Below are 113,885 nucleotides of genomic sequence, written 5' to 3'. Positions count from 1 at the left end.
GCAACGGTCCTGGCGGTGCGGCCCGACGGGTTCGTCTATGCCGCCGGCGACGACGCCCACCCCCTGCCCGCTCCCCCGGCCGGGCTCACCGTACGAGCCACCCGAGTAAAGGACCACGCATGACCACTGTGCAATCCGAGTATCACGTCCGCGCCAACGGGGCCGACATTTTCGTGACGGACACCGGCGGTGACGGCCCACCGGTCGTCCTCCTGCACGGCGGCGGTCCCGGCGCCTCGGGGTTGTCGAACTACTCCCGCAACATCGACGCGCTGGCCCGCCGCTACCGTGTCGTAATCCCCGACATGCCCGGCTACGGGCGGTCGAGCAAGCACGTCGATCATCGTGACCCGTTCGGCTACCTGGCTGACACGATGCGTGGAATGCTCGACGAACTGGGTTTGGCCACAGCGCATCTGGTGGGAAACTCCTACGGCGGCGCGGCCGCACTGCGCCTGGCTCTCGATACCCCGCACCGCGTCGACAAGCTCGTCCTGATGGGCCCGGGCGGAATCGGCACCACCCGCGGCCTGCCGACTGAGGGGTTGAAGAGCCTGCTGGCGTACTACACCGGCGACGGGCCCAGCCGTGACAAGCTCGCCGCATTCATCCGCAACTATCTGGTCTACGACGGCGGGGCGGTACCCGACGAACTCATCGATCTGCGGTACCGGGCCTCGATCGATCCGGAGGTGGTCGCCACCCCGCCGCTGCGCCGGCCGTCGGGCATACGCACCCTGTGGCGGATGGATCTGACCCGGGACAAACGGCTACGCCGCCTCGGCACCCCAACGCTGGTGTTGTGGGGCCGTGATGACAAGGTCAACCGGCCCGCGGGCGGCCCGATGCTGCTCAATCTGATGCCGAACGCCGAACTCGTCATGACCTCGCACACCGGGCACTGGATGCAATGGGAGCGTGCCGACCTGTTCAACGACCTGGTCGCCGAGTTCCTTTCCCCCGCATCGAAACTGGCCCTCTCATGAGCGCCGACGTATTCGGCAGGGTGCACCTTGGCTACCTCGTCGTCGAATCCGAGAAGTTCTCGGATTGGGCCAGATTCGGCCGGGACGCCATCGGCATGCACCTCGACAACGCGCTGCCCGACGTGCTGCGGTTCCGCCTCGACGACAATACTTGCCGTTTCCTGCTGCAGCGCGGACCCGCTGAAGACACCACCGCCTTGGGTTGGGAGGTCGACGACCATCGCTGCTTCGAGACCATCGAAGCGCGCGTGCGCAGCCACGGAGTGCCGGTGACCCAAGGTTCGGCGGAGGAATCCGCATTGCGCGGTGTCGAGCGTTTCATCCGCTTTCCGGGTCCCAACGGGCTGACCCAGGAGGTGTACGTTCACTCCAGCTCCGCGCACACGCCGCTGCAGCTCGGCACCAGCGGATTCGTCACCGGTACAGGCGGACTGGGCCACGTCGCGATCGCGACCAGCAAGCCACACCAGATGCGCGGCTACTACAGCACGGTGTTCGACGCGCGATTGTCCGATTACATCGACGAGACGATCAGCGGGCTGAAGTTCAAGATCCGGTTCCTGCGGGTCAACGAACGCCATCACAGTGTCGCCATCGCGTCGGTGAACCGACTGCCGGTCAACCCGATTCGTACCCGGATCCAACACTGCAATGTCCAGGTCGCCGAACTCGACGACATGACACTGGCTTACCAGAGGGTGAAGGAACTCGGCTTCGACGTGGCCCTGTCCATCGGGCAGCACACCAACGACAAAGAACTCTCATTCTATGCCGTGAGCCCGTCGGGTTTCGAATGGGAAGTGGGCTGGAACCCCCTTGTCGTCGACGAGGACACTTGGGAGCCAACCACTCACGCGGGCATCAGCATCTGGGGACACACTCCGGAGGGCAGCACGGTCGTCCAGCTGATGGAACGATTCAAGACCGGCGCCCAATCGGTGCTGCATCCAGAAGCCACCATGCCTGCTCTGGCCGGAGCCGGTATCGCCGATGACTGACAGGAAGCTCGCCATGAGCGATGAGCTCGGCTCGTCCATCACCGGCCCGTCGCGGCGCCGATTTCTCGCCCTCGCCGCTGGCGGCGCAGCAGCCGTACCACTTCTGACCTCGTGCGGATCGGGTACCACGACGACCCCCGCCGCGTCGAGCCCGGCGTTGACCAAACCAGCTGCCCCGCAACGTGGTTCGCACCCCAACATCGTGTTCGTGTTCACTGACCAGGAACGCTATTTCCCCTCCTGGCCGACCGGTTTGTCGCTGCCGGCCCGTGAGCGGCTAGCCAAGGAGGGCGTGACGTTCCACAACCACTACAGCTCGGCGGTGATGTGCACCAGCTCGCGCGCGGTCCTGCTGACCGGCCTGCAGACTCCTGACAACGGGATGTTCGAGAACGCCGACCTGCCCTATGTGAAGGCGATGAGCACCGCAGTGCCCACCATCGGTCACCTGCTGCGCAAGGCCGGCTACTACACCGCTTACCAGGGAAAGTGGCATCTCGACGCCGCCTTCGACCGCGAGCCGGTCGAGCAGGTGCTCACCGACCGCATGGACGCGTACGGATTCTCGGACTTCGGACTCCCGATCGACTCGCTGGCTCATGACCTCGGCGGCTACACCACCGACTCGGTAATCGCCGCCGGCGCCCAGTCCTGGTTGCGCAACACGGGCCGGCCGATGGCCGACGACGGCAAGCCGTGGGCGTTGTTCGTGAGTCTGATCAATCCGCACGACATCATGTACTTCAACACCGACAAATGGGGCGAGCACGTGCAGGACACCGGCACGCTGCTGATGCACGCCGCGCGAGCGCCCGAACACGCTCTCTATCAGCAACGTTGGGACAGCACGCTGCCCGCGAACCTCGAGCAGTCGATGCAGGAGCCGGGGCGCCCGGCAGCCCCCGGCGAATTCCTCAAAGCCTGGGCGTACACCCTGGGTGCCATTCCACCCGAGCCGGACCGCTGGCAGCGCTTCACCGACTTCTACCTCAACAGCATCCGCTCGGTCGACCAGCAGCTGTCCCTGCTGCTCGACGAACTCGACAATCTCGCGTTGCGCGACAACACCATCGTGGTCTTCACTTCTGACCACGGCGAGATGGCCGGCGCGCACGGGCTGCGCGGCAAGGGGCCGTTCGCCTACCAGGAGGCGATCCACCTACCCATGCATGTCCTGCATCCGGACGTCAAGGGCGGACAGGACCTGCACGCGCTCACCAGCCACATCGATATGGTGCCGAGTCTGCTGGCGATGGCCGGTGTGGCCCCGGCCGACGTCGATGAGCTCGCCGGCCGGGCACTGCCCGGCAAGGACTTCACTGCGGCGCTCTCCAACCCGAGCAGTGCTGACGCGCATGCGGTTCGCGACAGTGTGCTGTTCACCTACAGCGGGCTGGCGACCAATGACAGCGACGCGGTGAAGCTGTTCGCAGAGGCGAAGGCGGCGGGCCAGGATCCTCGACAACTGATGCAGACCAGTGGATTCCGGCCCGATCTCACCAAACGCGGCAGCCTGCGCACGATGTTCGACGGGCGCTACAAGTTCAGCCGGTACTTTGCACCCGCCCAACGCAACGTGCCGACGAATCTCGACGACCTGTACCGGTTCAACGATGTCGAGCTGTACGACCTGCAGTCCGACCCCGCAGAGATGACAAACCTGGCGGCGACCAAGGGTCAGCACGCCGACGTGGTGATGGCGGCCAGCACCAAGCTCGAGGCGGTGATCAAGTCCGAGATCGGTGTGGACGATGGACGCGAGATGCCTCAGTTCGGCGACATCGACTGGCAGATCGACCGGATGGATCTCTGAGCGGCGGCCACTGAGTGGGTAGTCATCGCGCATGGATCGAAAGGACTGACGTGACACGAATCGACACTCATGCCCACGCAGTTCCAGAGGAATACCGTGCGGCGCTGAAGAGAGCCGGCGTCAGCGAGGCCGGGGGCCGAGACCTGCCGAGTTGGAGCCCGGAGGCAGCAATGGCTGCGATGGCTGAGTTGCAGGTGTCCACCGCGATCCTATCGGTGTCTGCACCCGGTACTACCTTCCTCCCCGGGGCAACCGATGCCGCTGCACTGGCTCGCGGCATCAACGACTACACCGCATCGGTGGTTGCGGAAAACCCAGACCGATTCGGATTTTTCGCCACGTTGCCCATGCCGCACCTAGCGCAATCGGTGGACGAAGCCGAGCGCGCGCTCGACGAGCTGCACGCCGACGGCGTTGTGCTGCTGGCGAACAGTGCCGGCGCATACCTGGGCTTGCAGGGGCAGAACGAGCTGTTCGCCGTCCTCGACCGGCGCGCAGCTGTGGTGTTCATCCATCCCGCTGCACTGCCAGGACCGTCGGTGCCAGGAGTGCTGCCGTGGGCGACCGACTTCCTGCTCGACACGACCAGGGCGGCATACCTTCTGGTACGCAACGGTATCCGTCAGCGTTATCCGAACATCAGGTTCATCTTGAGCCATGCCGGCGGTTTCGTGCCCTTCGCCGCGCACCGGATGGCGATGGCGATAATGAGCGATACCGGCCGTAGTGTCGCTGACAACCTCGACGACTTCGCCGGCTTCTACTTCGACACCGCGTTGTCCTCGAGCGCGTCCGCGTTACCCGCCCTGCTGGCGTTCGCAAAACCCGGTCACATCACCTTCGGGTCCGATTTCCCGTTCGCCCCGGTGGTCGCTGGCAAGGTGTTCGCCGCAGGGCTCGAGACCTATCCCGGGCTCGACAGTCGGTGGCGAGCAGCGATCGACCGTGACAATGCGCTACGGCTGTTCCCCAGACTGGGCACGGCGGCTCCGGTGCCACCGCCATCGATACCGGACCGAATAAAGCGTGCGGCCAGCCGCCAGGTGCTACGCGCGGTGACCCGGTTGATCAATACCAGCTGAGCTCAGCTGGTGGCGCGCACCAGGAACGGCAACAGCAGATCGGCGAACCGCTTCGGGCATTCGAGCTGCGGCATGTGGCCGACCCGGTTCAACAGGTGGACCTCGGCATGGGGATACACCTTCATGGCCGTACGGATGTGGTGTGCGGGCAGGATGCGATCCCGGGTGCCCCAGACGATCAGTGTGGGCCGCGGCGTCCGGGCCACGCCTGCGGCAAGATCACGGCGCCACTCCGGGCGCACCCCGCGTGGCGTGCCGAGCGCGAGCGCGGTCTCGCGCATCACCTCGCCTGCACCGGGCACCGACCCCACGGCGAACGCATGGTCGATCCGCTCTTTGGTGGCGATTGCCTTGTCGCCGTGGATCAGTCGTTCCATCAGCGCGGCACTCGCGCGGGTCGGTCGTCGGACGCTCATCGGGCCCACTACCGGCATGGTGAGCATGCGCAGCAGCATGGTGACCTCGCTGCCGAAGCCGGCGCTGTTGACCAGAGCCAGGCTCGCGATCCGCTCCGGCTGATCGACGAGCAGTTGCTGGGCGATGGCGCCGCCGAGCGAGTTACCCACCGCATGGACGGGCCTGTTCTCCCCCACTGCGTCGAGGGCAGCGACGACCCCCTCCGCCAGCACCGGCAAGGTGATGGTTTCCTGCGGACGCTCGGAGAAGCCGAAGCCGGGCACGTCGAGCGCGATCGTCCGGTAGGACTGGGCGAGCCGTTCGTGCTGCGGCGCCCAATCTTCCAGGCTGCGGCCGATGCCGTGGATGAGCAGGACCGGCGGATTGCCGGGGTCTCCGTCGACCCGTACCCGGGTGCGACGTCCATCCACCTCGACGAAGGCGGTACGGCTCACGCTGTAATCGCTCCGGTAGCCAGGCCCGAAACTGCCTCTGCGCCAACCGCTGTGCTGAACCGCAAGGCCGGATCCTCGACGGAGCCTTTACGCAGCCGGTCATGATCGGCCCAGTAGTCCATCTCGACCGTCCAGGGACCGGACGATCCCTGCTGGGGGAACAGATCCACCGAGCGCTGCACGTAACCTGCCGAGAAGTCGAGCATCGGGCGCTTGTCCATGTGCGGGTCATCGACGATGGGGACCACAGTCGTGTAACCGTGCCGATCCATGTACGCCAGCAGGCGGCACAGGTGCTCGCACACCAGTCCGACCTTCAGCGTCCACGACGAGTTCGTGTAGCCGAACGCGAATGCCAGATTGGGGATGTCGGAAATCATGAAGCTCTTGTAGAGCAGCGAGTCGTTCGGGTTCTTGACCTCACCGTCGACGGACACCTGGATTCCGCCGAGCGGAAGCAGCTTCAAACCCGTTGCGGTGACGATGATGTCGGCGTCGAGCGTCTTACCTGACTCCAGCTGGATCCCGGTCTTGGTGAACCGCGCGATGCGGTCGGTGACAACCGACGCCTTACCCTTGGCGATCGCGCGGAACAGGTCCGCGTCGGGTACCGCGCACAGGCGCTGGTCCCAGGGGTTGTACTTGGGGTTGAAATGGGTGTCCACTTCGAAACCCTCCGGCAGCGCCTTCATATTGATCGACCGGATGATCCGGCGGGCGAGCTTGGGGTGGCGCTGGCACAAGTTGTAGATGAAACGGCCCTTGCCGATGTTGAACCGGCGGGTCGCGGCGTAAGCGGCCTTGGCCGGCAGCACTTTTCGCAACGAGTTGGCGATGGGATCCTTGCGCGGCAACGGCATCACGTACGACGGCGAGCGCTGCAGCATGGTGATGTGTTCGACCTCACCGGCCATCGCGGGGATCAACGTCACCGCAGTGGCGCCGCTGCCGATCACCACGACCTTCTTGCCGGTGTAGTCGAGGTCTTCCGGCCAGGACTGCGGATGCACGATCCGGCCCTCGAAATCCTCTTCACCCTCGAAATGCGGTCGATGTCCGCCGGCGTAATCGTAGTAGCCGGTGGCCCCGAACAGCCAGTCGCAGGTCACCTCGAACTGCTCGCCGTCGCGCTCCAGCGCGACCGTCCACTGTGCGGTGGCCGAGTCGAAGTCAGCCCTCAACACCTTGTGATGCAGATAGATTCGACGGCCCAGGTCGTCCTCGTCGACGACCTCGTGCAGGTAGTCGAGGATCTCGTGGGCGTCGGCGATCGCGTTGTCAGACGTCCACGGTTTGAACTCGTAGCCGAAGGTGTGCAGGTCGGAATCCGACCGGATGCCCGGATAGCGGAACAGGTCCCAGGTGCCCCCGATCGCATCACGGCTGTCGACGATCGCGAAAGTCTTGCCGGGCTGCATGGTGTGCAGATAGTGGCCCATCCCGAGGCCGGAGATACCGGCACCGACGATCAGTACATCGACGTGGCCACGCAATGCCTGCGTCGGGCGGACTTGGTTGAGCGAGTTCACGGTCATTCAGGCACTCTCCGGCATAGAAACTGTAACGCGAATAGTGTTATAGTTTCGCCGACCAGTGTCAAGAGTTCTCAGGAGTTGCGATGACCACGGTGTCGGTTCCGCGGCGGGCACCGGTTCAGGCCCGCAGCCGCCAGACCGTCGCCCGAATTCTCGACGCGGCCGCCGCAATCGCCGATGAACAGGGCATTGACGCCGCAACCACCCGCACGATCGCCGACCGCGCCGGGGTGTCGTATCCCTCGCTGTACCGATTCTTCGCAGACCGCGATGCGATTTTCGATGAGCTGATGGAGCGGCACTGCAGCGAGATCGACGCCCGCTGCGTCGCGGCCGAGCAGACCTGGACGATCACCTCGATCGCCGATCTGCTCAACAACGAGATCGACCTGCACGTCGACTACTACCGCAGGCATCCGAGCGCGGCCGGGATGTGGATGGGTGGGCGGACCTCCCCCACCGTGACCAAACACGTGCACGCACGAATGCACACCCTCGCCAACCGACTGCACAACATCCTCGTCGGTATCGGCCTGATCCCCGCCGACACCGACCCGCGAGCAATGCTGGTGGCCGTGGAGATGGCCGATCGCATGCTGGAGCTCTCCTACCGGGACAACAGCGAGTTCGACGAGGCGATTCTCGACATCGGCCGGGCCGCGTTGCTCGCCTTCGGTGAATCGCTGGCGGCAAGCCTGCGCGCCTGAGCTCAGCGGCGTTCGAAATGCTGGTAGTCGATCGGGTTGCGCCAATTGCCGCCCCAGACCCAGCCGCGATCGGTGAAAGCGCGTACCGCCGGGTCGTCGGCGTGCAACATGCCCGGGTCGGTGCGGTGACGATCGAGATACCCTCCCGCGGTTGCCGGTTCGAGATCACCGTTTCGACCGAGGTACGGATTGAACTGCGGGTTGACGTCGATCGCGCGGCCGTAGGCGTGCAGCGACCAGGTGGTGCTGCCGGGCAGCGCACGGCAGTTGAAGGCGGAGGTGTTGTTGTCCTCCATCGACAGTTCGTCGGCGGCTCCCGGATAGTGCTGAGGCGTTTGCATCTTCGCGATCGGATATCGCTGTCCGCGAAGGTCGGCGAAGATCGCGATCACCTCATCCACCACGTCGCGGTGCACGACCAGCACGCCGCGATGGTCGTGCCCGTCCAGGCCGATGTAGTCCAGGTCGATACGGCGCAACTCGCCGGGAGCCACCGGACAACCGGGACGCCAGGTGGCTCCGAGGTCCGCAGCGGTCACCGGCTGCACCACCGGCGCCGCGGTGGTGCTTGTCGTGGTCACTGACGACGGCGCGGCACGGATCGGGTCGGGTGCGGGACTGCACTGCACCAGGACGGCGGCGGCGAGCGCCACCGACAACGCTGCCCGCGGGTCTACGGAGCGATCTCGGGTGCCGGCGCGCGACGTCGAGTAGCACCCCAGAGACCGACGCCGATGCCGACCACCGCGCCGCCGAGTCCGATGATCTGCTGTCCGCGGGTCAGCTCGCTGTGCACGCTGCTCCCCCCGAGAAGGTCGGCAGCGTCCGCTCCGCCCGAGGCCAGAAACCATCCCCGAGTATTGCTCCCGCGCAACCCCGCCGACAGCAGGAGTCCGCCGATCAGCGCGTCGCGGTAGCCCATCGACCGCAGCAGCAACCGGGCCGACGGGCCCGGGTCGTTCGGTTCACCCCAGAGCTTGTTGGCGCCCATCGGGTCGACGAGGAAGTGCACCCCCGAAGCCAGCCGGATACTGCCCGCGACGACCGCGGCCTTGTCTATCGACATGTGGTTCCTACAGGGTCGCGGTGAGTGGGCCGAGAAGCTGGCAGTCCGGCGCGACGTTCTGCCCCATCCATACAGGACATCCCCGGCCGGTCGCGATATAGGTGAAGCCCGGCTTGTACGGCACCGAGATCACCGCGGGATCCGAACCGTGGGCCTGTGTGCAGTGCGTGACACCGTCGGTGCCCAGCAGGCAGGCGACCGCCAAATACGGCCCCCCGCCCGGCCCGCATCCGGCGAGATCCGCGGTGGCGGTGACCCCGCCGGGACCGACGACGGGCGGCGAGAGGGTGTACGTGCACGGCGGTAGCGGTCCGGCAGTCGCGACGGGCGCCGTCACGGCGGCACCGCCAAGGGCCACTGCGAACGCTGTCAAGACCACGTACGTCGGCCGAATCATGGCCGAATCCTAGTTCACCTAGGTGATTCGTCGACGTGGATTACCCAGATCGTGAGCGGTTCCCGACCTGCGGCGATCAACTTTGGGACACACTATGCCCATGCACACCGCTGCACCCCGCCTGCTGATCGCGGGCAGCCTGGCCGCATTGGGCGCCGTCGGCGTCCTGGCCACCGCCCAACCCGCCCACGCCGACAACATCGGCTATCTGATCAACGTGACTGTCCGGCCCGGCTACAACTTCCCCAATGCCGACGCCGCACTGGCCTACGGCAACGGTGTCTGCGATCAGATCAACTCCGGCGTCAGCTACGGCCAGCTGGTCAACACCATCAAGACCGACTTCTCCACCACCGACGAGTACCAAGCGTCCTATCTGATCAGCCAATCCGCACAGGAACTCTGCCCGGCCGCCATCTGGCAGCTGCGCCAGTCCGCTGCCGGCTATGTGCCGTCCACCTAGTGAGGAACGACCCGTGCTCCACCGAGTGATCCGTACCGCCACGGCAGTCGGCGCAGCCACACTGCTGGCCGTGGCCGTCGCACCGGCCGCACACGCCGACAACACCCGGCTCAACAACGGGGTGGTCGCCAATGTCTACACCGTCCAACACCAAGCTGGTTGTTCCACCGACATCAAGAAGAACCCCGCCCTGACTCAAGCCGCCGAGTGGCACGCCAACGACGTCCTCAACAACCGCGCACTCGACGCAGACCTGGGATCGGACGGCTCCACACCTCAAAGCCGGGCTGCGGCAGCCGGTTTCACCGGAACGGTCACCCAGACGGTGGCGATCAACCCCGCACTGGCGATCAACAACCTCGACGTCATCAACCAGTGGTACAACGATCCGGCCGCTTTCGCGATCATGTCGAACTGCGCCAACACCGCGATCGGCGTCTGGTCGGTCAACAGCCTGGACCGGTCCGTTCTGGTGGCGGTGTACGGCCAGTCGGCCTGACTCACGGCAGAATCCGCAGCCCCCACTGCGCCAGCAAGGGCTGCACGAGGGTGAAGTAGGTCGTGTAGTCGTCGCCGTCGGGCGAGGACATCAAGATGCCGACTGCGCTGACGGTGCCGTCCGGATTCTTGACGAAGCCCGGGCTGCCGCTGTCCCCTTCGAGGCTGTAGACACTGGCTTCGACGACGTCGCCCTCGACGCCCTTGACCTCACCGCAGGTCTCCCCGGTGACCGCGCCGACCTTGCAGAACGGCATACCGGCGCGAATCTGGCTGGCGCCCAGCACGTCCCGCACCGAGTACCGACCGCCGACGTCTCCGTTCGGTGCGCCGACGCCGGGATCGAGACGAATGATGGCTGCATCCCTCTTGTCGCCGTTCACCTCGCTCGCACTGATGGTCCCCAGCGGAGCGTCGTCCTCGCCGTACGTCCACGCCGAGCCGTCGTGCGCATCGCAATGCCCGCTGGTCAGCAGGTAATAGTTGCCGTCGTTGTCCTGCGCGGCGAAACCCGCTGTGCAGCGACCGCTTTCGTCGTCGACCTCGATCCCAGGCGTGGGCGGCGGGGCCGCAATCGCGGGGCTCGCCAGCCCGACCGCAGCGCTCAGAGTCACACTCGCCAGGCGCGCGATCCGCCACCCAACACCCATTTCAGCCTCCCCTGGAGTGAATCGAGGCGATCGTACGACAGACCGTGGAAGACTTCGCTGGATGACGGCGAACGTCGCGGTGATCGGTGCCGGTCCGGCCGGGCTGGTGGTATCGAGGTGGCTGTTGTCGCAAGGTCTCGAACCGTCGATCTTCGAGCAGGGTTCCACCCTCGGCGGACAGTGGACCGCGCAGCCCGGCCGCAGCGGCGTGTGGCCGGGAATGCACACCAACACCAGCCGCATCCTGACCGCGTTCAGTGATCTCCCGCTCGACGGCGATCTCGTATTCCCCTCGGGAGCAGACATTCTCGACTACTTGCATCGCTATGCCCGCCTGTTCGAGTTGGACTCCCGGATTCGATTCGGGGCGCGGATCGATGCCGTCGCCCGCGCCGGACGGCGCTGGGTCGTCAGCCATGACGGGATCGACGAGCACTTCCACAACGTCGTCGTCGCCACCGGGCGGTTCCACACCGCATTCGTCCCGCCGGTGCCCGGCCTGGACACCTTCACCGGATCAGCCGGTGCGGTCACGTCGTATGAGTATCGCGGGCCGTCGGCCTACCGCGACAAGCGCGTGCTGGTCGCGGGGTGCGCCGTGAGCGCCCTGGAGATCGCCGCCGACCTCGCCGGCGCCGGCGCGGATCCCGTGGTCGTCACCCAGCGGCGCCAGCGGTACGTCCTGCCGAAGTTCGTCGCAGGCGTGCCGTCGGATCACCGGATGTTCACCCGCTACGGGGCGCTGGCCGACGAGGCTCTGCCGACCGACGAGATCGACCGCCAACTCAAGGAGATCGTCGTCGAGTCCGCAGGCAGTCCTGAGCAGTACGGCGCCCCGCGTCCCGCCGAGTCACTCTTCGCTGCCGGCGTGACGCTCAACCAGAACTACCTGCCCGCCGTCGCCGAAGGGTCGATCACGATCCGACCCTGGCTGCAGTCGGTCGACGGCCACGCAGTGAAGTTCGGTGACGGGCACATCGAGGAGTTCGACGGCATCGTGTTCGGAACGGGTTTCACGCTGAGCCTGCCCATCCTGGCCGACGATGTTCGGGCGATCCTCAACGTCGATGCCGGGAACTTGGACACCGACCGGTACACCTTCCACCCCGATCTCCCGGGGCTGGCCGTCATGGGCATGTGGGATCAATCGGGGGGATACTTCGTCCCCCTGGAACTGCAGGCCCGGTGGATCGCGTACACGTGGGGCGGCGTGATCGCGCCCCCGGACGATGCCCAGCAGCGCAAGGCCGTGGCCGCAAGCCGCTCGCTGGGTCCGCGGAAGACTCGAATGAACTTGGCCGCCATCACTTTTGCCCGTGCCGCGGGTGTCGAACCGCGGCTGGAGAACTGGCTGGACCTTCGCCGCGCGCTGCTGTTCGGCCCGCTCGCGCCGAGCTGCTTTCGACTGGACGGTCCCGACGCACTGCCGGACGCCGCGGCACGGTTCGCCCGGGAGGCGGCCGCCTTCGGCGCGATCACCGACAATGCCCTGACCCAGCGAGAACACAACTACTGGTCGGACGTCGAACAGGCCCGCGCACTGGGGCACTCCGCGGTTTCGGGGAAGTAACGGTCGAGCAGCGTTATCGCAAACAAAGCCGTCCCACTCACTCGCGCCGAACCGCAGGCCAGCGAAGAAAATAATGGCGCTCTGGCAAATTTTCTTAGCGACGTATTACCGCTAGGAGCTTGCCACCTTAATTTTGGGCCATACGTTGAACCTCATGTTGATCGACGTTCGCTGGCTTCAGTTCCTGCTGAAGCGCCCCGCGCACAAGTAAGTCCGCCACCGGCTGCGACTGCTGACCTGCCCGAAGGGTATGGTCGGCCGTTCCGGCCATCATCGGCGGACCACGACCTTGCCCACCATGCGGCCAGATTCGACCGCTTTGTGAGCCTCGCGCAGACCCTCGGCGCTGAAATCCTCGATCGTGTTCGTGACGGTGCTGCGAATGATCCCGTCATCCACCAGCTGGGCCGTCGCGGCGAGCAGTTCCTGCTGGCCCGGCAGCCCGAACAGCGGCTTGGTGAACATGAACTCCCAATGCCAGGCGATGCTCTTCGTCTTGAGCGGCATCAGGTCCAGGTCTTTCGGGTCGTCGATCGCGGCGACGTGGCCGAACGGTTTCAGGATCTCGGCGTAGTCCTCGACATTGCCCGCCGAGTGCGGCGAGAACACCCAGTCGATGCCGTCGGGTGCGGCGGCCAGGGCCTCGCTGCGCAGGTTGTGGTGGTTGATCACCGCGTCCGCGCCCAGGTCCGCGGCCCACTGCCGGGACTCCGCGCGGCTCGCGGTGCCGATCACCCGCACGCCGGTCAGGGCCTTGGCCAACTGGATCATCACCGAACCGACGCCGCCGGCGGCGCCCATGATCAGCAGGTCACCGCGTGACTCCCGGCTGAGTTCGAATCGGTCGAACAGCGATTCCCACGCGGTGATCGTCGTCAACGGCAATGCCGCCGCGTCGGCGAAGGACAGCGACCGCGGCTTGCGCGAGACGATCCGCTCGTCGACGGCGTGCAACTGGGCGTTGGTCCCGGGCCGGGAGATGTCACCGGCGTACCAGACCTCGTCACCGACCGACAGCGTGCTGACGTCCGGTCCGACGGCTGTGACGACACCGGCCGCGTCGAAGCCGAGGATCACCGGCGTGCTGCTGGGCTCGAGCGCCTGACGCCGTTTGATGTCGACCGGGTTGACCGAGACCGCAGCCACCTCGACCAGCACGTCGCGGGGACGCAGTTCGGGAATGTCGATCTGGACGTCTTGCAGTGCCTGCGGATCGTCGATCGGCAGGCCCGCGTACGAACCGACCGCCGTCATCGTCGCCATCGCTTCTCTCCTCGTGTCGGCGTTCATCCCTTGTACGATTCACACACTTACCCGCAGACGAGAACAAGTGTCAGAACCAACGATTCAATTCCGCCGCCTCGCCGAGCAGGTCGCCGATCAACTGCGACGGCGAATTCTGTTGGGCGAACTCGCCGACGGCAGCATCCTGCCCAAAGAGGACGAACTGCTGCGCGAGTTCCCGGTGAGCAAGCCGTCGCTGCGCGAAGCGATGCGGATCCTGGAAGCCGAGGGACTGCTGCGGGTGCGGCGCGGCAAGCTCGGCGGCGCGGTGGTGCGCCGACCCAACGCCGCGAACGTCGCCTACACGATCGGTCTGGTGCTCGGTTCGCAAGACGTGAGCTTGTCGGATGTGGGTGCGGCGCTACGGCAGATGGAGCCGGCGTGCGCCGCCTTGTGCGCCGACCGTGCGGACCGCGAACACACCGTCGTTCCGGCTCTGCGTGAACTGCACGCCGAAGCAGTGGACGCCGCCGACGACTTCCAGAGTGCGATTTCGGCAAGCCGCAGGTTTCACGAAGCACTGGTCGCGCTGTGCGGGAACCAGACCATGATCATGCTGGCGGGGGCGCTCGAGACGCTGTGGTCGGCGCACGAGCAGGGCTGGTCGACCCGGGTGAGCGACGACGGCATCGTTCCGCTGGACGAGCGACTAGCGGTCCTCGAGGAGCACCGGCAGGTTATCGATGCGATCGAGGCCGGCGATGCCCGTCGGGCTCATGACCTCGCCGCCGCGCATCTGATCACGGCTCAGCACTACCCCGGTTCGGCGGGGATGGTCGACCCCGCGATGGTGCGGCACTGGGATCATTGACGTCACTCCTTATTTTCATATGATTTGGTGATGGCTGACCCCGCCCTCGTGACCAGCGCCGAAGCGGCGCGTTACCGGGCCGCCGGCTGGTGGACGGACACCACGCTGTCCGACTGCGTACGCCGCAACGCGGCAGGCTCCCCCGACAAAGCCGCCTACGTCGACTTCACCCTCAACCCCCCGGACCGGACGCTCACCTGGTCGGAGTTCGACAACGCCGCCACCAACCTGGCCCTGCGGCTCCACGCTCTGGGCGTGAACCCGGGCGAGCGGGTGGCGGTCTGGCACGGCGACAGCATCGCCATCCACGTCCTGCTGGTGGCAATCGAGCGCTGCGGCGCGGTGAGCGTCGGCCTCGGAGCGCGCGCCGGGGTCCGCGAGGCCATCCAGATCATGCGGACGGCGCAGCCGTCGCTTCTCGTCAGCGACGAGGGGCGGGCCGCTTCAGCCGCGCAGGCCGCCGCCGACGCCTCGGTGCGGGCCGTGGTGATCGGGGTCGGCGACCTCACCATCGACACCGCTGCGGCCGACATGTCCGAACTCTCACCGGTCGGTCCCGACGACGCGTTCCTGATCAACTCCACGTCGGGAACCACCGGGCTACCGAAATGTGTTGTACACAACCAGAATCGGTGGCACTACTTTCATCAGAAAGCGGTTGCCAACGGCGAGCTGACTGCCGACGACGTCTTTCTACCGGTCATCCCTACTCCGTTCGGCTTCGGGATCTGGACTTCCCACACGACGCCCATCTACCTGGGGGCGACGACCGTGCGCATCGAGCGGTTCGACGCCGCGGCGACATGCGCCGCGATCGAACGCCACCGGGCGACCGTGTTGTGCTGTGTGAGTACGCAATTGATGATGCTCCTGGCCAACGACGCCTCGCGCGAGCATGACCTGTCCAGTCTGAGGGTGGTGTTCACCGGCGGTGAGCCGCTGCCGTATACCCAGGCGGCACGGTTCGAAGAACTGACCGGCGTCACGATCCTTCAGTTCTACGGCTCCAACGAGACCGGCATGCTCAGCGCCACCACCGTCGCCGACTCGCTGCACCATCGACTGCGGACCGCCGGACGGATCGTCCCGGAGATGCAGGTCCGGCTGTTCGACGGCGACGACGATGTCACGAAATCCGGTCGGGGGCAGCCTGCTTGCCGCGGGCCGGCGCTCAGCCTCGGCTATCTGGACGGCACCGATCACGACAAGCTCTACACCAGGGACGGCTGGATGCGGATGGGCGACATCTGCGACCTCGACGACGACGGCTACCTGGTGCTGGCGGGACGGACCTCGGATTTCATCCTGCGCGGCGGCAAGAACATCAGCGCGGTCGCAGTCGAGGAGGCGGTGGCCGGCCACCCCGCCATCGCGGTGGCCGCGGCCGTGGCCATGCCCGATCCTCTGTTCGGGGAGCGGGTGTGCGTGTTCGCCGAACTCAAGAGCCCCGGTGACACGCTCGTGCTTACCGACCTCGTCGAGCACCTGCTCACGCAGGGAGTTTCCAAAGAGCTACTGCCGGAACGGCTCGAGGTGCTCGATGAATTGCCGCGCTCGTCCGGCGGCAAGATCGCCAAAGGCCAACTCCGCGAGGATATTCGATCGATACTGGAGCAATCATGAGCACACCGGAAGTGCGCCGGGGCGGCCTTGGAGTATGGGCGCCCTCGACGATGCCGCCCATCGGCGTCGACCTCACCGACGAGCAGAAGATGGCGATCGCGTTCCGCCACCTCGCCGACATCGGGTTCGCGGAGAACATGGCCGGCCACATCACCTGGCAACCAGACGGACAGACCGAGATGTTCGTCAACCCGTGGGGACTGTGGTGGCAGGAGCTCACCGCATCCGACATCTGCGTCGTCGACGAGGACGCGCACGTGGTCCGCGGCCGCTGGGATGTCACCCCGGCCATCCACCTGCACACCGAGATCCACCGGCAGCGACCCGACGCCCGGGTGGTGATCCACAACCACCCGTACTACGTCAGCCTCATCGCCGCGCTGGGAATGCTGCCCGAGCTCGTCCACCAGACCGGGGCACTGTTCCTCGACGACATGTATCTGGTCGAGAAGTACGACGGCGAGATCGACGCTCCCTGGCGCGCAGCCGAACTCGCAGGCCAGATCGGGTCGGCCAACCTGATCATCCTGGCCAATCACGGCGTGATCGCCACCGGGCATGATCTGGCCGCGGCGGTGTACCGGGCGGTGTCGATCGAGCGGGTGTGCCGACTGGCTTACGACGTGCTGGTCAGCGGGCGCGAGCCGTCGAGGATGAATCACGGCGACCTGGTCGGCATGCGCGCCTCGCTGATCGAACGTGCCGCAGACGTGTACTGGGCCGGGGCGGCTCGGATGACCATCAAGGCCGACCGCGGCGTGCTGGACTGAAAGGAACTCCTGCCATGGCTTCCATCGAGGATTTGCAGTCGAATCTGAGCTTCACCACCGCCAAGACCGGCGCCGATCGGACGGTGACGTTTCTACCCGAACCCGAACGTGCAGAACGGTTTTACACCGTCATCTCAGTCGACGATCACATCGTCGAACCGCCGGACACCTTCGAGGGCCGGGTGCCGAGCAAGTTCGCCGACCGGGCACCGCGGGTGATCGACACCGAGGACGGCGGCCAGACCTGGATGTACGACGGCAAGTCGCTGCCCAACGTCGGGTTCAACGCGGTGGTCGGCAGACCGGTGTCGGAGTACGGCTTCGAGCCGGCCCGGTTCGACGAAATGCGCCGCGGCGCTTGGGATATCCACGCGCGGGTCAAGGACATGGACATCAACGGCGTCTATGCGTCGCTGAACTTCCCGTCCTTCCTGCCCGGCTTCGCCGGCCAGCGGTTGCAGCAGGTGACCACCGATCGGGACCTGGCGATGGCGTCGGTGCGGGCCTGGAACGACTGGCACATCGAAGCCTGGGCGGGGGCTTACCCGGACCGGATCATCCCCTGCCAGCTGCCGTGGCTGCTCGACCCCGACGTCGGCGCGCAGATGATCTACGAGAACGCCGAACGTGGATTTCACGCCGTGACGTTCAGCGAGAACCCGGCGCTGCTCGGGTTGCCGACCATCCACTCGGGCTATTGGGAGCCGATGATGGCGGCCTGCGCGGACACGGGGACGGTGGTGAACCTGCACATCGGCTCGTCGGGAACCTCGCCGTCGACCACTGATGACGCCCCGCCGGACGTGCCGGGTGTGCTGTTCTTCGCCTACGCGATCAGCGCGGCGGTCGACTGGCTGTACTCCGGTGTGTGCACCCGGTACCCGGACCTTCGAATTTGCTTGTCGGAGGGCGGAATCGGCTGGGTGGCGGGACTGCTGGACCGCCTCGACCACATGCTGAGCTACCACGAGATGTACGGGACGTGGAAGGCGCTGGGTGAAACGCTGACCCCGGCGGAGGTGTTCACCCGCAATTTCCGGTTCTGCGCGGTCGAGGACCAGTCCTCGTTCATCCAGTACGACCGCATCGGCGCGGACAACATCCTGCTCGAGGCCGACTACCCGCACTGCGACTCGACGTGGCCGCACACTCAGCGCACCATCCGTGAGCAGATCAGCGGGCTGCCCGACGACATCATCCGCAAGGTGACGTGGGAGAACGCGTCACGGCTCTACCAGCATCCGGTGCCGGTAGCCGTGCAGGAGGACCCGAACGCCTACTGATCAGCGGCGGTCGAGCCACTCCGCGATAGCGGCGACCGCGTCGCGGAAGAAGATGCGGTACGGGCGGTCGGCGACGTAACCGATGTGCGGGGTGGCGATCACGTTGCCGAGGGTGCGCAGCGGATGCCCGTGCGGCAGCGGCTCGGTGTCGAAGACGTCGAGCGCGGCCTTCAGGGTGGTGGACCGCAGCGCGTCCACCAACGCCGCCTCGTCGATGATCGGACCACGAGAGGTGTTGACCAGCAACGCTGTTGGCTTCATCCGCGCCAGCTCGGCCGCGCCGACAAGGCCGGTGGAACGCTCGCTGAGCTTCATGTGGATGGTCAGGACATCGGACCTGCTGAACAGCTCGTCCTTGTCGACGTAGGTCGCCCCGGCCTCGGCGGCCGCCTCCGGGGTGAGGTTCTGACTCCAGGCGATGACGTCCATGCCGAACGCCTCGCCGATGCGGGCGACGCGGGCACCGATGCGGCCCAACCCGAGGATGCCGAGGACCCGGCCGGACAGTTCGCGGCCGACCCCGGTCTGCCATCCGCCGTCGCGCACCGACCGCGCCTCGGTGACCAGATCCCGCGCGCCGGCCAGGATCAGGGCCCACGTCAGTTCGACTGTCGATGCCACGGTGCCGCCCGTGGTCCCGACATGGATGCCATGGTCAGCGGCGGCCGCCATGTCGATGGACGCGTTGAACGGGCCCGTCGAGGCGATCATCTTCAGATTCGGCAGGCGTTCGATGATGCTGCGCGGCAACGGGGTTCGCTCCCTCATGACGAAGATGACGTCGAATGGGACCAGACGCGCGACGAGTTCGTCGGGATCGGACACGTGGTCGTTGAACACCGTGACGTCGGCGCGGCCGGACACCGCGGACCAATCGGTCATGGTCAACGCCACGTTCTGGTAGTCGTCGAGTACTGCCACTTGCACGCGCGCGGTATCAACGGTCATTCCCGCAGGCTAATGCGATGGGGGCTAGAGTCAACGACCAGTGACCCTGTTCAGCTACTCGGCCTCCACTGCGCTGCTTGCCGACGGCAAGCCATTTTTGCTTATCGGCGAACTTATGTTCACGCTGCTGATCCCTGCGGTCGGAGTGCTGCTGCTGGTCCTCGGTCTGCGTGATCGGTCCAAGGCCCGCCGCATGCAGCCGCCCTACCCTGGCGGCTATCCCCCACCGCCGGGTTACGGACCACCGGGCTACCCACCGCCTGGCTACCCACCGCCTGGCTACCCACCGATGCCGCCGCAGCGGTCGACCGCGGGCCGCGGCCTGATCACCGCGGGCGCCATCCTCATCGCCGTCGGTCTCGCGGGCGCAGTCGGCAGGGTGGCCGACTCGGCCGGTGAGCACACAGCAGCTGAAAAGTTCGCTCCCCCAGTCAAGATCGGTCAATGCATCACCGGCGAGGCGCTCGGCTCGGGGGCTATCGGCACCAAGGACATCATTAGCTGCGACGACCCCCGGGGCGTCTTCGAAGTCGTCAGCGCCGGCGTGCAGGATGCGAAATGCCCGGACGGCAAGCGGGCCGACACCGACTTCGCGCGCTGGACCAACGACGCGTACGCCGTGTGCTTCCTGCCCAACCTCCAGACCGGCCAGTGCTACGCGGCGATCCAAGGCACCCCGACCGCCGACCACCCCAACCGCGGCAACACTCTCGAACCCGCCGCCTGCAGCGACAGCTCCGCCGACTTCAGAGTGGTCAAGCGCGCAGACGCCGCCGATTTCGATCTGTGCCCACCTGGCACGAAACAACGCATCTGGACCATGCCGCCGAGGACCTATTGCACCGGCCCGCCGTCGTGATCCGGCGCGGTTTCCGGCGCACAGCACCGGTTACCGCGCCCAAGATGAGGGAATAGTCGAAACACGAGAGGAGTTGAGCGGTCCATGACTGAGAACGCGGAGTTGAGCCCCACTGATTGGGTGCGGGAGCAGACCGAACAGATTCTGAAGCAAGGCACCACCGACGGAGTCCACATCATGGACCGCCCGGTCGTCCTGTTCACCACCACCGGAGCCAAGTCCGGCAAGAAGCGCTACGTACCGCTGATGCGCGTCGAGGAGAACGGCAAGTACGCGATGGTCGCCTCCAAGGGCGGTGACCCGGCGCACCCGTCCTGGTACTTCAACGTCAAGGCCAATCCCACGGTGACCGCCCAGGATGGCGAAACGACCGTGACGCTGACCGCTCGCGAGGTTTCCGGCGAAGAGCGCGAACACTGGTGGAAGCTGGCCGTCGAGGCGTACCCGCCGTACGCCGAATACCAGACCAAGACCGATCGCCTGATCCCGGTTTTCGTACTGGAGTAGCACTAGCATTGCCCCTGTGTCGGGGCAGATGTCCCGCCAGGAGTTCGTCCGGCGGGCAGTGGGCGGGCTCGCGGGCGCAGCCCTACTGGGCGCGTGCCGCACCGGCACACCCCGCGCGGTGTCGAGTCCCGGCCCGCCGGACTGGGCAGGCCTGCGCGGCCGGCTCGATGGCCCACTGTTCCTGCCTTCCGACCCGCAGTACGCGGCGGCGAAGGACACCTTCAATTCACGCTTCGACGGGTCTGTCCCGGCGGCGGTCCTGGCGGCTGTCTCCGTCGCGGACGTGCAGAAGGCAGCGGAGTTCGCGTCGAGCAACCACATCGGGGTGAGTGTGCGTAGCGGCGGGCACTCCTACATCGGTGCGTCGTCGCTGCCTGCCACCTTGGTGATCGATCTGCGCCGACTGCCCGGTGGCGTCGACGCCGGCGGCGACATGATGACGGTGTCCCCCGCGACCGACCTGGATTCCGTTCAGACCGCACTCGCACCTCGCAGCCGTTTGATCCCCTCCGGCAGCTGTCCGACGGTCGCCGTCGCGGGATTGACGCTCGGTGGCGGTCTGGGCTCGGACGCCCGCCTGCACGGGCTGACGTGCGACGCGCTCGTATCCGCGGAGTTGGTACTGCCGAGCGGCGAGATCCTGTCCGCGTCCGCCGACGATCATCCGGACGTGTTCTGGGCGCTGCGCGGTGGCGGGGGCGGCAATCTGGGTGTGGTGACCTCGATGACGTTCCGCACCTTCCCCAGCACCGATCGCGACGTGGTCACCGTCGCCTTCCCGATGGACGCCGCCGCCGCGGTGATAGCCGGTTGGCAGCAGTGGCAGCAGGCGGCCGATCGCGACATCTGGGGGATGGTCAACATCACCGTCGGGGACGGCCCTGGCCGATGCACGGTGATCCTGGCTACTCCGCCGGGACACGGGCCCGCAGTCGCCGGCGACATGCTTGCCGCGGCCGGGTTGTCGGCGTCGTCGACCCGAACCCGCACGCTCGACCGGATGGACTTCGTGCACTACTTCGAAGGCGGTGACTCCGCCCGAGTGCCACGCGCATTTGTCGCCGGCTCCGACATCATCGGCGAAATGACCTCGACGGCAGCAGAGTCCATTGTCACCGCGATGGCATCGTGGCCGGGCGGCGCGGGTTCGGCGACGGCGGTCGTGGAGTCGCTGTCCGGCGCCGTCGGCGATGTGGATCCGGCGGCAAGCGCCTTCCCGTGGCGTCGACAGGCGGCATCCGTCCAGTGGTACACCGAGGCCCTCTCCGATGCGGCAACAGACTGGCTCACCGCCGCGCACCGGGCGTTGGGGTCGGCGTCGGTGGGCGGCTACATCAACTACCCCGAGAGCGGCGATCCGCTCGCGCGATACCTCGGGCCGAACCTGCAGCGGTTCAACGCCATCCGACACACGTACGATCCGGCCGGGGTGATGCTGTCCGGTATCGCTGGATGACGCACGTGCTGCTCACGGGGCGGGGCTCACCACGACGTTGACCGTGGTCGCACCGGAATCGGATGCGACCACGAGTTGGGCGGCGTTGGCCGCCGAAACGACCTGGCCGCCGGTGACGGTGACCTGGTATCCGTTCGGGAACTCCACCGCTGGCACCGAGATCGTGGTCAGGGAACCGTCGGCGAACTGTCCGGACCCGTCGACCTTGGCGGTGGAATAGCCAAACGTGAAGGTGCCGTTGGTGAACGACCACGACTTCGGTGTGCCCGACACCAGCTGCGGGTAGGGCGATGCCAAGGTCAATAGATTGCCGGTGTTCACATTGTCGCCGACCGGCGGCTTGGTCGGGTCGTACACCAGACCCTCGACATCCGGCGACCCGGTGATGTCGCCGGCTCCGGTGTAGGCCCATTCAGCCCAGCTCATGAAGTAGCGATCGCCGGAGCGCATCTCCTTGGTGAGCGTGGCGATGTCGCTGGTGGCGCCGAATTCGTTCATCATCGCCGGGACCTTGTGCCGCTTGGAGTAGTTCTCGGCCTGTACCGCAAGAGTATTGGCGATCTTGGTACACAGCGCACCGCCGATTGGGCCGCAGTAGTTGTGGAACGCCAGGACGTAGTTCGGGTCAGCGACGCGGCCGAGCAGTGCAATGGGGATGCCGAGCAGGGTCGGGACTTCGGTCACCGCGGGGTTGGGCGGCTCCAGGTAGAGCGGTGTCGTGCCGTCAACCGAGCGGATCGCGGCAGCGACCTGGTTGTACATCGGAGTCAGTTGTTGCGTGACGAAGAACGAGCCACCGAGCAGCGCGACCGGATAGTTCGAGCCAGGGAACGGCTCGTTCATGATGTCGTAGCCGATGACCGCGGAGTTTCCCGCGAAATAGCTGGCGACGTGCTGCCAGCTCAGCGCGTAATTGTCCAGCAGCCCAATATTGTTCGGCGCATCAGCGTTGCCCCAGAACGCATCCCAGGCATGGCCGAGGGCGCCATTGACGTAATAGTTTCCCGGGAATCCGGAGTTCTTGTTGGGCCGTCCCCCGCCGTCGGAGGCCCATTCCGGAGCACCCTCGCCGTAGAAGCTGCCGCTGTAGAGGTCTTGGTGCATGTCGATGACGGTGTAGATACCGTGGTCGGCCAGCATCTGCACCGTGGCTTTGATCGAGTCCAGGTAGGCGGTGTTGATCACTCCCGGCTGCGGCTCCACACCGGCCCAGATAACGCCCAGCCGCACCACATTGAACCCGTTGTCGGCCAGGAACTGTGCGTCCTGCTCATCGAACCCGCTGGCGGACGGTTCGTACGGTGCAAGCTTGTAGACCTCGTTGACACCATGCAGGAGGACGGCCTGCCCGGCACCGTTGGTGAGCCAGGTACCGATCTGCGACAGCGGCGGTACCGATCCGGTGGCGGGCGCAGCCGCGGCTTGTACACCCGAGTTGCCTACGGCGCCATGGTTTCCGAGCCAGCCGGCCGAGCCGCCGGCACCGCCGAGCGCCGGCAAACCTACGGAAGCTCCACCCACATCGCTCTTACCCGCGTTGCCTCCGTCGCCACCGCTGCCCAGGAACGTCGCGCCGTTGCCGCCGTTACCGCCTCGTCCGCCGTCGGTACCGTCACCGCCGACGCCGCCGTGTCCGCCGACACCGAAGATCAGGCCGGTTGCGTCGCCGCCGGCACCCCCGCGCCCTCCGGCAGCGCCGACGACAGCGGCGCCGGCGTTACCGCCTGCGCCGCCGATCCCCATCAGCAGGCCGCCGGCACCGCCCGCACCGCCGTCAGCCCCCGCCCCGCCGGTTCCACCGGCTCCGCCGTTGCCCAGTACGCCGGCTCGACCACCTGCACCGCCCGACACACCTGCCTCGGTGCTGTTCCATCCGGCGCCGCCGTCGCCGAGAAGCCACCCGCCCGCGCCGCCGTTGTGGTTGGCCTCGGTCCCGTCTACGCCGTTGCCGATTACGTAGGACCCAGCAGCGGAGTTGACGAAGTGATCGACCTGCCTGCCGATCTCACTGGCGATCCAGGCCTGCACGACCACGTGCAGCGGGGTGTAGACCAGCTGCTGAAATACCTCGGTCAAGTTCGGTGGCGCCGAAATGTGCGCCACGGCGGAGGAGTTCGTCATCGTGGAGGCGGCTGCGGTCGGTTCCGCGGCCACCGCCCGGGCAGACCTGCTTTGGGTAGCTGAGGTTTCCAACGCGCCGACCACGGTGGCCAGGGCAAGTTCCGCGGAGTTGATCGACTTCTTGGAATCAGCGGCGGGCCGGACGGTCGATTTCGCCGCCGTGGATTCCACCTTCTGCGTGGGAGTGGGCCGTTTGGGCACCGATTTGGGCGCTGTTTTGGTTGCTCGCGGCGCATTCGGACCGGCCGCATGGCCACGCGCCGAAGAGGCCGCCGGGTGCGTGCTGCCGGAGTCGTCGGCGTCCGCCCATGCGACCGCCGTCGACGAGGCCAGTGCCGCACCGATACCCAGCGCGATCGCCAGACCACCGACTCGACCGATATGAGCAGACGCTTTCATGCATCTGTGTATACGGGACCTGGCGCAGCAGCGGAGTCGATTTGCCGCCACTGCCTCATTCCGCAGCGTTCAGCAACCGCTCCGCGAAGTCGGCGGGCTGGACGAACGGAGACATGTGGGCCCACCCGTCGACGATCTGAAGACGGGCCTCGGGCAGGTCAGCCGCCAGTGCCGACATCACCTCGGGGGTGCACCCAAGATCCAGTCGGCCGCAGAGCAGCACTGCCGGCGACTGAATCTGCGCAAGCTCTGCCCGGCGATCGTAGGTTGCCAGCGCTTCCAAGGTCGTCGCGTAAGCCGACGGTGACACCGTTGTCAGGCGGCGGCGAACGTCTCGGACCACCGGGCCCCTGTCGGCGATCTCGGATGCGGTGAACCAGCGTGCGATGGTGGCCGCGATGTCGAGTTCCTTTCCCGCGCGCAATGCCTCTGCCGCACTGCGAAATTCGGGCACCGGAATATCGCGAGTGCAGACCAGGATCAATCGGCGAACTCGTTGCGGCGCCAGCAGAGCCATTTCCAGGGCCACCTGGCCACCGAGGGAGTGCCCGACCACGATCAGCGGCCCGTCGGGCTCGTCGTCCAACACCGCGGTGGCGAGGCGCTGTTGAAGGAGACCACCGGGCTGCGGTCGGTTGAGGTCGGGCGCAACCGAATCTTCAGGCAAGTAGGCGCGGACCGCATCCCAGACGCGGGGATCAAGCGGCGTGCCGTGGAGAAGCATCCACCGCGCTGCGGGTTTCGACATACGTCCTCACGGGATCGGCCGCCATTGACATCGCAGCAGGCTACCGCGCAGTGGAATCGTACTCATGCTCCTCGGTGTCGCCGGACGGGCACACTTCGGCCGCTGACCCCGGCATGCGGATCGCCTATTCGCCCAAACCGGTTCCAGCCGAACAGAATTGAGTGGGTGGCCCCGGCGCGAAGCCGGAGCCACCCACCCCCCGCAGACGGAACTTAGCCGTCCTGGCCGTTCGCGCCGTTGCTGGTCGTGCCGGTGCCGCCCTTGCCTCCGTGGCCCGGACGACTGCCGGCCAGGCCACCGCCGGTGCCACCGTTACCGCCCTTACCTCCGGTGCCGACGCCGGTGACCGCAACACCCGGACCGCCGTTGCCGCCGTCGCCGCCCGAGCCGGTGTACGCCCCGCCGCCCCCGCCGTTGCCGCCGGTGCCGCCGGTGCCGTTTCCGGTCCCAGTGGATATACCGCTGCCCGCCGTGCCGCCCTTGCCACCGTTACCGGCGAATGTGCCACCGCGACCGGCATTTCCGCCGTCGCCACCGACGCCGGTGCCCGTCACCGACGTCCCGGTGCCGCCCGTACCACCGTTGCCACCGGAACCGGCGAGGCCGGAATGACCGCCGCGACCGCCAGTGCCGCCGGTCGCAGTCCCGGTGGTCGAGAGCACGTTTCCACCGGTACCGCCATTGCCGCCATCGCCGAACGCGCCGGACGCGCCGCCGCGACCGCCGTTGCCGCCGACACCGTCGCCGGTGAGGGCCAGGTTGGAACTGCCGTTGCCACCACTACCGCCGTTGCCGCCGAACTGGCCACCGTTACCGCCGTTACCACCGTCATTGGGCGTGCCCGTCACCGCGTCGGTGGTGCCGTCGCCGCCGTTGCCGCCGTTGCCGATACCGCCGGAGTCACCGCCGTTGCCGCCCTTGCCGCCGAGGAGCGCGCTGCCGTCGCCACCATTGCCGCCGTTGCCGTAGAAGCCGCCGTTGCCGCCGCGGCCACCATCACCCGCAGTCAGCACGTTCCCGGCGCCACCCTCGCCGCCATTGCCGTAGATGAGGCCACCATTACCGCCGTTGCCGCCAAGGACACTGCTTCCGCCGTTGCCGAACAATCCCGCATTGCCGCCATTGCCCGTGCCCGCCGTACCACCGTTGCCCGCGAACGCGCCGCCGTTGCCGCCGTTGCCGCCCGTGGCACTGTTGCCGCCGTTGCCGATGAATCCGGCGTTGCCACCGTTGGCGAATGCGCTGTTACCGCCGGAGCCGTAGAACAGTCCACCGTTGCCACCGTTCTGGCCGGGCAGCACACCGGCGGCACCATTGCCGATGAGGAAGCCACCGTTCTGGCCGGGCAGTGTCCCGTCGCCGATCATCCCGCCGGTGAAGACGAGCGTCAGCGGATTGGCCAGGATCGGCTCGGCGAACGCGTTGATGATTGTGATGGGATCCAACCCGGGGACCCCCGGCGCGGCATTCGCTTGGAGGAGAGCCTGCGTGACGGCACCGGCCCCAGAGTCCCCGACCAGTGAGCTGGCCGGCAGCGCGGCGCACAGCGGTGCCACATTGCAGGCCGGAGCGGTTGGCGCGGCCGACGCGGTGGCCGCGCCGAATGCACCGGTGACCCCGGCCGTCAGAGCGGCCCCGATCATCGCGCCCCCAGCGGCCTTCCTGGCCACCGAGGCTCGATTGACTTCCGCTTTACGGTGTTTGCCCATCGCCATTGATTCGGACATAGTTTTTCCCTTCGGAGCCCGGATCCCCGATCCGGATACTGATGTTGCTGATCCCTGTGAATTAGCTGAGAACGCAGACGTCCCCAGTCCGGCGTGATTTGGACCCCCGCCACAGTGCCTGCGGCTTAACCACTGCGATCAGTACAAAAACTCCGAAAAGCCCTGGGCCCATCCCCAACCCGTTGCGTCGGCCTGAACGACCGCTCAGGCCGACATTTGCAACCGTAACAGTTAGCTGGACAGATGTGTGCACAAATTCTCGTCAGTTTATGACGAATTTGGTCCATTTATTTTCGTACACGTAGATTGTTTGCTTGCACGATCAATTTAATACGCAACCGGTTGCGACGTCCGACTCGCCGCAACCGGGTCGAGGCGTGTCCATCGACTCGGTAAGGACTCACCGCAAGCGGGTTCAGGTCGCCGTACGGGGTCACCGTGACTGGCCGGGCTCACGGTGAAGAGCAATGAGGCCAGGTCAAACCAGATATTGACGACGAATGAACCTGGTGGAAACCTTGGCTGATGGTCAGGTCGGTGGACGAGCGGGCGCGGATGAGCGAAATAGTCGAGCGTCTCTGCGCCGCCTATCCGACGATGACGCCGGCGGCCGTCGCTGAAGTGGTCAACGATCTGCACGCTAGATTTCGTGGTGCGCCAGTGCGCGAGTATGTCCCGCTGTTCGTCGAGCGTGACGCCCGACTTGCGCTCGACGAGCTTTCGGTCTCCTACGCGTAGCAGTCATGCGGCGTCATCCGCAGATCGTTCGCGATGTCGCGGTGAGCGATGTCACCGATCTGGCTTTGTGCCCACCGCGTGTGGCGTTAGCCGTCACCGTCGACGGTCAAATCTCCGTATACCCGGTGCGCGCGACACTTCAGACACCAAACGATCTGGGGACGCCCCGGATCGTAACGGTGCCGAAGGAGGCACCAGACCTTTGCGGTCGCCAAGTCGTCGTGATCGCGGACGACGGCCCGCAATGGTTCCGGTTGCGGTCATTGATGTTTCGGGGTGTCGCCCGCTCTGTGGGCGATCAGTCCTATGAGATAACACCGACGCGGATGGTCGCCTGGGATTACGGCGCACTGCGTGAGTCGCCGAAACCGCTCGCTGACCCAGCTCCCCCACCGGAGTTCACCCCGCTTGACGCCGTGCCGGACCTCAATGTACCGAACTACCCGACGAATCTTGCTGCAGCAGTGCGTAAGTCGCGAGTGATGATCATGAGCAGCCGGTCAGCGGCGGGTACGCCGTTCGCAGTACCGCTGTGGTTTGTTACGCACTGCGGTCGGATCTACGCCACGACCTCGGCGGCGTCATGGACCGTCCGAAATGTATTGGCACGCCCACAGGTAGCGCTGCTGTTCGGCGGCGAGCGCAGCAGCCACAGCACGCGACGGCTCATCGTCCGCGGACACGCGACTGCAGTGCAAGGAATGCCGCCGCCGGCGGTGGCAGCCCAAATCGCATGGCGCTACTACCTGCAGCCGTCCTACGCCGCCGTGGAACTACGCCACATCTCGAACTGGAAGCGTCGCTTTCACTACTACGGGCAATCGCAGCCCGCTCATCTGGTGATCACCCCACAATCCGTCACCGCGTGCGAGGCGCCCTAGCCATTCTGGTGGCGACTCCCCTGCAAATCCTGTCGAGAAGCACCCACATTGACACCGCGCTCGCTACGGCATCGATCAGGTGAGAAGCGCTGATCGAGCGCCGCGAGCATGTCGACGAGGTCGCGCCGCTCGAGCGTGACGCAACGCAACTCGCGCTGTATGCGGCGCACCGCGGTGGTCTCGTTGCGCATCTGGCAGCGCGCCAGCTCCGACCGAAGACCACGTAATTCGCCATTGAGGAGCTCGACCTGCCGGCGTAATTCGACCCGAAATACGTCGGCCTGCGCCAGATCAGCTTTGCGCTCCGCAGCCGTATCGGAACTCGGGGCGGGGCGCGCAAACACAAAGAAAAATCTAACGCTTGCCGGCTCCGCGGGCGCGTCGAACCCTGAAAAAGGGGGGTAGCCGTCAGTAAGTGGAGATGTCGTCCTCGGGTGGCAACGCGCCCGTGGCGATGAACACGACTCGACGGCCGATCTCGACGGCGTGGTCGGCGAACCGCTCGTAGAAACGACCGAGCAGCGCGGTATCGACTGCGGCGGCTATGCCGTGGTCCCAGGAGGGGCTCATCAGCAAGCTGAACAATCGGCGATAAAGATCATCCATCGAGGTGTCCTGCTCGCGCAGGTGGGCTGCCTCGGCCGGATCTCCGGTCAGCAACACCTGCTGGGCACTTTCACCCAGACCGACTGCGAGCCTTCCCATTTCGGCAAAGCAGTCGCTCACTTCCCCGTAGACTGTGTGTTCGGGATAGCGCAGCCGGGCGATCTTGGCCACGTGCACGGCCAGGGCGTCCATGCGTTCGGTGTCGGCAATGATCTGGATGGCGCTGAAGACCGCCCGCAGGTCACCCGCAACCGGTTGTTGCAGAGCCAGTAGGGCAAACGCGGCCTGCTCGGCGTCGCTGCGCATACCCACCATTTGGTCGTGGGCGGTGATCACCTGCTCTGCCGCGGACAAATCCGCCGCGAGCAGCGCGTGCGTCGCGGACTTCATCGCTACGCCGGCCCGGCCACACATTTTGGCGAGTTGTCCGTTCAGCTCATCAAGGTTTTCATGAAAGACGGTCCGCATCGAGTTCATCTCCTTGCGATATGGCTGCTGTGGCACGCCAGCGTCATCATCGCCGCGGGGTCGCCGATACATGTCGGTGTTTGGCCGATATTCGTCAGCCGTTCGACTGCCGGGCGTTTGGCCTCTGGAGAAGATGACGACCCGTGGTTGCCCGGCGTTCATATCGACATTCCTCGCGTTACGCATCATCGATAAGCTGCGGCCCCAGCGCAGACAGGCGTCAAGGGGTGGCCTGTCTGACGACATTCATCAGTGCCCAGGAAAGTTGTTGCCCATGTCCCCCGCCGATGCCGGCCTTCGCCTACAGATATCACCCAACCTCGCCGAAACCGACCACGTGGACGGCGCATGGTGGCCCCAGTCGAATCGGCTCGCCGAAGAGTAATCCGAAACCGATAGCTGAGAGATCTTTGATGCCAATGCAATTGAGATCGGCCAGCTAAGGCTTACCTTGAATAGCCTAGGCTTGCCTCGGATTACGTGTTCGGGACTAGTTCGCAGCAGTCGTTCGATCCGCGCTGTTAGATGATCGCATGGCGGACCATGGCACGAATATCGCTCTCCCAGAGACGTTGCGCGGTTTGGACGACCTGGCGCTCGACATGCGGCTGATGGCGTCGCATCGCGCAGACAGGGTTTGGCATCGCGTCAACCCACAGTTGTGGGCTGCCTCGACCAATCCCTGGGCGGTGCTCAAATCCATCGGGCAGCCGGAACTCGAGAAACTTGGCAGTGACCCGCGGTTCTGTTCCGAGGTCCAGGCACTCGTCGAAGATCGCCGAAGCCGCAACAGTCACCCGTTCTGGTTTCCCCGATCCCCTGCGGCCAAGACATTGAGTCTCACCGCGTACTTCAGCATGGAGTTCGGCCTCTCTGAGGCGCTGCCGATCTACGCGGGCGGCCTCGGCGTGCTGGCCGGCGATTATCTGAAGTCCTCGACGGATCTCGGGGTACCGGTTGTCGGCGTCGGTCTGCTGTATCAGCAGGGTTATTTTCGTCAAGCCCTCGACTCGCAGGGCAATCAGCGCGAGCTCTATCCGTTCAGCGATCCCAGCGAGATTCCGGTGCAACGTTTGCGCGGCCCGGACGACGCGTGGATCCGCATTCCTCTCGAGTTCCCCGGACGCACGGTCTATTTGCGGGCTTGGGCGGTCAACGTGGGGCGACTCTGGTTGTATCTGCTCGACAGCGATGATCCGGCCAACGATCCCTCGGACCGCGGGATCACGGCGCAGCTCTACGACGCCGACCCCGAGGTTCGGTGGCAGCAGGAGTTGGCGCTCGGCTTCGGCGGCTGGCGGCTGCTGCGCGAACTGGGAATGGACCCCCACGTGTGCCATCTCAACGAAGGCCACGCGGCCCTGGCGATATTGGAGCGAGCACGGTGGATTGCGCTCGATCACGCAGTACCGTTCGACGTCGCGCTGACCGTCGCCCGTACCGGCACCGTGTTCACCACCCACACCCCGGTCGCCGCCGCGTTCGACCGGTTCGATCCCAGTTACGTTGTCGCCTATTTGTCGCCGCTCGCCGCCGAGATGCAAGTCAGCGTCGACGAAATCCTTGCTCTTGGCCGCACACGCTCGCACGACAAAGCTGAGCCCTTCAACATGGCGTTCCTGGCCATCCGCGGGGCAGCGCACGTCAACGGGGTGAGCGAGTTGCACGGAGAAGTCAGCCGTGAGCTGTTCGCAGACCTGTTTCCGCGCTGTCCGATCGAGGAGGTTCCCGTCGGATACGTCACGAACGGCATACACGTTCCGTCGTGGGATTCACCGGCCGCCGACGAACTGTGGACCGACGCCGAGCTACGCGAGCAGTGGCGCGGTGTTCCAACCCCGATCGTCGAGCGGCTGCAGAAACGTCCGGCGGCCGAGTTGTGGGCGATGCGGAACCACAACAGGGAGCGTTTCGTTTCCTGGGCACGCCAACGGCTGGCACGTCAATACACGATCGCCGGCGCCGGCGCCGACCGCATCGACGAAGCACAGCGCATCTTCGATCCGAACATCCTCACGCTCGGTTTCGCCCGCCGCTTCACCGAGTACAAGCGCACCGGACTGCTGCTGCACGATCCCGACCGCTTCGCGCGGATTCTCACCAATCCGGACTTCCCGGTTCAGATTGCCGTCGCCGGAAAGGCTCATCCGGCAGACACTTCCGGCAAGGCCATGATTCAGCGCTGGTATGCGTTCTCTCAGCGCGAGGACGTTCGCTCCCACGTCGCTTTCCTCGCCGACTACGACTTGCTGCTCGCCGAACAGCTCGTCAACGGGGTCGACGTCTGGATCAACACGCCACGGCGGCCATGGGAAGCCAGCGGGACCAGCGGGATGAAAGTTCTGGTCAATGGCGGCCTCAACCTCTCGGAACTGGACGGCTGGTGGGCCGAGGCCTACACCCCGGGGGTGGGGTGGGCTATCGGCGACCGTCGCGAACATCACGGTGACCCGGGCTGGGACGCTGAGGAAGCCGATCGCATCTACGCGCTGCTCGAAAGCGAAATCGTGCCCATGTTCTATACGCGCGACCACAACGATGTTCCTCAAGACTGGATAGCGCGAGTGCGCGCGAGCATGGCGACGCTGACTCCGCGATTCTCCGCGGAGCGCATGGTCCGAGACTATGTCGAGAGGTTCTACACTCCGGCCGCAACGGCCTACCGGACACGCATACTCGAAAACTGCCGAGTCGGCCGTGACGTGCAGCGCTGGCGGCAGTTGATCGCCGACCACTGGAGTGAGGTGTCGTTCGGCGCCTTACACGTTGAACCGACCACAACTGGCCACCACTTCCGAGTCCTCGTCTCACTTGGTGCGATCGGCACCGACGCGGTGCGTGTGCAGTTGTATGCCGACGCGTCCGACGGTGCTGCTGCGGAGCGGATAGCGATGTCACGCGGCGAAGAGGTCATCCGCGGGACGTTCAGCTATCACGCGCACGTCGACAGCAGCCGTTCGTCCGACGACTACACCCCCCGAGTTGTGCCGTATCACCCCGACGCGTCGGTTCCCCTTGAGGCAGAGCAGATCTGCTGGCACTCCTGACCTCCGAACCGCCACCGAGCATCCCGCGTTGCCGGCGCGATCGGATGGCCCTTTGCACGGTGTGACGCCGCGGCCGCCGGTCGTCGAGGGTCGCGCCAGAACGCGTTGGCAATCAATCGAGTAGCGCTTTGTCCATCCGATCGATGACTTTTGTCCCTGGTCGGTCGCCGAGTTCGAGCGCAGGCTCAAGCCTTGGCGGCACCGGCTAGTGAGGTGGCGCCGAGACGCGATTGGAGACGTTCGTGATCGACCACGACCATCGTCGAAGCACCCGCTGTGACGCCAACGAAGTCCGCACGACTGCCCAAAACTGGAGCCGGCCATGACTGCTGAAGCGCCTCCGCTGAAGAAGCTCGACGCCGGCCGTCCGTTTCCGGCCCGTACGGGTCCCAAGGGCAACCTGATCTACAAGCTGGTCACGACGACCGATCACAAGCTGATCGGCATCATGTACTGCGTCGCCTGCTTCAGCTTCTTCTTCATCGGCGGGCTGATGGCGCTGTTCATCCGCGCCGAGCTGGCCGTGCCGGGGCTTCAGTTCTTGTCGAATGAGCAGTACAACCAGCTGTTCACCATGCACGGCACGGCGATGCTGCTGTTCTATGCGACCCCGGTTGTCTTCGGCTTCGCGAACCTGGTGCTGCCGCTGCAGATCGGCGCCCCCGACGTCGCGTTCCCCCGCCTCAACGCATTGTCGTTCTGGCTCTTTGTGTTCGGTGCCCTGATCGCCCTTGGCGGATTCATCACCCCGGGCGGAGCGGCCGACTTCGGTTGGACCGCCTACGTCCCGCTGTCGGACGCGGCACACAGCCCGGGCGCGGGCGCCGACCTGTGGATCCTGGGCGTCGCGGTCGGTGGTCTGGGTACGATCCTCGGCGCGGTGAACATGATCACCACGGTGGTCTGCATGCGCGCCCCGGGCATGACCATGTTCCGGATGCCGATCTTCACCTGGAACATCTTCGTCACGTCGATCCTGGTGCTGATCATCTTCCCGCTGCTCACCGCCGCGCTGTTCGGTCTGGCTGCCGACCGTCGACTCGGTGCACACATCTACGATCCCGCCAACGGCGGGATGATCCTGTTCCAGCATCTGTTCTGGTTCTTCGGGCACCCCGAGGTATACGTGCTGGCGTTGCCGTTCTTCGGCATCATCTCGGAAATCTTGCCGGTGTTCTCGCGCAAGCCGATCTTCGGCTACACCACGCTCGTTTACGCGACGATCAGCATCGCGGCGCTGTCAGTGGCGGTGTGGGCGCACCACCTGTATGTCACCGGAGCCGTTCTGCTGCCGTTCTTCTCGTTCATGACGTTCCTGATCGCGGTCCCCACCGGCATCAAGTTCTTCAACTGGATCGGCACGATGTGGAAGGGCCGGCTGACATTCGAGACGCCGATGCTGTTCTCGATCGGCTTCCTGATCACGTTCCTGCTCGGTGGTCTGTCCGGCGTGCTGCTGGCCAGCCCGCCGCTGGACTTCCACGTCAGCGACACCTATTTCGTGGTTGCGCACTTCCACTACGTGCTGTTCGGCGTGATCGTGTTCGCGACGTTTGCCGGGATCTACTTCTGGTTCCCGAAGATGACCGGGCGTCTCCTCGACGAGCAACTGGGCAAGCTGCATTTCTGGCTGACGTTCATCGGCTTCCACACCACATTCCTGGTACAGCACTGGCTGGGCAACGCGGGCATGCCGCGCCGCTACGCCGATTATCTGCCGTCCGACGGTTTCACCACACTGAACATCATCTCCACGATCGGTGCCTTCATCCTCGGCATCTCGATGCTGCCCTTCGTGTGGAACGTGTTTCGGAGTTGGCGCTATGGCGAGGTCGTCACCGTGGACGATCCGTGGGGTTACGGCAACTCGCTGGAGTGGGCCACCTCATGCCCGCCGCCGCGGCACAACTTCACCGAGTTGCCCCGAATCCGTTCGGAGCGTCCGGCTTTCGAGCTGCATTACCCGCACATGATCGAGCGGATGCGTGCAGAGTCCCACGTCGGACGCGCGCACGTTCCGGCGGATGCGGACATTCATTAGCGCTGACCGGTTGACAACCGCGCCGAAGCCCCAGCGGCGCTATTCCGCTGAGCGGAAATACGGTTCGACGGTGCCGCTGAGCTTGACGACCATCGGGTTTCCGCGGCGATCCTTGGCAGTCGGGACTTCAACGCGCACCCAACCCTCTTCGACGTTGTACTCGTGCACGTTGGTCTTCTCGACGCCATTGAAGCGAATACCGACGTCGCGAAGGAGCACCTCTTCGTTATAGAAGGGGCTGCGCGGATCGATCGAGAGTTGATTCGGGGGAACGTCGGTGTTCTGGTCCTCGGACATGATGGCTTCCGTTGTAGGGCTGCGTCAGGTTCTTGACTTCGATTCTCTAGAACCTACGCGACCCGGTGTTAGCGGGTTCCGCGTGGTCGTTGGCGGGCCGTCCACACAGCTAAGGAACAAGGACATCGGTTGGTCGGGTGGGAAAGTCTGCGCTGCGAGAGAGGGTTTCGTTCGCCCGGATGTCCGCCACGGCGCCTTCCAAGGTGTCGATCACGGCGTCGTATCCGCCGTTGCCCAGGACCAGCCGGCGGGGAGGCGGGTCCAGGGCCATCGCCGCGATCACCGCCCGTGCACCGCGGCGCGGATCGCCGGGTTGCACCCCATCCATCTCGATGAATGTGGCGCGAACCTGCTGCAACATATCGTGGTACTCCGGAATCGGCTCCGCGACAGGCTCATCGGCGAAGCCGGCGTAGGCGTTCGTGCGAAACCCTCCTGGTTCGACTGCCAGCACCGAGATGCCCTGCGCGGCGACCTCGTCGCGCAGTGTCTCGGTAACGGCTTCAACGGCGAACTTTGTCGCGCTGTAATAACCGAATCCTGGCGCCGCCACGAGCCCGGCCACCGAGGACACGTTCACGATCCATCCGTCTCCGCGGGCGCGCATCCCCGGAAGCACCGCACGCGTCACAGACAGCACCGCGAAGAAGTTCAGCTCGAACATCGCCCGCACCGAGGACTCGTCCATCCCCTCTATCGATCCGAACCATCCTCGGCCGGCGTTGTTGACCAGCACATCGATGCCGCCGAAGTGCTCCTCGGCCGCCCTCACCGCTCGCGACACCTGCTCGGGTTCGGTGACGTCGAGCGCTACGACGAGAACTCGGTCGCCGTACCGGTCAGCCCACGACGCCAACTCCTCCGGACGTCGGGACGTGAGCACCAATCTGTCCCCCGTCTCGAGCGCCGCTTCGGCGAACGCCATCCCGAAGTTGCCGGGCGTGCCTCCGGTGATGAACCACCGCCGCGTCATGGCTCGATCACCAGCCGGCTGATCACCGCACCGTCCAGGGTGAATCGATAGTGCAGGTCGGCGACCCCGCCGGGGAAGTTGCCTTCCAGATGCTGGGTCAGGTCGACGCCTGCGTCGGTCGTGGTCGCGCCGGTGAACTCGGCGGTGTAGGTGTATTCGCTGCTCGCGGTGGCCAACCAGGCCCCGATCTCGTCGGTGCCGGTGTAGTCGCGGCCTTCATCGGTCACCACGGCGTCGGCGGTGAGGGTGGCAAGCGCCCGATCGACTTCCTGGGAGTCGAGCGCAGTCATGAACGTTTTCACGGGGTCTGGGAGTGTTTCCCATTGTGTGGTGGTCATGGCCTCACGATGGAGGTTCCTGTAAGGGGAAGGTCAACCCGTGATTGCGCCCATGCCGCGACGTTGACCTTGCCCTAGGGGGAGGCTTCAGGATGGCCGTGCTCGATGTGGGCGACGGAACGCAGAGGAGGACGCGATGGGTGCGAAGGTGTCGATCGGCGACTTCGCCGTGATGACGAGCCTGAGCAGGAAGGCGCTACGGCACTACCACGACATCGGCATCCTCGAACCAACCCACATCGACCCCCACACCGGCTACCGCTTCTACGACACCAGCCAGGTCGATCATGCGCACATCATCCGGCGGTTCCGATCACTCGGCATGTCCATTCCCGACATCAAGGCACTGCTGAGTACGGACGACGCCGCGGCCCGCGCCGACATCATCACCACGCATCTCGAACAGATGGAGGTCCAGTTGCAGCAGACTCGTGACACCGTGGGCGCGCTACGCAAACTGCTCTCCCCCGTCCGGACATCGACCGACGTCACCCTGCGCCACGAACCGGCGCTGGCCGTGTGGTCCGTCAGCGACACAATCGACGTCTCGACGATCGACGAGTGGTTTGGGGAGTCGCTCACCACGCTGCACCACGCCGCCGTCATGGCCTCCGGCGTGGAAACCGCGATCGTGCCGGGCGGGCTCTACGACCGGGAGCTGTTTCTCGAACAGCGCGGCAGCGCAACAATGTTCGTCGCAGCGCCACCGTCTGCGAATCCGCCGGAGGGCGTCCGCGCCGAGGTCCTGCCTGCCGCCGAGTACGCGGTGCTCACCCACCCCGGCGCACACGACGACGGCATCGACCGCAGTTACGGGGCCCTGGGAACGTACGTGAACGAGCGTCTGATCAGCCACCAGGGACCGATCCGCGAGCATTACCTCGGCGGCACGGCCTCAACCTCAGCAGCTTTCACCGCCACAGAAATTTGTTGGCCGATTCTGAGGACCGCGGCACCGTCCGAGTGAAAGAAAACCCGCCTAGACCGATGGTCCAGGCGGGTTCCCGTCTGTGGAGCTAAGGGGATTCGAACCCCTGACCCCCACACTGCCAGGAGCGGGCAGAGTCCGTGACCAGGCACGATAGGTCGCAAGTTGTCGTGTAGGGGACGTCGTTGAGGCAGCAACTGTCGTCAGCGTTGTCGTCAAAACTGTCGTCACTCGCCTCGTAAAAGCGGTGCCACTAACGGGCCGCTCCCCATGCGGCCGTCCTGTCGCTGCGATCGGTTGTGTCAAGGGTGGCGAAGCCACGACGAAGTCGCGCCGAAGGCGCTCTTTACTCGGCCGATCAGCGGGCCAGACACTTCGGAAATGGAGGGTGGCAGCCGACCAGCTGCGCGTCGCGACCGCCGCCGGGGTCTCGTGACAACAGGCGTCTCGGCGTCGGTGGGCAAAGGTCGGCTTACGGGGCGATTGCCGCTTCAGACCGCTGCTTATGGGCCCAGAAAAACGCTGGGTGAGCTCTTAGGCTCGATTGATGGCTTCCTCACCGCTTCCTTCCGGTGCTCGTAGCGGCCGTCCAGCCCGGTGGCGACGTTGGATGCTCGAGGGGCTGTACAGTTTCGACCGCCGCGCAATCGCAGACTGGACAAGCCTGATGTCCAGCAACCTCCAGCGCCCTCAAGGCGCGGCGCCGACCGCGACCACCCGCTACATCGTGGACCTCATTCATTACACGACCGATCTCCGATATGCAGCACGGGTGCTGGCGGCACACGGTCATCCAGCCGGCCGCGCCTCGCTGGCCGATGCCGCGCTTGACTTCAATTCAGCATTAGATGGGCTTTGCGCCGCCCGCGACAAACTGCTGAAAGTTGTTTCCGCTGAACAGGTTACCGACACCGACGGCTAGGCGAGGTCGCATCTAAGCGGCCCGTGTTACGTAGGACCACGCGACCCCCGGGAAGCGGCGGTGGCACGTTTTCGCAGTTCAGCAGCAGTTGTAATGGTTTCAGGGCAGCTCGTGACATTGACGGACGCGCACGCCGTTCGGCATCGCGCAAGCCGTTTGGCCCCAAAGTGGTCCCAGCAGAGAACGGTGCCGCGAACAACCACGCTCGTGGTCAGGCGGGGCCCCTCTCAGGGGCCCAGGAGTGCCTTTATCTGAGACAGATTAGAAACTCTGTTGCATAGTTGATCGCGTAGTGCTGAGTCGTGTGCATACTGATCACGTGGCGACAAAGTCATTGCGCTGGGGCGCGTCCGCTGCGGCGGATGGGAGATCAGGGCGCGACCGATTGCTCGACGCCGCTGAGCGCTGCCTTGAGGTGCAGGGTCTCGCAGGCACCACTATGGAGGACATCGCCAGAAATGCCGGTGTGTCACGGGCGACGGTTTACCGGTACTTCGCGAGTCGCGAGGCCGTGATCTCTGGGGTCATCATTCGCGCCACCGAAGAATACCTACGCCGGATGGAACCGCGGTTGTCCGGCCATAGTGACTTAGGTTCTGCGATCGTTGATTTCATCGATCACACTGTGATTGCGGCCCGCCGAAGGCCCATCATCGGCGTCCTATTCGGCAGCGATCGTGAACTCGCGGGTGTGGGCCTTGCCGAGGGAACATCGACCATGCTTTTCGAACTCGTCACCGAGTTTCTTCGGCCTCTCTTCGCGACGCACTGGAACCAGTTGGCGCCCGGGGTCTCCGTTGATGACGCCGCGGAATGGATACTTCGCACCGTGCTGAGTCTGCTCACCGTTCGTGGCCCAAGGGATCGAAGCAGAGACGGACTGCGCACCTATCTGCAACGTCTTCTTCTACCCGCAATCGTCTCTGGCCAAGACGCAACGTGATGTAACAAGTCAGGCGTAGTGTCTCAAACACCAGCCCCCACACCGAGGAGAGGTGAACATGTCCGCGAACTTCGCCGCATTCGACGCGCAGGTCGCCAACCAGTTAAAAGGGGCGGCGTTGACGGCCGGCGGCCTGGCTGGCTACTTAGGATTTCGTCATACCGATTTCTTAGCGGGACGCCTCGTCGTCGAGATGGACGCCCGGGACGACTTAAAGACGCCCTTCGGCTCGTTGCACGGTGGCTGTCTGTCGGCGCTCGTTGACCACTGTCTCGGCGTCGTGTTCTATCCCGTCATTCCTGCCGGATCCTGGGTTGCGACCACCGAATTCAAGCTGAACCTACTCCGACCGGTGTCCAGCGGCACGTGCGTCGCGGTAGCCGAGATCATCTCGCTCGGGAAGAGCAGCGGTGTCGCGAGAATCGATATTACCAACGACGGGCGGGCTGTGTGCGCTGCCCAGGGCACTGTGACTGTTGTGGGCCAGAAGGCGGCCTCGTGATGTCCCCCGGGCTCGGCAGGCGGCGCAGGGTAAGACCTGTCCTCCAGCGAGTGCCCACCACCGACGGAGTCTCCTTGGCGGTCGACCTGTATCCGTGCGCGAAGCCGCGGGCAGCCGTATTGCTGCTACACGGAGGAGGCCAAAGCCGTCATGCGTGGGATGCGACAGCGCAGCGCTTACACGCACGCGGCTACCTCGCGGCGGCCTACGATGCGCGCGGACACGGGGATAGTGACTGGGACCCGGATGGCCGCTATGACCTTGATCGACTCGGCGGCGACCTGCTCGCGGTGCGTTCGCACGCGGCAGGTGGGCACCCTGTTGTGGCCATTGGAGCTTCCCTCGGCGGTCTGACGATCCTGGGCACTCACCTACTCGCATCACCTGACCTGTGGGACGCCGTGGTGCTGGTGGACATCACTCCACGCATGGAGATGCAGGGCGCACGGCGCGTCGTCGCATTCATGGCGGCGCACCCCGACGGTTTCGCCGATCTTGAGTCTGCCGCCGAGGTTATCGCCGCGTACAACCCACACAGATCGAAGCCAAGCAGCCTCGACGGACTACGGAAGGTCTTGCAGCAGCGCGCCGACGACCGTTGGGTATGGCGGTGGGATCCGGCCTTTGTGGCGTCGAATTTTGGCTTCCTGCAAGGTAATCCAGATGAGGGCGCAGCGGAGTTCGACCGGATGAGCATGGTGTTGATCGACGGCGCACGGCAGGTATCTGCTCCTACGCTTCTTGTGCGGGGGCTGTTGTCGGACGTGGTGTCGGAGGAGACAGTGAACGACTTCGTCGACCTCGTGCCGCACGCGCGCACGGTGGACGTGACCGACGCTGGTCACATGATCGCTGGAGACGACAACGACGCGTTCTCCGAAGCCGTCATCGATTTCCTCGACGAGGTTGTCTAAATCGAGCTAGAGGGAGAGCTTGTCCCGGGCACGTTCAAGCTCGGCCGGGTCGTGGCATGCAGTCACCAGGACACGCGACGCCCAGGGGCGCGTGCTGATGTAAGCGACGGTCGGCCAGGTCACGAGAATGCCGAACGCCAATAGCGCGGTCGCTGCGGGATCCGACAAGGAACGCACCCCTTGACGAATGGTCCCCAACGACTCGTTTGCTCGAAGTTGCCCGCCGTGCCCGTCGCAGCAAAATGCACAGCACCACCGCCGCACCCACGAGCTGCAAAATAGGACCTTCTGGTATCGCTCCGATACTAGCAGTACCATAAATACAACACATCGGAGTGTTGAACAGGAGACCGACATGCATACGCAGTGGATCGAACAGCGCACCGTCCAGCGAGTTTCGTTGCGAGAAGGCCTGGTTCTGAGTCTCGACGACTACAACGAACTCGTCATCGCGCGGCCCATGAGGCTGACCTTGCCGGCGATCGGGTCGCATCCGTCCGAAGAAGTGCTTATCGATCCCGCCCGGGTGTCGGCTCAGGAGCGTCCACTACTCGATTTGGCCGGCGCAGTGTGCACACGGGCCTGGTGCGATGACGAGGGGGCGCTGCATTTGGGCTTCTCCCGCGGGCATTGCATCGATGTCGATCCCGACAGCCACGAGACGGCGTGGGAGCTGTACGGCAAACGGCATGGCTACATGGCTTGCCTCCCGCATGGACGTGTGCGCGTCGTTCGCCATGACCTGGTCGATGACGAAACTGACGGTGCTGCAAATTGATTCGATGATTCGGAGCCGGGTTGCCGAGATAGCCGCCGTTTGCCCGGGGGTCGCGCGGGCAAATAGGAAACCGTTAGTATCGGTGCTATACCGATAGTTCCACTCTTGAGGGGGCGTGACGGTGGCTGATGATGTCCACGGTGTCGGGACCGTTTCTCGACGCGTCCGTCTTGCCGACCCCGCAGCGTCGCCGGAATACAGTGCGCGGCTGGCCAGGCTTGCCGCCTTCACGGTTCACCACAAGGCGCTCGTGATCGGTGGGTGGCTCGCCATTGCAGTGGTGCTAGCGCTGTTGTTCCCACAGCTCGAAACCGTTGTGCGGCGACAGTCGGTCGACCTCATTCCCCGGGACGTGCCGTCATTTCAGACTGTTGACCGCATGAGCGCTGCGTTCGGCGAGCAAGGGTCGAAGACGATGCTGTTCGTCGCCATGGAAAGCCCCGCTGGGCTGACGCAGCAGGCGCGGGATCGATACTCGAGGCTCGTCGAGCGCCTTCGAGCCGATCACGCCCACGTGCTGCTGGTGCAGGACTTGCTGGCCGATCCCGTGATGAAGGCACAAGCCGTCAGCGCAGACGGCAAAGCGTGGTTCCTACCGGTGGGGGTGGCCGGGACTCTGGGTGATCCCACTGCAGCGGAATCGGTGCAGGCAGTCCGCGCCACCGCCCAACGCGCCTTCGACGGGTCGGACATCACCGTCCGCGTGACCGGTCCCCCGGCAACCTTCAGTGACCAAATCGCTTCTGCCGAACACGATTTGCTGTTCATCTCGATCGCAACGGCCGGGTTGATCGCGTTGATCCTGCTGATGGTCTACCGGTCGTTGTTTACCGCGTTATTGCCCTTGCTAGTCATCGGGCTGAGTCTGGCCGTCGGCCGTGGTGTCTTGTCCGCATTCGGGCAGCTGGGCATGCCGGTTTCGCAGTTCACCGTGGCATTCATGACCGCGATCCTTCTCGGCGCAGGAACCGATTACACAGTCTTTTTGATCAGCCGGTACCACGAACAGCGGCGCGCCGGTACCCCTGCCGATCTCGCTGTCATTCACGCGACGGCCAGCATCGGACGAGTGATCTTCGCGTCGGCAGCTACTGTCGCCCTGGCTTTTCTGGCCATGGTCTTCGCCACGCTGAGCGTGTTCGCCGGATTGGGACCAGCGTGCGCGGTTGCCGTACTTGTGGGCTTCCTGGCTACGGTGACACTGTTGCCGCCAGTGTTGGCGTTGGCGGCCCGACGCGGTATCGGTGAACCCAAGCCCGACCGCACCCGCCGGTACTGGAACAGCGTCGCTGTGGCGGTCGTGCGTCACCCTCGGCCGTTGCTCGTTGCTAGCTTGATGATCCTCCTGGCTCTTTCCGGTGCAGCTGCCACGATGAAGATCAGCTACGACGACCGAAAAGGACAACCTCCCACCACGGCTAGCAATGAGGGCTACCAGCTCCTCGACCGACACTTTCGCAAAGACGTCGTCATCACCGAGTTCCTAGTGGTCGAAAACCCCGTCGACATGCGCACCGGGAAAGGGCTGGCCGACCTCGACGAAATGGCATCGCGCATCTCCCAGATCCCCGGCGTGGTCAAGATATCCGGAGTCACCCGTCCGGCAGGCACCCGCCTTGACCAAGCGCAATTATCGTGGCAGAACAGGCAAATCGGCGACAAGATGGCCGGTGCCGTCGCCGATGGCAATTCCCGCCGCGATGACCTCGCCAAGCTCACCGATGGAGCCAACCAACTGGCCAACGGACTCGCGCAGCTCGACACATCTGTACGGACCGCACTGAAACCATTAGGCCCAGTGCTCACCCAAGCACAGTCCGCCGGCCAGGACTTCCAACGGTTTGCCCCACTTCTGCACCAACTCTCAGCGACCAGCCCCAGTATCGACAACGCAATACAAGCCGGCCCAGGCATCCGCCCGCTGGCCGAACGCACACAAGGCGCCATCGACACCCTGAACCCGCTCGTCGACCTGCTCAATGGGTCACCCTGGTGCGTCACAACTCCCCAATGCGCTCAAATCCGCGACCAGGTCCAGATCCTGGTTGCTCTGAGAAACAACGGATTCTTCTCCCAGGTCGCCGCGCTGGGTGACCGCTACGACCCCGCCACCAACGCCACCGTAACCGGCACCATCGCCGACGTTCAGACTGCCGTCAATGCCATGAACAAGGCATTCGGCGCGCTGGGAAAGCCCGCCGATCTCGCGGCCAACATCACCCGGCTACAAGACGGCATCAGCCAGCTCGCCTCCGGTTCCCGCGCGCTGGCCGATGGGGTAAAGACGCTGGCGGACAGCAATATTGAGATGCTATCCGGTATGAGCCAAATCGCCACCCAGCTTCAGAACTCGTCTCGCGCGTCCGCGGGTTCGGATGCCGCGTCCGGCTTCTACCTGCCCGCAGACGCCTTTGCGAACCGCCAATTCGCCGACGTCGCAAAGCAGTTCCTGTCACCCGATGGGAAAACGGCGCGATTCGCAGTGGAGACCAGCAACGATCCCTACAGCGTCGAAGCGATGGACCTTGCCCGCCAGATGACCCAAGTCGCCGATGGAGCCAGGCCGAACACCTCGCTGGCGAACGCCACGATCTCTGTCGCCGGCTTCCCCGCGGTCAATTCTGATATCCAGCGTCTGCTCTCGTCCGACTTCATCCAACTTGCCATCGCCACCCTGGTCATCGTTGGACTCATCCTGGTGGTGCTACTGCGCGCGCTCGTGGCACCGCTGTATCTCCTTGGCACCGTGGTGCTGAACTACCTCGCCTCACTCGGCATCGGAGTCATCGTTTTCCAATGGATACTCGGTCATGAAATCGCCTGGCCTGTACCGCTATTAGCCTTCATCATTCTGGTGGCAGTCGGTGCCGACTACAACATGTTACTGGTATCGCGACTGCGGGAGGAGAGCGGCAGCAATCTGCGTATCGGCGTTCTACGGACGGTCGCCACCACAGGCTCGGTCATCACCTCCGCCGGCCTGATCTTCGCCGCGAGCATGTTCGGCTTGATGATCGGCTCGGTCGCGATCATGATCGAGACCGGCCTCATCATTGGCTGCGGACTGCTGTTGGATACTTTCCTGGTCCGGACGCTGACCGTACCCGCCATCGCTACTTTGCTGCGCGAACGGAGCTGGTGGCCACAACGTCTCGCCACTAGACCAAGGACTGCGGCACCGTCGCGATACCGCCCGACAGTCGACGTCGGCGCGTGAGCATGCAGCTTGCCCTCACATCACGTTTGAGCCGTTGACCGCCCACGGCGCTTGGACTCACTGGGTGGGCGCCCATTCCACCGAATATGGGCTCGAGTGAATGCGGCCGTCTCCGAATAGCCAAGTCGGCGTGCAGTTTCCTCGACAGTGAGTCCCGAACTCAACAGCTCGGCGGCCAGCGCTGCGCGAACCTCGTCTGCGAGTGCGCGGTAGCTGGTTCCCTCTCCCGCCAAGTGACGGTGCAACGTGCGATCGGTGATGCAGAGTTCCCTCGCGATGGTCGCCATGGATGGGATCTGGGTCGAATCTTGGATCATCCGCATCCGCACCCAGGCTGATATGCCACGACGGGTTCGTCGACGGTTCAATAACTCCTCGCACTGGCGGATACAGATCGCCGCAGTCTGGGGATCTGGCGCGGGCATCGGTTGGCTCACCAGATCAGCGGGGACAATCAGGGCGTTGCGCACCGCGTTCTCCACAGTGACCGTCACGTTGTCGATCTCCACCAGACTTGCCGGCAGCTGCAGATCCGCCACCTCCAGTCGCATCGCGATCGGCGCGTCAACGCCACGCATGAGCGGCGGCAAGATCTGCAGGAACATTGCAAAATCGCGTTCGAGCAGAAACCTCCGCACATCGGGAGGAACCTGGGCGTTATCAAGACCGATGACCGCTTCGGTGTTGTTGAGTTCTGGTGCGGCCAGACTCAGGTAGACGGTACTGAGTGCGGCGTACCGGCAGGCGACGTCTATCGCGTCCCCAACGGTTGGACTCGAAATCAGTGCATAACCCAGAATGCCCATGTCGGCGAAGGTGTAGCGCGCACCGGTTTCCGTACCCAGTCCCGGTTGATCGCCGAGTCGGCCGATCAGGTTGCGAATCATCGTCAGTTCCTGACTCGCATGCATCTCGCTGGTCGGGTCCCTCAACCCCTGCGACGTGAGTCCTGTTCCAGACAAACAGATTTCAGGATTGAGGCCGTGGTGTACCGCGGTCTCCAAGATGTGTCGACCCGGCGCCGAGGAGCGCGCCACGTCCCACACCGGGGCCATCGGACTAGGCATGTGTCTGAAAATATCAAATGTCTGTCTGATTCTGTCATTATCGAGCCATTGCGACCGGCCTAACGTCATGTTATGTCGACGGATCTTCTACGGCCCCCACCACGCGCGGTGCTTTCTGCAACTCGCAGCTCCGTCACTGATCTGTGGCGTCCGGTTGCGACAGGGGCTTACCGCGATCTACGGCGCCCACGCACTGCATCGGCGCCGAAGTCGGTGCCACGAACCACATTCGATCCGACGCTCGCCGAGAACATCGCCGACCCCTATCCCGAGCTGCTGCGCATTCGTGAGCATCCGGTGGTCGTCAACGAGCGGCTCGGCGTCTGGATGATGGGGCGCTACGAGGACGTGCACAAGGCCGTTCGCAACAATGAGGTGTTCTCGTCGAGGGACGGCATCATGCTGCGGTCGTTTGTCACCAGTGCTGTACTCACCACAGACCCACCCGATCACACCCGCCTGCGGCATCTGACCGCGCCCATGTTCAGCAAGCGTTCGGTACAGACTCTGGCCACAGATATTCGCGCGTTGTCCGATGAGGCGATCAGGCCACTGCGAGACGGCGACGTCATTGACATGGTCGCGGCGCTGACGATCCCCATGCCCATCAACGTCATTGCCACAATCTTGGGTATTCCCCATCCTCAGTGGCCGGCCTTTCGCACCGTATCCAACAAGTTCGCGAGACTATTCGGACCGCGGTCGGTGCACGAGGTCATGCGATACGTCGGTTCGCTACTTCAGTCCTACGTGCAGATGCGCAGCTTCATAGACGTCGAGATGGGCCGGCGGTCCAGCACGTCGGCAGACGATCTCTTGGGTTGGTTGCAGGCAGCCAAAGAATCCGGCGAGCTCAGCGATCAGGAAGCTTTCTTCTACGCGCTCATCCTTCTGGTCGCCGGCAACGAGACCACTACAAACCTGTTGGGCATGCTGCTCGTCAGGCTCGCCGAGGACCGCGAGTTCTTCCTGACGTTGAAAGCCGACCGCAGCCTGCTTCGCCCGGCGGTCGAGGAGACCGCGCGTTGGGGCTCGCCGGTGCAGTGGGTCACCAGAACCGCTACCGCGCCCTATCGGATCGGCGACACGGTAATCCCTAAGGGCGCAAAGGCGTTGCTCTTCTATGCCTCGGCGAACCGAGACCCGGCGAAGTTCAGCGACCCCGATCGGTTCGACCCTCATCGCGACACGACCGGGCACCTGGCATTCGGCCATGGACTTCACTTTTGTCTGGGCGCTCATCTCGCACGACTCGAAGTGATCACAGCGGTGGACCATCTGCTGGACGAACTCGACGGCCTGGAGCTTGCTGGACCCGTGCGCTGGGGTACCAATCCTTCACTGCGAGGACCTGTTTCGATTCCCTTACGCGTCCGGCGAGGAAGCGCTTCCTGAGCGACTGCATGCCGCCCCAATGTCGCTGTCTCCCAGTTCCATCGGAATATGACGATTCTATGTATCGAGGCCGCTGAGCGCCGCTTCGACGTAGTCGTGGACCGGTGGGTCCGCAGGCCTGCTCGTCCTAGGGATTGATGGTGTTTTCACCGACCTGGCGTCCCCACACATATTCGGTAAGCAATGGCTGCCCGAGTTCGAGGTGGTTGTAGGGAGCCAGTGATGCGCCGGTGTCGGCTACCAGGTAAGGGGCGGGCCAGAAATCCTTGGTGACTGTCTGCCAACATCCAGGGGCGCCGCCCGGGCCGCCTCGCGCATTGGAACGGGGCAGGTTATCCGGATAGACGTACGGATTCGGCGCACCGGTGAGCCCGATACGGAAGTCGATCGAGTAGCCGTTGCCGCCTGCGGATTCAACAGTCTGCGGCAGGATCGCAGCATAATTTCTTATGCTGCACAGGAATTCGGGACTGTAGGTGTTCAAGGTGCCGGTGGTCGTCACCAGGTCAGCCAGACCTCGCACCAGGTAGGGACTTCCCCGCCCCACGATGTCAGCGCCAGCGTTGCCGAAGCCCGCGGCAGCCAGCAGCGCCGCATCGAGATCGGCTCGCTGCTCATTGACGGTGCCTGCCGTGGTCGCTGCATTGTTGAGGAATTTCCAGAAATCGGGTGAGGATTGGGCATAGACGTCGGCGAGGTCGGTAAGGCGTTTGATGTCTTCGCGGATCTGCGGCATTTCAGGGTTGATGTCGTCGAGGACAGCATTGCCCGCGATGATTGATCGGCCGAAGTCGAGGCCGTGCCCGTCCAGTGCCTCGGCGGTGGCCGCAAGAGTCAGGTTGAGTTTGACGGGATCGACTTTCTGCGCGATCGACATCAAGGTTTCGAACAGGGTGTTGAATTCGGTCGTCACGTGCGAGACGTCGATCACCTGCGAGCTCGACACGCGCGCAGATGCCGGTCTCGACGGGCTACGGAAGGCTACATACTTGTTGCCGAATACCGTGCTGGCCTTGATCTCGGCGGTCACGTTGGCCGGGATCAGCTCGATGTACTTTGGAGCGACGTCCAGGGACAGTTTCGCCTTGGTGGTGTCATCTTGCTGGATCGCGCGCACCGCGGCGACCCGGCCGATTTCGACGCCGTTGTAGGTCACTTTTGCCCCGGGCTCCATGACCAGCCCAGCGCGATCCGACACCAGGGTCAAGTGCATGGCCGGAGTGAACTCACCGTGAAATTGCAGGTAGACCGTCGATACCACTACTACGACCAGGGCCAGCGCCACGGTCCCGGCCGTTCGTAACGGTGGATGGTGCCGCCAGTGATTCAGCGTGCGACCAACAGCGGCGCGATTCGACGAACGACTCACGCGGACAGGGGTTTTCATATGACGGGCTCACTGGATCGTGGTCGACTGAACCTCATAAGTGTACCTATAGTAGCACAACGCTACATAGCGTTTTGAAACTGTTAGTAGCGTTTTCTCAGCGCGGCTGGCGGATGGCGATGACGCAGGGTCACCAGGAAGTTTCAGCCAGGCCCAGTGCGAGCCGCCCGGTCCCAGCGACGACAAGCCGCAGGCGAACCGCCGGCGCACCTACCAATTCGCCGTCACGCCTCGGTTCGGGTGCGTGAGTGTGCGGCCAGAAAGTCGTCGACGATGCGGACGCACTGGTCACGGCTGATGGTGCAGAGTCCGGTCATGCGTGCGAAGACCAGCGGACCGACGAGCTGGCACTCAGCCAATTCGAGGTCGAATTCGTCAAGTTCTTCGCGAGCCTGGTCGCTCGACAGGATTTCGTCGAACGGTTTGCGGTATTGCTCGACGACCCTAGAACGCAGGCTGCCAGCCGGGCTGTCCTCATCTGCGGTGCCGTCAGCAGCAGGATCGGTGGGCCCAAGGGCGACCCAAGCCAGCGTGGTGACCTGGATCGGGGCATCGGCAAAGAGTGCGGCCTGCCGGCTGAGGATTTCAATCAGCCTCTGCCGCAGCGACCCCTCGTCGGGTGTCGGTGTAGTGACGTGCGGCAGCAGGCGCTCGAATGTGGCCGCCAGCAACTGTGATGAGCTTGCGAAATGCCGATAGAGGGTGGTGCGAGCCACCTTGGAGGCTTTGGTCACCGCGTCGATCGTGACGGCTTCGATTCCCCCGGTGGTGAGGAGTGCCGCCGCCGCGTCGAGCAGTCGGTTACGCGACCTGATCCGGCGGGGGTCGATGTCATCATCGTCGTCTGCGTATGCCGCCGGTTGAGTGCTCACTGCGTTGTCCCTTCGGAAAATGGGACCTGCGGGCGGCGTTTCCAGCAGGCGTCAAGGTATGGTACCAAGAGTAGCGTAGCGAAACTGTTCGTAGGTTTGTCCGCGGTTACGGAGAACACCCTGGTCGGTAGGCATGGCCGTCGTGTCTACGCGGGAGGGTCTTGGTGCGTCCAGAAGCTGCCAAACGAAGGCTCGTTGCAGTTGCGGTGCGGGCCCGACGATATCGCGAATCAGTGCGAAACAAGGGGATGACGATGGGTGACACAGCACATCCGGGGCCATATCTACTGCCTCCGCATACCTCGACGTGTACCGGGTGCGGGCCCGCGAATTCGCATGGATTGCAGCTGGTTGTCTATCGCGACGGTGACGAGGTCTACAGCGATGTGACGTTCGATGAGCGCCATATCGGCGCCCCAGGACTGGCGCACGGCGGCGCAGTAGCGACAGCCTGTGACGACGTACTGGGCTTCACGTTGTGGGTGGCCGGCACGCCCGCGGTGACACGCAGTCTGACAGTGGAGTATCTGCGACCTGTCCCGTTGCACGAACCGCACAGGATTACTGCCCAGATCACCGGCCGCCAAGGACGTGCTCTTCACGTCAGCGGAACGGGAGTCAGTCACGATGGCATCACCCGGTTCACCGCCAGCGCAGTCTTCGTGACGGTGGGTGTCGATCATTTCGCTGCGCACGGCGACGTGAGCGGATTCGAGGACCTGTTTGATCGGCTAGCCGGCGCGCTTCACCAACCAATTGGTGATCACAGCGTCTGAGCGTGGCGTTGGCAGCATGGCTTCGAAGTTGAGGCAGCATCGCCCCGATAGGGCGGCCGACCTTGGCGGTGTCGACACGTACCGCCGTAACAGTGCAGTAGATGCCGCGATGATGCTGGCAGTTAGCGGCGGTTACGAGGCTGTGCACGTTCGCGCGGTGGCCGCGCAGGTCGGAATCGGCGTCAGCACGCTGTACCGGTACTTCCCCTCCAAGATCCACCTCTTGGTGTCGGCGTTGACCCGCGAGTTCCAAGAGTTTGGAAACAGCCGCGATTGGACCGTCACCGCGTCGACACCGCGCGAACGCCTTCGCTTGCTCGTCGACTGCCTGCACACCGAATGGCAACCAAGACCCGCGCTTGACCGAGGCGGTGACGCGCGCCTTCGTCCTCGCCGACCACACCGCCGCCGCAGCCACCGATGAAGCGATCGACGTCATTGAAGGTCTGCTGGCAAGGACTTTGAGCGGCGGCGAGCCCACGGTCAGAGACCAGCGACTAGCGGGGCTGATCGCTGATGTGTGGCTTGCCAATTTGGCGGCGTTCAGCAGTGGGCGAATATCGGGTGAAGTCGCTCGGGATCGAATCGATAGGGCCATCGACCGCTTTGTGGACGCCACTCATGGCGATCCCGAAGTGGGCTGAGAACCTGTTCTTGATAACAGTAGAGAAAGTTCTCACAGCCTCGATCCGATAGGCATTTTTCGGTCCGTGGTGGCGGACGGGAGCGCCAGCGGACGGGAGCCGCCGCGGCGTGGATCTTTCGCCCAAATCGCGTCGGTGCTGTGTCGGGCACATTCGTAGACTTGCATCGTGGTGACGGACGCGGCACGTGCACGGGCGATCGCCGAGGAGCGACTGGCCGATCTGCCGCATCGGTGGGCCCATGTCTGCGGAGTCGCGGCGACGGCGGAGCGATTGGTCGTCGGCTTGGGCGCCATGGATGCCGACGCGGTGGTGGCTGCCGCGTGGCTTCACGATGTTGGCTATGCGCCGTCAGTTCGATCGACTGGTTTCCACCCCGTCGACGGCGCAGTGTTCGTCCGCGACGAGGGCTTTCCCGCAGTGGTGGTCTCGCTGGTGGCCTATCACACGGGCGCGGTGTTCGAGGCGCGGGAGCGCGGCCTCTTAGACGCGCTGGCCGAGTTCACGGCACCTCCGTCGTTGTTACTAGACGTGCTGACGTGCGCGGACTTGACCACTGGCCCGCAGGGCTCGCCTGTGCGAGCTGAAGATCGAGTCACGGAGATCCTGTCGCGTTACCCCGATGGGGATCCTGTGCATCGTGCGATCGAGCGGGCGGCGCCGAGCCTGTTGGCGGCGGCAGCACGAGTTAGTGCCTCCGCCGGCTAGAGACGACCTTGCCGGGCTACCCGAGGTATGGGCTGTCGCGGCGTTGAAGGTAGTGCTGAATGCGCAGCCGCATCGAGGGGTGGACGTCCAAAGATGCAAGTTCGCCTGGTGACGTCCAGGCGATGTCGGTGCTTTCCGAGTCGACTCGCAACTGTCCACCGAGCAGCCGGGTGGTGAAGCACAGCGAGAACTGTTGACGGACTTCACCGTCGGCGTAGGCCATAACGTGGCGAGGATTGGTGTAGACGCCGATGAGTCCGCTGATCTCGACGTCGAGACCGGTTTCCTCTTTCACTTCACGAACCGCCGCGTCGACGATGGATTCGCCCAATTCCATTGCGCCACCCGGCAATGCCCAAAGGTTATTGTCGCGGCGGCGAATTAGCACGATGCGATCATGTGAATCGGTGACGACGGCGGTAGTGGAGGGCACCACACTGTTTGCGGCTGGCGCGTGGGGATCGTTGTAGTAGTCGGTCCGGGCCATACGGTTCTCCAATCGGCAGGTCAGGCGTGCGTGGGTAATGGTTGGGCGGTGTTCCACACCCGTTCGAAAGAGAGTTGGTGATCGCGCCACAGCTCGGGCGCGTCGTCACGTCGAATAAAGAGGACGGGATTGTCGCTGGCGGGAGCACCGTATAGGTGCGGGTTGGCAATCAGGGTGTTGTCCGCGCGGAACATCGACGTGTACAGCGGTGTGGCGTGTGTGCGCACCTCCAAGCCTGGGGCGTCGGCGAGTGAAGCCAATCGTGCGAGTGTGATCTGGCAGCGAGCTGCTAGAACTGAGCCAATCGTCTCCTCTTCCCCGCGTTGGCTTACCGCAGCGCAATCGGGATCACCCACGATGAAGCGAATGGCGACTCCGCGTTCGGCCGCGACTGCGAGCGTTGAGCAGAACCTGGGAATGCCGTCGAAGAGGAAGGTGCCCCCGTAGACCAGGATGTCGATCTGCTCGGCGGCGCCGCCGAACAGTTGGGTCCACACGGCGACAGGGACGTCCGCGCGGCTTCGGTACACACTGACCGCGACCGTGCCGGTACCAGGTGGGCGCAGGGTGGGAAAGATGTCTGGCCACAGCGTCTGCGGATCACAGCCCAGTGCGTCGGCGGTGGCGCGCGCGTTGACCGCCTGGGGCAGTGATTCACCCCTGACCCAGCGGCCCACCGTCTTGACGTCGACACCGGCGGCTGTTGCGAGTCTGGCTTCGCTGAAACCCTTTTCACTCATTCGCGTCGTCAGTGCGTGGTTAGGAACAGGTAGCTTCTCGATCTGCTCATGCTAGGAGCGCGGTGCCAGCGTTAGCGACGCCCAAAGCACAAAAGTTGGCGCGCGATTGTCGTCCGAGTGTCCGCGTTGTCCAGGCGTCTGTCCGCTTTGTCTAACTGATGCCCTGGGAATGTCCGAGTTGTCCGCCTGAACTGGTGGTCGCGGCCGAGCGGTCGCGAGAAAACAGCAGGAAGGACAGTTGGAATGAAACTACGTATTAACACCGGCGGTGTGTCATTTGTGTGCACGCGGGCACCCGAACAGCGGATCGCGTTTGACACCGGCCAGCCGAAGCTGGATCGCGAGACGGGTCTGCCGCTGTGGCAGGTCCAGGTGATGGCGCTGGACTCCACGGGCGGCGACGTCATCACCGTGACGGTTGCCGGCGACCCGAATGTGACGGTCGGGCAGCCGATCCACATCGAGGGCTTGGTTGCCCTGCCGTGGAGCCAGGACAGTCGCAGCGGAGTCGCGTTCCGCGCTGAAGCGATCCGCGCTTCAGGTGCACCACTGGCGGGAGTCGTTGCCGCACCTCGGAATGCGTCACCGAGCGGCGTACCCGGCGGCACGAGCAAGCCGGCCGCCTGACCCTTTCGTCGAGTGGGCGCAGCACCGCAACACCAAGAGACGGTGGTGCTGCGCCCGCTCGGCCGAAGCCTCTCCTTACCCCGATCCCGCAAGCCTGCCGGAAGGTCTGCCATGCCTGGCCACCCACGAGCTCACCGCTCCAACCGCTCTCTTCCGAACCACTCGGACTCCGATGACATTGCCCTCCGTGCAGCCACGGCGCTTGGCAAAGCGACTGCTGCGCTGGTATGGGCGTCGGTGTTGTTTCCGATGATCAGCATTCCGGCCATCACAAGCGTCTGGATGGCCGTCACTTGCGGTCCCTTGGTCGGCCTCTTGGCGGCGATCTGGTCGGCTCTCGCATTGTTCAGCTGGTTTCTGTTATCCCCCCAAACGTTCCGTCAGTGGGTGACGGTACGTCTGCGGGTCCAGTGGCGCACATGGGGTATCTATCGAGGCCGATGGGCCACGGTCTGCACGCTGTGTGGCCTGACCGCCGGTCTCGACGGTCACGTCATGGTGCCGATTCTGCGTTCGGTGACGATCGGTGTCACGAGCGACGTTCTCGAGGTACGCATCCTCACGGGCCAGTCGTTGGCCGACTGGCAATCCCGAGGTGACGCGTTAGCCGAAGCGCTGAGCGCCCAGCGGGTGACCATTCGCTCGACCCGACCGGGCTCGATCCGCATCACCGCCCATCACGGCGATCCGCTGACGACACCCATCCAACTTCCTCGTCCGGCCAGGGGCACCACACCGGACCTGTCCCGCCTGTGGGTGGGGCTCACCGAGGCCGGTGAGCGTTGGCGCCTACCGCTACTGGGACAGCACATCTTGGTCGCAGGCGCGACCGGCTCGGGCAAGGGCTCGGTGCTTTGGTCAATCATTGCCGCCGTCGGCCCCGCCGTGCGGGCGGGCTGCGCACGCCTCGTCGTCGTAGATCCCAAGGGAGGGATGGAGTTCGGGCGCGGACAAGTGTTGTTCACCTCGCTCGCCCATGACAACGGTGAACAGACACTCGCTGCGCTGCGGGCGGTTGTCGCGGTGATGCAGAAACGTGCGCAACGGCTGCGGGGGAAGACTCGGCTTCACACTCCGAGTGTCTCCGCACCACTGATTGTATTGATTATCGACGAAATCGCCTCGCTGACTGCCTATCTCGGGGACCGCAGAACACGCGCCGAGGTTGAGCAGCTGCTGGGGCTGCTGCTGTCCCAGGGCCGCGCAGTCGGTATCTCGGTGGTCGCCGCGGTACAGGACCCGTCTAAAGATGTTTTGCCCATCCGGCAGCTCTTCTCCATCCGGGTCGGGCTGCGCATGAGTGAAGCCACCCAGACCGCGATGGTGCTCGGAGCCGCCGCCCGAGAAGCCGGCGCCTTGTGTGATGGAATCTCCACCGGTACTCCCGGTGTCGGTTACGTCTGCACTGACGGCAACGCTGAACCGTTGCGAGTTCGGGCCTTCCACGTCACCGATTCCGCCATTGATGATCTCGTCGCTCGCTTTGCCCCCACAAGAGCGCATCCTCGGACCGCCGAGACTGAAGGTCGCCAGTCGTGACCACTGCTGCGCTGGGCATTGCGGTTTCGACACTGCCAGGCCTTCCGGCCGGTACCGACACCATCGGCGTGGTGGCGCAGATGGTGCGTCGCGCCGCCTCCCGCGACTTCGAGACCTGGTGGAATAAAGCGGAGAATGCTGGGTTCTGTGCGAATCCGATCCGTCTGACAGGAACCGACAGCTTCGGTCGCGAGCTTCGGGTGTGGACCCGATGCAACAACCGACGCGCTGTCGCCTGCCCGTCCTGCTCTGATCTCTATGCCCGCGATACCTGGCAACTCGTACACGCCGGCGTGCACGGTGGCCATCACGATCTGCCGCCCACAGTCGCCGAACACCCTCAGGTGTTCGTCACGCTGACCGCGCCCAGTTTCGGGGCCGTGCACACCACACGCGATGACGGCCAGCGAGGCCAGGCTCGGCGGTGCCACGACCGGGGCCGGAATGCCCACCAACGTTGCCAGCACGGGAGACCCCTGTGGTGCAGCTCCATCCACCACGAGGGCGATGCTCATGTCGGTCAGCCGCTCTGCGAGGACTGTTACGACTACATGGGGCATGTCCTGTTCGCCTGGCATGCCCCTGAACTGTGGCGGCGCTTCACCATCGCCCTGCGCCGGCTGTTGCGTAGACGCTTACGCGCGCTCGGCGAATCCCCCACCGCTGCCCGAATCAATTTCGTGAAGGTGACCGAGATGCAACGTCGGGCGATCCCGCACTTCCACGCCGTAATCCGCCTCGACGAGCCGCCACAGCCGGGCCAAGCCCCAACACCACCCAAGTCCTCAATCACAGCCACCGACCTGGCCCTCCTAATCCATCAGGCCGCAAGCGGCGTCGCACTCACTGTCGCCGCCCCAGCACACGGCGCTGAAATCAGTAGCCGTGTAATACAGTTCGGCACTCAGACGGATGCGCGGCCATTGCGGTCGGACAGTAGTGACTGCGGCGGGGCAACACCTCGCCAGTCGCGTCGGTCGGTCCCGGCCTACCTGGCCAAGTACGTGACCAAATCCGTCGCCGACTTCGGCGTTGGGGTCCGACGGATGTCACCGCTCGCCGTTCCCGATTTAGACGTCCCCACACATATCCGGGCGATTCTGACCACAATTCTCGATCTAGCCGATCATGGCGCCTACTCGGAGATAGACCGCTGGCTGCACACTCTCGGCTTTCGTGGGCATATCACCACCAAATCCCGGCTGTTCTCCACCACGATGAGTGCGCTGCGCGAGCATCGAGCTGAGTGGACTCGGGAGCAACGCCACCGCTCAGACCTCGCGACCGACGAACATGATCGGGCGCTTCACGGTGCCGAAGAAGAAGTGGAATGGACATTCGATCGAGCCGGGCTGGGCAATCTCGGTGAACGCACTTTGGTCGTGTCTGCGGCGCACCGAATGATCGAACATCGCCACATCGTCCGTGCGAATCGCTGGACGCACGATCAATCCTCGCCACCAGACTGGTCGACATGACTACGCCCGTATTCGATCGCGAGAAGACCGGTCCCGGGACCCTGCGAGTAGCTGAAATTGCCTCGCCCGCAGCACAACCCGTATGTGTTACTTCACCCCCACAAGCCGTACGCCGGCATTCCGAATTACTTCCACACGGAGAGGAAAACGGATGCATACTGAATTCAGTGCTGAGCTGATCACCGTGCAGGCCGCGGCGGATCGTCTCGCAGTCAGTCGATGGATGGTGTACCGGCTGATCTGGGACGGACGTGTCAGATCGGTACAGATCGGTAGGTGCCGGCGGATCGTGCGGCAGTCTTTCGACGACTACCTATCCGGCTTGATTGAAGGAGCCGCGTGATGGCTGCAGGTGGGAAAGCACGTCGCAACGCGAACGGCCAGGGCGGCGTGTACCGACGAGGTGATGGGCGCTGGGAGGCGAAAGTCTTCGTCGACACGCCGGACGGACGACGGAAGCGCATCAGCGTCTACGGCGATAGTGAGCGTGCCGCCTTGGACGAACTCGGCAAGGTTCTCGATCAACAGCGACGCGGCATACCCACTGCAACAACGACGTTGACGGTCGCTGAGTACATGACCTACTGGCTAGAGCACATTGCGGAGCCTAGCGTTCGGCGCACGACGTATGCGACCTATGAGGGCGACGTGCGCCTGCACATCATCCCGGGAATTGGCAATCGGAAGCTGAAGTCACTGCAGGCCTCGCATATTCGCGCATGGCTGACCGGATTGCAGACCCGATGCCAATGCTGCGCCCAAGGGAAGGACGCAGCGCGAGGGCGCAAGTCGCAGGCACGGTGCTGCGCTCTCGTGCCTGCCAAGTGCTGCAACGACGCGTTGTCTGCCAGCTCGATTCGCCACATTCTGCGCGTTTTGCGGGCTGCTCTGCAGGATGCGGTCGACGAAGAGATGTTAAGCCGCAACGTCGCCCGACTCGTTCAGTTGCGCGTGACCGATGACCGGAAGGTGCGCTCTTTCACGCGGGCTGAGGCGATGCGCTTTCTCAAGACCGCTGAGACGACGCGACTTTATGCACTGTGGGCAGTCGCGCTGTCGATGGGACTCCGTCGTGGTGAGGCGCTCGGGCTGCAATGGTCCGACGTCGATCTAGACGCTGAGCGGATTACAATCAGGCGAGCGTTGCACCGCGTGGACGGCCAGCTGAAGCTTGAGAACGTCAAAACTGAAGGATCCGTCGCAGTTCTGCCAGTACCTCGGACGCTTGTGCCGATTCTGACTAACCACCGCCGGCGCCAGCTGGAGGAGCGCCTGGCCGCCGGATCAACGTGGCGCGACACGGGACTGGTTTTCACGACCCCTAAGGGCGGCGCGTTGGAGCCGCGCAACGTCAACCGAATGTTCCACAGCCTGTGCGCGAAGGCGGAGGTGCCGCAACTTCGCGTCCACGACCTCCGACACTCGTGCGCCACCCTGCTCTTCACAATGGGAGTTCAGCCGGCGACGGTTCAGAAGATTCTGCGCCACAGCTCAATCACGGTGACGACGGGAACCTATGTCGAGGTCATCGAAGCCGTTCAACGGGATGCTTTGGACTCGATGGGCTCACTGTTCGCCTCCAACAGCCTCGGCGACGAAACCGGGTAGCGTTCGCCTGATGGAATTCAGCGGATACGTTCAGCTTCGAGTCCGTACAAGTCGACCGCAACGACGCGCGATCGAGTGCCGCAAGCCGACGATGACGTTGCCGTTGTCGAAAGATCAAAGGTCTCTGGTTACGACGGCAACGGCTGAGACGGAAAAAAGCCGAATCGGCCTTCCCCCGCAACGCCTGTGAAAAATACGTCGGTTGACTCCTTCCGGAGTCCAGATGGTGGATCCATGTTCTCCATGATGATGACCTGCCCACCAACCGACTGCTGAATGTCGTCGTAGAACCGCGCAGCAATGCCGATGTCGAGAACCTCACGATCGACGGCTTCGCCAGGCTTCGGTGGGCGATAGGTCACCAATGGTGAATCCAGAACGACAAATCCAGGGTGTGGAAGATCATTTTCAAAGCAATACTGAGCAAGGCCAATGGTGAAGGCGGAGTGGAGGATTGCGCGAACGCCTTTACCGTGAGCAGAGCGTAATTGATCGCCCGCTATCAGATCCTGCTCATCCCGGTCATAACGGACCTCATCACCATCAGGGACCTGCCACGCGGAAAGCCTCTCACCGATCGCTTTAGAGAAGCGCCGCACAGTACTCCCTCCAGCAAGCCAAAACTGCCGCCCTCGACCCCCCTGGTGAGCGTGACGTCTTCACCAGTCGGCGTCCGAATTCCCAATAGGACTGTGCTGTAGCCCGCGCGCTGCGGAATCTCCCGAAGAGTGGAACCACGAAGCATGAAGTCAATGGCGTCGACAATGAACGACTTCCCTGTGTCAGAGGGACCATGGATGACAGTCGTTCGTGGCCCGAAATCAACCGTCGCTGGAGCCTTGCCGGGCCCCACGAAAGTCAGATGCGTCAGGCTAATGCGGTTTGCCATTGTTCCCGTCCGTATCGGGCCAGTGAAATTCTTCGGACCAGGAATCGAATATCGCCTTTGTCTGCCGTCGCAGATTCGCTTCGTCCAGATCGGGAAAACTTCCCAACACCCATCCGACACGATCGCGCAAGCGATGTGAGTACGACGAGCCCAAGACTCCCACGAAGTGCAGGGCGCCGTCGCCGGCAAGAAACCGCACCCCGTTCATTCCAACCGCAATCTCGGCGAGATGCAGCCTCAGCAGAAGACCAATTCCTGCCTCGATAGATTCACGCTTGGCCGCAATCTCGCCTGCACGGATCGGCAGAGCCGGATGCAGACTTTCAGGGCCACCGACGTCCCTGCTGTGGAGCACGAAGTGATCAAGCAGGACAAGCTGATTCAGGTCGAGTTCAGCTGGGAAGGCCTGGGTCAAGATCATCAACACGCGGATGCCGACCTCCAAAGGGCCGTTCAGCGGCGATTCATTGATGCTTTGCGGCCTCCGACGGTCGCCCGCTGGACCGTTCGGTGCCCGATTGTCGTAGTCATTCATTGCGCGACATCCATTGAATCCGATCGACGTTCGCCAGCTGGTGGCACATGCCCTGTCGATCATCGATCTCGACCACCGAAATCAGACGATGCCGACTCAGATCCAGCTGTCCAACTAGCGAAAGCACACTCGTCAAACGTCTCAGGCCCGTGGCGTGGTGGTCCTCGACTACATCGATAACACCCGAATGAATGTCATCCTGCAATCGCTCAAAAGTCCCCGGCGGCACTGAATCCCGCGCGTACACTCGTAGCGCCTCCGCCTTGTAGAAGTTCTCGCGGTGGCGGCGAAAGCGTTCGCCCACTCTGGGATTTGATGCCACTGATTCGGGTTGGAGGCTTTCCTCGGGGTGTGCTTCGGCGTAAACATCAACCAGTTGTTGTACGTATCTCCGTTCGTGTGTCGCCAAGTCACCGGGAGCTGGCACATGAGCGGGTCGCGGCTGAAGCGCTGTGGCGAATCGGTCGCTGTACCAACAAGTTGTCTTATGCAGTTCAAGCACATCAGTCAGCTCGACGGATCGGAACATCGAGAAATCCGTGACCGACGCCAGTTCCTGAACCGAAGAGACGAGGTCCGACTCAAGGCCCCTCGCGAGGGTGCTGTCGTCGTCGGCCAAGTGGTCGAGGAACTTTTTCCTCAACTTCTGCGGGCTGCTGAGCATCCGACCGCAGTTTGTACTGCAACCGCGGGGAGCCAAGATCTGGTAGCTGTCCGGCAGAACGCACTCTCCGACAACAGTTGCCACGAAGATCTTCAGAATCTCGGGAAGTATGTCTCCTAGGGCGAGAGGTTCTGCATAGTGCTTGCACTGGAAACAGTCCCAAGCACCTTCTAGGCCGTTTGCAGTCTTGAACGCCGCAATGTCCGCGCCCCTGTCACCGGCTCCACCGAACCGCTTGACCTGAACGTAGCCGGATCTCAGGGCATGCACCCATTCAAGGATGAATAGTTCCCATTGGACGTCGTCGTACAGGGAAATGCGTGCCATGGGCGATATTGGTGGCCCGGACAGCGCGACACCAGTCTCTCCATGTAGGGGTTCTGGTATGTCGCGAAGACCACTAGAGGGACCCCCAGGAGCCTGGCTATCTCCGCTCTGAGCTGCGTTCAACCGACTCTTGCCTCCCGGCGGTCAGGATACGACAAGTCGTAGGATCGCCAGCCGAGACACGACATGCCCCGGCCGGGAGGCTCACGGTTCGCGAGCAGGCATCATGCTGCAGCGTGACGGAAATTCGACGATCGGAGCGGGGACGCTGACCGCCGCTGGTTGGTTGGGACCAATGGCATGGCCATCACCCCGCCACACCGCAGGGGCCGTCACGCCGCAGGGGCGGACTGTGTTGACCGACAGCGCCGTGGCGGCCATCCGGGAGCTGATGAGAAGGGGGCGATGCGCTCCTGCTCACGGCTGAGATGAACCGAACTGTCGTCAGAACTGTCGTCAAACGACCTTCTGAGCACTCAATCGAGTGCTGTTTTGCCTGGTGGAGCTAAGGGGATTCGAACCCCTGACCCCCACACTGCCAGTGTGGTGCGCTACCAACTGCGCCATAGCCCCAGGTGTGCTCAACGAAGTTACACCACCGGCACGCGCGCCTCAAAATCGCTGCTCAGGGCAGCTCGCCGGCGGCCTCTGGCCCAAGCGGCCGCGACGGGGTGTGCTCCAGCGGCGGCCTGTCCCGGGTTTCCGGCGCCAGCAGCCACCCGATCGACGCCAACACCAGGATGGCCCCACTGATCGCGAACGCCCACTCGAACGACAGATGCTGGGCGATCTCCCCCACCCCGAGTGATCCGGCGATCGACCCCAGGTCCGACATCATCTGGAAGGTCGCCACCGCCGTCCCGCCGCGGGCCTTGCCGATGATGTCGGCCACCGCGGCCTGCTGCGGCGCGGTGAACACGCCCGTGCCCGCTCCCGCGATGAACGCACCCACCAGGAATATCGGCAGCGACGTCGCCGCCCCGACCACAGCCGTCGTCAGCCCCGAGATCCCCAGCCCGATGATCAGCAACGGCCGACGGCCGGTCCGGTCAGAGAACCGGCCCGAGGGGATCACCGCCGCCACGTTGCCGGCCGCGAACGTGGCCAGCGCCGCTCCGGCGACCCCGGGCCCGCGGTGCAGCGCCTCGGTGATGAACAGCGGCACCAGCGCCACCCGCAGCCCGAAGGCGGACCACCCGGTCGCGAAGTTCGACAGCAGCGCCGCCCGATAAGCCGGGTGTCGCAGCGCCACACCCAGGGTCACCGTGAGTTCGTCAGCCGGCGCCGGTGCGGCGAGGTGGGAATGCCGCAGATTGATGAACACCACCGCCGCGGCGATCAGCAAGGCCGCGCCGTAGATGAGGAAGGGCGCGGCCAAGCCAAGCCCGGCGGTGAGGCTGCCGAGCAGCGGGCCGGCCACCGAGCCGACCAGGAACGCCGACGAGAACATCCCCGCCACCCGGCCGCGGGCATTGTGCGGACTGATCCGGATCATCAGTCCCAGCGCGGAGACGAAAAACATCGTCGAGCCGATCCCACCGAGCGCCCGGAACACCAGCAGCTGCCAATAGGTGTGGGCGAACGCGCACGCCCCGGTCGACAGGGCCACGATCAGCAGGCCGCTGACGTAGATCCGCCGCTCCCCCAGCCGCTGCACCAACATGCCCGACGCCGGAGCGAAGCACAGCCGCATCAACGCGAACGCGGTGATCACGAACGTCGCGGCGCTGATACTCACACCGAAGTTGCGGGCGAACTGCGGCAGCACCGGCGCCACCACGCCATACCCCAAGGCGATCACCGCGTTGGCGGCGATCAGAACCCAGACCTCCCGCGGAAGCTTTTCCTCGGCTTCCGAAGGACAGTCACCTTCGGCAACGGAACTCACCAGATGACTGTATTCAGACGGCACCGGGCGACGTTCTCCGACCTGCTGGGACGAGGTCGTCACCGGACCTTCCGTAGGTCCGCGGGCGAGAAACTTCCGCCCAATTCTGTGATTGAGCTGTCCAATCGCTGAGCGAAATTTACAGTCGTGTCAGCAAGACAGAACAGGTGGGTGGTGATATGGCCGCATCTTGTCGTCGCTATTCGTCGCCGAGCATCGTCACGCCGCGACTGCTACGGCGCGGCCGCGCCGTCGCAGCCCTAGTCTGGCTGCTCGTCGCGTTGTCCGGATGTTCGGGCGGGTCGAGCGCAAATGACCCCGAACAGATCTATCTCGACGCCCTCCACAAGAGTCAATACGGCAACTTCGGTAAGCCAGATGGCGAGCTGATCAGCCAAGGCCACTGGGCTTGCGGCCAGATCCGGGACGGGGCCACCCCGCAGTCCGTAGCAGCTCGGCTGAGTGACATGAACCAGATTTCGGACAGCGCCGCGTCATTCCAGGTGAATGCCGCCACCTCGAACATCTGTCCTGACCGCACGTAAACACCTACCGGTCAACAACATCCACCCGATGTGGTGCTCACGAGATGACTGAATTCACCACTTCACGCGCCGCCTCCTGGACCTCTGCCAGGTGTTCAGGTCCCTTGAACGACTCGGCGTAGATCTTGTAGACGTCCTCGGTGCCCGACGGCCGCGCGGCGAACCATCCGTCGGCGGTGGTCACCTTCAACCCGCCCAGCGGCGCACCGTTGCCCGGCGCGGAGGTCAGCTTGGCGGTGATCGGCTCACCGGCCAACTCGGTCGCACTGACCTGTTCCGGCGACAACTTGGCCAGCCGTGCCTTCTGCTCCCGGTTCGCCGGCGCGTCGACCCGGGCATAGACCGGCGCGCCATATGTGGCGGCCAGTTCCGCGTAGCGCTGCGACGGCGATGTGCCGGTGACCGCCTGGATCTCCGAGGCCAGCAGGGCCAGGATGATGCCGTCCTTGTCGGTGGTCCACACCGAACCGTCGCGGCGCAAGAACGACGCGCCCGCGGATTCTTCGCCACCGAAACCGATTGTGCCGCTGATCAATCCGTCGACGAACCACTTGAAGCCCACCGGCACCTCGATGAGCTTGCGACCCAGCCCGGCCACCACCCGGTCGATGATCGACGAGCTGACGGCCGTCTTGCCGACAGCCACGCTCGCCGGCCAGTCCGGCCGGTGCGAGTACAGATAGTCGATCGCCACCGCGAGATAGTGGTTGGGATTCATCAGTCCGGCGTCGGGGGTGACGATGCCGTGCCGGTCGGAATCGGCGTCGTTGCCGGTGGCGATCTGATAGGACTCCCGGTTGGCGATCAGCGAGGCCATCGCGTTCGGCGAGCTGCAGTCCATCCGGATCTTGCCGTCGGTGTCGAGCGTCATGAACCGCCACGTCGCATCGACCAGCGGGTTCACCACCGTGAGGTCGAGGTCGTGGCGTTCGGCGATCGCCGCCCAATAGTCCACGCTGGCCCCGCCCAGCGGGTCCGCCCCGATGCGTATCTTCTCGGCGCGGATCGCATGGATATCGACGACGTTGGGCAGATCGCTGACGTAGGCGTCCATGTAATCGTGGCGCTCGGCGCGTGAGAGCGCGCGGGCCAGCGGCATCCGCTTCACGTCCTTGAGACCCCCACGCAGAATCTCGTTGGCGCGCTTCGCGATTGCGCCCGTGGCGTCAGTGTCGGCCGGGCCGCCGTTGGGTGGGTTGTACTTGAACCCGCCGTCCCGAGGAGGGTTGTGCGACGGGGTCACGACGATCCCGTCGGCCAGGCCCGAGCTCAGCCCGCGGTTGAAGGCGAGGATGGCATGGCTGACCGCCGGCGTGGGAGTGTAGCGGTCCGCCGAATCGATCATCGCGACAACGTCATTGGCGGCCAAGACCTCCAGAGCCGAGACCCACGCCGGCTCGGACAGCCCATGGGTGTCGCGGCCGATGAACAGCGGCCCGGTGGTGCCCTGCCCAGCTCGATACTCCACAATCGCCTGGGTGGTGGCCAGGATGTGCGCCTCGTTGAACGCCCCGTCCAGACTGGAGCCGCGATGTCCCGAGGTGCCGAACACCACCTGCTGGTCGATGTTGTCGGGATCGGGATTCACCGAGTAGTACGCGGTGACGAGGTGGGGCAGATCGACGAGGTCTTCGGGAAGCGCCGGCTTACCGGCGCGGGGGTTAGCCGCCATGGCGACAATTCTGCCTTTCCTCGGGTGATACTTGCTCGCGGATTCATCGACGGTTAAGGGGGTTGCCCATGTTCGGTCATGACAACCGGGAACTGGCGGCCGTGTTCGTCGGCGGCGCGGTGGGAACCCTGGCGCGCGCGATCCTCGCGACGGTCTTCGCCGACGACCCGGCGCGCTGGCCGTGGGCGACCTTCGGTGTCAACATCGCGGGAGCCTTCCTGCTGGGCTACTTCACCACGCGCCTGCTCGAACGCCTGCCGCTGTCGAGCTACCGCCGCCCGCTGCTGGGCACCGGCCTCTGCGGCGGGCTGACGACGTTCTCGACCATGCAGGTCGAGACGCTGAAGATGATCGAGCACCACCATTACGGGTTGGCAGCGGCATACAGCCTGGTCAGCATCGCCGCTGGCCTGCTGGCTGTCTACATCGCGACGGCGTTGGTCCGCCGGGTCAGGATCCGCGCGTGACCGTCGCGATCTGGGCTGGGGTGATGCTGATCGGCGGGCTGGGTTCGGTGGCCCGGTTCATGGTTGATCGCGCCGTGGCGCGCCGGGCGGCACGCTCGTTCCCGTTCGGCACGCTGGCGGTCAACATCAGCGGCGCGGTGCTGCTCGGCTTCGTCAGCGGGCTCACCCTCAGCCACCACGCCGCGTTGCTGGTCGGCACCGCCTTCGTCGGTGCGTACACCACGTTCTCGACGTGGATGCTGGAGACGCAGCGGCTGACCGAAGAACGCCAGATCTGGCCCGCGATAGCCAATCTGGTCGCCAGCGTCGTCCTGGGTGTCGCCGCGGCGATGCTCGGCCAGTGGATTGCGGGGCTGCTGTGAACGACAGCTATCTCAAACTGACCGCGTTCTTCGGCGAACGCCAGCGCGCCGGTTCCCGCTTCCTGGCCGAGGCGATGCTCGACCTGTACGCGCAGCGCCAGGTCGCCGACAGTGTGATGCTGCGCGGCATCGCCAGCTTCGGCCCACGGCATGTCATCCGCAGCGACCAGTCGCTGACGCTGTCGGAGGATCCGCCGATCGCGGTCGCCGCCGTCGACACCGCGGAGACCATCGGCGGGCTGATCGACGACGTTGTCGCCATCACCAAGCGCGGTTTGATCACCCTCGAGCGCGCCCGGCTCTACAGCGGCGAGCTGCCCGAGGGAGACAACGGGGTCAAGCTCACCATCTACGTCGGGCGACGGCGCCGGATCAACGGCGCAGCCGCCTTCTACGCGGTGTGCGATCTCTTGCACCGCCACCACTTCGCCGGAGCGACCGTGTTCCTCGGTGTGGACGGGACCGCCGACGGCCGACGGCGGCGGGCCCGCTTTTTCAGCGGCAACACCGACGTGCCGATCATGATCGTCGCCGTCGGCACCGCCGCGCAGGCGCGGCAGGCGCTGCCCGAACTCGGAGGCCTGATGGATCAGCCGCTGGTGACGGTGGAACGCATCCAGGTGCTCAAACGCGACGGCCAACTACTGGGCCGGCCGCCGGCTCTGCCCGCTGTCGACGCACACGGCCGTGAACTACGCCAGAAGCTGACGATCCACACCGACGCTTCCACTCACCACGACGGTGTCCCCGTCCACCGGGCACTGGTGCGGCGGCTGTGGGAATCCAACACCGTCGGCGGCGCCACCGTCCTGCGCGGCATCTGGGGCTTCCACGGTGATCATGAACCTCACGGCGACAAGCTGATTCAGTACGGCCGCCGGGTGCCGGTGACCACCATCGTCGTCGACACCCCGGAGGTCATCGGCCAGTGTTTCGACCTCATCGACGACGTGACCGGCCGTCATGGGCTGGTCACCTCCGAGATGGTGCCTGCCCTGCTGATGCTCGACGGCGATATCCGTCAGGGCGCCACGGATCTGGCCGACTACCGGTACTGACCGGTCAGCTGTCGGCCAGCACCGTCAGCAGGACCACCGAGTCGTCGATGGCCTGCAAGCCGTGCCGATCCCGCGGGACCACCAGCAGATCACCCGTCGTGCCTTCCCACGCCTCGCCGGCGGTGGCCAGCCGGACGTGGCCCCGGAGCACCTGCAGCGTGGTCTCCCCCGGCGTGTGGTGCTCGCTGAGTTCATGGCCACTGGCCAGGGCGATCAGCGTCTGCCTCAGCTGGTGATCGTGGCCGCCGTGCACGGTGTGTGCGGCCCGGCCACTGTTCGACGAGCGGGCCGCGGCCAACTGTTCGTCGGCGAGCTGGGTCAGCGAGATCGACTCCATGACTTCCTCCATCAGCTTCTTCTATCTGTCAAAAACCAAGCAGCAGAACGCCACTGAACAGCAACGCCACCACCTTGACGACTTCCAACGCGACATAGACGTAGTGCGCGCGCGAGCGTCCACTCTCGGCCTGTGTGGCGTCGGACAAGACCGCATCCGAGCGCCGCGTCAGCGCGGGACGCACGCCGACCACTTGGATCACCAGCGCTGCGGCGGCCACCAGAACCGCGGCGACGACGCCCGGACCGGGGCTACCGAGCACCAGCGCGACAGCGATGACCACCGCAAGCACCGCTTCGCTGATGTTGAGCGCCCGAAAGACAAGCCGGCCGATACCGAGGCCCAGCGGAATCGTGACGCCGGGGGCCCGGAATTTCAGCGGTGCCTCCAGGAATGAAATGGCGAGCACCATCCCCAGCCAGACGAACACTGCCGCACCCGCGACTGCGCTCCAGTGGTTCACCGCGCTCCCTCACTGCCAATCCGCGGCCAGGTCAGCCACCCAGTCGGCGACGGCAGCCGGATCCTGCGGCGGCGAGGCGACCAGAACCAACTCGTCGACACCCAACTCTGCCAGACGCCCTACGTCTGGCGGCCTCGAATCGCGCAGCGCTACCGCCAGTCGCAGCTCACCAGGGTCGCGCCCGGCGTGCCCACACATCTCACGCAGCATCGACACCCGGGCCGCGACCTCGTCGAGGTGAAGGTTGAAGCCGTACCAGCCGTCCGTCCACCGTGCCACCCTGCGCAGCGCAGCATCACTGTTGCCGCCGCACAAGACCGGGATGCGCCGCCGTCGCGGTTTCGGGTTCACCCTTATCGCGTCGAAGTCCACGAATTGCCCTGCGTACGAAGCAATATCGTCGCGCCAGATGGTGCGCATGGCAGCAACATAGTCGGCGGTGCGGGCGGCGCGCCGTTGGAAGGGGACTCCGAGAGCGTCGAATTCTTCACGCGACCAACCGATTCCGATGCCGAGCGAGAATCGGCCGCCGCTGATCTTGTCCAGGCTGGCCGCCTGTTTGGCCACGATCACCGGATTGTGCTCGGGCAACAGCAGGACGCCGGTGCAGAGCCCGATCGTCGTCGTGGCCGACGCGGCGAAGGCCAACCCGATCATCGGGTCGATCCAGTCCGCGTCGGCGGGCACAGCGATCTTGCCGTCGTCGGAGTACGGATAGTCAGAGTCGGACTCGTCGACCATCACCACGTGCTCGCCGGCCCACAAAGTCGCGAATCCATGGCGCTCCGCCGCTGCGGCCACCGCTCGGATCACCTCGGGTTCGGCGCCCGCGCCGATACCCAGGGCGTGCAACCCGAGTCGCATCCGTGCATCATCCCACGAGCCATGATGGTGACTATGAGTGACTGCGACGACCCGGTGGCGGTCCTACAGCGGTGGGAGGATGCCGGCGCGCACTGGGCGGTGATCGCCCGGCACGCCCAGTCGGTCACCGTCGGGTTGTACCGCTGCGACGGCGGCGAGGAAGTCGACCGGTTCAGCTCTGACGACCCCGCGCTCCTGGAGTTCGTGCGGCGTCGTCAGAGAAGCTTCTGACATGTGGTCTACAGCTGGATGAAGCCGCCGTTCCACCAGACGCCCCAGGCCGGCAGATCCGCGTTCCAGACCACCGGCAGCCAGGGCGCCCATGGCGGGGGTGGCGGCGCAGGCGGAGCCCAGACCGGCACGACATTGTCGTAATCGGCACGGTGTCCCGGCGGAGGCAGGTAGCCCTGCCCGGGCGGCAGCGGGTTGCCGGGCCCACCGGCGTTCGCACCCGGGCCGGGCGGACCCCACGGCGCGGGTACGGGCGGTCCCGGTGGTCCGGGTGGCCCCGGAGGACCTGGCGGGGCGGCCGCGGCGAAGCCCGCTCCGGCCGTCAGCGTCACGGCGAACGCGGCAACCGTCAACGCCGCCTTGGTGGTCAGCTTGGAGATCGTCATGATGCAAAGGCCCGTACCCGTCGCCCGCGCTGCGGTAAACAGGGGGTGATGCGCGGCACGGCGTGGGGCATGGTGATCGGTGTCGCGGTCATCGTGGCGGCAGGCTGCGGTGGAACCGCGGACACCACGCCGACGCTGACCACCACGTCCCCGCCGAGCTCGACGAATGTCACCACGGAGGCCGCACCGGCGGCGCAGCCCCGGTCGGTGAAGTGGGTGGACCTCCAACCCGGCGACTGTCTGGCCGACCCGCCGCCCGCGGATCCCGCGGTCGTCGACGTCAGCGTTGTCGACTGTGGCCAACCGCATCTGGCCGAGACCTATCTGCGTGCGCCGATCCCGGTGAACGCCGCCCTCGACGACGTCGCCACCCGCGAATGTGCGACCGGCTTTCAGCACTACACCGGCGCCGCTGCCACGACAGGCGGATACACCACCAGCTACCTGATCGACTCCGACCAGGACCGGACATCTGACAATCCCTACCCCAGCACGGTAATTTGCCTGCTGCAGGGCGTTAAAGGCCAGCCGCTGACCGGCTCGGCACGCCGCTGACCTGCGTCGCGCCCGACTCAGGTTGGGCGCGAGGGGGTCCAGCCGGTAGGGTCGAAGAGCTGTTCGATGAATACCTAGGTCAAAGCGCGGCCGATCTGAACTTAAGGATCTGATCTTTCATGCGCGCACCCTATGACCCACAGGTGCTGAATCCCGCCGGCTTTGCCGGTGCCACGAAGCGGCCCATTTCGTTGCTGCTCATCGAGGACGATCAGGGCGACGCGATCCTGGTCGAGGAATTGATCTCCGAAGCCGGCGCCGACATCAGCGTGGAGTGGGCCGCGTCCATGGCGATCGCCCAGCAGAAGCTCGCCGTCCATCGGCCCGATTGCGTTCTGCTCGATCTCAACCTGCCCGACGCCAATGGCGTCGCCGCCGTGGACCGGGTGGCCAAGCTGGACGCCGGGCTGCCGATCGTCGTGCTCACCGGCCTCAACGATCAACACTTCGGCATGTCGGCGATGGCCTCCGGCGCACAGGATTACCTCGTCAAGGGCCACGTAGAGCCCGAGACCCTGCATCGGTCCGTGCTGTACGCCATCGAGCGCAAGCGCACCGAGCTGACCGCCGTCGACCTGCACACCAGCCAGATGCGCGCCCAGGAGAACGCCCGGCTGGAGCGGGCGCTGCTGCCCTTGCCGCTGCTGGACGACGACCCGGGCGTCGAGATCGTCATGCAGTACCGCCCCAGCCGGGAGAACGCGCTGCTGGGCGGCGACTTCTACGACATGGTGCAGACCCCGGACGGCACCGTGCACGTCATGGTCGGCGATGTAGCAGGCCACGGCCCCGACGAAGCGGCGCTGGGGGCGGCACTGCGCATCGGCTGGCGGGCGCTGACGTTCGCGGGCCTGCGCGGCAACGACCGGATGCGCCGCCTGGAGCAGGTCCTGCGCGCCGAGCGTGCGGGCACCGGCATCTTCGCGACCGTGCTCAGTGTCGCGATGTGGCCCGACTCGCGAGGCTTCACCGCCGTGCGCGCCGGCCACCCGGGGATGCTGCTGCACGGACCGGGCACCGTCGAATGGATCGAGCCGCCAGCCGGACCGGCTCTGGGTCTGGGCGCACAGCAGTGGCCGCTGAACGAGTTGGAGCTGCCCGACGGGCACGGGCTGGTACTACTCACCGATGGGCTGTTCGAGGGGCACTCGGGTATCGGCGAGAAGCGACTCGGCGAAGAAGGCCTTCTCGAAATCGCCCGCTCGATCGCCGACCTGCCCGGACCCGAATTCGTGGACGAACTCATCAAAGGCGCCGAGGCACGGGCAGCCTCCCATGGCGGCATGACCGACGACATCGCGGTGCTGCGCGTGGAGCGGACCCGCCGATGAAAGAGGTCGCCGGCACCCGGCTGTCCGGGATGACGGTGCGAGGCTGGCTCAGCGTCGTGCTGTTGATGCTCGGGGTCGTCGTTCTCGGCGGTGCACTGGTCGCGGCGGTGCTACTCAACCGAACCGATGAGACGAGCAGGCAACTCATCAATGACATTCAGCCTGCCCGTGTCGCGGCTTATCAGCTGCAGGCCGCGTTGCGTGATCAGGAAACCGCCGTTCGCGGCTACGTGATCGCCGCCGACGCACAGTTCCTCTCGCCCTTCTACGATGGCCAGCGCTCCGAACAGACTGCAGCACAGGCTATTCGACGCCAGCTGGCCGGGCGTCCCGAGTTGCTCGCCGACCTCGACGCGATAGAGAACTCGGCGGCGACGTGGCGTCGCGACTACGCGGACCCGTTGATCGCCAGCGTCACGCCTGGCTCACCCAGTGTGTTGACGAAGACGAACGCCGAGGCCGGGAAGTCGAAGTTCGACTCGCTGAGAGCGCTTTTCGATGCACAGAATCAACACCTCGCCGCCGCCCGCACCGATGCGGTAAAGGAGCTCGACACGGCACGGGCGTGGCGCGACCGCGTCTCCGCCGTGGTGATCGCCGCATTCCTGATCACCGGCTTCGCGATCACGATCCTGATTCGCAACGCGGTCACCCGACCCATGGAGGCGTTGGCATCCGCCTGCCGGCGGATCACCAAGGGGAACTTCGACGAGCGGATCATTCCCGAGGGCCCCAAGGACATTCGCGCGATCGCCGCCGACGTCGAAGGAATGCGACGGCGCATCGTCGACGAACTCGAGGCGTCCAGCGACGCACGCGCACAACTGGACGAACAGGCCGCCGAACTGCGACGCTCCAACGCCGAGCTCGAGCAGTTCGCCTACGTCGCATCGCACGACCTGCAGGAGCCTCTGCGCAAGGTCGCGTCGTTCTGCCAACTACTGGAGAAGCGCTACGGCGACCAGTTGGACGAACGCGGCCACCAGTACATCGATTTCGCCGTCGACGGCGCCAAGCGGATGCAGGTTCTGATCAACGACCTGTTGACGTTCTCGCGGGTCGGACGCCTGCATTCCACCCAGGTCAACGTGAATCTCGATACCGTACTGGACGCGGCTATCGCCAATGTCGCCACGGCGATCGAGGAGACCGACGCCGAGATCGTTCGCTCCGGCCCTTTGCCCACGGTGACCGGTGACCCGACCCTGCTGACCATGTTGTGGCAGAACCTGGTGAGCAACGCGGTGAAGTTCCGCCGCGACGGCGTTGCCCCGCGCATCACCATCACCTCCGAATCGGGCTCCGGCGACGACGACGGATTATGGGTATTCACGTTCTCCGACAACGGAATCGGAATCGCCGACGAGTTCGTCGACAAGGTGTTCGTGATCTTCCAGCGCCTGCACGGCCGGGATGCCTACGCGGGCACCGGAATCGGCCTGGCCCTGGTCAAGAAGATCGTCGAACATCACGGCGGCACCATCTCGATCGACACCGGATACGACGGCGGGACCCGGTTCCGCTTCACCCTGCCCGCCCAAATCGCACCAGAACCACATGCGTTGCAACTGGAAGGAACCGCTTCATGAGCGACAGCAGTCGCGCCATCGATGTCCTGCTCATCGAGGACGACCCCGGAGACGAACTGATCACCCGGGAGGCGTTCGAACACAACAAGCTCAAGAACACCTTGCATGTGGTGCACGACGGGCAGGAAGGCTTGGACTACCTGTACCGGCGCGGCCCGTTCGCCGATGCCCCAAGGCCGGACCTCATCCTGCTCGACCTGAACCTGCCCAAATACGATGGGCGCCAGCTGCTTGAGAAGATCAAGTCCGACGACGACCTCAGCACCATCCCGGTGGTCGTGCTCACCACCTCGTCGGCCGAAGAGGACATCCTGCGTAGCTACAAGCTGCACGCCAACGCCTATGTCACCAAGCCGGTCGACCTCGACCAGTTCATGAGCGCGGTCCGGCAGATCGACGAATTCTTCGTCCAGGTGGTCCGGCTGCCGGGGGGCTCCCAGGCCCGGTGACACCCGGGATGCAGCAAATCTGAGCGTCGCCTACCGACCGTTTGCGGTGGGCTGACCCGCCCGGCCTGATTCGCCCTGACGACGCCGTCGCACCTGCTGCTAACTCTTTGGGGGTAGGAATTAGCCCCCATTGAGGAGCAGCAACTACAGCAACGCTCACGATAGCGTTCCGCCATGCCGCCGGTCGTCATGGTCGAAACCCGGGCCGACGAACCCGTCGGCGCCAGGCGGGAACCCGTGACCGCGACGTACCCACTGACCAAGCCGGTACGGGCATTCGGCGGGTTCATCGCCATGTCACTGGACACCGTCCTCGTCATGTTCCAGCCGCCGTTCGCCTGGCGTGAATACCTGCTACAGACCTGGTTTGTCGCCCGCGTTTCAGTGCTTCCGGCCCTCATGCTCACCCTGCCGTACTCGGTGCTGCTGGTGTTCACCTTCAACATCCTGCTCGGCGAATTCGGTGCCACCGACTTCTCCGGGACGGGCGCCGCGATCGGCACCGTCAACCAAATCGGGCCCATCGTCACCGTTTTGGTGGTCTCAGGTGCCGGCGCCACTGCCATGTGCGCTGATCTGGGGGCGCGCACAATCCGGGAAGAACTCGACGCCCTACGGGTGATGGGCATCAATCCGATTCAGGCACTGGTGGTTCCACGGGTGCTCGCGGCCACCACCGTTGCGCTCGCTCTTTCCGCGACCGTGATCCTGGCGGGGCTGACCGGCGCCTACATCTTCTGCGTCTACATCCAGCACGTCTCCCCCGGCGCCTTCGCGGCCGGCTTGACCCTGTTGACCGGAATGGGTGATGTCGTCGTCTCGCTCACCAAGGCAACACTTTTCGGCCTCTCGGCCGGCCTGATCGCCTGTTACAAGGGCATTTCGGTGGGTGGTGGCCCGGCCGGCGTCGGCAACGCGGTCAACGAGACCGTGGTGTTCACCTTCATGGTGCTGTTCGCGATCAACGTGATCGTGACTGCTGTGGGCATCCAATTCACGGTGGGATGAGGATGGCCCGGTGAGTGTCAGCACGCCCAGTGGATTGCACCCGAAGCTGCTCAGCGGCGTGCAGGGCGCCGCGACGGGCTGGCGGCGGATCGGTGCGCAAACCCGCTTCTATGTCACGACTTTGGTGGCCATCCCGGAGGCGGTGACCCGATACCACAAAGAGTTGCTGCGCCTCATCGCCCAGATGGGCCTCGGCGCCGGTGCTCTTGCAGTTGTGGGCGGCACCGTCGCGATCGTCGGATTCCTGACCATGACCACCGGCGCTCTGGTCGCCGTACAGGGCTACAACCAGTTGTCCTCGGTAGGGTTCGAGGCGCTGACCGGTTTCGCGTCGGCCTTCTTCAACGTCCGCCTCATCGTGCCCGGGACCGTGTCGGTGGCGTTGTCGGCCACCATCGGAGCCGGGGCCACCGCGCAGCTGGGGGCGATGAGGATCAACGAAGAAATCGACGCGCTCGAGGTCGTCGGCATCCGGTCGGTCACCTACCTGGCGTCGACGCGCGTGCTCGCCGGCGTGATCGTGGTGATCCCGCTGTACTGCATCGCCGTCATGATGGCGTTTCTGGCCGCGCGCACCGGAACGGTCGCCATCTACGGGCAGGGCTCAGGCGTCTACGACCACTACTTCAACACCTTTCTCAATCCCACCGACGTGATCTGGTCATTCATGCAATCGGTGGCGATCACCGTCGTGATCATGCTGGTGCACACCTATTACGGGTTCACCGCGAAGGGCGGTCCGGCCGGCGTGGGTGAGGCGGTCGGGCGCGCGGTGCGCACGTCGATGGTGGTGGCAGCGGTCGAGATCGTGATGATCTCCCTGGCTGTCTACGGGCAGTCGGGCAACTTCAACCTGGCCGGATGAGATGGAACCCCGACCTGGCGAGAACCGTCTTCCCGACGGTTGGTGGACCGTCATCCTCGTAGCTGCGATCGGCGTGTTCTTCTTCGTTACCGGAACAGCTTTCGCCGGCACGTTTCGCTCCTACGTGCCCGTCACGGTGACCTCGGACCGCGCCGGCCTCGTCATGGAGGCCGGCGCCAAGGTGAAGATGCGCGGAGTGCAGGTCGGGCGCGTCGCCGATATCGGCGGTGGACACGGTCCGGCCAGTCTGCGGCTCGAGATCAATCCCGACCAGATCCGTTACATCCCGGCGAATGTCGGCGCACAGATCAGGTCCACCACCGTCTTCGGTGCCAAGTTCGTCGACCTCGTCTACCCCGATGTCCCGAGCCCGAAGCGTTTGACCGCCGGGGCGGTACTGCGTTCGGCCAATGTCACCACCGAGGTCAACACCGTCTTCGAGAACGTGGTCAACCTGCTCGGCATGGTCGACCCCGCCAAACTCAACGCGGTGCTGACGGCGGTCGCCGACGGAGTCCGCGGGCAGGGCCCACGGATGGGCCAGGCGACCACCGACCTCAACCAGGTCCTCACAGCGCTCAACGAGCGCAGCGACACGATCCGGGCGGATTGGCGATCCTTCAAGAACTTCAACGACACCTACGCCGCGGCCGCCCCGGACATCGTGGCCATCCTCAACTCCGCCAGCACCGTCAGCTCCACCGTCGCCGACCGATCACAGGCGTTGGACACGGTGCTGCTCAACACAATCGGGTTCGCCCAATCCGGACAGGATCTGCTGGAGAGCAGTGGCGGGAACCTGGTACGTGCGACGGACATCCTGGAGCCCACGACAGCGTTGCTGCTCAAGTACAACCCCGTCTACACCTGCTGGTTGCAAGGCGCCACCTGGACGCTGAACAACGGCGGCTACGAGGCCTGGGGCGGCAAGGACGGCAAGTCCGCGGTGTTCGACATCGCGCTACTGCTGGGCAACGACCCGTACCAGTACCCGGACAACCTGCCCGTCGTCGGCGCCAAAGGCGGCCCCGGTGGGAAGCCCGGCTGCGGGTCGCTGCCGGACGTCACCAAGAACTTCCCCGTGCGCCAGCTCGTCACCGACACCGGCTGGGGCACGGGCCTGGACATCCGGCCCAATCCCGGTCTGGGGCATCCCTGTTGGGCGGACTGGTTCCCGGCGACGCGCGGCAATCCGCGGCCGCCGAGTATTCGCCAGTGCCTGCCCGGACCCGCGCCAGGCCCGGTGGTGCCCCCAGGAATGCCGCCGTACGGCGCGGCGTGGTACGGCCCCGGGGGTGTGCCGCTGTGGCCCGGTGTCCCACCCGCACCGGAACCTGGACCAGCACAACCGCAATCGAGTCCACCGACGGAGGGCCAGCCGTGAAGGACAACCTCGCGGGCGCTGTGTGGCGTCTCGGCATCTTCTTGACCGTATGTTTCCTGGGCGCGTTCGCGTTGCTGGCCATCTTCGCCCAGTTCCGGTTCACCACCGGCACGGTCTACGGCGCGGTGTTCACCAACGTCACCGGGCTGAAGAAGGGAGACTTCGTCCGAGTTGCCGGCGTCGAGGTGGGCAAGGTCGAAGACATCCGGATCAACCGTGACGCGACCGTGCGAGTCGAGTTCTCGGCAACCGACACAGTGGTGCTGACCGAAGGAACTCGGGCGATCATTCGCTACGACAACGTGATCGGCGGCCGGTTCCTGGCGCTTGACGAAGGCACGGGCGGGGTCAAGCGCCTGACAGCGGGCCAGACCATACCCGTCGACCGTACCGCCCCGGCGTTGGACCTCGACTCGGTGATCGGCGGCTTCAAGCCGCTGTTCCGGGCCCTGAGTCCCGATCAGGTGAACGCGCTGAGCTCGCAGCTCAACCAAGCCCTGCAGGGACAGGGCGCGACGATCGGTTCCTTCCTCAATCAGGCTGCGGCACTGACCAATACCCTGGCCGACCGCGACCAGTTGATCAGCGAGGTCATCTCCAACCTCGACGCGGTCTTGGGTGCACTGGGCAGTCAGAGCGCCCAACTCGACAAAGCGGTCACCAACCTGACGGGTTTGGTGCAGGCCCTCGACGCCCGCCGCAGCGACGTCGCAGCCGCGTTCACCTCCACCAGCGCGGCGGCAGACAGTGTCGCCGACCTGCTCGCGGGCGCCCGTGCACCGTTCCAGAAGGTGGTCCACGAGACGGACCGGGTCTCCTCGATCGCGGTGGCCGATCACGAATATCTGGAGAAGCTGATCGACACATTGCCGGACAAATACCGCGCCCTGCAGCGGCAGGGAATGTACGGCGATTTCTTCAGCTTCTACCTCTGCGACCTGATCTTGAAGTTGAACGGCAAAGGCGGACAACCGGTTTTCGTCAAGGTGGCCGGACAAGACACCGGGCGGTGCACGCCGAAGTGAAATCCTTTTCCGAACGCAACCCGGTCATCCTCGGGGCCGTCGGCGCCGTCGTCATCGCCGGGATCGTGATGGCTGCGCTGAATTGGCAGAAGCTGCCGTTCCTCAATCCTGGCCGCAACTACTCCGCGTACTTCGCCGAGGCAGGCGGCCTGTTCACCGGGGCCACCGTCGAGGTGTCGGGCTTGCCCGTGGGAAAGGTGTCCAGCATCGAACTCGACGGCCCGCAGGTTTTGGTGACCTTCCGGATCGGCGGGGACGTCCACCTCGGTGAGCGCACGCTGGCCGCCATCAAGACGAAGGGACTGCTGGGTACGAAGATGCTCGACGTCACTCCGCGCGGTGACGGTGCGCTGGCCGGACCCATCCCGCGGGACCGAACCACCTCGCCCTATCAACTCCCCGACGCCCTCGGTGATTTGACCACCACAATCAGTGGGCTTGACACCCAACAGCTTTCACAGTCGCTGTCGACGATGGCCGAGACCTTCGCCCACACGCCGCCCGATCTGCATCAGGCGGTGGCCGGGGTCTCCAGGTTCGCCGACACCCTCAACAAGCAGGACGCCCAGTTGCGCAACCTGTTGGCCAACGCGGCCAAGACCACCCAGGTCCTCGCCGAGCGGACCGACCAGATCGTCGACCTCGTGCGTCAGACCAACTCCCTGCTGATCGCACTCAACGCGCAGAGCGCGGGCCTCGACCAACTGTGGCAGGAGCTTTCCGGCGTCTCCCGGCAACTCAAGGGGTTCATCGCCGAGAACCGTACTCAGCTCAAACCGGCGCTGGAGAAGCTCAACGGTGTCCTGACGATCGTCGATGACCGCAAAGGCCGCGTGCAGGAAGCGATCAAACGGCTCAACAGCTATGCGATGTCACTGGGCGAGTCGGTGTCGTCCGGACCCTTCTTCAAGGCGTACTTGGCCAACCTGTTTCCCGGGCAGTTCGTCCAGCCGTTCATCGACGCCGCATTCTCCGATCTCGGCGTCGACCCGGCGACCCTGTTGCCGTCACTGCGGACCGATCCACAAGTCGGCCAACCGGGCACACCGGCGTTGCCGGTGCCCTACCCGCGGACCGGCCAGGGCGGTGACCCGCACCTGAATCTGCCCGACGCCATCACCGGTAAGCCCGGCGACCCGCGCTACCCCTACCGGGAACCGCTACCCGCACCGGCTCCCGGTGGGCCACCGCCCGGACCGCCCGCGGCGGCGCCGCCCGGTGTCGCGTCCACCCCGGACCCGACGCCGGCACCGGTGTACGTGCCTGCCCCCGGCGAGCCAGGAGCCACCCAATGACCAAGACACGCAAAGTCCGTGCCGCACTCGCGGTAGTCCTGGTGCTGATCCTGGCCGGCGGCGTGGGGCTGCGCACCGTCGGACACGGTAACCGCGTCGAGGTCGTCGGCTACTTCGACAACAGCACGGCACTGTTCCCCGGTGACGACATCCGGATTCTCGGTGTGCCGGTGGGCCGGGTCACCTCGGTCGAGCCGCACCCCGACGGGGTGAAGATTGCGTTCTGGTTCGACCGCAAATACAAGGTGCCCGCCGACGCGATGGCGGCGATCCTCTCGCCGATGTTGGTCACCGGCCGCGCCATCGCGCTGACACCGGTCTACACCGGCGGCCCGACGATGCGCGACGGCACCGTCATCCCCCGAAGCCGCACCGCGGTTCCGGTGGAGTGGGACGAGGTGCGGGTGCAGCTGCAGCGTCTGACCGAACTGCTCAAACCGACGGCCCCGGGCGGTGTCAGCACACTGGGCTCCGTCATCAACACCGCCGCGGACAATCTGCGCGGGCAGGGCGGCAGCATCCGCGAGACGATCGTCAAACTGTCCCAGGCGATGTCGATTCTGGGCGACCACAGCGGCGACATCTTCGCGACGTTCAAGAACTTGTCCATCCTGATCAGCGCTTTGCGCGGCAGCAGCGACGTATTGGGCCAGCTCAATGAGAACCTCGCCGCGGTCACCGGGCTGCTGTCGGACGACCCCACGAAGGTCGGCGTCGCATTCGCCGACATGAACTCGGTCATCGGCGATGTCAGGGACTTCATCGAGGACACCGGCGACGCGATCGGCACCACCACCGAGAAGTTGGCGTCGATCAGTACTGCGCTCAATGACAGCCTCGACGACATCAAGCAGACCCTGCACATCGCGCCGACCACCGTCGCGAACTTCACCAACATCTACGAGGCGTCCAACGGTGCCTTCACCGGTGCGCTCGCGGTCAACAACTTCGCCAATCCGATCTCGTTCCTGTGCGGGGCAATTCAAGCGGCGTCACGACTGGGCGCCGAACAGTCCGCGAAACTGTGTGTGCAATACCTGGCGCCCATCATCAAGAACCGCCAATACAACTTCCTGCCGATCGGCGAGAACTTCTTGGTCGGCCCGCAAGCCCGGCCCAACGAGGTGACCTACAGCGAGGACTGGCTGCGTCCCGACTACGTACCTCCCGCCGCACCCGCGACAGCACCCGCCCCGCTGCCCGCCGAGGAACCCGTGGTGGCCACCGACCCGACAGCAGGACTGACCGGGATGATGACCCCGACCGGAGGCGGCTCATGATCCCTCCTCACGCGGCCAGTCTCGCGATGCTGCTCGTGGTCGTGGCTCCCTCGTCCGGCTGCGGCATCGATACCTGGCAGGGACTCAACTCGTTGCAGCTCCCCGGCACGCAGGGCGGCGGCCCGGGATCTTTTGTGATTCAGGCAGAGATGCCCGATGTCAACAACATTCAGCCCAATTCCCGAGTGCGGGTCGGTGACGCCACGGTGGGACACATCACCAAGATCGAATTGGAGGGCTGGCATGCGCTGGTCACCATGCGACTCGACGGGGATGTCAACCTGCCCGAGAACGCCATTGCCACGATCGGTCTCACCAGCATCCTGGGTTCACAGCACATCGAATTGAGTGCACCCCAAGACGCCCCGCCGCAAGGCCGGTTGCACCCCGGCTCGCGCATCCCGCTAGCCCACTCAGGGTCCTATCCGACCGTCGAACAAACCCTGGCGGCGGTCTCCACCGTGCTGAACGGGGGCGGGCTGGCGCAGGTTCAGGACATCACCGAGGCGTTCAGTACCGCGTTTCGCGGCCGCGAACAGGACCTGCGCAGCCTCATCGGTCAACTGGACACCTTCGCCGGCAACGTCAACGACCAAACCGACGACATCATCGCCGCCACCGAGAGCCTCAACCGGCTGACCGGGGTGCTCGCCGCGAATCGGCCGGTGCTGGACGAGGCGCTCAAGACGGTGCCGGAGGCGCTGGCGGTGCTCAACAACGAACGCGACAACCTCGTTGCGGCGGCCGATCAACTCGGCAAGTTCAGCAACCTGGTCGTCAGCTCGGTCGGACAAAGCAAGGCGAATCTGATCAAGGAGCTCAAAGATATTGGGCCGGTCCTGGAGTCGCTGGCCAACGCCGGGCCCAGCATGACCCGCGCACTGAGCCTCATCCCCACCTTCCCGTTCCCGAACGAGACCATCGAGAAGTGGCAGCGCGGCGATTACGCGAATATGACCGCCGTCGTCGACCTCACGCTGAGCCGTATCGATCAGGGCCTGTTCACCGGAACCCGGTGGGAGGGCAACCTGACCGAACTCGAGATGCAATGGGGGCGGACGATCGGGCAGTTCCCGAGTCCCTACACCAAGAGCAACCCTCTGGTCGCGCCGTACAACTTCGACCAAGGTCCGTGATATGCATCTGACCCGTAGGATGCTGATCCAGCTGGCCGTCTTCGCGGTCATCGCGCTGACCGCGATCGCCGTGATGGGTCTGCACTTTCTCAAGCTGCCCGCCAAATGGTTCGGAGTGGGCCGCTACAGCGTGACGATGCAGTTGCCGGAGACCGGTGGTCTGTACAGCACCGGCAACGTCACCTATCGGGGCGTCGAGGTCGGCAGGGTTCAGTCAGTTCGATTGAGCGACAGCGGTGTTGACGCCATCTTGTCGTTGAAGTCGGGCATCGACATCCCGTCGGACCTGCGCGCCGAGGTGCACAGCCAGTCCGCCATCGGCGAACAGTACGTCGATCTGATGCCCCGCGACGGAACCGCACCGCCGCTGCGGGACGGCGACGTCATCCCCCGCGACCGCACCTCCGTGCCCCCGGACATCAACGCGCTTCTCGACGCCGCCAACTCCGGGTTGCAGGCGATCCCACGGGAGAACCTCAAGACCGCGATCGATGAGGCCTACACGGCGGTCGGCGGCCTTGGACCGCAGCTGTCCGACATCGTCAAGGGCTCAACCACGTTGGCGATCGACGCCCGCACCAACCTCGATCCACTGATCAACCTCATCGACAACGCCAAGCCGGTGCTCGACTCCCAGGTGCAGACCTCGGCCGCCATCCAAGCTTGGGCCTCCCACATCGAGACCGTGACCGGCGAACTGAAAGCCAACAACGATGCCGTGGCAGGCGTGATCGACCAGGGCGGCCTCGTCGCGACAAATGAGCAGGCGCGCAACCTGATCGAGCGACTGAAGCCGACCTTACCGGTGATCGTCGCCAACCTCGCCAGCATCGGCCAGGTCGCCGTGACCTACCAGAACGACATCGAACAACTGCTCGTTCTGCTGCCGCACGCGGTGTCGGAAGGACAGGCCACCTTCATGGCCAACGCCAACACCAACCAGGCCTACCGCGGCGAATACCTGTCGTTCAACCTCAACATCAACCTTCCACCGGCCTGCACCACCGGATTCCTGCCCGCCCAGCAGCAACGCATTCCGAACCTGGTCGACTACCCCGAGCGGCCACCTGGTGACCTGTATTGCCGCACCCCTCAGGACTCACCGTTCAATGTCCGTGGTGCACGCAACATCCCGTGCGAGACGGTGCCCGGTAAACGCGCCCCAACGGTCAAACTCTGCGAGAGCGACCAGAATTATGTCCCCCTCAACGACGGCTACAACTGGAAAGGCGACCCGAACGCGACGCTGTCCGGGCAACCCGTGCCCGACGTTCCGCCCGACAGTCCCCCGACCGACGTCCCCCCGCCGGCCCTGGTGGCCGTCAGCGAGTACGACCCCGCGACGGGGCGCTACGTCGGACCCGACGGGCGGCGATACACCCAATCCGAACTGGCCCAGCCCGCGAAGCAGAACAGCACCTGGCAGTCGATGCTGCTGCCTGGTGAGCCGTGATCAGGCCGGCCTCAGGCGCCGTGCGCGGCGAAGAACTGCGCGCTCGCCTGTGAGGCGTCGAAGGCGGTGGCTCGACCCAACGGCCAGGTGTGTCCCCACCCGTCGATGGTGACGAACGTGACCTCGGTGCCATCGGCGCAACCGAAGGCGACCAAGCGTTTTCCGCCATCGATCGACGTGGTTGTTGCCGGCGGGCAGCGGTCGAATGCCAACCACCGATCCACCATCGTCGGCGCGGACACGACAGTGCTGGCTCCTCCGCGCCCGATCATGCGGCCACCTTTGTAGGGCACGACTTTGTCTGCGGTGCCGTGAATCGCAAGCACCGAAACGGGTTTGGACGGATTGCAGTGGACGTTCACCCCGAGCGTGCTCGACACCGGCGCTATCGCGGCCACCAAATCGGGTCGCTCACACGCCAGCCGGTTGGCCATGAACCCGCCCGCCGACATGCCGGTGACGAAAACCCGTCCAGGCGGGATGCCGTAGTCATGGGTGAGCCGGCCGATCAGTGTGGCCAGGAAGCCGACGTCATCGACCCCCTGCCGGTCCGGTGCCGCGGCGCCGCGCCCGTCCGCCCAACTGAAGTCGATGCCGTCGGGATAGGCGACGACCCAGCCGTACTGGTCGGCGATGGCGTTGTAGTTGGTCGCCGCCGCCTGTTTGCGACCGGTCTGACTCCCGCCGTGCAGGTTCAGCACCAGGGCGCTGGGGTGTTGGACGCCGGCGGGCGCGTGCAGCACATACGTCCGTTGCACGCCACCGAAAGTCAGCGCACCGGGCAGATCTCCGGTGGCGTAGGCGTGCTTGGCGGGCAACGTGAACAGAAGCAGGAGGGCGACAACGAGTGCTGTCGGACGGCGGTTCACGGATTGATTGTGCACTGGCGCAGGTCTCGCGCGACGTCAGGCTACGAGCCCGCGCCGGCAACCCGCGAGGATCGTCGGCCCCTTGTCCAGCAGTTCACCGAGCGACGGGTTCGAGGCGCCTCGCAGGGCGGCGACCGGCGGAAGCGACAGATGTAACTCGTAGACGATCACCCCGCTCCCGCCCGCCTCCCGGCAGTTCATACCGACTCGGTCGCCGGCATGGGGACCGAAGGTGGCGTCGAACCGGTCTCGCACCGTGCTCAGCGATACATGGCCGCCTTCGGCATCTCGAAAGACCGGGTTCAGGACTGCGGTCACCTGTTCGGTGAGCCTCGTGGCGATGCCGAAGTAGTCAGCCGGTGGGAGGCCCGAGCACGTGCCGTGCGCCGACCATTCGTGGGGCGCCATGACGCCGGCATCCGACATCATCGATTGAAGATCGGTCTGCACGTCCTGGGGCAGCTTCAGGTCAACCAGGCTGGGGTTCCGGCCCCCTTTCGGCACTCCGCAGAACTGCTGGGTCGGCGGTTGCGGCCACAGGCCGTGCAGGATGAACGCCGGCCCCAATGAGCCGACATGACCGCTTCGGCAGCCCGGGTTGGGCGGGTCGACCTTGCAGAGCGCAGGGCCCCACGTCACCACCAGCAGGCTCGAGTCGCTGTTGGTCTCCGCGGCTTTGGACGGTTCGCGTGGACGATCGACGACGAGGACGCTGACGACCACGGCCGCGACAACTATCGCCCCCAGTGCGGCCGATATGGACAATACGGCCACGTCACCTCGCCGCATGCGGTACAGCTTGTCACGACCACGCGTCAGCGTTGACCGATTGCGGAAGGTCACATGCAGTTGCCGGTGCTCAGATTCGCCCCACGGTGAACACCATCCATCGCTGGTTCGAGCGCACCGCCCGCGGGCAGACCCGGGTGCCCTCCCTCTATGCGAGTCTCCTCACGGGCAGGGTCTCCAGGTACCTGGCGTACCGGCTGCGTTACCCGCTCGTGCTCGCCACGGTGCAGTTCGCGGTCCACGTCGCAGAGTTCTTCTTGATCCTCGCCAGCCTCGGCGGCATGGCGGCGTTCACGGTCATGATGCTTCGGGCGGGCAGCCTGATCGTCGGCGGCGCGTGGTGGGGACTTCTGGAGATCATGCGCGAGCGCCTTCGTGAATTCTCTCGGTCAGGTGAGCGCGACGCCGCCGGGTACGAGATCGGCAGTTGGCTCGTGCTTGCTGTGGCCCTCGCGATCGCCATGACCGTCGGTGGCGCCGTCGCCCTGCTGGTGTTGCGCCCGTCGGGCGACGATCCCGTCGCGCATCTGTACGCCTTTCTGGTCGTGGTCGAACTCGCGATCAATTTTCCGGTTCGGGTTCTGCATTCCGGTGTGTACGCCACCCGACGGGTCTACCGGCCGCGCTGGTCGATATTCCTGTCCCCCGCAGTCCAACTCGCCGTGATCACCGGGGGGTTCTACTTCTACCCCACGGTCGCCATCATCATTGCGATCGTGGCGTCGAACGCCATTGCCATCGCGATCACGATCCATTACTCACTGGAAACGTACCGGCTGATCGGACTGCGGCCGCGGTTGCGGACTCCCCGCCGGCCCGTCCGGCGGCTGCTGCCGGAAATTCCACCCTGGCTTGGTATCCAGACGACGCTGTCGGGTCTCGGCCTGCGGCTGGATGCCGTGCTGGTTCTCGCGATCGTCGGCATCTATGGCACCAACACCCGCTCGTTCGACCTCACCGCCGCCGTGGCGTCGTGGCGCCATGTGGATACCTTCCGATTCTTCTATCTGGTGCTACCGCTGTTCCGCGGCTCCTACGAATCTGCCGGCATCTTCTATTTCGACTTCGTACGGCTGCGCAGCGTGTCGGCGCTGCACGAATTCCGAAGGGTGTTCTTTCACCGCCTGCTGTGTGTGGCGCCGCTTGCCTCGCTGTACTTCTGGGGGCTGGCCGCCGCCCTCGGAATGCTTGTCCTGAAAGACATTCCGTTGACGTTCCTGCTCGCGCTGATACCACTGTTCGTGGTGCGCAGCGTCATCGGCATCTACCAGATCCGACTGTTCGCCGAAGGACGGTTCGGGATCCACCTCATCACCATGCTGTTTCTGGTGGTGCTCCTGTGGCTGGTCTGGATCAAGCCGAATCCTGCCTCTGACCTGATCCAGATCACGGCAGCGATGATCCTGCAGCTCATTCTGCTGATCAACCTGCAACACCTGCGAGATCGGCGTTACCCGCCGTTGCCGACCGTGCTGAGCGTGGGCGACTGGCTACGCCGCCTGGCTCGGGAACCGGAAGCGGTGCGCGTCGGCCACGTCACAATTCCGAGATCGACGACGGCGAAGCAAAGGTCGGCCGCATTGAGGCTGATGCGCGAATCATTCGACAGCACTGGGCATGTGACGTTCAGATCCCCGACGCAGGTCATGTATTACCAACGTATGCAGAGGGATACGACCAGCACCCCACCACATCTCGTGTTGCAAACCGTCAGCGGCGGCGTGGTGACCCGAGGCAGCTCGTCGCCACAACCGATCGCCGACGGATGGGAGGCCTTCCGGTTGTGGCGGTCGGCCAACGAAAGTAACTCTGCCCCCAGTGATCTGGCGGGCCTGGTGCACGCGTTTCATTCGATCTTCCGGGCTGGGATCGCCCTGGATCTGCAGACCCTCGACGGAACACGCGATATGCGCGGCCTGGACCAGAACTTCCTGGTGGCAGCCGTGCCGGCCGTCACGCGCAGTGTCGATGAGGGAACCACCCTGGTCGCGGTGTGTGGTCGCCAGCTCGCCCCCATCTACCGACACGGAACACTTCGCATGCTGCTTGTATGCCCGCCCGACCCCGATGGCAACAAACTGAAGAGCTTGGTCAAGCTCGTACGGGAGTGGGAAATCGGCCAGGCCGCAAGGAGGGTCGCCGATGGCTGATCCCATCGACATCGAACGGCTGCTGGTCGATCCGAAGACCTACGAAGACACCATCCTTCGGATCTTCTCGAAGAAGAGGCAGCGTGGGCAGACCTTCGGTCAGATCGATGAGAGCGACCTGACGTACTTCGACGCCGCGACCAATCGGCGGTCCCTTGCCCGCGCGATCGCCCACAGCGTGGCCAGCGGCCAATACCAGCCGCTACCGGTGGATCTGTGGATCCTGGACAGCAACGGCAAGCGTCGCGCTGCGCACATGCCCGCTTTCACCGACCACGTCGTGGGGTCGGCCCTCTTCCAACTCATCTCGCACAACGCGTGCTGCTACGGCTTGCCCGGTGTCTACTCGTACCTGCCCGGTGTGACCAATGTCGGTGCCATGCGTGCCCTTGCCGAATTCGTTCGCGCTCACCGCGCCCGGGTCGGGCCCAAAGGGCCGCCGCTGTATGTCCTGCAATCCGATTTCGAACATTACGGCGACAATCTGCCGGTCGGCCCGGACGCCGCACTGTGGCCGATTCTGCGTGAGGTGGTCTCGCTGGGCAGCCCGACGGGCGCGGTGTCGACCTGGGTCTGGAACCTCATCACGGCTCTGACTCGGCCCGTCGTGCGGGACGAGGACGGCGCGCAATTCAGCCGAGTGCACGGTGTGGCCATGGGTACTCCGCTTGTCCCGATTCTGGCTGACCTTGCCGTCGTTCCCATGGACAAAGCGATATTGGACATCGACGGCATCTTCTACGCCCGCTACAACGACGACTTCTTGATCGCGCATCCGGATCTGTCCGCGCTGCACGAGGCCGACATGCGCATCGACGCGCTGCTGGGCGAGTTGGGCGTCAAACGCAAACTCGGGAAGGAACTCCGGACCGCGCTGAGCGCGACCGGCCGACCGTCTGCCGACGATCCCGCCTACCTCGGGCGTGGGCGCATTGATTCGCTGGGCCTCTCGGTCAGCTACGACGGCAGCATGGCCGTGGCGCCACATCGGCTGCGCCGCTTCGTCGGCCGCGTCGCCGCACGGATCGACGGGGTGGCGGCCGCCTTGCGTCCGTTGCCGGTTCAGGACCGGGCACATCAGCTGGTGATGGCGACCAACGTGATGCTCGACGTAACGAATCCCTTTGCAGTACCGGGCTTGTCGTCGTTGTTGGACACCACGACCGATCGCAATACCTTGAAGGACCTCGACTTTCGCATCGCGCGCAAGATCGCCCAGTGCGCGACCGGGCGACCCGGGGTGCGAGGCTTTCGCGTTGTGCCACCCGCGATGTTGCGCGGGGAACTGGGGCTGATGTCACTTGTGAGACTGCGCAACCTGCGGTGACCGCGGACGTCGGGCAGCTACGTAGGCTCTTGCGGCCGTCACGGAATTGCGATTCAATCCTCGATGAGGACGCGGATCCCGCCAGGTGCGGATTTTTCGAAGGACCACAGAGGCTGTGGCTTTCAGTCCTTCATTTTTTCGTTTTTCCCCGCGTCCTCGCCTGCCCGCCGTACGCCGGCCTAGCGATCGCCCCGACTGCAATTGGGATTCGCGGGCTTGGTAGGCCACGCGCAGACATCGAGGTAGGTGTTGGCGCTGTAGCCGCCGCCGTCGAACACGCCGTAGGCGCCGCCATTGGTTCCGGTATACGTGGCGCCGCCCCCGCCTTGGCCGCCCGAGGTGACCATGGTGGTCACCGTCCAACCCTTCTCTTCCAGCGCTGCCTTGTAGGCCGTCATCACATCGTTGGGTGACCCGTTGACCTGAAAGTAGAGGTGGATTCCGCCGTCAGCGATGTTGTCCGGCCCCTTGGTCGTCTGGCTGTTCGCGGGCGTCGGTACCAGCGAAGGCAGCTTGTCGGCGGCCACCGGGGCCGAACTCGCAGCCGTCGCCGCCGAACTCGCAGCCGTCGCCGCCGAACTCGCGGTCGTCGCCGAGCTCGCGGATGCCGGCGCCTTGTTGCCGGAGTCGGAGTTGCTACAGGCGGTACCGGTCAGTGCGACCGCTACGGCAACGGCTGCCGCCGTAGAGAATCCACGTCTCATCAGTGCCTCCTGTGTTGGGCGAATTTCATGCGCACAGTAACCCACCGAGCACCCCCTTGGTTGCGACACGGTCACGGACGCGTACCTATCGATGCATCGCCGGTCGCAAAAGACACACGGGTCCCTATCGTCACAAAGGTCAACAGACGTCACAGCGACGTCCCGCCTCCGAAAGGTGTGTCGTGTCGCCGCGCCCCCGCATCCCCTCGCTGTCGCTGGCCTCGACGCTGGTCGTCGGCCTCTGCGCAGCCACCGGTGTCGCGCCACCTGCGGCCGCGGACCCGTGTGAAGGCGCATCCGCGGCGGCGCAGCCCGCCGCAAACCAGGCGTTTCAGATTCCGCAACCGTCGGCCATAGCGCCGTTCGACCGCCCGATCGGGCATAAGCCGGTCGGCGCCAACGACCAGGCGCCGCTGCCGACATTGGGCAAGATGCTCATCAACGCGTTCATGCCCAATTCGGGACAGGTGCAGAAGCAGGCGGCGGTCGCGCCGGCACCGAAACCCGCTCCCGCCCAACCCCAACCGGCTCCCGCCGCCGCGCAACCGGCGCCGTCGACCGCGCCGCCGGGAACGTCGGTGGTCGGCTGGGTGACCGGACCGGACAGCCCGAATCAGACCGTCCAGAAGTTCGCCATCACCGGAACCGATCTCGGAATCATGTGGGACAACGGTGATCCCAGCCATCGTCAGGTCCTGCTGGCCTTCGGCGACACCAATGGGTTCTGCATGATCCCCGGCAAGCAGTGGCGCTACAACACGCTGATGCGCAGCAGCGACGGATCGCTGGCCAATACCGTTGCCGTGCCCGACGGCGCCGTCGGCAACAAGTACTCGGGCGCCCCGGTGTGGCGGCCCGGCATCGCCAAGCAGGTGATCAACAGCATCAACGGTGCGCCGCAGGAGACGGGCATCATCCCGACGTCCGGCGTGGCCGTCGGGCCGAACCAGTTCCTGAACTTCATGTCCATCCGGAGCTGGGACAACTACGGCGCGTGGACCACGAACTACTCGGCGATCGCGACGTCGACCGACAACGGCGAAACCTGGGGGGTGTATCCCGGCACCGTCCGTCAGCCGTCCAACGGCAACGAGAAGTTCCAGATGGGCGCGTTCCTCAAGCCCGGCCCCGGCGATCCGTACATCTATTCGTTCGGCACACCCAACGGGCGGGGCGGGTCGGCGTACGTGGCGCGGGTGTCCCCCGGGTTGATCCCGGACCTGACGAAGTACGAGTACTGGAACGCCGACAGCAACAGCTGGGTTGCGGGCAGCCCCGCGGCGGCCACACCGGTGATCCCCGGCCCGGTCGGCGAGATGTCGGCGCAATTCAACAACTACTTGAAGCAGTACCTGGTGCTGTACTGCAACGGCAACAACGACGTGGTCATGCGGACCGCGCCGGCGCCGCAGGGGCCGTGGGGTCCGGAGCAGATGCTGGTGTCGTCGATGCAGATCCCCGGCGGCATCTACGCGCCGTTCCTGCATCCCTGGTCGACGGGCCGCGAGCTCTACTACAACCTCTCGCTGTGGTCGGCCTACAACGTGATGCTGATGCACACGGTGCTGCCCTAGATAGCCCTTACAGCAACCAGAAGTCCCGAAGGTGGGACACTCACCCCATGGAGCACAGCGACCCGCGCGTCGAGGACTCCATCCCGGCCGAGCCGCTGGATGGAACCGACGCTGAGCAGGCGGCCGAGATCGTCATAGAGGCTGCCACCCGCAACGCCATGTCGGCCGCCCAGCTCGGACGGCTCCTGGTCGACGCCGGTCGCAGCGTCAATGACGAGGACGAGCTGCTGACGCTGCTACAACGTGTCGCCTCGATCGCCCAGGAGGCCATTCAGGGCGCGGACTGCACGGGGATCACGATCGACCTCGGTGGGCTGACCTACACAGCGGTGCACACCGACGAGCGCACCTTGCGCATCGACAGTGAGCAGTACCACGCCGGTGAAGGTCCTTGCCTGCACGCTTCACGAACCCGCACCGTCGTGCAGCTGGACTCCGAAGAAGCCATGGCGGCGTGGCCGCGCTTCGCGACTGCCGCGCGTGACGAGGCGATCCACAGCTTCCTGGCGGCACCGCTGTTCACCGACGATCTGACGCTCGGGTCGTTCAACCTGTACGGCAGGGCGTTTCACGCCTTCGACGATCTGGACGCCGAAGTCCTCGATCTGCTGACCAAGGCGGTCTCGCGGGCGATCGGCGACTTCGCCCGCTACAAGTCCGCCCGGGACACCGCCGAGTCCATCCAGCGGGTGCTGCAGAGCCGGGCGCCGATCGAGCAGGCCAAGGGCGTGTTGATGGCCATGCACGGAATCGATTCCGACGCGGCGTTCGACGTGTTGCGCAAACAGAGCCAGCAGACGAACGTGCCTGTGCGGGTGTTGGCCGTCCAGTTCCTGGAGCAGGTCGCCGGCAGTAACGGCAACGGCCAGCACGAGAACTAAAAGGTATTGACCAGGGTCCGGCGCTCGGACATCTCCCGCGACATCGTGTAGTGGTGGTAGTGCGTCGCGCACTTGACCACGCTGACGAACAAGACACCGGGGTCTGGCCGGCTCCGAATCATCTTCCACATCCGGCGCCGGTAGATCTGGCGTAACTGCGTGTCGGGGACGTTCTTCATCAACAGCAGGAACAGGCCGAATGCCCGTGCAGCGTCGAATAACTGGGCTTTGAGCCGGCGCCACGGACGCTCGCGCAGGTACGCGTTGCGGGCCCTCCCGAAGTCGAATTTTCTTGATAGATAGAGACTTTCGAGCCGGTCGAAGTAGAAGTCGGGGTCGTAGAGGTCGCGCATCAGACCGATGTAGCCGTCGCGCAACTCGTCTCTGCTCATGTTGAGCGGTATGACGTTGGTGCCGAAGGTCTGCTCGTCGTCGAGGTCGAGGCGGTCTTCATTCTTCAGCCGCGCATGTAGCGGTGTCTTGGGGATCGCGGCGAGCATGCCCACCATGGCGTGCATGATGTCGGTCTGACCGATGAAGTCGGCTTGTTCCTTGAAGATTCGGGTGTCGTCGTTGTCGAAGCCGACGATCATGCCGCACCAGACTTCCAGCCCGGCGTCCTGCACCTTGCGGACGCGATCGACGATCGTGCCACCCTTCTTCACGTTCTGGTACTTCTTCGCCTCCTTCAGCGAATCCTCATTGGGGCTCTCGATTCCGATGAACACCACCGTCACGTTCGCGGCGACCATCAACTCCATCAGCTCGTCGTCTTCGGCCAGGTTCAGCGACGCTTCGGTGAAGAATTGCAAGGGATATCCTTCGCGCTCCTGCCAGGCGTGGACATCCTGCAGCAGCACCTTCACGGCGGCCTTGTTGCCGATCAGGTTGTCGTCGACGATGAAGCCGATCGACAGGCCGGCCTTGCGCATCGCTTCCAGTTCGGCGATCACCTGCGCACTGGTCTTGAGCCTCGGCTTACGACCGAAAGTGACGATGATGTCGCAGAACTCGCATTGGAACGGACAACCCCGGCTGAACTGCACACTGCCGAACACATAGTTCTTGGTTTTCAACAGGTCGTAGCGCGGCACCGGCACGGTCGTCATGTCGGTGCGTTCGGCCTGCTCGTAGCGGTATTGCCGGCGGCCGTGCTTCCAGTCCTCGAGGAACTGCGGCCAGGTGGTCTCGGCCTCGCCGACGAAGATCGCGTCGGCCAGACCGTCGAAGTAGTCCTCCTGCACGCTGACCCACGGACCGCCGACGACGACGAACACGCCACGGGCCTTGAGCTCGTTGATGATCTCGAGCATCCGCCGGCGTTGCACGATCATGCCGGTGAGCCCGACGATGTCGGCCTTCGCCAGCTTGTCGAAGTCGATGTCCTCGACGTTCTCGTCGACGAGCGTGACGCGATGCTCCGGCGGCGTCAGGGCGGCCAACAGCGGCAGGCAGGCGGTCGGGACGTTGCACTTCTTGCCGAGCAGCGGGAGTGCATGTTCCAAGCCCCAGTACGACACCTCGAACCGCGGGTTGACAAGGACGATGTTGGCCATGGTCGTCTGCTCCGAATCGGACTCGTAGACGGTGTCGGCGCTGCTTGCCAAGCCGGAGCCTAGCCAAGACGACCTGGCCGAACGAGCCATTCGCACATAGTCGCCGACGGGACTCAGATGCGAGTTCCTATCCAATTGACGGTAACGCTAGGTATTCGGTTCGGTCACGACCTTCAGTCATCCCCTACTGATGTGGCACCGACGATGGTGTGATCGTTTCCGTGGACGCGGTTGGGCTGATGATCGTGGTGGTCTTGACGACCGCCGCGCTCGCTGCGGTCTGCGGTTACGTCGCCGGGCTTCGGCGGGAGGCCAACCAGCGGAGCCGGGGGTATTTCGTCCTCGGTGTCCTCGCCGGATTCATGGGTCGTTCGGTGGTCCGCCGGCGACTGCGCCGGCTGCCGCTGTTCGAGAACCCGCGCGCGATCGCGGCGGTGCACCTTCGCCGGGGGCTGAGCCGTACCGGCATCGCCCGTTAGCGGGCAGGTGTCACCAGCCGCTGGGTGAGTAGTCCTTCAAGAAGCAGCCGTGCAGATCTTCGCCGGCCTCGCCCCGGACGATCGGGTCGTACACCCGGGCGGCACCGTCGACGAGGTCGAGCGGCGCGTGAAATCCCTCGTCGGCCAGCCGCAGCTTGGTCGGATGCGGGCGCTCGTCGGTGATCCAGCCGGTATCGACGGCGGTCATGAGAATGCCGTCCTGCTCCAGCATTTCACCGGCGCTGGTGCGGGTCAGCATGTTCAGCGCAGCCTTCGCCATGTTCGTGTGCGGATGCCCGGGGCCCTTGTAGGCGCGGCCGAACTGCCCCTCCATGGCCGACACGTTCACGACGTATTTCCGGCGGGCCGATGACGACGCCAGCGCCGCCCGCAGCCGACTCACCAGAATGAACGGCGCAGTCTGGTTGCACAGCTGAACCTCGAGCAGTTCCATCGCGTCGACTTCGTGCACGCGCTGCGTCCAACTGTTGATCGCCGCGGTGTCGGGCAGCAGCCCACCTGCGTCGATCGCGGTGCCTGCCGCGATTCGCTCGGGCGAGGCGCTGCGCGCGGTGAGCGCGAGTTCGGTGAGCGCGTGCGGGCTCTGATGCTCGGCGAGACTGCCGGCGAGCGCGGCGGGGTGGGCGTCGCTCACCCGGTCGAAGGTGACCACGTCGACGAGTTCGGGGGCCGGGGTCCGCTCCGCCTCGACGAGTGCCGCGTACGAGCCGGGAGCCCGGCGCACCGTCTGCGCGGCGTTGTTGATCAGGATGTCCAGTGGGCCCTGAGCAGCCACTGAGTCCGCGAGCGCGACGACCTGGGCCGGGTCGCGCAGGTCGATACCGACGATGCGCAGCCGGTCGATCCAGTCGGCGCTGTCGGGCATCGCGGCGAATCGGCGCACGGCGTCGTTGGGAAACCGGGTGGTGATCGTGGTGTGGGCACCGTCGCGAAGCAGTCGCAGCGCGATGTACATGCCGATCTTGGCCCGCCCGCCGGTGAGCAGTGCGCGTCGGCCGGTGAGGTCGGTACGGGCGTCGCGCTTGGCCCTGTTGAGTGCCGCGCACTCCGGACAGAGCTGGTGATAGAAGGCGTCGACGACGGTGTGGTGGGTCTTGCAGATGTAGCAGGCCCGAGACCGGAGCAACGTGCCCGCCGAGGCCCCTGCCGCCGTCGACACCAACGGCAAGCCGGCCGTCTCGTCGTCGATCCGGCCGGGCGCCCCGGTCGCGGTAGCCGCGATGACGGCTCGATCGGCGGCCGCGACCTCATCGCGCTTGGCTTTGCGGCGGGCCTTCCTGACCGATTTGAAGATGCCCGCAGTGGCCCGGCGTACGGCTACGGCGTCGGGGTGCTCAGGTGGCAACGATTCGACGTCGGCCAACACCTGCAGGCAGGTGTTGAGCTTGTCGGGGTCAATCGCGTTCACGGTGGAAGAGTACGGCGCTATTCGCGCACGTCGTGAATCGAGGAGTTACACGAATCCCGTGCCGGACGACGGAGCGCTGGGCACGACCGTCGGCGGGCTGGTCGTGGGTGACTGCGACGGGTAGCTCGGCACCTCCGCGGGATAGCTGGGCTGCGGCCCGGGCAGGGAGGTGACGGGCCCGTACCCGGGCAGCGGCGCGTACATCGAGTCCGGGCCGTAGGGCGTCGTCGGGCCGTATCCGGGCGCGCTGCCGTAGCCCGGCATGTGCTGACTGATCCCGGCGAGCAGCTTGGCCGCGACGAACGTCGCCGCCTGGTTGGTGTAGCCGGGCACGTAGCCCTCGGTGTGGCCGCTCCACTCGTTACCCAGGCCCGCGTGGCAGATCGGGTCAGCCGGATTGCACAGGTCGATGGCTTTGGCGCCGAGCAGAGCGCTCGTGGTGGGCAGCGCTTGGTTGGTGCGGGTAGCCACATTGCCGAAGGTCGCGACGGCGACGACGTTCTTGACGTATTCCGGTGGCAGCGAACTCCCCCAGGGAATGCCGCCCACCGGAACGCCGGCGACGATGTCGATCACGCTGGCGCCTTGGGAGTATCCGCCGAGGACGATCTTGGTATCCGGGCAGGACGACACCGTCGATTTGATGTGCGAGATCACGTCGTTGGCGCCGTCGCCGCCGTGTAGCTGCAGCTTGGTGGCCTTGTAGTTGACCGCGTAGGTGTCGATGTTCAGGCTGGGCGCTTGCTTGCGCAGGGCGTCGACGAGGGCGTCACCGACCCGGCCCATCCCGGCGGGCTCGTCGGTACCGCGGGCGAAGACGACCTCGGCGTCAGGACAGTGGGCACCCGACGCCAGCGGTGGCGCGACAGGACCGACGAGCAGTGCGCTCGTGACGAACAATGGCGAAGCAACCAGCCCGACCCAGCGACCGGTTGACCGGTCGCTCCCCACCGGGTGCCCACGCGTGCAGCGAATAGGCATGCTTCAATCTAACCCCTCTTCCAGCCGGATGAGCTGCGAGGGTGTGGCCGTCTTGCTCCGATCAGCTATTGACAGCAAAGAAAATATTGCGGGATTCGCGGCCTGACCTGCATGGGGGGCGTCAGACGGAGAGCCCTTCCACCACGGCCAGCGCGGTCAGGTAGCGGACTTCCTCGGTGGCGGCACGATCGCTGAGGAACTGGCCGGAGGCGCCGGCCTGGGCGGCCATCAGCGCGCGGGTGAACGCCTCCGGAGTGACGGTCATCGTCCGCCCGGTCTTGGCGATCAGCGCGACGAAGATCCCTTGCAGACCTTCCCGAAAGCGCTCGACCTGTGCGTCCAGCGCGTGGGCGATCTCGGGCTGATGGGCCGCGCGAGCCACCAGCGCGGCATGCAGGGCGATCCGCGGTTGATCGGCCACACCCGCCTTCAGCAATTGGCGCACCACGCGGTCGGTTTCGAGAACCCCCTTGGATCGCAGCAAGGGCTCGGCCGTACTCCGCAACCGCTCCACGAGGGCGTCGTTCTGGTGCTCGTAGACCTCGAAGAGAAGAGCTTCCATGTCGTCATAGCTGGAGTAGAAGGCCCCACGGGTGTAGCCAGCGGCCCGGCAGACCTCCTCGACCGTGAACCAGGTCCGGCCACTGTCCCGGATGAGCTCGTCGGTGGCCTCGATCAGACGCGCCCGGGTGTTCGTGCGCCGCCGGGTTGTCCGCGCCTCTGTGACCTTCACCGCAAATCGCCCTTCAGACTCGATACATTCCGTATTGGATGCATATCGTATTGAATCATGCAGATATCCAGGAGGCAACCATGAGTCGACCCACTGCGGTCCCTCCTCAGCTGGTTCTTCCCGAGAGCGAGGCGATCATCGTGTCGCGCGGATTGACCGTCGACGGTGAACACGCCCCGCTGTTCAGCGAGGTCGACATGGACCTCGGGCCCGGCCTGCACGCGGTGCACATGCCCGGCGGCCACAGCCAGAAGGCACTGCTGCTCACTCTGGCCGGCCGGCTCAAGCCGAGCGCAGGCACCGTGGCCGTGTTCGGCGAGACCGCGCCGCGGGCGATCCGCACGCACTGCGCGATCGCGGCCTTCGGCGACATCGACGATCTCGACGAGGCGGTCACCGTGGGAACGGTGGTCACCGAGCAGCGCCGCTGGCTCGCTCCCCTGTTCCGACGGTCGAGTGCCGATGTCGACCGAGACGTACTGGCTTTGGCGTTCGGGGACATCGAACGCCCGAAGCCGACCGACTACATCGGGGACCTGGGCGATTTGGAGACGTTCCTGCTGCAGATCGCCTTGGCGCTGTGCTCGGACCGACCGGTGCTGGTGGTCGGTGATCTCGAACAGGTCCGTGACAACGCACGACGGGCGCAGGCGGTGCAACGCCTCGGCGCCATCGCCGCCGACCGTCTGGTCGTTGTGGGCGTGACCAATTCGCTCGGTGATCAAGCACCCGAGCATGAAGTACACATCCCGAACATCGCGGGAAAGGACTAGGAGATGGTGGGCGGACTTGCCCTGGGGTCGGAGATCAAACGCTTCGCCCGCAATCGGATGACCCGGATCGCCGTCGTCGTCCTGATGCTGATGCCGCTGACTTACGGCGCTCTCTATTTGTGGGCGTACTCCGACCCGTTCGGTCATGTGAACAAAATGCCTGTGGCACTGGTCAATTCGGACCGGGGAACCACGGTGTCGGGTGAGTCGCTGAACGTCGGTTCCCAGATCGCCGACAGCCTCACCGATGACGCCAGCCTGGACTGGCACCTGGTCGACGACGCCGAGGCGCGCGACGGGGTCGCGCACGGCAAGTATTACTTCATGCTGGAATTGCCGCCGGACTTCAGCGAGGCCATCGCCTCGCCCACCAGCGGCAATCCCCGCAAGGCACAACTGATCGCCGAATACAACGACGCCAACAACTACATCTCGTCGAGCATCGGCCGCACGGCTTTGGAGCAGGTGCTCAATGCCGTGTCGACCCGGATCTCCGGACAGGCGGTCAACCAGGTGCTGTCGGTGATCACCACCTCGGGGGCCGGGATCAAGCAGGCGGCCGACGGAGCGCGTCAGCTCTCTGATGGGGCGGCCCAACTCGACAGTGGCGCAGGCCAATTGGCGAGTGGCCTCGATACCGCCCGCAGCGGATCTGCAGAGCTGTCCGCCGGCTCCCGCAAGCTGTCCGACGGCATCAACACCGCCACCGATCCCCTGCTGAAGATCACCAACCTGCTGGCACAAATCGGCACGCAGAGCGATCAGGTCAACGGTCAGGTGCAGGACAGCTCGTCCGCGCTCACGGATGCGTCCAACGAACTCGACACCATTGCCGGGGCGCAAGACACTGCGGCTCAGTCGTTGACGTCGATCATCGACAGCCTCTCGGTCAACCAGGATCCGGTGTCGGTGATCGCCACCGGGAAGCTGCGGGAGACCCGCGACCAACTGCTGGCCCACCAGCGGACCGCAGACATCCAGGCGAAGCTCGACAAGGCACGTGCGGCCGCCAACGGGGGCGGTCCCGTCGGTTCCGCGCTCACCGATATCTCGGCCAAGGGCAAGGAACTCACCGACAAGCTCAACCAATTGCGCGACGGCGCCCAGCAGGTGGCGTCGGGCAACGCACAGCTCAACGCCGGCATCGTCAAACTCGACGACGGCGCCCGGCAGCTGAAATCCGGTACCGTGCAGTTGAGTTCCGGGGCGAATGAGCTCGCGACCAAGCTCTCCGAGGGCGCGCAGAAGGTTCCCGACTGGAGTCCGCAGCAGAAGGACGCCATCGCCGACACGATCGGCGGTCCGGTTCAGCTGACGAGTTCACACGAGAATTCAGCGCCGAACTTCGCCGCCGGCATGGCGCCGTTCTTCCTCACGCTCGCACTGTTCTTCGGCGCAATGCTGTTGTGGATGGCGTTCCGCCCGTTGCAGAATCGTGCGATCGCCGCGGAGATCAGTCCGCTGCGCGTGACGCTGGCCAGCTACCTGCCCGCCGTCTTGATCGGGATTCCCCAGGCGGTGATCCTGTACTGCGTCGTGCATTTCGCTCTGCACGTGCACGCCGAGCATCCGGTGGCAATGTTGGGCTTCATGATGCTGGCGTCATGCGCCTTCATCGCGGTGGCACAGGCGATCAGCGCCCTGTTGGGCCCGGTGTTGGGCAAGGTGCTGTTGATGACGCTGCTGATGCTGCAACTCGTCAGCGCCGGCGGACTCTATCCCGTCGAGACCACCACCAAGCCGTTCCAGGCTTTCCACCGGCTCGACCCGATGACCTACGGCGTCAATGGACTACGCCAGTTGATCCTCGGTGGTATCGACGGCCGACTGTGGCAGGCACTGATCTTCATGGTCGGCCTGTGGTTGGGATCGATATTGCTGACCTCACTGGCGGCCCGGCGCAATCAATTGTGGAACCTCACCCGGCTGGTGCCGAGCTTCAAGATGTAGCGACGAAGGCAGGCCACCCCTGTTGCTCATGGTCAAGGCGGTTGGCCTCGTAAACCTGTAGCTGGTCGACGATCTCAATGTTTCGGGACGCGCGCTGTCGCCGTATTGCTGCGGCGTGAGTGGGCGGCCGGGGCGAAATCGCTAGCCTGCGCGGCGGGATTGACGGCGGTGGCCCCACCCACGACCAAGTGGTTGATGTTGAAGCCGGGGCCGACCTTGGAGAGGGTCGCATGGGCTTGGTTGATCGAACCCGCCAACGCGAGTGGACCGCCGCCGGCGTCGACATTGGTCGACGTGCCATTTATGGCGAAGGCGGTGTTGAAGACGCCATCGTGTGACTCGACGACGTTGTTTGTCCCGCTGATATTCACGGCGCCGCTCAAGACACCGAATGCGTTCACCCGATGGCTGATGATCGACGTCCCGTAACCGTACAGGTTTACAGCGACGTCGCCAAAGCCCTCGGCAAGGACCGACTGGTAGTGGGCGGGCCCGTTACCGGGGGTGATGTCGATTGCAAGATTGAACAGTCCCCCCGTCTGAGAGTCGCCCGACCCGACTTGGGCAGCCACCTCGAATGCGCCTGCGTCATTGGCTAGCGCATTCGTTCCGAAGGCGCCACCGATATCGAATAGGCCGACTCCGGACCGTGCTTTGTTGCCGACCGCCAAGGCGACGCTGAAGTAGTCGGCCGATGCCGTCGCACCCGGACCTATGGCGATGGCGAGGCCGAACAGGGTGCTCGAACAACCGGTGCCCACTTTGATGGTGGAGAACGAGGCACACGTGGCGCTGGCAGTCGGTGCCGATCCCAGTCCCGCGGTCGCGAACGCCCCCGCAGCGAGTGCATTCAGAAGAACGATGCCGGTGAATTTGGTGGAGTTGATGACGTGTTTGCCCACGGGTCGGCCCTCCAGACGGATGTGACCCATCCATCTAACGCCTGCGTCAACGCTGTATGCCGACTTCGCCGAAAACGGGCTCTCCAAGTTCGCAGTCCCTCAAGGCCTTCACGGTCGCAAGCACGCTCCGGTGCTGCGATGTCAACGACCGCTGTGCGCCCGACCTGAGTGTTGTTGCGGCGAGGCTGTAGCCGCCCTTCTTATCAAGCCGACCCCGTGACGCGGCTTTGACGCACCAGGGTGGGCGGTGCTCGCGGGGCCGGCAGCGGTCTTAGGGCGGACGGCAGGGAGTCCCTTCGCTGCTGCGGTAGGCGGGAAGAAGAACTTTTCGAGTTGAACGGCAAGGCCAGACAAATTCGGCGGCGGTCCCCCTAAGCACGGCGAACCGCAGGTGAAACGGCATGACGCCACTGTGCACACGAAGCCCTGGATTATGCCGAGCACGATGATCGGCGCCGTCACTGGGGACGTGACGATGAATATTCCCAGCCGTATGGTCCGGTCGATCTTGTCGCGCAGGGCGTCGAGATCACCAGCGATCGAGCTTGCCGTTGACGTCAGTACCACGGCATGGATCTCCACCTTAGGAGTCGGAGCGCGTGGTCCAGTGACCAGTGCCAACGCAATCATCACTGCGACCATGGTCGCCGTCATCCGCCGTGCAATATCCATCGAAACCCCCGGCCCGTGGTTGCGGACAATGTACCGCCGACAGAGCCGGTTTTATTTCCGCTTGCACATGTTTTCTCCGGTTGCGCCGCGGCGTCTTCCCGCGTGCTTTCACGGATGCAGGGTCGGGGCCATTCCCAAAAGTTTTTGTCCCCACGGCTTCAGTTCACCTGTTCGCACCCGCTGGGCGGTCTTCTAGTGGGCCGGAGTGGATTCGCCGACCGTCAGTGCTGCTGGACCCTCGTCGGTACCGCAGAGTGTGGACATGGAAAGAGCCCCGGATTCGGGGCTCAGACCAGCTATTCATTTGTGGAGCTGCCGGGAATTGAACCCGGGTCCTACGGCATTCCCTCAAGGCTTCTCCGTGCGCAGTCCGCTATGCCTCTACTTGGATCTCCTGATCTCGCGAACAAGTCAGGATGACGATCCCAGTCGCTGTTTGATGTCCCCACAGGTCCCGCGACCGAACCCGTGGGTGGGTCCCTCTAGATGACGCCAGGGTCCGGGTCGAGGGCAGTCCCGGTCTGACGGATTAGCTTCGCTTAGGCAGCGAGAGCGTAATCGCGCTGATTGGAATCGGCGCTTAATTGGTTGCAACGACGCTTACGGTGGTCTCTTGCCTGCACCGGCACGCTTCCCTTGATTCGATGCGCGAAGTCGAAACCGATCAGCCCCTCGCACCCCAGCCGAGGTACGGCCGGATTTCCAATGGTACGCGAGGTATAACCCCGAACTGAAGTGCATTAATCCCGGCGTTGCCTCGCGCCGAGTGTCACTCCAGAGTCGCGCTGGGCGTCGAACGTGACTCTGGCGTGACGCTCGCGGCAAAAACTGCGCAGTTTCGCCTGCAAAAAATGAGACTTTGTCTACAGTGAGACGATGTCTGAAAGTCTGCGGGTCCGCAAACGGCAGCGCACCCGCGAGCGCATCGCCACCGCGGCCGCCCAGCTGGTCATGCAGAACGGGCTGAGCGCGACGACCGTCGAGCAGATCGCCGAAGCCGCCGACGTGGCCAGGGCGACGTTCTTCCGGTACTTCGAGTCCAAGGAATACGCCGTCGCCGAGGGCTTCACTTCGACCTGGATCGCCGCGATCACCGACGCCTTGCGTCGCCAACCCGCCGGCCTGTCCGTCAACGAAGCACTGAGCGCCGCGTTCGCCGAGCTCACCCCCGGCTTCAGCGTCGTCGAGAGCAGCATCGCCGAGATCGAACGGCAGACCCGCGACTCCCTGACCCTGCGGGCCTGGACGCTGCTGTGCTACCTCAACTTCGAAACAGCCATCGCCGAAGCGATCGCGCCGCGGCTGCCCGACCTGACCGTCGACGACCCGCGCCCGCGCCTCATCGGCGCCCTGGCGATGGCGTCGGTCCGGATCTCGATCGACGACTGGCTCCGCGACGGCGGATCGCTATCAGACCGAATCTCCCGCGCGGTCAACTCCATGACCCCGTGCCCGATCACGAATTGAGGACCGAATGAGTGGCGAAAAGTCGCTAGAGGCATGGGGATTCGTCCGTAAGGTGCTCGACGATCTGACCGGACAGATCACCGAGGACGCCCGCGACGAGCGCGAGCTGCTCGAGGGCCTGCGTGTACTCAACCGGGTGACCGCGCTGTGCACCGAGCTCTCGGTAGACATCGACCCGGACCACCCGCACTTCGTCGACATGTGCACACCCTCGCGCTTCGTCGGCGGGCCCAACCCGCACGGCGCCTACCCGCTGGCGATGATCAGCGGCGACCGCGCGTACCGCGTCACCGGCACCAGGGGCACGTCGACCTACCTGGGCATCCAGGTCTTGGCTGGCACCGGGATGAATCCGCGTCGGATGAGCAACTACCTCTCCGACCGCGATCTGGTCCTCGACGCCCACGGCCGGTTCAACATCGTCTTCGCCGCGACCCGCCCCGCTGACGGCGACCTCGCCGGCGCGCAGTGGATCGAGATACCCGATGACGCGACGTCGATCGTGGTACGCGACTACATTGCCGACCCGGACGCTGAAATCCCTGCGCAGCTTCACATCTCATTGCTCGGCGAGGTACCGCCTCCGGCGCCGCTGTCGGACGAGACGCTGGCCGCGCAGCTCACGGCGATGGGCTGGACGATCGTCAAGCTGACCACCCTGCACCGTACGGTGCGGCCCGACCTCCTGGATACCCCGAACATCCTGATCACCTCCGGCGCGGAGAACCTGGGCGGCGAGAACACCACACCGGACAATCTCTACATGCTCGGCATGTTCGAGCTGGAGCCGCATCAGAACCTGCAACTGACCTTCCTTCCACCCGAAACCCGTTACTGGTCAGTGACTTTGGAAAGTATTTGGCATGAATGCCTGGAGCCGCTGCTACGCTCCAGCTCGGTGACCAACAAGGGCGTCTCCCCCGACCCCGACGGCTACGTCCGGCTCACGATCGGGGCGCAGGACTCCGGCGAAGGTCATTGGCTGGACACCGGTGGACGTCGCCGCGGTTTCATCGTCGTTCGCTGGCTGGACAACCCCAACGCCCCGGATGTGACAGTTCGTCTGCTGGACAAGGAGGTTCAGAAATGACCAGTGCTGTGCAAGCCCGCCTCGATCCCGACAAGCTGATCGAGCAGGCTTGCGAACTGGCCGGCAGCGACAACTTCGGCGCCGACGACGGGTGGCGGGAGAACCTGTCGCGGATGGTCGCCGACCTGGTGAGCGAAGCGGACCTCTCGCCGCTCGGCGTGGAGATCGCGGCCGCCGACGTGATTGTGCCGCTGCGTAACCGCCTGCAGATCACCGCGTGGCGCAACGAGCATCCGGAGGTCGCCCGGGAACGGATCACCCAGCCGATCTTCATCCTCGGGCAGCCCCGCACCGGCACGACAATCCTCTACGATCTGCTCAGCCAGGACCCCGACCTGCGGGCACCGCTCACGTGGGAGGTCGATCACCCCTTCCCGGTCCCCCAGCCGGAGACCTACCTGACCGATCCGCGCATCGACGAGACCCAAGCCCAACTGGAAATGACCGAGCAGCTGATGCCCGGCTTCATGAAGTTCCATCCGATGAGCGCCCGCGGCGGCCAGGAATGCGTCCGCATCACCGCAGGCACGTTCTGCAGCATGATCTTCCCCACCCAATACCGACTGCCGAACTACCAGCACTGGCTGATGTACGAGGCCGATCACGCGGCCGCCTACCGCTACCACCGCCAGTATCTGCAGCACCTGCAGTCCGGCGTGCCGGGCCAGTGGCTGCTGAAAAGCCCCGCCCACCTGTGGACCCTGGACACACTGCTGGCCGAGTATCCCGACGCGATCCTGGTCCAGACCCACCGCGACCCGCTGGTGGTGATCTCCTCGATCAGCGCGTTGATCGCCCACCTGCAAAAACTGGCCAGCGACAACGCGACCGTCCAGCGCGCGGCCGGCCAGTGCGCGGCGGAGAACATCCTGGGACTCGACCGCTTGATGAAGTGGGTGGACGACGGCGAGATCAGCCAGGATCGCGTCGTCAATGTGCGGTTCGCCGATTTCATGCAGGACCCGTTCGCCACCATCGGCGCGGTCTACGAACGCCTGGGCCGCGAGCTGACCCCGCTTGCCGAACAGTGTATGCGCGAGCATCTTTCGGCCAACCCCGGCGACGGCGGCGGAAACCGCTACACCTGGGCCGATACCGGACTCGATGCGGCCGAATTGCGGGAACGGGTCCGGCCCTACCAGGAGCGCTACGACGTTCCCAGCGAGACGCTGCGTTAGCGGACCGAGATCATCCCGACGGCGACCAACGCCATCACCATGCCCAGCACCTGCCAGCGGGTGACCCGCTCACGCAAGACGACGATCGCCAGCAGCACGGTGGCCGCCGGATAGAGCGCCATCAGCACGCTGGCCACTGACAACATCGTGGCCTGCAGGGCCAGCAGCGTCGCGACGTTGGAGACGGTGTCCAGCAGCGCGGCGATCACCGCCATCTTCAGGGGAAACCCCTGTGGCGCACGAAAATTGCCGGTGAATGCGGCCACCAGTAAGACGATCGCGGTCGCCGACACCCGGGCGAAGAACAACGGCCACAAGTGAGCATCGGCCGGAGCCTGGTGCAGCAGAACGAAGTTCAGGCCGAATGCCAGACCTGAGCCGACCGTCAACCACGCCACCGCCGCGGTGAACTTGTGCGGACGAACGTCCTCGTCGGTGGCCTCCCGGCTGACCAGTGCCACAGCGATCAGCGCCAGCACGGTGCCCACCCCGGCGATCACGCCGGGCTGCTCCCCCATCGCGAGTCCCACACTGACCGGCACCGCAGCCACCAGAACAGCCGTCAAAGGCGAGACCACCGAGATCGGTCCCGAGCCCAGTGCGGCGTAGAACCACCAGACACCGAACGCCTGACTCACGCCGCACAGCAGACCCCAGACCACCGCCGGAGTCGACACCGTGCCGCCGAAAACCACGGCCAGGATCCCGAGCAACACCATCGCCACCGGGTAGGACACCAACACCACCCGCAGCGCGGCCACCCGTCGCGCCGCGATGCCGCCGACGAAATCGCTGACGCCGTAACCGATTGCCGATGCCAGCGCGAGCAGGATCCCGATCAGAGCTTGCCCTTGGCCCGGCGGCCCAGCTCCCGGATCACCTCTCGCTCCGCGTCACGCTTGGCCAGATCTTGGCGCTTGTCGTGCGCCTGCTTACCGCGGGCCAGCGCCAATTCGACCTTGACCTTGCCGTCGGAGAAGTACAACGACAGCGGCACCAGGGTGAGGTTGCCGTCGCGGATCTTGCCGACCAGGTTGTCGATCTGGCTGCGGTGCAGCAGCAGCTTGCGGTTGCGCCGCGGCGCGTGGTTGGTCCAGGTGCCGTGGTGATACTCCGGGATGTGCAGGTTGCGCAACCAGATCTCGCCGTCGTCGACGGTGGCGAACGCGTCGGCCAGCGATGCGTGACCCTCACGCAAGCTCTTGACCTCGGTGCCCTGCAGGACGACGCCGGCCTCGTAGGTGTCGAGGATCGAATAGTTGTGACGCGCCTTGCGATTGGTGGCGACGACCTTGTGGTCGGGCTTCTTGTCCGGATTCTTGGCCACCGCTACCGCCGGACGTACAGGCGCAGCGTGACGTAGCCGGTGAGACCGGCCATCAACACGCCGACGCCGAACATGATCGGCGATATGTAGAGGATGTCGGCGTAGTCGATGCGGGCGATCAGATTGGCTTGGTAGAACTGGTTGAGCGCGTTCTCCAGGAACGCCGCCCGCACCACGATCAGCCCGACGATCGCGATCACCACGCCGATCGTCGCCGCAAGCACCGCCTCCAGCAGGAACGGCAGCTGGGTGTACCACCGCGTGGCGCCCACCATCCGCATGATGCCGATCTCCGTGCGTCTGGTGTACGCGGCGACTTGAACCATATTGGCGATCAACAGGATCGCACCGATCGCCTGCACCATCGCGATGGCGAACGCCGCAGCGGACAGCCCGTCGAGTACCGCGAAGAGCCGGTCGATCAGCTCCTTCTGGTTCAGCACGTTGAGCACACCGGGCTGACCCGTCATGGCCGCGTCGAAGTCCTTGTGCTGCTCGGGGTTGTCCAGCTTGACGACGAACGACGCCGGGAACGAATCCTTGCTCGCGACATCCTTGTACTGCGGGAACTTGCGGATCGCGTCGTTGTAGGCGTCGTTGCGGTTCAGAAACCGGACCGATCGGACATCGTCGCGGGCTTCGATCTTGGCGCGCAACGCCTTACACGGGTCGGCGTCACAGGTCGGGTCGTTGGCCGAGACGTCGTTGGTCAAGAACACCTGGGTCTCGACGCGGTCGAGGTAGATGTTGCGCGAGTGGTCCGCCAACCGGACCACCAGCAGGCCGCCACCGAACAAACCGATCGAGATGGCGGTGGTCAAGATCATGGCCACCGTCATGGTGACGTTGCGGCGAAGTCCGGTGAAGACCTCGTTGATGAGAAAGCCGAAGCGCACTTAACGATCCATTCCGTAGACACCACGCTGCTCATCGCGAACGAGCCTGCCCAGGGACAGCTCCACCACACGCTGGCGCATGGAGTCGACGATGTGGTGGTCGTGGGTGGCCATCAACACGGTGGTTCCCGTGCGGTTGATCCGCTCGAGCAGATCCATGATGTCCTTACTGGTCTCAGGGTCCAGGTTGCCGGTGGGCTCGTCGGCCAGCAGCACCAGCGGCCGGTTGACGAACGCGCGCGCGATCGCCACGCGCTGCTGCTCGCCGCCGGACAGCTCGGCAGGTAGCCGGTTGGCCTTGCCGGACAGTCCCACCATCTCCAGGACCTCGGGCACCACGCGATTGATGGTGTCGGGCTTCTTGCCAATCACCTCCAACGCGAAGGCGACGTTCTCGAACACCGTCTTCTGCTGCAGCAGCCGGAAGTCCTGGAACACGCAGCCGATCACCTGGCGCAGCTTGGGGACCTGACGGCCCGACAGCTTGTTGACGTGGAACTTCGACACCTGCAGATCGCCGGACGTGGGGGTGTCCTCGGCCAGCAGCAGCCGCATGAACGTGGACTTGCCGGAGCCGGACGGGCCGATGAGGAAGACGAACTCACCCTTGTCGATCTTGACGCTGACATTGTCGAGGGCTGGCCGTGCCGACGACTTGTACTGCTTACTGACATGGTCGAGGGTGATCATCACGGCACGCCAGTGTAGCCGTCCGGCGGGCGGGACCCGGTTACTGCGTCGGAGCCGCGGGCGTGACCATTGGGCCCTGACCCGGTGCCGGGGTGGGAACCGGCGCCGGTGACGGGGTCGGGGTGGGCAGCCCGGGGATCTGGAACGGCAGCGGGCCAGGCGTCGGCGTTGACGTCGTCGGGCTCGTCGGGCTCGTCTCCGTCGGCGTCGTCGTCTCCGTCGGCGTGGTGGTGGTCGTGGTGGTGGTCGTCGTGGTGGTGGTGGTCGGGGCTGTCGTCGTGGTGCGCCGCACGTCGGTACGCGGCACCCAGGTGTACGACGGGTCGGGCACGAAGCCCGGGGGCACTACTTGGTTCGCGGGCGCCGGCTGCGGGGACGGCGGCTCGTAGTTCTGGTACACCCAGAACAGGGCGACGAATGCCACCAGCAGACCTGCAGTCGAGGTACGAATGCGACCACCCGGCAGATACGTCGGCCAGCCGCGATCATCGCGCTTCGACTTGCTCGATTGATTCGTCACTGCGCTTTGTCCTGACTGCGGGCGACATCGTCGCTCGTTCCCGACGGAGTCATCGCGCCCAGCGTGGGGGTCTTCTCCGCCGGCGTGGTGATACCCGCCTGCGCCAGGGCGGCGATCACCATCACCCGCAGCCGGCGGCCGACGTCGAATTGTTTACCGGGCAGCGTGCGGGCCACCATTCGCAGATTGACCGAGTCCACTTCGAGACTCTCCACGCCCATCAGTGCCGGCTTGTCCAGAAGTAGCTTTCGCAGATCCTCGTCGAGCATGGCGTCGTTGCATACGGTGTGCAGTACGTCGTTGACGCGGTTGAGGTCGGCAGAGGTGGGCACCGGGACATCGACGACCGCTCGTGCCCAGTCCTTCGACAGGTTCAGCGATCGGACGATGTTCCCGTTGGGCACCGTGTACATCTCGCCTTCGGGCGTGCGGAGCTTGGTCACGCGCAGCGTGACCTCTTCGACGGTGCCGAGCGAGTCTTTCGGGGCGCCGACCATACTCAGCTGAACCAGGTCGCCGAAGCCGTACTGCCGCTCGGTGATGATGAAGAAACCGGCCAGCATGTCCTTGACCAGGTTCTGCGCACCGAAGCCCAGGGCCGCGCCCAGCACCGCCGCCGGAGCGGCGAGCGAACTGACCGGTATCGACAGGACGTCACCGATCTCGACGACGACCATCACGAACAGCAGGGCGATCGACACCCAGGACACCACTGAGGCCACGGCCTGCTGATGCTTGGCGCTCTCGGTACGGACGATCTGGTCGGTCTGCTGGTACTGGGCGTCGATGCGCCGGGTAATCCTGCGCGCGAGCCAGTTGATGAACCGCGCGCCCAGCAGCCCGCCGATCAGCAACAGGGCGATGCGGACGCCTCTGGTCACGATCCACACGCCGTACTGGCCGTGCCAGAAGTCGCTCCACTGCCCGGCCAGGCCCAATGCCACGTAGGTGCTAGTCGTCGTCATCTCGCCGGTTGCGCCACCGGATCCCCGCTTCCAGGAACCCGTCGATGTCCCCATCCAGTACCGCCGCAGGATTGCCGACCTCGTACTCGGTGCGCAGATCCTTGACCATTTGGTAGGGGTGCAGAACGTACGAGCGCATCTGGTTGCCCCAGGAACTTCCGCCGTCACCCTTGAGGGCGTCCATCTCGGCGCGCTCTTCCTGACGCTTGCGCTCCATGAGCTTGGCCTGCAGCACTCGCATCGCGGAGACCTTGTTCTGCAGCTGCGACTTCTCGTTCTGGCAGGTGACGACGATGCCGGTCGGGATGTGCGTCAGCCGGACCGCCGAGTCGGTGGTGTTGACCGATTGCCCGCCGGGCCCGCTGGAGCGGTAGACGTCGACCCGGACGTCCTGCTCGGGAATGTCGATGTGGTCGGTGGTCTCCACGACGGGCAGCACCTCGACGTCGGCGAACGACGTCTGGCGCCGGTTCTGGTTGTCGAACGGGCTGATCCGGACCAGCCGGTGGGTGCCCTGCTCGACCGAGAGCGTGCCGTAGGCGTACGGGGCGTGCACGGCGAACGTCGCGCTCTTGATGCCGGCCTCTTCGGCATAGGAGGTGTCGAACACCTCGACGCCGTAGTCGTGCTGTTCGGCCCAGCGGATGTACATCCGCATCAGCATCTCGGCCCAGTCGGCGGCGTCCACGCCACCGGCGCCGGACCGGATGGTCACCAGCGCTTCGCGCTCGTCGTATTCGCCGGACAGTAGCGTGCGGACCTCGAGCTGCTCGACCTCGGCCTGCAGCGACCTCAGTTCGGCATCGGCTTCAGCCAACTCGTCCTCGCCGCCCTCTTCTGCGGCCAGCTCGTAGAGCACCGGCAGGTCGTCGAGACGGCTGCGCAGGCCTTCGACGCGGCGCAACTCGCCCTGGGCGTGGGAGAGCTCGCTGGTGACGCGCTGAGCGTGGCTCTGGTCATTCCACAGATTCGGGTCGGCCGCTTCGTGCTCGAGCTTCTCGATCTTGGCGCGCAGACCGTCGACGTCGAGCACTCGCTCCACCGTGGTGAGGGTGGTGTCGAGTGCGGCGATATCTGACTGACGATCGAGGTCCACGGGTCCTCAGGGTACCGGCGTCGCGACACGTTGTGATCCACGGCGACTCCTGGGACTTCTGGGGCTGCCCCGACGGTTGCGCGTCTAACATCACTTTCGTAACCAGGATGTGGCGTCGCACAGCCCATAGCGACGCTGCTCGACTGCGACGTGACAGCCCCCTTGCGCGCAGCCGGGTCCGGACAGAAAGCGCGAGGATGCGTCCTTACTATGTCGCGATCGTTGGTGCAGGCCCCTCCGGATACTTCGCGGCGGCGTCGCTGCTGAAGTTCGGCGACAGTTCCGTCGCCGCCGGCGGTCCGGATGTCCGCGTCGACATGCTCGAAATGTTGCCCACCCCCTGGGGTTTGGTGCGCTCCGGGGTGGCACCCGACCATCCGAAGATCAAAACCATCAGCGCCCAGTTCGAGAAGACCTCGCTCGACGAGCGATTCCGCTTCTTCGGCAACATCCGCGTCGGTGAGCACGTACAGGCCGAGGAGCTGGCGCAGCGCTACGACGCCGTCGTCTACGCCACCGGCGCGCAGTCGGACCGTCCACTCGGAATCCCCGGCGAGGAACTCGAGGGCAGCGTCGCCGCCGTCGACTTCGTCGGTTGGTACAACGCGCACCCCCATTTCGGGGAGATGACGCCGGACCTTTCGACCGGGCGCGCCATCGTTGTCGGCAACGGCAACGTGGCGCTCGACGTCGCGCGGATCCTCGTCAGCGATCCCGGCGAGCTCGCCAAGTCCGACATCGCCGACCATGCGCTCGAACTGCTGCACGCGCAGGGTGTCGAGGAGGTCGTCGTCATCGGCCGCCGCGGCCCGCTGCAGGCAACCTTCACCACGATGGAGCTGCGCGAGCTGGGCGACCTGGAGGCCATGGCCGACGTCGACGTCATCGTCGACCCGGCGGACTTCGACTCCATCACCGACGAACAGCTCGAGGCGGCCGGAAAGACCGCGAAGCTGAACATCAAGGTGCTGCGCGGCTACGCGCAGACCGAACCGCGAGGAGCCAAGCGCCGCATCGTGTTCCGGTTCCGCACCTCGCCGATCGAGATCAAGGGTGACGGCCGTGTCGAAGCGGTGGTGCTGGGCCGCAACGAGCTCGTCGACGAGGGCGGTCGCATCGTCGCCAAGGACACCGGCGTGCGCGAGGAGCTGCCCGCCCAGCTGGTGGTCCGCGCGGTCGGTTATCGCGGCATCGCGACGCCGGGCCTGCCGTTCGACGAGCGGTCAGGCACCATCCCGCACACCGACGGCCGCGTCGAAGGCAGCACCAACGAATACGTCGTCGGCTGGATCAAGCGTGGCCCGTCGGGCGTCATCGGGAGCAACAAGAAGGACTCTGCGGACACGGTTGCGACGTTGGTGGCCGACCTCGACGGCCGCGAGCTCGGCGCGTTCGCCGACGACCACGACGAGACCCTCGTCGAGTGGCTGCTGTCGCGTCAACCGATTTTGGTCACCGACGACCACTGGAAGCTGATCGACGCGCACGAGCGCGGTGCGGGCGAACCGCACGGCAGGCCGCGGGTGAAGCTCACCAGCGTCGCCGAGCTACTGCGCATCGGGCACGGCTAGAGCTCGCAGGTCTCCCGCTCACGCTCGCGGGACAACCCGCCCACCGGACCCGCGGTCCGCGCGATCAGCGGTGTGCAGGCCGCGGCCATCGCCAGTGCGGCCGACACCATGATCACCGCGAACGGGCTGTAGCCGTCCACCACGACGCCGCCGATCGCTGTGCCGATGGCCCCGCCGACGAGGGCGCCGCTGTTGAGCCATCCGAACGCTTCCGCGGTGGAATGCGCGGCGATCTGGTTCGAGACCATGACGTACAGCGCAGCAAGAGCGGGCGCGAAGCCGAGCCCGGACGCGAACAGCGCGGCGAGCTGCAAGGCGTAGCCGTCGGCCAGCCCGAACAGCACGGTGCCGGCGGCCACGGTCGCCATCGACAGGGACAAACCGCGGACACCGAGGTGCCGGTGGCCGAACAGCACGCCGCCGAGAAGCGATCCGACCCCGGTTGCCGCGAGCGCGATACCCGCATCGAGGTTGTGGTTGCCGTACAGGGCGAGAACGCCCACCTCCAGCGCCGTGAACGACGCGACCAGCGCCAGGCTGGCCACCATGGCCAGGATGACCGCAGGGTTGGCCAGCACCTTGCCGAACGCGACCGTGCTGCTGACGATCGTCGGCCGGAACTGGCGGGCACTGAGCAGGAACCACACCGTCCCGACCAGCGTCACACCGGCGGAGAACAACAGCGGAATGGCCGTCGAGATCGCCGACGCCAGGAACGTCGCGGCGACCGGACCGATCACCCAGATGAGCTCCTGGGCGGTGGTGTCGAGCGCGAACAGCGCCCGCAGCCCTTGGCCGGGGACCATCTGCGGGTACAGCGCACGCACCGCGGGCAGCAGCGGCGGGACCGAGGCACCGATGAGGAACCCCAACACCATCAGGAATGTCGCGGGGACACCGATGAAGGCCAGCGCCAACATGCTGACGCCGTTGATCAGCGCAGCCGAGACCAGCGTCGGCATCATCCCGATCCGGCCGAGGAGCCGCGCCGTCATGGGCATGGCCACCGCTTCACCGATGCTCGTGCACGCCACGACGGCACCCGCCACCGCGTAGGACCCGGTACGGGCCTGCACGTGCAGCAGGATCGCCAGCGACAGCATTCCCAGCGGCAGCCGCGCGAAAAGCTGTGAGGCGGTCACATTGACCACGCCTGGAACTCGAATGAGCTCTACGTAGGCGCGCACGGTTATCTCTCCATCGAATGAGGTCTAGTACTCCAAAGCCCCTCAACTGTACCGTCCGGACGGTACAGTCCGAAAGTCGATAAACTCGGCCGATGACGACCTCGCGCGAGCGCATCCTCGATGCCTACGCCGACGCGCTGGCCGTCGACGGTGAGCGTCTCGCCACGCTCGACGCGGTGGCCGCCAGAGCCGGGGTGTCCAAGGGCGGCCTGCTCTACCACTTCCCGTCCAAGGACCAACTCGCCGAAGCTCTGTGTGAGCGACTGATCGCGCTGGCCGCTGACGACGTCGACAAGATGCGCAACGCCGCGGACGGCCCGGCGCGGCACTACATCCGCACCTCGCATTACGCCAACACCCCGCTGGACCGCACCCTGGTCGCGGTGGCGCGACTCCAGCAGGCCGGCGACCCGCGTGCGCGAGCAGCCATCGAGATGATCTCCGATCAGTGGCTGAGCGTGCTGACCGAGGCGCTCGGCGACCGTGACGTCGCCCGCACCGTCAAGCTCATCGGCGACGGCCTCTACCACCACGCGTTGTTCAGCGTGCTCGGCGGACCACCGCGCACGGAACTCGACGAAGGGTTGCTGGCGGTCATCGATCGGCTGATCAGCCAGAGTTCGGACGCGCCGCGCGCCTGAGCGCCTGGACCCACAGGCATGGTCGGCACAATGTGACGCAATGGCGCGCAACGATCGGCACCCGTCGACCCGATCGCTGCGCGCGCTCGATGGGCTGAACTTCTTCCTCGCCGATGTGCGCGACGGCCTCGGCCCATATCTGGCCATCTACCTGCTCGCCACGCGTGGTCCCACACACGGTTGGGACGAGGCGACGGTCGGCAGCGTGATCACCATCGCCGGTCTGGTCGGCCTCGTCGCCCAGACGCCCGCAGGGGCGCTGATCGACCGAATCCCGCACCGCCGAATGGTTCTCATCGTCGCGGCCGTCGTCGTGACGGCGAGTTGCCTGTGCCTGCCCGCGGTGCACGGCTACGTTGCCGTGACCGCGACCCAATCGGCCGCGGCCGCCGCCGCGACCCTCTTCGGGCCCGGCATTGCCGCGATCAGCCTCGGGCTCGTCGGCGGCCGCCTGCTGACCCGGAGGATCGCACGCAACGAGGCGTTCAATCATGCGGGCAATGCCGCATCCGCGGGCATTGCGGCCCTGCTGGCCATCAAGTTCGGTCCGGTCGTGGTGTTCTGGCTGATGGCAGTCCTCGCTCTGCTCAGCGTCGCCTCAGCCGCACGCATCAAGGACGCCGAAATCGACGAGAGCCTCGCCCGAGGCCTGCCCGCCGACCACACGGTCGACAGCCACGCCGGCAGCTGGTCGGTGTTGTTCAAGAGCCGGACCCTGCTTGCCTTCGCCGCCGTGGTGTTCGTGTTCCATCTGTCGAACGCGGCGATGCTGACCTCGGTCAGCCAGCTCTTGGTTCGGGTTGCGGGCAAGGACAGCGCGACGTCGTTGACAGCGCTGTGCGTACTCGCCGCGCAGCTCGTCATGGTTCCGGTCGCGCTCGTCGTCGGCCGCACCGCCGACACGTGGGGTCGGAAGCCGATCTTCGTGGCCGGCTTCGCCGTCCTGGCCGTACGCGGTGTGCTCTACACCGTCTCGGACAACCCGGCGTGGCTGGTCGCGGTGCAGACACTGGACGGCGTGGGCGCAGGCATTTTCGGGGCCCTGTTCCCGGTCGTGATCGCCGATCTGACCGCGGGGACGGGCCACTTCAACGTGACCCAGGGCGCGCTCGCCACCGTTCAGGGCGCCGGGGCCGCGATCAGCGCCGGATTGGCCGGTGCGTTGATCGTCGCGGCCGGCTACCACACGACGTTCATCACGCTGTCCGCCATCGCGGTCGCCGGCCTTGTTCTCTACCTTGCCGCCGTCCCGGAGACGAGGGCGCCGGCGCAGAGCTAGTTGTACTGACCACGGACGTTAAGTACGGCGTGGCGTAGTGACATGACGAAGACCTCCGAGTGAAGTGCGAGCTGCTTA

The 113,885-nt window shown here is 65.1% G+C and carries 115 protein-coding genes, 1 tRNA gene and 1 other RNA gene (1 of these 117 running past the window's edge); 68 read left to right on the top strand and 49 right to left on the bottom strand.

Annotated features, from left to right (window positions below; all coding sequences use genetic code 11):
* The 5 genes in view from BST42_RS00575 to BST42_RS00555 are tightly spaced (at most 50 nt apart) and all read left to right on the top strand, a layout consistent with a single transcriptional unit that may run on beyond the window.
* Positions 1-123, top strand: the 3' portion of a protein-coding gene (locus BST42_RS00575; protein WP_083116630.1) for a bifunctional 3-(3-hydroxy-phenyl)propionate/3-hydroxycinnamic acid hydroxylase. The gene continues 1,452 nt to the left of window position 1, outside the view; only the last 123 of its 1,575 coding nucleotides appear in the window; the start codon falls outside the window, past its left edge; it ends in the stop codon at positions 121-123.
* The gene (locus tag BST42_RS00570) at positions 120-986 is read left to right on the top strand and encodes an alpha/beta fold hydrolase (RefSeq protein WP_083116629.1); all 867 of its coding nucleotides are present in this window, start codon (positions 120-122) and stop codon (positions 984-986) included. The genes BST42_RS00575 and BST42_RS00570 overlap by 4 nt, the downstream gene beginning before the upstream one ends.
* Positions 983-1,984, top strand: a complete 1,002-nt coding sequence (locus BST42_RS00565) for a VOC family protein (protein ID WP_083116628.1) — start codon at positions 983-985, stop codon at positions 1,982-1,984. Before BST42_RS00570 ends, BST42_RS00565 begins: the two co-directional genes overlap by 4 nt.
* Positions 1,985-1,997: 13 nt before the next feature.
* Positions 1,998-3,797, top strand: a complete 1,800-nt coding sequence (locus BST42_RS00560; protein WP_083116627.1) for a sulfatase family protein — start codon at positions 1,998-2,000, stop codon at positions 3,795-3,797.
* A gap of 50 nt (positions 3,798-3,847) precedes the next feature.
* The gene (locus BST42_RS00555) at positions 3,848-4,879 is read left to right on the top strand and encodes an amidohydrolase family protein (protein ID WP_083116626.1); all 1,032 of its coding nucleotides are present in this window, start codon (positions 3,848-3,850) and stop codon (positions 4,877-4,879) included.
* A gap of 2 nt (positions 4,880-4,881) precedes the next feature.
* On the opposite strand, the gene BST42_RS00550 is transcribed toward BST42_RS00555, so the two are convergent.
* Together BST42_RS00550 and BST42_RS00545 are read right to left on the bottom strand one after the other, a co-directional pair.
* The gene (locus BST42_RS00550) at positions 4,882-5,730 is read right to left on the bottom strand and encodes an alpha/beta fold hydrolase (protein WP_083116625.1); all 849 of its coding nucleotides are present in this window, start codon (positions 5,728-5,730) and stop codon (positions 4,882-4,884) included.
* Positions 5,727-7,265: a flavin-containing monooxygenase gene (locus BST42_RS00545; RefSeq protein WP_083116624.1), complete on the bottom strand. Its 1,539-nt coding sequence runs from the start codon at positions 7,263-7,265 to the stop codon at positions 5,727-5,729. The genes BST42_RS00550 and BST42_RS00545 overlap by 4 nt, the downstream gene beginning before the upstream one ends.
* 83 nt (positions 7,266-7,348) lie before the next feature.
* Here BST42_RS00545 and BST42_RS00540 point away from each other — a divergent pair, with 83 nt between their 5' ends.
* Positions 7,349-7,972, top strand: coding sequence for a TetR/AcrR family transcriptional regulator (locus tag BST42_RS00540; RefSeq protein WP_083116623.1), 624 nt, complete (start codon positions 7,349-7,351; stop codon positions 7,970-7,972).
* Between the two features lie 2 nt (positions 7,973-7,974).
* On the opposite strand, the gene BST42_RS00535 is transcribed toward BST42_RS00540, so the two are convergent.
* The 3 genes from BST42_RS00535 to BST42_RS00530 are packed head-to-tail and all read right to left on the bottom strand — an operon-like array spanning position 7,975 to position 9,435.
* Complete coding sequence (locus tag BST42_RS00535; protein ID WP_237159144.1) at positions 7,975-8,625, bottom strand: M15 family metallopeptidase; 651 nt, start codon at positions 8,623-8,625, stop codon at positions 7,975-7,977.
* Between the two features lie 20 nt (positions 8,626-8,645).
* On the bottom strand, positions 8,646-9,038 hold the full coding sequence (locus BST42_RS29990) for a DUF4267 domain-containing protein (protein ID WP_237159142.1): 393 nt from the start codon (positions 9,036-9,038) through the stop codon (positions 8,646-8,648).
* A 7-nt stretch (positions 9,039-9,045) separates the two neighbouring features.
* Entirely contained in the window at positions 9,046-9,435 is a 390-nt protein-coding gene (locus BST42_RS00530) for a hypothetical protein (RefSeq protein WP_083116621.1), read from the bottom strand.
* 100 nt (positions 9,436-9,535) lie between these two features.
* Between BST42_RS00530 and BST42_RS00525 the strand changes: the two genes are divergently transcribed.
* Both BST42_RS00525 and BST42_RS00520 read left to right on the top strand, forming a co-directional pair.
* The gene (locus tag BST42_RS00525) at positions 9,536-9,898 is read left to right on the top strand and encodes a DUF732 domain-containing protein (protein ID WP_083116620.1); all 363 of its coding nucleotides are present in this window, start codon (positions 9,536-9,538) and stop codon (positions 9,896-9,898) included.
* Between the two features lie 25 nt (positions 9,899-9,923).
* The gene (locus BST42_RS00520) at positions 9,924-10,397 is read left to right on the top strand and encodes a CAP domain-containing protein (RefSeq protein ID WP_435406002.1); all 474 of its coding nucleotides are present in this window, start codon (positions 9,924-9,926) and stop codon (positions 10,395-10,397) included.
* A 1-nt stretch (position 10,398) separates the two neighbouring features.
* Here the strand turns inward: BST42_RS00520 and BST42_RS00515 are convergent, their stop codons facing one another.
* Positions 10,399-11,046 carry a S1 family peptidase gene (locus BST42_RS00515; protein ID WP_083116618.1) on the bottom strand — a complete coding sequence of 216 codons (648 nt, stop codon included), beginning with the start codon at positions 11,044-11,046 and terminating at the stop codon, positions 10,399-10,401.
* A gap of 61 nt (positions 11,047-11,107) precedes the next feature.
* Between BST42_RS00515 and BST42_RS00510 the strand changes: the two genes are divergently transcribed.
* Positions 11,108-12,616, top strand: a complete 1,509-nt coding sequence (locus BST42_RS00510) for a flavin-containing monooxygenase (protein WP_083116617.1) — start codon at positions 11,108-11,110, stop codon at positions 12,614-12,616.
* 270 nt (positions 12,617-12,886) lie between these two features.
* On the opposite strand, the gene BST42_RS00505 is transcribed toward BST42_RS00510, so the two are convergent.
* Complete coding sequence (locus BST42_RS00505) at positions 12,887-13,879, bottom strand: zinc-binding alcohol dehydrogenase family protein (RefSeq protein ID WP_083116616.1); 993 nt, start codon at positions 13,877-13,879, stop codon at positions 12,887-12,889.
* A 67-nt stretch (positions 13,880-13,946) separates the two neighbouring features.
* Here BST42_RS00505 and BST42_RS00500 point away from each other — a divergent pair, with 67 nt between their 5' ends.
* Genes BST42_RS00500 through BST42_RS00485 form a run of 4 tightly spaced genes read left to right on the top strand, consistent with a single transcriptional unit; the run spans position 13,947 to position 18,387 of the window.
* Positions 13,947-14,711 carry a FadR/GntR family transcriptional regulator gene (locus tag BST42_RS00500; protein ID WP_083116615.1) on the top strand — a complete coding sequence of 255 codons (765 nt, stop codon included), beginning with the start codon at positions 13,947-13,949 and terminating at the stop codon, positions 14,709-14,711.
* Between the two features lie 30 nt (positions 14,712-14,741).
* On the top strand, positions 14,742-16,334 hold the full coding sequence (locus BST42_RS00495; protein ID WP_083116614.1) for a class I adenylate-forming enzyme family protein: 1,593 nt from the start codon (positions 14,742-14,744) through the stop codon (positions 16,332-16,334).
* The gene (locus BST42_RS00490; protein ID WP_083116613.1) at positions 16,331-17,104 is read left to right on the top strand and encodes a class II aldolase/adducin family protein; all 774 of its coding nucleotides are present in this window, start codon (positions 16,331-16,333) and stop codon (positions 17,102-17,104) included. The genes BST42_RS00495 and BST42_RS00490 overlap by 4 nt, the downstream gene beginning before the upstream one ends.
* Positions 17,105-17,118: 14 nt before the next feature.
* Positions 17,119-18,387 carry an amidohydrolase family protein gene (locus tag BST42_RS00485; RefSeq protein WP_083116612.1) on the top strand — a complete coding sequence of 423 codons (1,269 nt, stop codon included), beginning with the start codon at positions 17,119-17,121 and terminating at the stop codon, positions 18,385-18,387.
* On the opposite strand, the gene BST42_RS00480 is transcribed toward BST42_RS00485, so the two are convergent.
* The gene (locus BST42_RS00480) at positions 18,388-19,335 is read right to left on the bottom strand and encodes a D-2-hydroxyacid dehydrogenase family protein (protein ID WP_083116611.1); all 948 of its coding nucleotides are present in this window, start codon (positions 19,333-19,335) and stop codon (positions 18,388-18,390) included. It abuts the gene before it with no gap.
* 40 nt (positions 19,336-19,375) lie between these two features.
* On the opposite strand from BST42_RS00480, the gene BST42_RS29845 reads away from it, so the two are divergent.
* From BST42_RS29845 to BST42_RS00465, 3 genes are all read left to right on the top strand, one after another.
* Positions 19,376-20,194, top strand: a complete 819-nt coding sequence (locus tag BST42_RS29845; RefSeq protein WP_083116610.1) for a hypothetical protein — start codon at positions 19,376-19,378, stop codon at positions 20,192-20,194.
* Between the two features lie 84 nt (positions 20,195-20,278).
* Complete coding sequence (locus BST42_RS00470) at positions 20,279-20,701, top strand: nitroreductase family deazaflavin-dependent oxidoreductase (RefSeq protein WP_083116609.1); 423 nt, start codon at positions 20,279-20,281, stop codon at positions 20,699-20,701.
* Between the two features lie 16 nt (positions 20,702-20,717).
* Positions 20,718-22,157, top strand: a complete 1,440-nt coding sequence (locus BST42_RS00465; protein ID WP_110918416.1) for an FAD-binding oxidoreductase — start codon at positions 20,718-20,720, stop codon at positions 22,155-22,157.
* A 12-nt stretch (positions 22,158-22,169) separates the two neighbouring features.
* Here the strand turns inward: BST42_RS00465 and BST42_RS00460 are convergent, their stop codons facing one another.
* From BST42_RS00460 to BST42_RS29490, 3 genes are all read right to left on the bottom strand, one after another.
* Positions 22,170-24,677 (bottom strand): cellulase family glycosylhydrolase, encoded by a 2,508-nt coding sequence (locus BST42_RS00460; protein WP_083116607.1) that lies wholly within the window; start codon positions 24,675-24,677, stop codon positions 22,170-22,172.
* Between the two features lie 55 nt (positions 24,678-24,732).
* On the bottom strand, positions 24,733-25,425 hold the full coding sequence (locus tag BST42_RS00455; RefSeq protein WP_083116606.1) for an alpha/beta fold hydrolase: 693 nt from the start codon (positions 25,423-25,425) through the stop codon (positions 24,733-24,735).
* 212 nt (positions 25,426-25,637) lie between these two features.
* Positions 25,638-27,152 carry a hypothetical protein gene (locus BST42_RS29490; protein WP_165760754.1) on the bottom strand — a complete coding sequence of 505 codons (1,515 nt, stop codon included), beginning with the start codon at positions 27,150-27,152 and terminating at the stop codon, positions 25,638-25,640.
* Between the two features lie 525 nt (positions 27,153-27,677).
* Between BST42_RS29490 and BST42_RS00445 the strand changes: the two genes are divergently transcribed.
* Positions 27,678-27,890, top strand: coding sequence for a three-helix bundle dimerization domain-containing protein (locus BST42_RS00445; protein WP_083116605.1), 213 nt, complete (start codon positions 27,678-27,680; stop codon positions 27,888-27,890).
* A 221-nt stretch (positions 27,891-28,111) separates the two neighbouring features.
* Positions 28,112-28,771, top strand: a complete 660-nt coding sequence (locus tag BST42_RS00440) for a pyridoxamine 5'-phosphate oxidase family protein (protein WP_165760753.1) — start codon at positions 28,112-28,114, stop codon at positions 28,769-28,771.
* On the opposite strand, the gene BST42_RS00435 is transcribed toward BST42_RS00440, so the two are convergent.
* The gene (locus BST42_RS00435) at positions 28,768-29,115 is read right to left on the bottom strand and encodes a hypothetical protein (protein ID WP_083116603.1); all 348 of its coding nucleotides are present in this window, start codon (positions 29,113-29,115) and stop codon (positions 28,768-28,770) included. The two genes, BST42_RS00440 and BST42_RS00435, sit on opposite strands and share 4 nt — an antisense overlap.
* Before the next feature lie 64 nt (positions 29,116-29,179).
* The gene (gene phoU, locus BST42_RS00430) at positions 29,180-29,845 is read right to left on the bottom strand and encodes a phosphate signaling complex protein PhoU (RefSeq protein WP_083117206.1); all 666 of its coding nucleotides are present in this window, start codon (positions 29,843-29,845) and stop codon (positions 29,180-29,182) included.
* A 70-nt stretch (positions 29,846-29,915) separates the two neighbouring features.
* Here phoU and BST42_RS30420 point away from each other — a divergent pair, with 70 nt between their 5' ends.
* The 3 genes from BST42_RS30420 (at position 29,916) to ctaD (ending at position 34,933) form a co-directional block, all read left to right on the top strand.
* On the top strand, positions 29,916-30,230 hold the full coding sequence (locus tag BST42_RS30420; RefSeq protein WP_353961510.1) for a DUF5994 family protein: 315 nt from the start codon (positions 29,916-29,918) through the stop codon (positions 30,228-30,230).
* Between the two features lie 148 nt (positions 30,231-30,378).
* Positions 30,379-32,892, top strand: a complete 2,514-nt coding sequence (gene glgP, locus BST42_RS00420) for an alpha-glucan family phosphorylase (protein WP_083116601.1) — start codon at positions 30,379-30,381, stop codon at positions 32,890-32,892.
* A gap of 322 nt (positions 32,893-33,214) precedes the next feature.
* Positions 33,215-34,933, top strand: a complete 1,719-nt coding sequence (gene ctaD, locus BST42_RS00415) for an aa3-type cytochrome oxidase subunit I (RefSeq protein ID WP_083116600.1) — start codon at positions 33,215-33,217, stop codon at positions 34,931-34,933.
* A 39-nt stretch (positions 34,934-34,972) separates the two neighbouring features.
* Here ctaD and BST42_RS00410 read toward each other — a convergent pair whose 3' ends face one another.
* From BST42_RS00410 to BST42_RS00400, 3 genes are all read right to left on the bottom strand, one after another.
* Positions 34,973-35,230: a DUF3297 family protein gene (locus BST42_RS00410; RefSeq protein WP_083116599.1), complete on the bottom strand. Its 258-nt coding sequence runs from the start codon at positions 35,228-35,230 to the stop codon at positions 34,973-34,975.
* A 109-nt stretch (positions 35,231-35,339) separates the two neighbouring features.
* Positions 35,340-36,203: an SDR family NAD(P)-dependent oxidoreductase gene (locus BST42_RS00405; RefSeq protein ID WP_083116598.1), complete on the bottom strand. Its 864-nt coding sequence runs from the start codon at positions 36,201-36,203 to the stop codon at positions 35,340-35,342.
* Positions 36,200-36,493 (bottom strand): nuclear transport factor 2 family protein, encoded by a 294-nt coding sequence (locus BST42_RS00400; protein WP_207569432.1) that lies wholly within the window; start codon positions 36,491-36,493, stop codon positions 36,200-36,202. Before BST42_RS00400 ends, BST42_RS00405 begins: the two co-directional genes overlap by 4 nt.
* Before the next feature lie 184 nt (positions 36,494-36,677).
* Between BST42_RS00400 and BST42_RS00395 the strand changes: the two genes are divergently transcribed.
* The 7 genes from BST42_RS00395 to BST42_RS00365 all read left to right on the top strand — a co-directional run bounded on the left by BST42_RS00395 (position 36,678) and on the right by BST42_RS00365 (position 44,745).
* Positions 36,678-37,508: a MerR family transcriptional regulator gene (locus BST42_RS00395; RefSeq protein WP_083116596.1), complete on the top strand. Its 831-nt coding sequence runs from the start codon at positions 36,678-36,680 to the stop codon at positions 37,506-37,508.
* A 571-nt stretch (positions 37,509-38,079) separates the two neighbouring features.
* A complete protein-coding gene (locus BST42_RS00390; RefSeq protein WP_225509169.1) occupies positions 38,080-38,391 on the top strand; it encodes a hypothetical protein in 312 nt (103 codons plus the stop codon).
* 319 nt (positions 38,392-38,710) lie between these two features.
* Positions 38,711-39,334 (top strand): TetR/AcrR family transcriptional regulator, encoded by a 624-nt coding sequence (locus BST42_RS00385; protein ID WP_225509170.1) that lies wholly within the window; start codon positions 38,711-38,713, stop codon positions 39,332-39,334.
* A 58-nt stretch (positions 39,335-39,392) separates the two neighbouring features.
* Complete coding sequence (locus tag BST42_RS00380; RefSeq protein ID WP_036345885.1) at positions 39,393-39,836, top strand: PaaI family thioesterase; 444 nt, start codon at positions 39,393-39,395, stop codon at positions 39,834-39,836.
* Positions 39,836-40,750 (top strand): alpha/beta fold hydrolase, encoded by a 915-nt coding sequence (locus BST42_RS00375; protein WP_047329672.1) that lies wholly within the window; start codon positions 39,836-39,838, stop codon positions 40,748-40,750. The genes BST42_RS00380 and BST42_RS00375 overlap by 1 nt, the downstream gene beginning before the upstream one ends.
* A gap of 355 nt (positions 40,751-41,105) precedes the next feature.
* Entirely contained in the window at positions 41,106-41,528 is a 423-nt protein-coding gene (locus BST42_RS00370; protein ID WP_036339711.1) for a DUF6188 family protein, read from the top strand.
* Between the two features lie 121 nt (positions 41,529-41,649).
* Positions 41,650-44,745, top strand: coding sequence for an MMPL/RND family transporter (locus BST42_RS00365; protein WP_225509172.1), 3,096 nt, complete (start codon positions 41,650-41,652; stop codon positions 44,743-44,745).
* A gap of 20 nt (positions 44,746-44,765) precedes the next feature.
* On the opposite strand, the gene BST42_RS00360 is transcribed toward BST42_RS00365, so the two are convergent.
* On the bottom strand, positions 44,766-45,791 hold the full coding sequence (locus BST42_RS00360) for an AraC family transcriptional regulator (protein ID WP_158423529.1): 1,026 nt from the start codon (positions 45,789-45,791) through the stop codon (positions 44,766-44,768).
* A gap of 318 nt (positions 45,792-46,109) precedes the next feature.
* Between BST42_RS00360 and BST42_RS00355 the strand changes: the two genes are divergently transcribed.
* Positions 46,110-47,207 (top strand): cytochrome P450, encoded by a 1,098-nt coding sequence (locus BST42_RS00355; protein WP_232248313.1) that lies wholly within the window; start codon positions 46,110-46,112, stop codon positions 47,205-47,207.
* 127 nt (positions 47,208-47,334) lie between these two features.
* Here the strand turns inward: BST42_RS00355 and BST42_RS00350 are convergent, their stop codons facing one another.
* Positions 47,335-48,492 (bottom strand): MCE family protein, encoded by a 1,158-nt coding sequence (locus tag BST42_RS00350; protein WP_230986017.1) that lies wholly within the window; start codon positions 48,490-48,492, stop codon positions 47,335-47,337.
* 326 nt (positions 48,493-48,818) lie between these two features.
* The gene (locus BST42_RS00345; protein WP_036339721.1) at positions 48,819-49,466 is read right to left on the bottom strand and encodes a TetR/AcrR family transcriptional regulator; all 648 of its coding nucleotides are present in this window, start codon (positions 49,464-49,466) and stop codon (positions 48,819-48,821) included.
* 254 nt (positions 49,467-49,720) lie between these two features.
* On the opposite strand from BST42_RS00345, the gene BST42_RS00340 reads away from it, so the two are divergent.
* From BST42_RS00340 to BST42_RS00330, 4 genes are all read left to right on the top strand, one after another.
* Positions 49,721-50,242 carry a PaaI family thioesterase gene (locus tag BST42_RS00340; RefSeq protein WP_047333248.1) on the top strand — a complete coding sequence of 174 codons (522 nt, stop codon included), beginning with the start codon at positions 49,721-49,723 and terminating at the stop codon, positions 50,240-50,242.
* Positions 50,243-50,258: 16 nt separating this feature from the next.
* On the top strand, positions 50,259-50,666 hold the full coding sequence (locus BST42_RS29985) for a TetR/AcrR family transcriptional regulator (protein ID WP_225933665.1): 408 nt from the start codon (positions 50,259-50,261) through the stop codon (positions 50,664-50,666).
* On the top strand, positions 50,602-50,886 hold the full coding sequence (locus BST42_RS29980) for a hypothetical protein (RefSeq protein WP_225509175.1): 285 nt from the start codon (positions 50,602-50,604) through the stop codon (positions 50,884-50,886). The genes BST42_RS29985 and BST42_RS29980 overlap by 65 nt, the downstream gene beginning before the upstream one ends.
* A gap of 165 nt (positions 50,887-51,051) precedes the next feature.
* Complete coding sequence (locus BST42_RS00330) at positions 51,052-51,594, top strand: HD domain-containing protein (protein WP_036339723.1); 543 nt, start codon at positions 51,052-51,054, stop codon at positions 51,592-51,594.
* Positions 51,595-51,610: 16 nt separating this feature from the next.
* Here the strand turns inward: BST42_RS00330 and BST42_RS00325 are convergent, their stop codons facing one another.
* Positions 51,611-52,081 (bottom strand): NUDIX hydrolase, encoded by a 471-nt coding sequence (locus BST42_RS00325; protein ID WP_036339726.1) that lies wholly within the window; start codon positions 52,079-52,081, stop codon positions 51,611-51,613.
* Between the two features lie 20 nt (positions 52,082-52,101).
* Positions 52,102-52,821, bottom strand: coding sequence for a helix-turn-helix domain-containing protein (locus BST42_RS00320; RefSeq protein ID WP_047329669.1), 720 nt, complete (start codon positions 52,819-52,821; stop codon positions 52,102-52,104).
* Between the two features lie 243 nt (positions 52,822-53,064).
* Here BST42_RS00320 and BST42_RS00315 point away from each other — a divergent pair, with 243 nt between their 5' ends.
* From BST42_RS00315 to BST42_RS00295, 5 genes are all read left to right on the top strand, one after another.
* A complete protein-coding gene (locus tag BST42_RS00315) occupies positions 53,065-53,448 on the top strand; it encodes a hypothetical protein (protein ID WP_036339731.1) in 384 nt (127 codons plus the stop codon).
* A gap of 12 nt (positions 53,449-53,460) precedes the next feature.
* Entirely contained in the window at positions 53,461-54,987 is a 1,527-nt protein-coding gene (locus tag BST42_RS00310; protein WP_225933664.1) for an FtsK/SpoIIIE domain-containing protein, read from the top strand.
* Positions 54,984-56,465 carry a replication initiator gene (locus BST42_RS29485; protein ID WP_047329668.1) on the top strand — a complete coding sequence of 494 codons (1,482 nt, stop codon included), beginning with the start codon at positions 54,984-54,986 and terminating at the stop codon, positions 56,463-56,465. Before BST42_RS00310 ends, BST42_RS29485 begins: the two co-directional genes overlap by 4 nt.
* Before the next feature lie 82 nt (positions 56,466-56,547).
* Positions 56,548-56,808 (top strand): excisionase family DNA-binding protein, encoded by a 261-nt coding sequence (locus BST42_RS30415; protein ID WP_081844992.1) that lies wholly within the window; start codon positions 56,548-56,550, stop codon positions 56,806-56,808.
* Entirely contained in the window at positions 56,808-58,073 is a 1,266-nt protein-coding gene (locus BST42_RS00295) for a tyrosine-type recombinase/integrase (RefSeq protein ID WP_036345900.1), read from the top strand. Before BST42_RS30415 ends, BST42_RS00295 begins: the two co-directional genes overlap by 1 nt.
* 128 nt (positions 58,074-58,201) lie before the next feature.
* Here the strand turns inward: BST42_RS00295 and BST42_RS29265 are convergent, their stop codons facing one another.
* From BST42_RS29265 to BST42_RS00265, 6 genes are all read right to left on the bottom strand, one after another.
* Complete coding sequence (locus BST42_RS29265) at positions 58,202-58,672, bottom strand: hypothetical protein (RefSeq protein ID WP_125477408.1); 471 nt, start codon at positions 58,670-58,672, stop codon at positions 58,202-58,204.
* Positions 58,576-58,962, bottom strand: a complete 387-nt coding sequence (locus BST42_RS30410) for an ATP-binding protein (RefSeq protein ID WP_036339737.1) — start codon at positions 58,960-58,962, stop codon at positions 58,576-58,578. Before BST42_RS30410 ends, BST42_RS29265 begins: the two co-directional genes overlap by 97 nt.
* The gene (locus BST42_RS00280; protein WP_051659897.1) at positions 58,946-59,497 is read right to left on the bottom strand and encodes an ABC-three component system middle component 2; all 552 of its coding nucleotides are present in this window, start codon (positions 59,495-59,497) and stop codon (positions 58,946-58,948) included. The genes BST42_RS30410 and BST42_RS00280 overlap by 17 nt, the downstream gene beginning before the upstream one ends.
* A complete protein-coding gene (locus BST42_RS00275; protein WP_051659898.1) occupies positions 59,490-60,488 on the bottom strand; it encodes an ABC-three component system protein in 999 nt (332 codons plus the stop codon). Before BST42_RS00275 ends, BST42_RS00280 begins: the two co-directional genes overlap by 8 nt.
* A gap of 497 nt (positions 60,489-60,985) precedes the next feature.
* Positions 60,986-61,061, bottom strand: a tRNA-Ala gene (locus BST42_RS00270).
* A gap of 52 nt (positions 61,062-61,113) precedes the next feature.
* Positions 61,114-62,376: an MFS transporter gene (locus BST42_RS00265; protein ID WP_083116594.1), complete on the bottom strand. Its 1,263-nt coding sequence runs from the start codon at positions 62,374-62,376 to the stop codon at positions 61,114-61,116.
* A gap of 179 nt (positions 62,377-62,555) precedes the next feature.
* Here BST42_RS00265 and BST42_RS00260 point away from each other — a divergent pair, with 179 nt between their 5' ends.
* Positions 62,556-62,921 carry a DUF732 domain-containing protein gene (locus tag BST42_RS00260; RefSeq protein WP_083116593.1) on the top strand — a complete coding sequence of 122 codons (366 nt, stop codon included), beginning with the start codon at positions 62,556-62,558 and terminating at the stop codon, positions 62,919-62,921.
* Between the two features lie 37 nt (positions 62,922-62,958).
* On the opposite strand, the gene pgm is transcribed toward BST42_RS00260, so the two are convergent.
* Positions 62,959-64,593, bottom strand: coding sequence for a phosphoglucomutase (alpha-D-glucose-1,6-bisphosphate-dependent) (pgm, locus tag BST42_RS00255; RefSeq protein WP_083116592.1), 1,635 nt, complete (start codon positions 64,591-64,593; stop codon positions 62,959-62,961).
* Positions 64,594-64,661: 68 nt separating this feature from the next.
* Between pgm and crcB (BST42_RS00250) the strand changes: the two genes are divergently transcribed.
* The 3 genes from crcB (BST42_RS00250) to BST42_RS00240 are packed head-to-tail and all read left to right on the top strand — an operon-like array spanning position 64,662 to position 66,480.
* Complete coding sequence (gene crcB / locus BST42_RS00250; protein WP_083116591.1) at positions 64,662-65,060, top strand: fluoride efflux transporter CrcB; 399 nt, start codon at positions 64,662-64,664, stop codon at positions 65,058-65,060.
* Positions 65,061-65,083: 23 nt separating this feature from the next.
* The gene (crcB, locus tag BST42_RS00245; RefSeq protein WP_237159200.1) at positions 65,084-65,422 is read left to right on the top strand and encodes a fluoride efflux transporter CrcB; all 339 of its coding nucleotides are present in this window, start codon (positions 65,084-65,086) and stop codon (positions 65,420-65,422) included.
* Positions 65,419-66,480 (top strand): putative PII-like signaling protein, encoded by a 1,062-nt coding sequence (locus BST42_RS00240; protein WP_083116589.1) that lies wholly within the window; start codon positions 65,419-65,421, stop codon positions 66,478-66,480. The genes crcB (BST42_RS00245) and BST42_RS00240 overlap by 4 nt, the downstream gene beginning before the upstream one ends.
* A 4-nt stretch (positions 66,481-66,484) precedes the next feature.
* Here BST42_RS00240 and BST42_RS00235 read toward each other — a convergent pair whose 3' ends face one another.
* From BST42_RS00235 to BST42_RS00225, 3 genes are read right to left on the bottom strand one after another with little or no spacing between them, the layout of a single operon-like run.
* Positions 66,485-66,817 (bottom strand): cupin domain-containing protein, encoded by a 333-nt coding sequence (locus tag BST42_RS00235; protein ID WP_083117205.1) that lies wholly within the window; start codon positions 66,815-66,817, stop codon positions 66,485-66,487.
* A gap of 28 nt (positions 66,818-66,845) precedes the next feature.
* Positions 66,846-67,229: a hypothetical protein gene (locus BST42_RS00230; RefSeq protein WP_276010039.1), complete on the bottom strand. Its 384-nt coding sequence runs from the start codon at positions 67,227-67,229 to the stop codon at positions 66,846-66,848.
* Positions 67,230-67,289: 60 nt separating this feature from the next.
* Positions 67,290-68,144, bottom strand: coding sequence for an LLM class F420-dependent oxidoreductase (locus tag BST42_RS00225; protein WP_083116587.1), 855 nt, complete (start codon positions 68,142-68,144; stop codon positions 67,290-67,292).
* Positions 68,145-68,177: 33 nt separating this feature from the next.
* Here BST42_RS00225 and BST42_RS00220 point away from each other — a divergent pair, with 33 nt between their 5' ends.
* On the top strand, positions 68,178-68,375 hold the full coding sequence (locus tag BST42_RS00220; RefSeq protein ID WP_110918443.1) for a hypothetical protein: 198 nt from the start codon (positions 68,178-68,180) through the stop codon (positions 68,373-68,375).
* An 8-nt stretch (positions 68,376-68,383) separates the two neighbouring features.
* Here BST42_RS00220 and BST42_RS29840 read toward each other — a convergent pair whose 3' ends face one another.
* Entirely contained in the window at positions 68,384-68,761 is a 378-nt protein-coding gene (locus BST42_RS29840; protein WP_207569416.1) for a hypothetical protein, read from the bottom strand.
* A gap of 48 nt (positions 68,762-68,809) precedes the next feature.
* On the opposite strand from BST42_RS29840, the gene BST42_RS00210 reads away from it, so the two are divergent.
* The 12 genes from BST42_RS00210 to BST42_RS00155 all read left to right on the top strand — a co-directional run bounded on the left by BST42_RS00210 (position 68,810) and on the right by BST42_RS00155 (position 82,131).
* Positions 68,810-69,316, top strand: coding sequence for a hypothetical protein (locus tag BST42_RS00210; RefSeq protein ID WP_083116585.1), 507 nt, complete (start codon positions 68,810-68,812; stop codon positions 69,314-69,316).
* A 119-nt stretch (positions 69,317-69,435) separates the two neighbouring features.
* Positions 69,436-70,647: a PP2C family protein-serine/threonine phosphatase gene (locus tag BST42_RS00205; protein ID WP_083116584.1), complete on the top strand. Its 1,212-nt coding sequence runs from the start codon at positions 69,436-69,438 to the stop codon at positions 70,645-70,647.
* Positions 70,644-72,236 (top strand): sensor histidine kinase, encoded by a 1,593-nt coding sequence (locus BST42_RS00200; RefSeq protein WP_083116583.1) that lies wholly within the window; start codon positions 70,644-70,646, stop codon positions 72,234-72,236. Before BST42_RS00205 ends, BST42_RS00200 begins: the two co-directional genes overlap by 4 nt.
* Entirely contained in the window at positions 72,233-72,685 is a 453-nt protein-coding gene (locus BST42_RS00195; RefSeq protein WP_083116582.1) for a response regulator, read from the top strand. The genes BST42_RS00200 and BST42_RS00195 overlap by 4 nt, the downstream gene beginning before the upstream one ends.
* A gap of 294 nt (positions 72,686-72,979) precedes the next feature.
* On the top strand, positions 72,980-73,693 hold the full coding sequence (locus tag BST42_RS00190; RefSeq protein ID WP_083117204.1) for an MlaE family ABC transporter permease: 714 nt from the start codon (positions 72,980-72,982) through the stop codon (positions 73,691-73,693).
* A 10-nt stretch (positions 73,694-73,703) separates the two neighbouring features.
* Positions 73,704-74,558 (top strand): ABC transporter permease, encoded by an 855-nt coding sequence (locus BST42_RS00185; RefSeq protein ID WP_083116581.1) that lies wholly within the window; start codon positions 73,704-73,706, stop codon positions 74,556-74,558.
* A 1-nt stretch (position 74,559) separates the two neighbouring features.
* Complete coding sequence (locus BST42_RS00180) at positions 74,560-75,942, top strand: MCE family protein (protein WP_083116580.1); 1,383 nt, start codon at positions 74,560-74,562, stop codon at positions 75,940-75,942.
* A complete protein-coding gene (locus tag BST42_RS00175; protein WP_083116579.1) occupies positions 75,939-76,967 on the top strand; it encodes an MCE family protein in 1,029 nt (342 codons plus the stop codon). Before BST42_RS00180 ends, BST42_RS00175 begins: the two co-directional genes overlap by 4 nt.
* Complete coding sequence (locus tag BST42_RS00170) at positions 76,964-78,262, top strand: MCE family protein (protein ID WP_083117203.1); 1,299 nt, start codon at positions 76,964-76,966, stop codon at positions 78,260-78,262. The genes BST42_RS00175 and BST42_RS00170 overlap by 4 nt, the downstream gene beginning before the upstream one ends.
* Positions 78,259-79,542: an MCE family protein gene (locus BST42_RS00165; RefSeq protein ID WP_083116578.1), complete on the top strand. Its 1,284-nt coding sequence runs from the start codon at positions 78,259-78,261 to the stop codon at positions 79,540-79,542. Before BST42_RS00170 ends, BST42_RS00165 begins: the two co-directional genes overlap by 4 nt.
* On the top strand, positions 79,539-80,678 hold the full coding sequence (locus tag BST42_RS00160; RefSeq protein ID WP_083116577.1) for a virulence factor Mce family protein: 1,140 nt from the start codon (positions 79,539-79,541) through the stop codon (positions 80,676-80,678). Before BST42_RS00165 ends, BST42_RS00160 begins: the two co-directional genes overlap by 4 nt.
* Before the next feature lies 1 nt (position 80,679).
* Complete coding sequence (locus BST42_RS00155) at positions 80,680-82,131, top strand: MCE family protein (RefSeq protein WP_083116576.1); 1,452 nt, start codon at positions 80,680-80,682, stop codon at positions 82,129-82,131.
* An 11-nt stretch (positions 82,132-82,142) separates the two neighbouring features.
* On the opposite strand, the gene BST42_RS00150 is transcribed toward BST42_RS00155, so the two are convergent.
* Together BST42_RS00150 and BST42_RS00145 are read right to left on the bottom strand one after the other, a co-directional pair.
* Positions 82,143-83,000 (bottom strand): CE1 family esterase, encoded by an 858-nt coding sequence (locus BST42_RS00150; RefSeq protein ID WP_083117202.1) that lies wholly within the window; start codon positions 82,998-83,000, stop codon positions 82,143-82,145.
* 36 nt (positions 83,001-83,036) lie between these two features.
* Positions 83,037-83,789, bottom strand: a complete 753-nt coding sequence (locus BST42_RS00145) for a ribonuclease T2 family protein (protein WP_083117201.1) — start codon at positions 83,787-83,789, stop codon at positions 83,037-83,039.
* A gap of 86 nt (positions 83,790-83,875) precedes the next feature.
* Here BST42_RS00145 and BST42_RS00140 point away from each other — a divergent pair, with 86 nt between their 5' ends.
* Complete coding sequence (locus BST42_RS00140; RefSeq protein WP_083116575.1) at positions 83,876-85,939, top strand: hypothetical protein; 2,064 nt, start codon at positions 83,876-83,878, stop codon at positions 85,937-85,939.
* Positions 85,932-87,266: a reverse transcriptase family protein gene (locus tag BST42_RS00135; RefSeq protein ID WP_083116574.1), complete on the top strand. Its 1,335-nt coding sequence runs from the start codon at positions 85,932-85,934 to the stop codon at positions 87,264-87,266. Before BST42_RS00140 ends, BST42_RS00135 begins: the two co-directional genes overlap by 8 nt.
* Before the next feature lie 179 nt (positions 87,267-87,445).
* On the opposite strand, the gene BST42_RS00130 is transcribed toward BST42_RS00135, so the two are convergent.
* Positions 87,446-87,970, bottom strand: a complete 525-nt coding sequence (locus tag BST42_RS00130) for a hypothetical protein (protein WP_083116573.1) — start codon at positions 87,968-87,970, stop codon at positions 87,446-87,448.
* A gap of 182 nt (positions 87,971-88,152) precedes the next feature.
* On the opposite strand from BST42_RS00130, the gene BST42_RS00125 reads away from it, so the two are divergent.
* Positions 88,153-89,544, top strand: coding sequence for a glycoside hydrolase family 183 protein (locus tag BST42_RS00125; protein WP_083116572.1), 1,392 nt, complete (start codon positions 88,153-88,155; stop codon positions 89,542-89,544).
* A gap of 47 nt (positions 89,545-89,591) precedes the next feature.
* On the top strand, positions 89,592-90,425 hold the full coding sequence (locus BST42_RS00120; RefSeq protein ID WP_083116571.1) for a GAF and ANTAR domain-containing protein: 834 nt from the start codon (positions 89,592-89,594) through the stop codon (positions 90,423-90,425).
* On the opposite strand, the gene BST42_RS00115 is transcribed toward BST42_RS00120, so the two are convergent.
* Positions 90,422-92,032: a B12-binding domain-containing radical SAM protein gene (locus BST42_RS00115; protein ID WP_237159138.1), complete on the bottom strand. Its 1,611-nt coding sequence runs from the start codon at positions 92,030-92,032 to the stop codon at positions 90,422-90,424. The two genes, BST42_RS00120 and BST42_RS00115, sit on opposite strands and share 4 nt — an antisense overlap.
* A gap of 158 nt (positions 92,033-92,190) precedes the next feature.
* Between BST42_RS00115 and BST42_RS00110 the strand changes: the two genes are divergently transcribed.
* Positions 92,191-92,460, top strand: coding sequence for a hypothetical protein (locus BST42_RS00110; RefSeq protein WP_083116570.1), 270 nt, complete (start codon positions 92,191-92,193; stop codon positions 92,458-92,460).
* 10 nt (positions 92,461-92,470) lie between these two features.
* Here the strand turns inward: BST42_RS00110 and BST42_RS00105 are convergent, their stop codons facing one another.
* The 3 genes from BST42_RS00105 to BST42_RS00095 all read right to left on the bottom strand — a co-directional run bounded on the left by BST42_RS00105 (position 92,471) and on the right by BST42_RS00095 (position 95,603).
* Complete coding sequence (locus BST42_RS00105; RefSeq protein WP_083116569.1) at positions 92,471-93,889, bottom strand: SDR family NAD(P)-dependent oxidoreductase; 1,419 nt, start codon at positions 93,887-93,889, stop codon at positions 92,471-92,473.
* 45 nt (positions 93,890-93,934) lie between these two features.
* Positions 93,935-94,870 carry a cutinase family protein gene (locus BST42_RS00100; RefSeq protein WP_083116568.1) on the bottom strand — a complete coding sequence of 312 codons (936 nt, stop codon included), beginning with the start codon at positions 94,868-94,870 and terminating at the stop codon, positions 93,935-93,937.
* A gap of 121 nt (positions 94,871-94,991) precedes the next feature.
* The gene (locus tag BST42_RS00095; protein ID WP_165760752.1) at positions 94,992-95,603 is read right to left on the bottom strand and encodes a TetR/AcrR family transcriptional regulator; all 612 of its coding nucleotides are present in this window, start codon (positions 95,601-95,603) and stop codon (positions 94,992-94,994) included.
* A gap of 80 nt (positions 95,604-95,683) precedes the next feature.
* Here BST42_RS00095 and BST42_RS00090 point away from each other — a divergent pair, with 80 nt between their 5' ends.
* Positions 95,684-96,376 carry a hypothetical protein gene (locus BST42_RS00090; protein ID WP_083116566.1) on the top strand — a complete coding sequence of 231 codons (693 nt, stop codon included), beginning with the start codon at positions 95,684-95,686 and terminating at the stop codon, positions 96,374-96,376.
* Positions 96,377-96,379: 3 nt separating this feature from the next.
* Complete coding sequence (locus BST42_RS00085) at positions 96,380-98,326, top strand: YhgE/Pip domain-containing protein (RefSeq protein ID WP_083116565.1); 1,947 nt, start codon at positions 96,380-96,382, stop codon at positions 98,324-98,326.
* Positions 98,327-98,400: 74 nt separating this feature from the next.
* Here BST42_RS00085 and BST42_RS00080 read toward each other — a convergent pair whose 3' ends face one another.
* Together BST42_RS00080 and ssrA are read right to left on the bottom strand one after the other, a co-directional pair.
* On the bottom strand, positions 98,401-99,087 hold the full coding sequence (locus BST42_RS00080) for a hypothetical protein (protein ID WP_133057396.1): 687 nt from the start codon (positions 99,085-99,087) through the stop codon (positions 98,401-98,403).
* A gap of 1,117 nt (positions 99,088-100,204) precedes the next feature.
* Positions 100,205-100,572, bottom strand: a transfer-messenger RNA (tmRNA) gene (gene ssrA / locus BST42_RS00075).
* A 204-nt stretch (positions 100,573-100,776) separates the two neighbouring features.
* Between ssrA and BST42_RS00070 the strand changes: the two genes are divergently transcribed.
* From BST42_RS00070 to BST42_RS00060, 3 genes are read left to right on the top strand one after another with little or no spacing between them, the layout of a single operon-like run.
* On the top strand, positions 100,777-101,367 hold the full coding sequence (locus BST42_RS00070) for a TetR family transcriptional regulator (RefSeq protein ID WP_083116563.1): 591 nt from the start codon (positions 100,777-100,779) through the stop codon (positions 101,365-101,367).
* A gap of 7 nt (positions 101,368-101,374) precedes the next feature.
* Positions 101,375-102,457, top strand: coding sequence for a DUF1214 domain-containing protein (locus BST42_RS00065; RefSeq protein WP_083116562.1), 1,083 nt, complete (start codon positions 101,375-101,377; stop codon positions 102,455-102,457).
* The gene (locus BST42_RS00060) at positions 102,454-103,635 is read left to right on the top strand and encodes a sulfotransferase family protein (RefSeq protein WP_083116561.1); all 1,182 of its coding nucleotides are present in this window, start codon (positions 102,454-102,456) and stop codon (positions 103,633-103,635) included. Before BST42_RS00065 ends, BST42_RS00060 begins: the two co-directional genes overlap by 4 nt.
* Here the strand turns inward: BST42_RS00060 and BST42_RS00055 are convergent.
* Genes BST42_RS00055 through prfB form a run of 7 tightly spaced genes read right to left on the bottom strand, consistent with a single transcriptional unit; the run spans position 103,632 to position 109,129 of the window.
* Complete coding sequence (locus BST42_RS00055) at positions 103,632-104,477, bottom strand: EamA family transporter (protein ID WP_083116560.1); 846 nt, start codon at positions 104,475-104,477, stop codon at positions 103,632-103,634. The genes BST42_RS00060 and BST42_RS00055 overlap by 4 nt on opposite strands.
* A complete protein-coding gene (smpB, locus tag BST42_RS00050; RefSeq protein WP_083116559.1) occupies positions 104,474-104,962 on the bottom strand; it encodes an SsrA-binding protein SmpB in 489 nt (162 codons plus the stop codon). The genes BST42_RS00055 and smpB overlap by 4 nt, the downstream gene beginning before the upstream one ends.
* Positions 104,963-104,964: 2 nt before the next feature.
* Positions 104,965-105,858, bottom strand: coding sequence for a permease-like cell division protein FtsX (ftsX, locus tag BST42_RS00045; protein WP_036339812.1), 894 nt, complete (start codon positions 105,856-105,858; stop codon positions 104,965-104,967).
* On the bottom strand, positions 105,859-106,548 hold the full coding sequence (ftsE, locus tag BST42_RS00040; RefSeq protein WP_036339815.1) for a cell division ATP-binding protein FtsE: 690 nt from the start codon (positions 106,546-106,548) through the stop codon (positions 105,859-105,861). It abuts the gene before it with no gap.
* A gap of 40 nt (positions 106,549-106,588) precedes the next feature.
* A complete protein-coding gene (locus BST42_RS29975) occupies positions 106,589-107,014 on the bottom strand; it encodes an Rv3103c family proline-rich protein (RefSeq protein WP_110918442.1) in 426 nt (141 codons plus the stop codon).
* A 50-nt stretch (positions 107,015-107,064) separates the two neighbouring features.
* Positions 107,065-108,033: a mechanosensitive ion channel family protein gene (locus BST42_RS00030; protein WP_083116557.1), complete on the bottom strand. Its 969-nt coding sequence runs from the start codon at positions 108,031-108,033 to the stop codon at positions 107,065-107,067.
* Positions 108,020-109,129, bottom strand: coding sequence for a peptide chain release factor 2 (prfB, locus tag BST42_RS00025; protein ID WP_083116556.1), 1,110 nt, complete (start codon positions 109,127-109,129; stop codon positions 108,020-108,022). The genes BST42_RS00030 and prfB overlap by 14 nt, the downstream gene beginning before the upstream one ends.
* Positions 109,130-109,326: 197 nt before the next feature.
* Between prfB and BST42_RS00020 the strand changes: the two genes are divergently transcribed.
* Positions 109,327-110,700, top strand: a complete 1,374-nt coding sequence (locus tag BST42_RS00020) for an FAD-dependent oxidoreductase (RefSeq protein ID WP_083116555.1) — start codon at positions 109,327-109,329, stop codon at positions 110,698-110,700.
* On the opposite strand, the gene BST42_RS00015 is transcribed toward BST42_RS00020, so the two are convergent.
* Positions 110,697-111,887 carry an MFS transporter gene (locus BST42_RS00015; RefSeq protein WP_083116554.1) on the bottom strand — a complete coding sequence of 397 codons (1,191 nt, stop codon included), beginning with the start codon at positions 111,885-111,887 and terminating at the stop codon, positions 110,697-110,699. The genes BST42_RS00020 and BST42_RS00015 overlap by 4 nt on opposite strands.
* Positions 111,888-111,979: 92 nt before the next feature.
* Here BST42_RS00015 and BST42_RS00010 point away from each other — a divergent pair, with 92 nt between their 5' ends.
* Both BST42_RS00010 and BST42_RS00005 read left to right on the top strand, forming a co-directional pair.
* Positions 111,980-112,528, top strand: coding sequence for a TetR/AcrR family transcriptional regulator (locus BST42_RS00010; protein WP_083116553.1), 549 nt, complete (start codon positions 111,980-111,982; stop codon positions 112,526-112,528).
* A 40-nt stretch (positions 112,529-112,568) separates the two neighbouring features.
* The gene (locus tag BST42_RS00005) at positions 112,569-113,807 is read left to right on the top strand and encodes an MFS transporter (RefSeq protein ID WP_083116552.1); all 1,239 of its coding nucleotides are present in this window, start codon (positions 112,569-112,571) and stop codon (positions 113,805-113,807) included.
* The last annotated feature ends 78 nt before the right edge of the window (positions 113,808-113,885 follow it).

Origin of the sequence: Mycolicibacterium rhodesiae, from assembly GCF_002086695.1 — a bacterium.
GTDB classification, from domain to species: domain Bacteria; phylum Actinomycetota; class Actinomycetes; order Mycobacteriales; family Mycobacteriaceae; genus Mycobacterium; species Mycobacterium rhodesiae.
Note: the sequence above shows the minus strand (reverse complement) of the source record. Positions and strands in the feature narration are given on the sequence as shown.

Bases quoted from the DNA above. Each gene is read 5' to 3' on its own strand.
- BST42_RS00120 (WP_083116571.1), top strand. From the start codon at position 89,592: ATGGAGCACAGCGACCCGCGCGTCGAGGACTCCATCCCGGCCGAGCCG.
- BST42_RS00190 (WP_083117204.1), top strand. From the start codon at position 72,980: ATGTCACTGGACACCGTCCTCGTCATGTTCCAGCCGCCGTTCGCCTGG.
- BST42_RS00065 (WP_083116562.1), top strand. From the start codon at position 101,375: ATGAGTGGCGAAAAGTCGCTAGAGGCATGGGGATTCGTCCGTAAGGTG.
- BST42_RS00410 (WP_083116599.1), bottom strand. From the start codon at position 35,230: ATGTCCGAGGACCAGAACACCGACGTTCCCCCGAATCAACTCTCGATC.
- BST42_RS29490 (WP_165760754.1), bottom strand. From the start codon at position 27,152: ATGTCCGAATCAATGGCGATGGGCAAACACCGTAAAGCGGAAGTCAAT.
- BST42_RS00400 (WP_207569432.1), bottom strand. From the start codon at position 36,493: ATGACTGCGCTCGACTCCCAGGAAGTCGATCGGGCGCTTGCCACCCTC.
- ftsE (WP_036339815.1), bottom strand. From the start codon at position 106,548: ATGATCACCCTCGACCATGTCAGTAAGCAGTACAAGTCGTCGGCACGG.
- BST42_RS00380 (WP_036345885.1), top strand. From the start codon at position 39,393: ATGTCCGCGAACTTCGCCGCATTCGACGCGCAGGTCGCCAACCAGTTA.
- BST42_RS00230 (WP_276010039.1), bottom strand. From the start codon at position 67,229: ATGGTGCTCGCCATTTCATTCCTGGAGGCACCGCTGAAATTCCGGGCC.
- BST42_RS00320 (WP_047329669.1), bottom strand. From the start codon at position 52,821: ATGAGTGAAAAGGGTTTCAGCGAAGCCAGACTCGCAACAGCCGCCGGT.
- BST42_RS00130 (WP_083116573.1), bottom strand. From the start codon at position 87,970: ATGAGACGTGGATTCTCTACGGCGGCAGCCGTTGCCGTAGCGGTCGCA.
- BST42_RS30420 (WP_353961510.1), top strand. From the start codon at position 29,916: ATGTCGGTGTTTGGCCGATATTCGTCAGCCGTTCGACTGCCGGGCGTT.
- BST42_RS00280 (WP_051659897.1), bottom strand. From the start codon at position 59,497: ATGAATGACTACGACAATCGGGCACCGAACGGTCCAGCGGGCGACCGT.
- BST42_RS00565 (WP_083116628.1), top strand. From the start codon at position 983: ATGAGCGCCGACGTATTCGGCAGGGTGCACCTTGGCTACCTCGTCGTC.
- BST42_RS00005 (WP_083116552.1), top strand. From the start codon at position 112,569: ATGGCGCGCAACGATCGGCACCCGTCGACCCGATCGCTGCGCGCGCTC.
- BST42_RS00070 (WP_083116563.1), top strand. From the start codon at position 100,777: ATGTCTGAAAGTCTGCGGGTCCGCAAACGGCAGCGCACCCGCGAGCGC.
- BST42_RS00370 (WP_036339711.1), top strand. From the start codon at position 41,106: ATGCATACGCAGTGGATCGAACAGCGCACCGTCCAGCGAGTTTCGTTG.
- BST42_RS29990 (WP_237159142.1), bottom strand. From the start codon at position 9,038: ATGTCGATAGACAAGGCCGCGGTCGTCGCGGGCAGTATCCGGCTGGCT.
- BST42_RS00560 (WP_083116627.1), top strand. From the start codon at position 1,998: ATGAGCGATGAGCTCGGCTCGTCCATCACCGGCCCGTCGCGGCGCCGA.
- pgm (WP_083116592.1), bottom strand. From the start codon at position 64,593: ATGGCGGCTAACCCCCGCGCCGGTAAGCCGGCGCTTCCCGAAGACCTC.
- BST42_RS30415 (WP_081844992.1), top strand. From the start codon at position 56,548: ATGTGTTACTTCACCCCCACAAGCCGTACGCCGGCATTCCGAATTACT.
- BST42_RS00480 (WP_083116611.1), bottom strand. From the start codon at position 19,335: ATGACCGTTGATACCGCGCGCGTGCAAGTGGCAGTACTCGACGACTAC.
- BST42_RS00325 (WP_036339726.1), bottom strand. From the start codon at position 52,081: ATGGCCCGGACCGACTACTACAACGATCCCCACGCGCCAGCCGCAAAC.
- BST42_RS00260 (WP_083116593.1), top strand. From the start codon at position 62,556: ATGGCCGCATCTTGTCGTCGCTATTCGTCGCCGAGCATCGTCACGCCG.
- BST42_RS00205 (WP_083116584.1), top strand. From the start codon at position 69,436: ATGCGCGCACCCTATGACCCACAGGTGCTGAATCCCGCCGGCTTTGCC.
- BST42_RS00295 (WP_036345900.1), top strand. From the start codon at position 56,808: ATGGCTGCAGGTGGGAAAGCACGTCGCAACGCGAACGGCCAGGGCGGC.
- BST42_RS00085 (WP_083116565.1), top strand. From the start codon at position 96,380: ATGGTGGGCGGACTTGCCCTGGGGTCGGAGATCAAACGCTTCGCCCGC.
- phoU (WP_083117206.1), bottom strand. From the start codon at position 29,845: ATGCGGACCGTCTTTCATGAAAACCTTGATGAGCTGAACGGACAACTC.
- BST42_RS00470 (WP_083116609.1), top strand. From the start codon at position 20,279: ATGACTGAGAACGCGGAGTTGAGCCCCACTGATTGGGTGCGGGAGCAG.
- BST42_RS00165 (WP_083116578.1), top strand. From the start codon at position 78,259: ATGACCAAGACACGCAAAGTCCGTGCCGCACTCGCGGTAGTCCTGGTG.
- BST42_RS00235 (WP_083117205.1), bottom strand. From the start codon at position 66,817: ATGGAGTCGATCTCGCTGACCCAGCTCGCCGACGAACAGTTGGCCGCG.
- BST42_RS00315 (WP_036339731.1), top strand. From the start codon at position 53,065: ATGAAACTACGTATTAACACCGGCGGTGTGTCATTTGTGTGCACGCGG.
- crcB (WP_237159200.1), top strand. From the start codon at position 65,084: ATGCTGATCGGCGGGCTGGGTTCGGTGGCCCGGTTCATGGTTGATCGC.
- BST42_RS00135 (WP_083116574.1), top strand. From the start codon at position 85,932: ATGGCTGATCCCATCGACATCGAACGGCTGCTGGTCGATCCGAAGACC.
- BST42_RS00530 (WP_083116621.1), bottom strand. From the start codon at position 9,435: ATGATTCGGCCGACGTACGTGGTCTTGACAGCGTTCGCAGTGGCCCTT.
- BST42_RS30410 (WP_036339737.1), bottom strand. From the start codon at position 58,962: ATGGCAAACCGCATTAGCCTGACGCATCTGACTTTCGTGGGGCCCGGC.
- BST42_RS00155 (WP_083116576.1), top strand. From the start codon at position 80,680: ATGCATCTGACCCGTAGGATGCTGATCCAGCTGGCCGTCTTCGCGGTC.
- BST42_RS00390 (WP_225509169.1), top strand. From the start codon at position 38,080: ATGCTCGAGGGGCTGTACAGTTTCGACCGCCGCGCAATCGCAGACTGG.
- BST42_RS00510 (WP_083116617.1), top strand. From the start codon at position 11,108: ATGACGGCGAACGTCGCGGTGATCGGTGCCGGTCCGGCCGGGCTGGTG.
- BST42_RS00505 (WP_083116616.1), bottom strand. From the start codon at position 13,879: ATGGCGACGATGACGGCGGTCGGTTCGTACGCGGGCCTGCCGATCGAC.
- BST42_RS00395 (WP_083116596.1), top strand. From the start codon at position 36,678: ATGGGTGCGAAGGTGTCGATCGGCGACTTCGCCGTGATGACGAGCCTG.
- BST42_RS29840 (WP_207569416.1), bottom strand. From the start codon at position 68,761: ATGACGATCTCCAAGCTGACCACCAAGGCGGCGTTGACGGTTGCCGCG.
- BST42_RS00180 (WP_083116580.1), top strand. From the start codon at position 74,560: ATGGAACCCCGACCTGGCGAGAACCGTCTTCCCGACGGTTGGTGGACC.
- BST42_RS00220 (WP_110918443.1), top strand. From the start codon at position 68,178: ATGAGTGACTGCGACGACCCGGTGGCGGTCCTACAGCGGTGGGAGGAT.
- ctaD (WP_083116600.1), top strand. From the start codon at position 33,215: ATGACTGCTGAAGCGCCTCCGCTGAAGAAGCTCGACGCCGGCCGTCCG.
- BST42_RS00030 (WP_083116557.1), bottom strand. From the start codon at position 108,033: ATGACGACGACTAGCACCTACGTGGCATTGGGCCTGGCCGGGCAGTGG.
- BST42_RS00275 (WP_051659898.1), bottom strand. From the start codon at position 60,488: ATGGCACGCATTTCCCTGTACGACGACGTCCAATGGGAACTATTCATC.
- BST42_RS00200 (WP_083116583.1), top strand. From the start codon at position 70,644: ATGAAAGAGGTCGCCGGCACCCGGCTGTCCGGGATGACGGTGCGAGGC.
- BST42_RS00020 (WP_083116555.1), top strand. From the start codon at position 109,327: ATGCGTCCTTACTATGTCGCGATCGTTGGTGCAGGCCCCTCCGGATAC.
- BST42_RS00010 (WP_083116553.1), top strand. From the start codon at position 111,980: ATGACGACCTCGCGCGAGCGCATCCTCGATGCCTACGCCGACGCGCTG.
- BST42_RS00485 (WP_083116612.1), top strand. From the start codon at position 17,119: ATGGCTTCCATCGAGGATTTGCAGTCGAATCTGAGCTTCACCACCGCC.
- BST42_RS00445 (WP_083116605.1), top strand. From the start codon at position 27,678: ATGGTCAGGTCGGTGGACGAGCGGGCGCGGATGAGCGAAATAGTCGAG.
- BST42_RS00160 (WP_083116577.1), top strand. From the start codon at position 79,539: ATGATCCCTCCTCACGCGGCCAGTCTCGCGATGCTGCTCGTGGTCGTG.
- BST42_RS00100 (WP_083116568.1), bottom strand. From the start codon at position 94,870: ATGCCTATTCGCTGCACGCGTGGGCACCCGGTGGGGAGCGACCGGTCA.
- BST42_RS00225 (WP_083116587.1), bottom strand. From the start codon at position 68,144: ATGCGACTCGGGTTGCACGCCCTGGGTATCGGCGCGGGCGCCGAACCC.
- BST42_RS00060 (WP_083116561.1), top strand. From the start codon at position 102,454: ATGACCAGTGCTGTGCAAGCCCGCCTCGATCCCGACAAGCTGATCGAG.
- BST42_RS00495 (WP_083116614.1), top strand. From the start codon at position 14,742: ATGGCTGACCCCGCCCTCGTGACCAGCGCCGAAGCGGCGCGTTACCGG.
- BST42_RS00570 (WP_083116629.1), top strand. From the start codon at position 120: ATGACCACTGTGCAATCCGAGTATCACGTCCGCGCCAACGGGGCCGAC.
- BST42_RS00405 (WP_083116598.1), bottom strand. From the start codon at position 36,203: ATGACGCGGCGGTGGTTCATCACCGGAGGCACGCCCGGCAACTTCGGG.
- BST42_RS00490 (WP_083116613.1), top strand. From the start codon at position 16,331: ATGAGCACACCGGAAGTGCGCCGGGGCGGCCTTGGAGTATGGGCGCCC.
- BST42_RS00145 (WP_083117201.1), bottom strand. From the start codon at position 83,789: ATGCGGCGAGGTGACGTGGCCGTATTGTCCATATCGGCCGCACTGGGG.
- glgP (WP_083116601.1), top strand. From the start codon at position 30,379: ATGGCGGACCATGGCACGAATATCGCTCTCCCAGAGACGTTGCGCGGT.
- BST42_RS00515 (WP_083116618.1), bottom strand. From the start codon at position 11,046: ATGGGTGTTGGGTGGCGGATCGCGCGCCTGGCGAGTGTGACTCTGAGC.
- BST42_RS00525 (WP_083116620.1), top strand. From the start codon at position 9,536: ATGCACACCGCTGCACCCCGCCTGCTGATCGCGGGCAGCCTGGCCGCA.
- BST42_RS29985 (WP_225933665.1), top strand. From the start codon at position 50,259: ATGGCTTCGAAGTTGAGGCAGCATCGCCCCGATAGGGCGGCCGACCTT.
- BST42_RS00210 (WP_083116585.1), top strand. From the start codon at position 68,810: ATGCGCGGCACGGCGTGGGGCATGGTGATCGGTGTCGCGGTCATCGTG.
- BST42_RS00460 (WP_083116607.1), bottom strand. From the start codon at position 24,677: ATGAAAGCGTCTGCTCATATCGGTCGAGTCGGTGGTCTGGCGATCGCG.
- BST42_RS00545 (WP_083116624.1), bottom strand. From the start codon at position 7,265: ATGACCGTGAACTCGCTCAACCAAGTCCGCCCGACGCAGGCATTGCGT.
- BST42_RS00195 (WP_083116582.1), top strand. From the start codon at position 72,233: ATGAGCGACAGCAGTCGCGCCATCGATGTCCTGCTCATCGAGGACGAC.
- BST42_RS00375 (WP_047329672.1), top strand. From the start codon at position 39,836: ATGTCCCCCGGGCTCGGCAGGCGGCGCAGGGTAAGACCTGTCCTCCAG.
- BST42_RS00455 (WP_083116606.1), bottom strand. From the start codon at position 25,425: ATGTCGAAACCCGCAGCGCGGTGGATGCTTCTCCACGGCACGCCGCTT.
- BST42_RS00340 (WP_047333248.1), top strand. From the start codon at position 49,721: ATGGGTGACACAGCACATCCGGGGCCATATCTACTGCCTCCGCATACC.
- BST42_RS00090 (WP_083116566.1), top strand. From the start codon at position 95,684: ATGAGTCGACCCACTGCGGTCCCTCCTCAGCTGGTTCTTCCCGAGAGC.
- BST42_RS00540 (WP_083116623.1), top strand. From the start codon at position 7,349: ATGACCACGGTGTCGGTTCCGCGGCGGGCACCGGTTCAGGCCCGCAGC.
- crcB (WP_083116591.1), top strand. From the start codon at position 64,662: ATGTTCGGTCATGACAACCGGGAACTGGCGGCCGTGTTCGTCGGCGGC.